This window comes from ANME-2 cluster archaeon, assembly GCA_019429385.1.
Lineage (GTDB): Archaea > Halobacteriota > Methanosarcinia > Methanosarcinales > Methanocomedenaceae > Methanocomedens_B.
This window is the reverse complement of sequence record JAHYIS010000002.1, coordinates 57,672-146,160: the sequence shown is the minus strand read 5'-3', so window position 1 is coordinate 146,160 and position 88,489 is coordinate 57,672. Positions and strand designations below refer to the sequence as shown.

96 protein-coding genes and 2 tRNA genes (1 of these 98 running past the window's edge) are annotated in these 88,489 nt (G+C 46.1%); 42 read left to right on the top strand and 56 right to left on the bottom strand.

The window, feature by feature from the left end; translation table 11 throughout:
• Positions 1–554 precede the first annotated feature (554 nt).
• Positions 555–872 (top strand): MarR family transcriptional regulator, encoded by a 318-nt coding sequence (locus tag K0A89_01710; GenBank protein ID MBW6517207.1) that lies wholly within the window; start codon positions 555–557, stop codon positions 870–872.
• Positions 873–1,059: 187 nt separating this feature from the next.
• On the top strand, positions 1,060–1,743 hold the full coding sequence (locus K0A89_01705; protein MBW6517206.1) for a hypothetical protein: 684 nt from the start codon (positions 1,060–1,062) through the stop codon (positions 1,741–1,743).
• Here K0A89_01705 and K0A89_01700 read toward each other — a convergent pair.
• The 3 genes from K0A89_01700 to K0A89_01690 all read right to left on the bottom strand — a co-directional run bounded on the left by K0A89_01700 (position 1,740) and on the right by K0A89_01690 (position 3,986).
• Positions 1,740–2,552 carry an MTAP family purine nucleoside phosphorylase gene (locus K0A89_01700; protein MBW6517205.1) on the bottom strand — a complete coding sequence of 271 codons (813 nt, stop codon included), beginning with the start codon at positions 2,550–2,552 and terminating at the stop codon, positions 1,740–1,742. The two genes, K0A89_01705 and K0A89_01700, sit on opposite strands and share 4 nt — an antisense overlap.
• A complete protein-coding gene (locus K0A89_01695) occupies positions 2,530–3,633 on the bottom strand; it encodes a DUF373 family protein (protein MBW6517204.1) in 1,104 nt (367 codons plus the stop codon). The genes K0A89_01700 and K0A89_01695 overlap by 23 nt, the downstream gene beginning before the upstream one ends.
• A gap of 71 nt (positions 3,634–3,704) precedes the next feature.
• Complete coding sequence (locus K0A89_01690) at positions 3,705–3,986, bottom strand: acylphosphatase (GenBank protein MBW6517203.1); 282 nt, start codon at positions 3,984–3,986, stop codon at positions 3,705–3,707.
• A 75-nt stretch (positions 3,987–4,061) separates the two neighbouring features.
• Here K0A89_01690 and K0A89_01685 point away from each other — a divergent pair, with 75 nt between their 5' ends.
• Both K0A89_01685 and K0A89_01680 read left to right on the top strand, forming a co-directional pair.
• The gene (locus K0A89_01685) at positions 4,062–5,042 is read left to right on the top strand and encodes a transcriptional regulator (protein MBW6517202.1); all 981 of its coding nucleotides are present in this window, start codon (positions 4,062–4,064) and stop codon (positions 5,040–5,042) included.
• A 62-nt stretch (positions 5,043–5,104) separates the two neighbouring features.
• Positions 5,105–5,494, top strand: coding sequence for a DUF356 domain-containing protein (locus tag K0A89_01680; protein MBW6517201.1), 390 nt, complete (start codon positions 5,105–5,107; stop codon positions 5,492–5,494).
• A 27-nt stretch (positions 5,495–5,521) separates the two neighbouring features.
• Here K0A89_01680 and aroC read toward each other — a convergent pair whose 3' ends face one another.
• The gene (gene aroC, locus K0A89_01675; protein MBW6517200.1) at positions 5,522–6,589 is read right to left on the bottom strand and encodes a chorismate synthase; all 1,068 of its coding nucleotides are present in this window, start codon (positions 6,587–6,589) and stop codon (positions 5,522–5,524) included.
• A 132-nt stretch (positions 6,590–6,721) separates the two neighbouring features.
• Here aroC and K0A89_01670 point away from each other — a divergent pair, with 132 nt between their 5' ends.
• Together K0A89_01670 and K0A89_01665 are read left to right on the top strand one after the other, a co-directional pair.
• The gene (locus K0A89_01670) at positions 6,722–7,132 is read left to right on the top strand and encodes a nucleotidyltransferase domain-containing protein (GenBank protein MBW6517199.1); all 411 of its coding nucleotides are present in this window, start codon (positions 6,722–6,724) and stop codon (positions 7,130–7,132) included.
• A gap of 7 nt (positions 7,133–7,139) precedes the next feature.
• Entirely contained in the window at positions 7,140–7,556 is a 417-nt protein-coding gene (locus K0A89_01665) for a DUF86 domain-containing protein (GenBank protein MBW6517198.1), read from the top strand.
• Between the two features lie 10 nt (positions 7,557–7,566).
• On the opposite strand, the gene K0A89_01660 is transcribed toward K0A89_01665, so the two are convergent.
• The 6 genes from K0A89_01660 to K0A89_01635 form a co-directional block, all read right to left on the bottom strand.
• Positions 7,567–8,439 carry an ABC transporter ATP-binding protein gene (locus K0A89_01660; protein ID MBW6517197.1) on the bottom strand — a complete coding sequence of 291 codons (873 nt, stop codon included), beginning with the start codon at positions 8,437–8,439 and terminating at the stop codon, positions 7,567–7,569.
• A gap of 318 nt (positions 8,440–8,757) precedes the next feature.
• On the bottom strand, positions 8,758–8,970 hold the full coding sequence (locus tag K0A89_01655; GenBank protein ID MBW6517196.1) for a winged helix-turn-helix domain-containing protein: 213 nt from the start codon (positions 8,968–8,970) through the stop codon (positions 8,758–8,760).
• A gap of 15 nt (positions 8,971–8,985) precedes the next feature.
• Positions 8,986–10,152 carry a glycosyltransferase family 4 protein gene (locus K0A89_01650; GenBank protein MBW6517195.1) on the bottom strand — a complete coding sequence of 389 codons (1,167 nt, stop codon included), beginning with the start codon at positions 10,150–10,152 and terminating at the stop codon, positions 8,986–8,988.
• Between the two features lie 86 nt (positions 10,153–10,238).
• The gene (locus K0A89_01645) at positions 10,239–11,237 is read right to left on the bottom strand and encodes a DUF4921 family protein (protein MBW6517194.1); all 999 of its coding nucleotides are present in this window, start codon (positions 11,235–11,237) and stop codon (positions 10,239–10,241) included.
• Positions 11,230–12,477, bottom strand: coding sequence for a glycosyltransferase family 4 protein (locus K0A89_01640; GenBank protein ID MBW6517193.1), 1,248 nt, complete (start codon positions 12,475–12,477; stop codon positions 11,230–11,232). The genes K0A89_01645 and K0A89_01640 overlap by 8 nt, the downstream gene beginning before the upstream one ends.
• A 21-nt stretch (positions 12,478–12,498) precedes the next feature.
• Positions 12,499–14,247 carry a glycogen synthase gene (locus K0A89_01635; GenBank protein MBW6517192.1) on the bottom strand — a complete coding sequence of 583 codons (1,749 nt, stop codon included), beginning with the start codon at positions 14,245–14,247 and terminating at the stop codon, positions 12,499–12,501.
• Positions 14,248–14,634: 387 nt separating this feature from the next.
• On the opposite strand from K0A89_01635, the gene K0A89_01630 reads away from it, so the two are divergent.
• The 9 genes from K0A89_01630 to K0A89_01590 all read left to right on the top strand — a co-directional run bounded on the left by K0A89_01630 (position 14,635) and on the right by K0A89_01590 (position 25,935).
• The gene (locus tag K0A89_01630) at positions 14,635–15,768 is read left to right on the top strand and encodes an alpha-amylase (GenBank protein MBW6517191.1); all 1,134 of its coding nucleotides are present in this window, start codon (positions 14,635–14,637) and stop codon (positions 15,766–15,768) included.
• A complete protein-coding gene (locus K0A89_01625) occupies positions 15,765–16,982 on the top strand; it encodes a glycoside hydrolase family 57 protein (protein ID MBW6517190.1) in 1,218 nt (405 codons plus the stop codon). The genes K0A89_01630 and K0A89_01625 overlap by 4 nt, the downstream gene beginning before the upstream one ends.
• A 156-nt stretch (positions 16,983–17,138) precedes the next feature.
• A complete protein-coding gene (locus K0A89_01620; protein MBW6517189.1) occupies positions 17,139–17,939 on the top strand; it encodes a hypothetical protein in 801 nt (266 codons plus the stop codon).
• A complete protein-coding gene (locus K0A89_01615) occupies positions 17,936–19,864 on the top strand; it encodes a glucan 1,4-alpha-glucosidase (GenBank protein MBW6517188.1) in 1,929 nt (642 codons plus the stop codon). Before K0A89_01620 ends, K0A89_01615 begins: the two co-directional genes overlap by 4 nt.
• A gap of 64 nt (positions 19,865–19,928) precedes the next feature.
• A complete protein-coding gene (locus tag K0A89_01610; protein MBW6517187.1) occupies positions 19,929–21,893 on the top strand; it encodes a glycogen debranching enzyme N-terminal domain-containing protein in 1,965 nt (654 codons plus the stop codon).
• 138 nt (positions 21,894–22,031) lie between these two features.
• A complete protein-coding gene (locus tag K0A89_01605) occupies positions 22,032–23,768 on the top strand; it encodes an ABC transporter permease (GenBank protein MBW6517186.1) in 1,737 nt (578 codons plus the stop codon).
• Entirely contained in the window at positions 23,761–24,813 is a 1,053-nt protein-coding gene (locus tag K0A89_01600) for an ABC transporter permease (GenBank protein ID MBW6517185.1), read from the top strand. Before K0A89_01605 ends, K0A89_01600 begins: the two co-directional genes overlap by 8 nt.
• A gap of 101 nt (positions 24,814–24,914) precedes the next feature.
• Positions 24,915–25,415: a DNA phosphorothioation-dependent restriction protein DptG gene (gene dptG / locus K0A89_01595; GenBank protein MBW6517184.1), complete on the top strand. Its 501-nt coding sequence runs from the start codon at positions 24,915–24,917 to the stop codon at positions 25,413–25,415.
• Positions 25,416–25,512: 97 nt separating this feature from the next.
• Positions 25,513–25,935: a hypothetical protein gene (locus K0A89_01590; protein ID MBW6517183.1), complete on the top strand. Its 423-nt coding sequence runs from the start codon at positions 25,513–25,515 to the stop codon at positions 25,933–25,935.
• A 27-nt stretch (positions 25,936–25,962) separates the two neighbouring features.
• On the opposite strand, the gene K0A89_01585 is transcribed toward K0A89_01590, so the two are convergent.
• Positions 25,963–26,190 (bottom strand): sulfurtransferase TusA family protein, encoded by a 228-nt coding sequence (locus K0A89_01585; protein ID MBW6517182.1) that lies wholly within the window; start codon positions 26,188–26,190, stop codon positions 25,963–25,965.
• A gap of 17 nt (positions 26,191–26,207) precedes the next feature.
• Positions 26,208–27,014 carry a molybdopterin-synthase adenylyltransferase MoeB gene (moeB, locus tag K0A89_01580; GenBank protein MBW6517181.1) on the bottom strand — a complete coding sequence of 269 codons (807 nt, stop codon included), beginning with the start codon at positions 27,012–27,014 and terminating at the stop codon, positions 26,208–26,210.
• A gap of 481 nt (positions 27,015–27,495) precedes the next feature.
• Here moeB and K0A89_01575 point away from each other — a divergent pair, with 481 nt between their 5' ends.
• The 3 genes from K0A89_01575 to K0A89_01565 all read left to right on the top strand — a co-directional run bounded on the left by K0A89_01575 (position 27,496) and on the right by K0A89_01565 (position 29,905).
• Complete coding sequence (locus tag K0A89_01575) at positions 27,496–27,675, top strand: hypothetical protein (GenBank protein ID MBW6517180.1); 180 nt, start codon at positions 27,496–27,498, stop codon at positions 27,673–27,675.
• 443 nt (positions 27,676–28,118) lie between these two features.
• Positions 28,119–29,354, top strand: coding sequence for an MBL fold metallo-hydrolase (locus K0A89_01570; protein ID MBW6517179.1), 1,236 nt, complete (start codon positions 28,119–28,121; stop codon positions 29,352–29,354).
• A gap of 20 nt (positions 29,355–29,374) precedes the next feature.
• Complete coding sequence (locus K0A89_01565; GenBank protein MBW6517178.1) at positions 29,375–29,905, top strand: tRNA (cytidine(56)-2'-O)-methyltransferase; 531 nt, start codon at positions 29,375–29,377, stop codon at positions 29,903–29,905.
• Between the two features lie 51 nt (positions 29,906–29,956).
• On the opposite strand, the gene ccsA is transcribed toward K0A89_01565, so the two are convergent.
• On the bottom strand, positions 29,957–30,721 hold the full coding sequence (gene ccsA, locus K0A89_01560) for a cytochrome c biogenesis protein CcsA (protein ID MBW6517177.1): 765 nt from the start codon (positions 30,719–30,721) through the stop codon (positions 29,957–29,959).
• A gap of 205 nt (positions 30,722–30,926) precedes the next feature.
• Between ccsA and K0A89_01555 the strand changes: the two genes are divergently transcribed.
• Positions 30,927–31,568, top strand: a complete 642-nt coding sequence (locus K0A89_01555) for a DUF4013 domain-containing protein (protein MBW6517176.1) — start codon at positions 30,927–30,929, stop codon at positions 31,566–31,568.
• Between the two features lie 158 nt (positions 31,569–31,726).
• Here K0A89_01555 and K0A89_01550 read toward each other — a convergent pair whose 3' ends face one another.
• Positions 31,727–32,035 carry an RDD family protein gene (locus tag K0A89_01550; protein MBW6517175.1) on the bottom strand — a complete coding sequence of 103 codons (309 nt, stop codon included), beginning with the start codon at positions 32,033–32,035 and terminating at the stop codon, positions 31,727–31,729.
• A 314-nt stretch (positions 32,036–32,349) separates the two neighbouring features.
• Here K0A89_01550 and K0A89_01545 point away from each other — a divergent pair, with 314 nt between their 5' ends.
• Positions 32,350–33,633 carry an isopropylmalate synthase gene (locus K0A89_01545; protein ID MBW6517174.1) on the top strand — a complete coding sequence of 428 codons (1,284 nt, stop codon included), beginning with the start codon at positions 32,350–32,352 and terminating at the stop codon, positions 33,631–33,633.
• A 65-nt stretch (positions 33,634–33,698) separates the two neighbouring features.
• Here K0A89_01545 and K0A89_01540 read toward each other — a convergent pair whose 3' ends face one another.
• The 6 genes from K0A89_01540 to traF form a co-directional block, all read right to left on the bottom strand.
• Entirely contained in the window at positions 33,699–34,715 is a 1,017-nt protein-coding gene (locus tag K0A89_01540; GenBank protein MBW6517173.1) for an isocitrate/isopropylmalate dehydrogenase family protein, read from the bottom strand.
• Between the two features lie 90 nt (positions 34,716–34,805).
• Complete coding sequence (locus tag K0A89_01535) at positions 34,806–36,629, bottom strand: PAS domain S-box protein (protein MBW6517172.1); 1,824 nt, start codon at positions 36,627–36,629, stop codon at positions 34,806–34,808.
• On the bottom strand, positions 36,626–37,558 hold the full coding sequence (gene phnD / locus K0A89_01530) for a phosphate/phosphite/phosphonate ABC transporter substrate-binding protein (protein MBW6517171.1): 933 nt from the start codon (positions 37,556–37,558) through the stop codon (positions 36,626–36,628). Before phnD ends, K0A89_01535 begins: the two co-directional genes overlap by 4 nt.
• 96 nt (positions 37,559–37,654) lie before the next feature.
• On the bottom strand, positions 37,655–38,536 hold the full coding sequence (locus K0A89_01525) for a DNA recombination protein RmuC (protein ID MBW6517170.1): 882 nt from the start codon (positions 38,534–38,536) through the stop codon (positions 37,655–37,657).
• 9 nt (positions 38,537–38,545) lie between these two features.
• Positions 38,546–39,526, bottom strand: coding sequence for an MBL fold metallo-hydrolase (locus tag K0A89_01520; GenBank protein MBW6517169.1), 981 nt, complete (start codon positions 39,524–39,526; stop codon positions 38,546–38,548).
• Between the two features lie 39 nt (positions 39,527–39,565).
• Positions 39,566–39,838: a conjugal transfer protein TraF gene (gene traF, locus K0A89_01515; GenBank protein MBW6517168.1), complete on the bottom strand. Its 273-nt coding sequence runs from the start codon at positions 39,836–39,838 to the stop codon at positions 39,566–39,568.
• Positions 39,839–40,079: 241 nt separating this feature from the next.
• Here traF and K0A89_01510 point away from each other — a divergent pair, with 241 nt between their 5' ends.
• The 5 genes from K0A89_01510 to K0A89_01490 all read left to right on the top strand — a co-directional run bounded on the left by K0A89_01510 (position 40,080) and on the right by K0A89_01490 (position 45,133).
• Entirely contained in the window at positions 40,080–40,631 is a 552-nt protein-coding gene (locus K0A89_01510) for a hypothetical protein (GenBank protein ID MBW6517167.1), read from the top strand.
• 49 nt (positions 40,632–40,680) lie between these two features.
• Positions 40,681–42,498 (top strand): indolepyruvate ferredoxin oxidoreductase subunit alpha, encoded by a 1,818-nt coding sequence (gene iorA, locus K0A89_01505; GenBank protein MBW6517166.1) that lies wholly within the window; start codon positions 40,681–40,683, stop codon positions 42,496–42,498.
• Positions 42,495–43,085 (top strand): indolepyruvate oxidoreductase subunit beta, encoded by a 591-nt coding sequence (locus tag K0A89_01500; GenBank protein MBW6517165.1) that lies wholly within the window; start codon positions 42,495–42,497, stop codon positions 43,083–43,085. Before iorA ends, K0A89_01500 begins: the two co-directional genes overlap by 4 nt.
• A 98-nt stretch (positions 43,086–43,183) precedes the next feature.
• Positions 43,184–44,392, top strand: a complete 1,209-nt coding sequence (gene thrC, locus K0A89_01495; GenBank protein MBW6517164.1) for a threonine synthase — start codon at positions 43,184–43,186, stop codon at positions 44,390–44,392.
• A gap of 90 nt (positions 44,393–44,482) precedes the next feature.
• On the top strand, positions 44,483–45,133 hold the full coding sequence (locus K0A89_01490; GenBank protein MBW6517163.1) for a hypothetical protein: 651 nt from the start codon (positions 44,483–44,485) through the stop codon (positions 45,131–45,133).
• 25 nt (positions 45,134–45,158) lie between these two features.
• Here K0A89_01490 and fhcD read toward each other — a convergent pair whose 3' ends face one another.
• Positions 45,159–46,055: a formylmethanofuran--tetrahydromethanopterin N-formyltransferase gene (gene fhcD / locus K0A89_01485; protein ID MBW6517162.1), complete on the bottom strand. Its 897-nt coding sequence runs from the start codon at positions 46,053–46,055 to the stop codon at positions 45,159–45,161.
• Between the two features lie 82 nt (positions 46,056–46,137).
• Here fhcD and K0A89_01480 point away from each other — a divergent pair, with 82 nt between their 5' ends.
• The 4 genes from K0A89_01480 to K0A89_01465 all read left to right on the top strand — a co-directional run bounded on the left by K0A89_01480 (position 46,138) and on the right by K0A89_01465 (position 49,099).
• A complete protein-coding gene (locus K0A89_01480; protein ID MBW6517161.1) occupies positions 46,138–46,665 on the top strand; it encodes a M48 family metallopeptidase in 528 nt (175 codons plus the stop codon).
• Positions 46,666–46,709: 44 nt separating this feature from the next.
• A complete protein-coding gene (coaBC, locus tag K0A89_01475) occupies positions 46,710–47,936 on the top strand; it encodes a bifunctional phosphopantothenoylcysteine decarboxylase/phosphopantothenate--cysteine ligase CoaBC (GenBank protein MBW6517160.1) in 1,227 nt (408 codons plus the stop codon).
• Positions 47,933–48,781, top strand: a complete 849-nt coding sequence (locus K0A89_01470) for a GHMP kinase (GenBank protein ID MBW6517159.1) — start codon at positions 47,933–47,935, stop codon at positions 48,779–48,781. Before coaBC ends, K0A89_01470 begins: the two co-directional genes overlap by 4 nt.
• 96 nt (positions 48,782–48,877) lie before the next feature.
• The gene (locus K0A89_01465) at positions 48,878–49,099 is read left to right on the top strand and encodes a hypothetical protein (GenBank protein MBW6517158.1); all 222 of its coding nucleotides are present in this window, start codon (positions 48,878–48,880) and stop codon (positions 49,097–49,099) included.
• Positions 49,100–49,134: 35 nt separating this feature from the next.
• On the opposite strand, the gene K0A89_01460 is transcribed toward K0A89_01465, so the two are convergent.
• The 4 genes from K0A89_01460 to K0A89_01445 form a co-directional block, all read right to left on the bottom strand.
• Positions 49,135–49,725 carry a DUF445 family protein gene (locus K0A89_01460; protein ID MBW6517157.1) on the bottom strand — a complete coding sequence of 197 codons (591 nt, stop codon included), beginning with the start codon at positions 49,723–49,725 and terminating at the stop codon, positions 49,135–49,137.
• A gap of 54 nt (positions 49,726–49,779) precedes the next feature.
• The gene (locus tag K0A89_01455) at positions 49,780–50,121 is read right to left on the bottom strand and encodes a nucleotide pyrophosphohydrolase (GenBank protein ID MBW6517156.1); all 342 of its coding nucleotides are present in this window, start codon (positions 50,119–50,121) and stop codon (positions 49,780–49,782) included.
• Positions 50,122–50,727: 606 nt separating this feature from the next.
• Positions 50,728–51,468: a ZIP family metal transporter gene (locus K0A89_01450; protein ID MBW6517155.1), complete on the bottom strand. Its 741-nt coding sequence runs from the start codon at positions 51,466–51,468 to the stop codon at positions 50,728–50,730.
• 284 nt (positions 51,469–51,752) lie between these two features.
• Positions 51,753–52,385 (bottom strand): helix-turn-helix domain-containing protein, encoded by a 633-nt coding sequence (locus K0A89_01445; protein MBW6517154.1) that lies wholly within the window; start codon positions 52,383–52,385, stop codon positions 51,753–51,755.
• A gap of 206 nt (positions 52,386–52,591) precedes the next feature.
• Here K0A89_01445 and K0A89_01440 point away from each other — a divergent pair.
• Positions 52,592–52,664: transfer RNA gene (locus K0A89_01440), tRNA-Asp, on the top strand.
• 26 nt (positions 52,665–52,690) lie between these two features.
• Here K0A89_01440 and K0A89_01435 read toward each other — a convergent pair.
• From K0A89_01435 to mcrB, 9 genes are all read right to left on the bottom strand, one after another.
• Entirely contained in the window at positions 52,691–53,329 is a 639-nt protein-coding gene (locus K0A89_01435; protein MBW6517153.1) for a metal-dependent hydrolase, read from the bottom strand.
• A complete protein-coding gene (locus K0A89_01430) occupies positions 53,326–54,084 on the bottom strand; it encodes a hypothetical protein (GenBank protein MBW6517152.1) in 759 nt (252 codons plus the stop codon). Before K0A89_01430 ends, K0A89_01435 begins: the two co-directional genes overlap by 4 nt.
• Positions 54,085–54,174: 90 nt before the next feature.
• The gene (locus K0A89_01425; GenBank protein MBW6517151.1) at positions 54,175–55,266 is read right to left on the bottom strand and encodes a transglutaminase-like domain-containing protein; all 1,092 of its coding nucleotides are present in this window, start codon (positions 55,264–55,266) and stop codon (positions 54,175–54,177) included.
• A gap of 24 nt (positions 55,267–55,290) precedes the next feature.
• On the bottom strand, positions 55,291–55,851 hold the full coding sequence (locus tag K0A89_01420; protein MBW6517150.1) for a UbiX family flavin prenyltransferase: 561 nt from the start codon (positions 55,849–55,851) through the stop codon (positions 55,291–55,293).
• 210 nt (positions 55,852–56,061) lie between these two features.
• Complete coding sequence (gene mcrA / locus K0A89_01415) at positions 56,062–57,783, bottom strand: coenzyme-B sulfoethylthiotransferase subunit alpha (GenBank protein MBW6517149.1); 1,722 nt, start codon at positions 57,781–57,783, stop codon at positions 56,062–56,064.
• A gap of 14 nt (positions 57,784–57,797) precedes the next feature.
• Positions 57,798–58,544, bottom strand: a complete 747-nt coding sequence (gene mcrG, locus K0A89_01410; protein MBW6517148.1) for a coenzyme-B sulfoethylthiotransferase subunit gamma — start codon at positions 58,542–58,544, stop codon at positions 57,798–57,800.
• 14 nt (positions 58,545–58,558) lie between these two features.
• Complete coding sequence (mcrC, locus tag K0A89_01405; GenBank protein ID MBW6517147.1) at positions 58,559–59,176, bottom strand: methyl-coenzyme M reductase I operon protein C; 618 nt, start codon at positions 59,174–59,176, stop codon at positions 58,559–58,561.
• Positions 59,177–59,179: 3 nt separating this feature from the next.
• Positions 59,180–59,707 carry a methyl-coenzyme M reductase operon protein D gene (gene mcrD, locus K0A89_01400; protein MBW6517146.1) on the bottom strand — a complete coding sequence of 176 codons (528 nt, stop codon included), beginning with the start codon at positions 59,705–59,707 and terminating at the stop codon, positions 59,180–59,182.
• Positions 59,708–59,724: 17 nt separating this feature from the next.
• A complete protein-coding gene (gene mcrB, locus K0A89_01395; protein MBW6517145.1) occupies positions 59,725–61,029 on the bottom strand; it encodes a coenzyme-B sulfoethylthiotransferase subunit beta in 1,305 nt (434 codons plus the stop codon).
• Between the two features lie 391 nt (positions 61,030–61,420).
• On the opposite strand from mcrB, the gene mmp10 reads away from it, so the two are divergent.
• Positions 61,421–62,662, top strand: coding sequence for a methyl coenzyme M reductase-arginine methyltransferase Mmp10 (gene mmp10 / locus K0A89_01390; protein MBW6517144.1), 1,242 nt, complete (start codon positions 61,421–61,423; stop codon positions 62,660–62,662).
• A 9-nt stretch (positions 62,663–62,671) separates the two neighbouring features.
• Here mmp10 and K0A89_01385 read toward each other — a convergent pair whose 3' ends face one another.
• The gene (locus tag K0A89_01385; protein ID MBW6517143.1) at positions 62,672–63,136 is read right to left on the bottom strand and encodes a carboxymuconolactone decarboxylase family protein; all 465 of its coding nucleotides are present in this window, start codon (positions 63,134–63,136) and stop codon (positions 62,672–62,674) included.
• 144 nt (positions 63,137–63,280) lie between these two features.
• Complete coding sequence (locus K0A89_01380) at positions 63,281–63,661, bottom strand: 30S ribosomal protein S8e (protein ID MBW6517142.1); 381 nt, start codon at positions 63,659–63,661, stop codon at positions 63,281–63,283.
• Between the two features lie 181 nt (positions 63,662–63,842).
• Here K0A89_01380 and K0A89_01375 point away from each other — a divergent pair.
• Both K0A89_01375 and K0A89_01370 read left to right on the top strand, forming a co-directional pair.
• Positions 63,843–63,920, top strand: a tRNA-Arg gene (locus K0A89_01375).
• Positions 63,921–64,195: 275 nt separating this feature from the next.
• Positions 64,196–65,008, top strand: coding sequence for an HAD family hydrolase (locus tag K0A89_01370; GenBank protein ID MBW6517141.1), 813 nt, complete (start codon positions 64,196–64,198; stop codon positions 65,006–65,008).
• Positions 65,009–65,090: 82 nt separating this feature from the next.
• On the opposite strand, the gene K0A89_01365 is transcribed toward K0A89_01370, so the two are convergent.
• The 11 genes from K0A89_01365 to truD all read right to left on the bottom strand — a co-directional run bounded on the left by K0A89_01365 (position 65,091) and on the right by truD (position 71,903).
• Entirely contained in the window at positions 65,091–65,750 is a 660-nt protein-coding gene (locus tag K0A89_01365; protein ID MBW6517140.1) for a translation initiation factor IF-6, read from the bottom strand.
• Positions 65,751–65,796: 46 nt separating this feature from the next.
• Positions 65,797–66,066 (bottom strand): 50S ribosomal protein L31e, encoded by a 270-nt coding sequence (locus K0A89_01360; protein ID MBW6517139.1) that lies wholly within the window; start codon positions 66,064–66,066, stop codon positions 65,797–65,799.
• 12 nt (positions 66,067–66,078) lie between these two features.
• Positions 66,079–66,234 (bottom strand): 50S ribosomal protein L39e, encoded by a 156-nt coding sequence (locus K0A89_01355; protein ID MBW6517138.1) that lies wholly within the window; start codon positions 66,232–66,234, stop codon positions 66,079–66,081.
• Positions 66,235–66,260: 26 nt separating this feature from the next.
• Entirely contained in the window at positions 66,261–66,866 is a 606-nt protein-coding gene (locus K0A89_01350) for an alpha hydrolase (GenBank protein MBW6517137.1), read from the bottom strand.
• The gene (locus tag K0A89_01345; GenBank protein MBW6517136.1) at positions 66,863–67,216 is read right to left on the bottom strand and encodes a DNA-binding protein; all 354 of its coding nucleotides are present in this window, start codon (positions 67,214–67,216) and stop codon (positions 66,863–66,865) included. Before K0A89_01345 ends, K0A89_01350 begins: the two co-directional genes overlap by 4 nt.
• A gap of 38 nt (positions 67,217–67,254) precedes the next feature.
• On the bottom strand, positions 67,255–67,704 hold the full coding sequence (locus K0A89_01340; GenBank protein ID MBW6517135.1) for a 30S ribosomal protein S19e: 450 nt from the start codon (positions 67,702–67,704) through the stop codon (positions 67,255–67,257).
• Between the two features lie 103 nt (positions 67,705–67,807).
• Positions 67,808–68,083, bottom strand: a complete 276-nt coding sequence (locus K0A89_01335; protein ID MBW6517134.1) for a YhbY family RNA-binding protein — start codon at positions 68,081–68,083, stop codon at positions 67,808–67,810.
• Positions 68,084–68,114: 31 nt separating this feature from the next.
• Positions 68,115–68,480 (bottom strand): roadblock/LC7 domain-containing protein, encoded by a 366-nt coding sequence (locus tag K0A89_01330; GenBank protein ID MBW6517133.1) that lies wholly within the window; start codon positions 68,478–68,480, stop codon positions 68,115–68,117.
• A 1-nt stretch (position 68,481) separates the two neighbouring features.
• On the bottom strand, positions 68,482–69,654 hold the full coding sequence (locus K0A89_01325) for a GTP-binding protein (GenBank protein ID MBW6517132.1): 1,173 nt from the start codon (positions 69,652–69,654) through the stop codon (positions 68,482–68,484).
• A gap of 2 nt (positions 69,655–69,656) precedes the next feature.
• Positions 69,657–70,358, bottom strand: coding sequence for an RAD55 family ATPase (locus tag K0A89_01320; protein MBW6517131.1), 702 nt, complete (start codon positions 70,356–70,358; stop codon positions 69,657–69,659).
• 225 nt (positions 70,359–70,583) lie between these two features.
• Positions 70,584–71,903 (bottom strand): tRNA pseudouridine(13) synthase TruD, encoded by a 1,320-nt coding sequence (gene truD, locus K0A89_01315; GenBank protein MBW6517130.1) that lies wholly within the window; start codon positions 71,901–71,903, stop codon positions 70,584–70,586.
• Positions 71,904–72,003: 100 nt separating this feature from the next.
• Between truD and K0A89_01310 the strand changes: the two genes are divergently transcribed.
• Both K0A89_01310 and K0A89_01305 read left to right on the top strand, forming a co-directional pair.
• Positions 72,004–73,686 carry an FAD-binding protein gene (locus K0A89_01310; protein ID MBW6517129.1) on the top strand — a complete coding sequence of 561 codons (1,683 nt, stop codon included), beginning with the start codon at positions 72,004–72,006 and terminating at the stop codon, positions 73,684–73,686.
• On the top strand, positions 73,687–75,312 hold the full coding sequence (locus K0A89_01305; protein ID MBW6517128.1) for a 2Fe-2S iron-sulfur cluster binding domain-containing protein: 1,626 nt from the start codon (positions 73,687–73,689) through the stop codon (positions 75,310–75,312). It begins immediately after the preceding gene.
• An 85-nt stretch (positions 75,313–75,397) separates the two neighbouring features.
• Here the strand turns inward: K0A89_01305 and K0A89_01300 are convergent, their stop codons facing one another.
• Positions 75,398–77,272 (bottom strand): KamA family radical SAM protein, encoded by a 1,875-nt coding sequence (locus K0A89_01300; protein MBW6517127.1) that lies wholly within the window; start codon positions 77,270–77,272, stop codon positions 75,398–75,400.
• A gap of 133 nt (positions 77,273–77,405) precedes the next feature.
• Between K0A89_01300 and K0A89_01295 the strand changes: the two genes are divergently transcribed.
• The gene (locus K0A89_01295) at positions 77,406–78,080 is read left to right on the top strand and encodes a metal-dependent transcriptional regulator (protein MBW6517126.1); all 675 of its coding nucleotides are present in this window, start codon (positions 77,406–77,408) and stop codon (positions 78,078–78,080) included.
• Between the two features lie 7 nt (positions 78,081–78,087).
• Positions 78,088–80,070, top strand: a complete 1,983-nt coding sequence (gene feoB / locus K0A89_01290) for a ferrous iron transport protein B (GenBank protein ID MBW6517125.1) — start codon at positions 78,088–78,090, stop codon at positions 80,068–80,070.
• Between the two features lie 251 nt (positions 80,071–80,321).
• On the opposite strand, the gene K0A89_01285 is transcribed toward feoB, so the two are convergent.
• Complete coding sequence (locus K0A89_01285; GenBank protein MBW6517124.1) at positions 80,322–80,690, bottom strand: rubrerythrin family protein; 369 nt, start codon at positions 80,688–80,690, stop codon at positions 80,322–80,324.
• Positions 80,691–81,016: 326 nt separating this feature from the next.
• On the opposite strand from K0A89_01285, the gene K0A89_01280 reads away from it, so the two are divergent.
• Both K0A89_01280 and K0A89_01275 read left to right on the top strand, forming a co-directional pair.
• Positions 81,017–81,376 (top strand): hypothetical protein, encoded by a 360-nt coding sequence (locus K0A89_01280; protein MBW6517123.1) that lies wholly within the window; start codon positions 81,017–81,019, stop codon positions 81,374–81,376.
• A 264-nt stretch (positions 81,377–81,640) separates the two neighbouring features.
• Entirely contained in the window at positions 81,641–82,465 is an 825-nt protein-coding gene (locus K0A89_01275; GenBank protein MBW6517122.1) for a methyltransferase domain-containing protein, read from the top strand.
• A 56-nt stretch (positions 82,466–82,521) separates the two neighbouring features.
• Here K0A89_01275 and K0A89_01270 read toward each other — a convergent pair whose 3' ends face one another.
• From K0A89_01270 to K0A89_01255, 4 genes are read right to left on the bottom strand one after another with little or no spacing between them, the layout of a single operon-like run.
• The gene (locus K0A89_01270) at positions 82,522–83,085 is read right to left on the bottom strand and encodes a TMEM165/GDT1 family protein (GenBank protein MBW6517121.1); all 564 of its coding nucleotides are present in this window, start codon (positions 83,083–83,085) and stop codon (positions 82,522–82,524) included.
• A 1-nt stretch (position 83,086) separates the two neighbouring features.
• Positions 83,087–83,911 (bottom strand): hypothetical protein, encoded by an 825-nt coding sequence (locus tag K0A89_01265; GenBank protein ID MBW6517120.1) that lies wholly within the window; start codon positions 83,909–83,911, stop codon positions 83,087–83,089.
• A 37-nt stretch (positions 83,912–83,948) separates the two neighbouring features.
• A complete protein-coding gene (locus K0A89_01260) occupies positions 83,949–84,719 on the bottom strand; it encodes a prepilin peptidase (protein ID MBW6517119.1) in 771 nt (256 codons plus the stop codon).
• A gap of 16 nt (positions 84,720–84,735) precedes the next feature.
• Positions 84,736–85,092 (bottom strand): dihydroneopterin aldolase family protein, encoded by a 357-nt coding sequence (locus K0A89_01255; GenBank protein ID MBW6517118.1) that lies wholly within the window; start codon positions 85,090–85,092, stop codon positions 84,736–84,738.
• A 191-nt stretch (positions 85,093–85,283) separates the two neighbouring features.
• Between K0A89_01255 and K0A89_01250 the strand changes: the two genes are divergently transcribed.
• Positions 85,284–85,445, top strand: a complete 162-nt coding sequence (locus tag K0A89_01250; protein MBW6517117.1) for a hypothetical protein — start codon at positions 85,284–85,286, stop codon at positions 85,443–85,445.
• Positions 85,446–85,570: 125 nt separating this feature from the next.
• Here K0A89_01250 and K0A89_01245 read toward each other — a convergent pair whose 3' ends face one another.
• Complete coding sequence (locus K0A89_01245; GenBank protein ID MBW6517116.1) at positions 85,571–85,852, bottom strand: MarR family transcriptional regulator; 282 nt, start codon at positions 85,850–85,852, stop codon at positions 85,571–85,573.
• Positions 85,853–86,221: 369 nt separating this feature from the next.
• Positions 86,222–86,515 (bottom strand): MarR family transcriptional regulator, encoded by a 294-nt coding sequence (locus K0A89_01240; GenBank protein ID MBW6517115.1) that lies wholly within the window; start codon positions 86,513–86,515, stop codon positions 86,222–86,224.
• A 324-nt stretch (positions 86,516–86,839) separates the two neighbouring features.
• Here K0A89_01240 and K0A89_01235 point away from each other — a divergent pair, with 324 nt between their 5' ends.
• Both K0A89_01235 and K0A89_01230 read left to right on the top strand, forming a co-directional pair.
• The gene (locus K0A89_01235) at positions 86,840–87,313 is read left to right on the top strand and encodes an ATP-binding cassette domain-containing protein (protein ID MBW6517114.1); all 474 of its coding nucleotides are present in this window, start codon (positions 86,840–86,842) and stop codon (positions 87,311–87,313) included.
• A gap of 717 nt (positions 87,314–88,030) precedes the next feature.
• Entirely contained in the window at positions 88,031–88,198 is a 168-nt protein-coding gene (locus K0A89_01230; protein MBW6517113.1) for a hypothetical protein, read from the top strand.
• Positions 88,199–88,329: 131 nt separating this feature from the next.
• Here the strand turns inward: K0A89_01230 and K0A89_01225 are convergent, their stop codons facing one another.
• Positions 88,330–88,489, bottom strand: the 3' portion of a protein-coding gene (locus K0A89_01225) for a type II toxin-antitoxin system RelE/ParE family toxin (GenBank protein ID MBW6517112.1). The gene runs 107 nt beyond the window's last position; 160 of the gene's 267 nt are visible here — the last part of the coding sequence; the start codon falls outside the window, past its right edge; the stop codon is at positions 88,330–88,332.

Genomic DNA, 88,489 nt, shown 5'->3' with positions numbered 1-88,489 from the left:
ACTTCCTTCTCCAATACACTTTCTGGTTTTTCATTTATACAACCAGAAAGAAAAATCATACTAACAATCAGAATACAAATTATCAACAATTTCTTCATTTGAATCATCTCACAGAAATTTATAATTTGAATTGTTAACTCGTTTATAGAGTTTTCTATTTAGCTATGTCTATGATTTTAAACCAAAAAGATGCGCAGTTCACCCATCCCGCAGTCACTATACCCCGGACTTAAGTCACAGGGCCTGTAGTAACCCCCAGCATGGCGATTGTCCCTATTGTCCGGCACTTGTATCATCATAGTCTTCCTATTGAATCCTTTATTTCATTTATAATGTTACTGTGTGGGTAAACCCACTGGCTACAATATTTAACAATGCAAACAAATATAACTGTTTCGGTTATTCGGTATGTAAAAATCGATATCCCAGTGCATCACAGCATGAACCTGAGATTCATACCATCAACACACCCAACATTCAAAAAACCTCAACTATAACACAACCCTTATATCAGTTAACACCGTTAACTCACTAGGTGAAAATAAAAATGAGGGATCGTTTTTGTCGTCAATAACCCAGAGTTAAATGCACAGCCATATGAACAATTTTCTTCAAAACAGATTGAAGAACTCCCACCTTCTGCCAAACTGGTCTTTAAGGTGCTGGAATACAGCGGCCTTCTGACCCAAAAAGAAATTGTCCGGGAAAGTTACCTTCCACCCAGGACAGTACGATATGCACTGTCCAGGCTCAAGGATGAAGGTTTCCTGGAAGAAAGATTCTATTTCAAAGATGCCAGGCAGAGCCTCTACGGGATCAGGGATGCACTACCTGTTGCTCCAACCGCGACATTGGAGGCCATGGCGATCTGACCGTCCACTACGTGCCCGGTAACGGGCACACACGAACATACTATATTTATATGTCCTGAAACCAATACCTTTTCCGTCAATTCCCGGAGGGTATCCCAGGTCTAAACGAATCGCACTTATCACTGATGATTTTACCATATTCCAGTCCATACTGGAGGTAACAAAATTCAGAAGTATAGACACCCTGGTGCTCTCTTTTTCAGACCCCATCCCCCCGGATATAGGTTCGGTCATCACATCAGCCAGCGAATCAGGCAAGATCGATTTTAATTCTGACAAAATCGTCATCTTTAGCGAGAACGCCGAATCAACCGTCAATGCAGCACTGCAGATGCTCAACAGCAAGAACGGGAAAGGCCAGATCATCATCGGTATAGACCCTGGCAAGATCCCGGGTGTTGCTGTGCTGAAAGATGACATGGTGATAGCAATATACCGCATACCCCCTCGTCAGGTCCTGGGTGTGGTCAAACAGGTACTTGAAAATTACCCGCCCGAAAACAGTATCGTCAGAATAGGGCATGGAGCACGGCTGGTCAGTGCGCATCTGTCCAATTCCCTCCTTGACCTTGGAGTGCGGGTGGAACTGGTTGACGAGACCGGGACCACACCTGCAATGGGTCGCGGGGTACACGGCTCTGAGATCTCTGATATCATAGCAGCCATAAATATCGCCAGGCTCAAAGGCATTCCACCGGGCATACAGGACCTTGAACCCTCAATTGGTGAAATAAAACGCATACAGGAAATGAGCCGAAACCTATCTAACGGCAAGGCCAGCATACCCCGTGACCTGGCACGCAAAGTAGCAAAAGACCAGCTTACCATAGAAGAAGCCATCAGAATGCATGAACGTACCTCAACGGACTAACTGATGGTCGCGCCATGTGTCGCATACTGGCAGTCACAATCCCTCTGTTCCGGCAATAACGCGACTGCGTCCAGGATAACGGTACGAAGCAATTCCTGTTGTTTATCCAGCATATCCAGGACTTCATCTGCAGTCAGTTTCTTGCCAGCAAAACCGCAAGCCCGATTCGTAATTATGCACAGTGTCGCATAGCATAGCCCCAATTCCCTCGCAAGGACCACTTCAGGCAATCCCGTCATACCCACAACATCCCCGAAGGACTGCAGCATCCGTATCTCGGCCGCAGTCTCGAACCGCGGTCCTTCGGTGCACACATACACACCTCTCTGGACCGCAAGACCGCGACGTTCCAGTGCATCAGTGAGACATTTCCCTATCTCGGGACAGTAGGGTTCGGTCATATCCACATGGACGGTCTCCTCATCAAAAAAAGTATTGACCCTTGACCTGGTCAGGTCTATAAAATCATTCGCTACCAGGAAACTCCCTGGTGGATGGTCGCCCATGGTACCCACCGAATTGGTGGCAATCACCCGCACGGTACCCAGTGCTTTTGCTGCCCACACATTTGCCCGGTAATTGAGACGGTGAGGCGGCAGATGTTCCCCCCTGGCACTACCACTATTTGCATGCCTCCCGATCAGGGCCAGTGCCAGTTCCCTGTCATTATGGGAAATAGTTCCCTGTTTTGCCTTCACTATACCGTACGGTGTGGTAACTTCAATATCCCTGAACCCATATTCTTCAGGACGAAAACCCACCCCGCCGATAAGAACGGCATCGATGTCATGCTGTTTCCGGAGTGGCATCAGAAGTCCTTGTTGATATCCATATACCTATAAGCGATACGACCACTGTTCCCACTATCGAAAGCACAAGAAGGTTACGTCCTGTGTCGGACGAGACGAAATACTCATCAACATTTGAGCTCATGGAAAGAATGAAGGTGCTGGTACCCCACATCAGCAGACCCAATGAGAACATAAAGAAAAGGTAGGGCCAGTTGCGTTTATAATTCTTCCCCTCTAAATGAGTGTCCACCATACGACCAATAGAGGCGATCCACCCCGCAGCTACATACCACCAGACTATCTGGTTGATGAATACCATGAACAGGACTATAATTCCTACAAAAATATCTGTACGGGTATAGAACTCCCAGAATTTGATGGCACCAAAGATCGTGCCTGCCAGAGTGAGTATCAATGCTACCGAGTAGGTGATGAACGAGAACTTCCCTGATACCAGGGAATGTTTCAACTGTGATTTGAACTGTTCAAGGGCATCATCAAACCCAAAACCGCGGTACAGCATATATACACCAACAGCACCCAGAATGGCTGCCCAGGCGTATTTCGGGTCACCGGCAAACAGGAAGATGGAATATATGAGGGCTGCCAGTCCTATGGGTACAAAGAAGGTGTGTGATATCTTCGGGTCATCAAAAGCCGTTTTCAAGAGGTAATAGGTACTTTCCAGGTTCTCACTCTGCTTGACAATGACCCTGTGGACCCCGTCAACCTTGATCCTGGATTCCAATATTGGCAGCACTGATTCGTCCTCAGCCCCGTCCGAGACCAGGATGATACTTCGCGCGTTGTATTTCTTTAATATCTCATCCATCTGGTCCGCTATTTTCAGGTCTGAGATCAAACCAACATCACGGTCGCCTGCAATTGAAATAATTTCAACGTCAAGTTCTTCTTCCTTGAGCTGGTCATACAACTTGACACCCGCAAATATAGTGTTGGTATCTGAATCTTCGGGGTCGGCGATGCCAAGTTTACTTGCCACTTCGAGATTTTTTACCCTGCCGACCACCGGGCTCTGTTCCCCGGTTTTGAACCCGATATCATCATCCCTGTCAATGCAGATAATGAGTTTATCCATAGAGTTACTGGCCTCATCAATATATTATTAAAGGAGATATAAAAGGGTTCTGCAAAACCGAAATCAAGAGATTAATCGTATTTGATCCTGAACGGTCCGGTTTCTCCTGCTGGCTCTTCCCAGTCTGCCTGCACATTGGTAACATTAGCATGTACCGGGCCTGTCTGGCACCAATGTATCATCTCGTTCACCTGTGCAGAAGCACCTTCAAATACCGCTTCTACGTTACCATCCATACGGTTCTGGACCCAGCCCTTCAATCTCAGTTCCAATGCCTTTTCCTGCGTATGTTGCCTGAAATAAACACCCTGCACCCTTCCTGTGATCAAAACATGGACTCTGGTTATTGTCATGGTGTAAATCCTTTTATATACGAATATGTATTGATATAAATATTCTATTATGAATTATTACATAAACCCGGCATCATGACAAAAGAAAAATTGATTAACCAGGCCATTGTCATCTTACAAAAAAGCGGCCATACAATCTCAGATCGCTGTAATATCAGGCCACGGAGTTTTGATATCGCAGCGGGAAATGATGATGTACTGCTGCTTATAAAGGTACTCTCCAACGTGGACGGCCTGAAAGAAGACACTGCACAGGAGATGCTGCAGCTGTCGGAATACCTTGATGGAACTCCATTAGTTATCGGTGAGAAGAGCAGGGACCATTCCCTGGAATCAGGTGTGGTCTATTACAGGTACGGCATACCTGCCATTAACATCGACACCCTGTATGATTATTTCGTGGAAGAAGTACCTCCCATAGTATATGCTGCTCCGGGAGGGCTCTATGTGAACGTGGACGGTCACGTATTGCATGAGATGCGTTTGTATTCAAACCTCTCCATCGGTGCCCTGGCTTCTGAACTGGGGGTGTCCAGACGGTCTATCAGCAAATACGAAGAAGATGGTATGGACATGTCAGTTGATATGGTGATACGGCTTGAGGAAATGTTCAATCAGGCAATAGCCATTGCAATCGATTTTCTTAATGTTGATAACAAAGCACTGAAAAATAGGACAAATCCGGTTGAAACAGAACCCGGCATAAGTATAAGATCAATATTATCGAGTTTGGATATGGATGTCATGCCTGTGTCGCAGGCACCCTTCAATGCAGTCTCATTTGAGCACACGAACAGCAGTAAAAATAAGAACATGCCCATTATCCTTACTGGATTTAGCGATTATACGAGTGCAATGGTAAAAAGAGCAAAACTGATGAGCAGTATCTCAGAAGTTACAAAAGCTCAGTCAATGTTCATTGTAAATGGTGAGTGCAAGACGGAATGTGTGGATAATACCGTGCTTTTGAAAAAATCCGAAATTGAAGAAATGGAAGACTTCAATGACCTTATTTCATTTATCTACGAAAAGGTTGACAGAGTTAAATGTGCGTGACCATATAGATAAAAATTTATAGTGCTTGTTGCTAAACACTTCACTAGTGTGGAGTGAAAAAAATGGAATCTTTTGCAGTGGTAAGGGCCGATAGTGCTACGAAAGTAAATACTGCCTTACTGGATCTGAGGAGATATGGCAGGATGGTGTTCTCAGACGTACCGAAATACATAACTTCGGATTATGCAGATGAAATACTCACTGAAGTCCTTTGTACACAATTAAGGAACAAATGCCGTTCAGCCGCCGTGGTTCCCCTTAAAACCATCCCAAGTGTGGCCATAGGAAATCTATCCAGGATACATCCACCGGCACACATTATCATAATCAGTCCCAAGTACGATATTTTTGAAGAGCTCAAGTCTGATATTGCCAGTTTCCCAAGGTTCGAGGTCGGGAAAAGCATGCCTCCGGAAGAGAGTGAACAAACGGTCTATGAAGCCATAGCATAGTCCTGTCCTTACCCGATTGGAAGATTATTATGAACGCAGGATGTGGTCAGCCAGTACCAGAGCCATCATAGCTTCAGCCACAGGTACGATCCTTGGCGGGATTGTAGGGTCGTGCCGTCCTTCTATGATTATTTCGGTTCTGGACATATCAGACATATCCACGGTATTCTGTGGCCGGGCGATGGACGGTGTGGGTTTGACCGCGATCCTGCAAATAATAGTCTCTCCGCTGGAAATGCCACCCAGGATGCCTCCGGCATTGTTGGTGGAACATACCACCCTGCCATTTTGTATATCGAAAGGGTCGTTCATCTGGCTGCCTGTCATGGTGGCTGCGGAAAAACCCGCCCCTATCTCCACGCCCTTAACAGCACCGATTCCCATCAGGGCCCCTGCCAGGTCAGCGTCCAGTTTATCGAACACAGGTTCACCCAGTCCTGGCGGTACACCGAGTGCCAGTATCTCAACGACCCCGCCAACACTATCCTTTGCTCCCCGGGCCTGTTTGACCCGTTCAAGCATAAGTCTGGCAGCTTCGGGGTCGGCACAGCGTACCGGATTTGATTCCACAATGGATCTGATGTCATCCACCGTTACCGGTGAAGCCCTGATACCGCCCAGTTCGATTACATGGGCCAGTATTTCAATCCCATGACGTGCCAGTATCTTCTTTGCAACGGCACCGGCTGCCACCCGCCCGATCGTTTCCCTGGCAGATGAGCGTCCACCACCCCTGTGGTCTCGTATGCCGTATTTCACCTGGTAGGTATAATCGGCATGACCGGGGCGTGGCGTGTTCTTAATTCTGTCATATGTGCTGGAGTCAGCGTCCCGGTTCCTGACCAGCATGGCAATGGGCGTGCCTGTGGTCTTACCTTCGAACAATCCGGATACTATTTCGACTTTATCCTCTTCCTTACGGGGTGTGGAAATCTCGCTCTGGCCCGGACGCCTGCGGTCCAGTTCATGCTGGATGTCAGCTTCTGAGAGTTCCAGTCCGGGGGGGCAACCGTCAATGACCACGCCAACAGCGGGACCGTGGCTTTCGCCCCAGGTTGTGATTGAAAATGCTTTACCGAAGGTGTTGCCCATCATGGTATTCAGATATGTGGTTTATATATATAAACGTAGATGAACCGATACTGTGGTAATTAATCGGTACAGGTTCCTTTTATAGTAAACCAGGTACTATATTGACATATACCCTATAGGGGAGTAATAATACAGATGAGAAGCATGATTGGAAAAATTGACGATGAAATCAATGAAACTATCGAAGTACTGAAAAGTTTCGATAGTATCCACAGTATTATTCTCTTCGGCTCAAGGGCAAGAGGTGTTCAGGGAAAAGACATAGACCTCTGCATAATTCCTTCAAAAGAACTGGACCTGCGTGAACGGTTATCCATAGAATCCATTGTACCCGATAATGTCGACATCTCTGTTTTTTTTGACTTACCAATACATATCAGAAAAAGGATATTTGAGGAAGGTCACGTGTTGCATACACGAGAAATGTACTATGTGTTAACGCTTTTAAAAGAAAATGATTTTGAATACAGCGATTACAAAAGACACAGGGAATACTACAACAGTGCGATGAAGGAACGCATGAAGAAAAAGGTCAGTAAAAATTGATTTAACATTGGATATTGAACGAATAAAGGACAAATTGAATGAACTTCAAAGTTACCTCATTGAACTTGAAGAAGACCTTCCGGATATAATGGATGATTATCTTGTGCAAAGAATTACCAGGAGGGCATGTGAAAGTACATTTCAGCTTGCGTGTCAGGATGTGCTGGATATTTGTAACTTGATAATTGCTGGAAAAGGTCTTACGCTTCCTAAAGATAACCGGGACGCGATAAGCAAGCTAACCGAGAACAAGATTATCCCTGAAAAACTATCGCCAAGATTGCAGGACATGATCAGCTTCAGGAATCTCCTTGTACATAGATATGGTAAAGTGGATGATAACCGGGTTTATGTGCATCTGAAGGAAGAAACTGATGACCTTTACAGATTTATTGAAGTAATTGAAGAATTTATCGAATCCTGAATAGAGATTATTACTCATCCCCAACACCCACCAATCCTAAAAATATCTCCTCAAGGTCAGATTCCTCAACAGACACATCAGTGATACTCCCCCCGTCGTTGACGATATCCCTGACCGCGCGGTTCATTTCATCCATGTCCCTGATTGTCTGTATCTGTGTGCTCCCCCCGGATTCGTACGTAATGCTGTATGTGGTGGTCCCGTACTGCTCCTTTAATTCAGCGATCGTACCGTATGCAGCAACAATCCCACCTTTCATAATAAGGACCCTGTCACAGATATTTTCGACCTGCGCCAGGTTATGTCCGCTGAATATAATGGTCTTGCCCCTGTCTTTCATGGTCCTGATAAAGCCGATGATATAATGGGCTGTCTGGGGGTCAAGCCCTGACGCGGGTTCGTCGTATATAAGTATCTGAGGGTCATTTATCAGACTTCTGGCAATTGCCACCTTGCGTTTCATGCCTTTTGAGAACGTTCCCAGCCGCTTGTTACCTTCCTTAAGGTTGAGTTGTTGAAGCAGCTTGTCGATACGTCTGTCAGCTTCCTCCTTCCCTATATCGTGGATAGCTGCAAAGAACCTGAGATAATCCCGTGTCTTCATGTTCTCGTACAGGGGGGAATCTTCCGGCAGGTATCCGATGATTTTTTTTATAGCGATATTGTCAATGCTTACAACCTGCCCGTTCATCAACGTCTGTCCCTGTGTGGGCGGGATAAGACCGCTTATCATCTTCAGAGTAGTGGTCTTGCCAGCGCCGTTAGGCCCTATGATGCCAAAGACTTCGCCTTTGCCTACCTGGAAATCGATACCGTCAACTGCCCTCTGGCCATTATAGGTCTTGATAAGTCTTTTTGCGGTTATCACAATCCGGTCTTCCATTTCATATCTCCGGAAATGTATGCTGGAATAAGTGAACAGACTATGATGGCATGTATATTAATGGTATTATCCACATGATTTATTTCAACATAACAAAAATCTTTACCAAGCTCAAATCAACTCGAGTACTTACCGCTGTACTGTTGGGAAAACCAGCCCTTATTTCCACAAACGTATGGATAATTCGGTAAGCTTTGCAATATCAGGTATCACTCTCAGCTTATTCCCACATACGTATGGATAATTCGGTAAGCTTTGCAATATCAGGTATCACTCTCAGCTTATTCCCACATACGTATGGATAATTTACCGTTGAGGTCATCTAAGCCTGATGTTCCAGACCTTACCATTTTTCACAATAACGACCTTATCTTCCCTTGCAAGCCACCCAATCGCCATAGCAGAGATGTTTGCATCAAAACCCAACTCTGCAAGGCCAGTTTTAAGCTTTGTTAGGCTTGTATCTCCTTTTACCAGTTCGTTGAATGTGGCACCTGCCGCTTCACCGATTCTTGATGTAAATTCCTCCATGGTATCCCTCCAATCCTAAGTCAGGTTCCTGTAACTATATTCAGTATTCTTTGCGATGGTCTTCCAGTTATACCTGGTCTTGACCAGCTTATTGCCGTTCAAACCCATGATTTTACTTGATGACTCCGAACCGTCAAGGGAATAATTAATCCCCCACGCAATCGAATCCGGAGTCTGATAACTCACAATTCCGTTGGAAAAATTATCTACAAGGTGGACGGCATTCGTTGCAATAACAGGTTTGCAGGCATCCCACGATTCAAGGACCACTATCCCGAATGGCTCGTTCCGGCTGGGTACACAGGTCATGGTGCAGGCATTCATCCAGCTGGAAAGTGTCTCATCAGGTGCATAACCAAGGAAATGACACGAATCATAAACTCCCAGGGCACGGGCCATATTTTCACAATGCATTCTCATCTCACCTTCGCCTATAAACACGAACTGGGTATCCCAATGCTGCTGTAATACCTTAGGCACAGCCTCGACCAGCATATCAGCTCCTTTCTGGTAACTCATGCGTCCGGTAAAAAGCACTACTGGAGCAAAAGGATGGATACCATGTTGTTCTTTTACCTTCCCGGCATCCACCTTCTTCTGGATCTTCCCCGGGAAGATACCGTTGGGGATAACGGATATTTTATCATCTGGTATGTGGTAGATATCCTGGACCTCCTGTTTGAACTGGGGTGTGGTAATGATGACATTTGAAGCTTCATATCCTCCCAGCCATTCCCTGTGCGATATTGCATGTGATTCCCATGATGAACTGAACTGGTTGCCACACCTGCCCCACTCAGTGCTGTGAAAGGTCATTGCAAAGGGAAGATCATAGTGCTGCTTGATACGATTGAGTGCATTGACCGGATGCCAGTCATGACCGTGAATAATATCAAAATCCCCGAAGGTCTTTTTGACCTCCCCGAACTTCTCGTACATGGCATCGCACATTGCATCCATCTGGTTTACAATACTGCCTGAGATATCATGGTCGCACCGCTGGTAGTGTACGCCGTTTATTTCATCATATTCATTGCAACTACCACGGCGGGTAAAAATATGCACTTCATGTCCTCTCTTGGCCAGAGATTCGGCAATCTCAGTAACATGCGGTGCTATACCTCCTACTTTAATAGAGTAGAGACTCTCCCATGAGAACATTCCAATTCTTAAAGATTCCATTACTTAACTCCCATTAACTATCCTTTCCCCCAAAAAAGGAATAGTTACGATTATTATAATGTCATATTGAATAATAAGACTTGTGCTCACTTAATCCCGGTGATGTTTCTCAGGTCTGCTGCTGCCTGTTCCGGAGCCATGGTATTGATGAAGATACCGGTATTTTTCTCAAAACCTGCAACCGTTGTGAGTACTGGCTGGATGCGCAGGTTCAGGTGATAAGGTCCAGGACCCTGGAAGAACAGGTAATTATAGGACATTTCACCCAGCAGTCGTCTATATTTTCTCATCACTTCCCTCAAAATGATTCCCAGCGACCCAAGAACGATTTCCGGACATGCGACAAGGTCTGGTACATGCTTAAAAGGCAACAGCCAGACCTCGAAGGGGAACCTTGAACTAAAAGGCGTGAACGCAACCCAATCCCTGTTCCTGGTCACCAGTCGTGGAGATCCGCATTCGGTTCTGGCAATCGTGCAATACGGGCATTTATCAAGATGAGCCATGACATCCAGTTCCTGTTGAAGTATGGGAGGTTGTACCGGCAGGGCGATCAATTGAGAATGAGTATGTTCAAGGGATGCACCCGCACTCTTGCCCGAATTCTTGAAAAGGGAGACATATACGATACCTCGTTGAGAACGGTAATATGCAACGCGGTCCCGGTATGCACGCATGAGAAGCCCAATCTCATCGTCTGTGAGATCAGGTAATGTCTTGCTATGTAGTGGAGATTCCACAATGACTTCATGGAATCCGTATCCGTTTTGAACCTGCCATCCTTCCTGTTGCCGCACTGATGATGCTTCAAACGGGACTGCATCTTGACTCAAAGCAGGGTATAGATTCGGAATACAACGTATCTGCCACTCTTTTACACGCTCTCCATCATCATCCTTAAGCACCTTTCCGGCCCGGTAAACTGCATTAGCAGGCGGTGTCTTATCTTCATTACCACCACAGAACGCACAATCCGTTATACCTGATAGTTCAGGTTGCGATACAAAATCCGAAGGTCTCCTGCCACGTTCTGCTGCTATGATACAGTATTCCTCTAAAAAATAATGTTTTCTCAGTTCAGGCATTTATTATCCCTTCATAGATCTTCAAGGTCTTTTTTGCAATACTGTTCCAGGAAAAAGTATCGAGTACACGCTGGCGTCCGTTCTTCCCCCAAAGTCTGGCAACATCGCGGTCATGTAATACCGTATTGATACCCCATGCAATATCTCCGGGGTCAATTGGGTTTACATGCATGCCTGTGGGTCTGCTCGCTGGTGGGGTTATCACTATCTCCCTAAGCCCGCTCACACCCCGGGCCCCCGCAACCACAGGTTTCTCCATAGCCATAGCTTCGAGCGCTACTATACCAAAAGGCTCGTACAGGCTTGGAAAAACGCATACATCTGCCATTGCATAATGGTGTATCTTCGAGATATCGTCTAAAAATGATGTATTGATAAAAACATGGTGGTCAAGACTATATTGTGTTATCATATCCCTTATCAGACCTTCCTGCGTACCGCTCCCAACCATAACCAGTCTGGCCGCTGGGTTTGATTCGATTACCTCTGACATTGCCTTGACAAGTTTATCAGGCCCCTTCACCTGTTCCAGCCGGCCCAAAAAAAGGATGACCGCATTATCCGGTGCTATATTGTACTGCTTACGTGTTAATGATAGTTGTCTTTTATCGATATGTGATGGGGCGAATGTCTTTGCATCGATGCCGTTATGGCATACGTGGACCTTTCCAGGGTCAGCGCCCATTGTTATCAGTTCATCTTTCATAGCATGCGATACGGTGATCACGGTATCAGCAAGCTGTATCCCCATCATCTCAAAGGAAACAAGTTGAGGATTGGGAGAACCCAGCGAGCGTCCGGCTTCTGTACTGTGAATATGGTAGATGATGGGAATCCCGGTATCTCTTTTAACAGACAGGGCTGCCGGAAGCCCGAGCCAGTCATGTGCTATGCATATATCTATATGTTCAGTTTCCATCAGGTCTTCCAGCAGATGTGCAGATAAATGATTGTAACTGATAAGGTCGCATAAAAAATCAATGCCGCCTTCCCCCCACCTATCAAGTGTATCTGGTGAGGCAAAATGCCTGAATGTATCGACACATGAGACTGACCGGGGCCTGTACACCTCAATCCCATCCATTGTTTCCTGTAATGGCAATTCTTTGCCATTGTTAGGTGTGAATATCCATACCCTGTGCCCCATTTCAACACATTTGGCTGACATACTGGTCACATACGTACCAAGGCCGCCAAATATCCTTGGTGGAAATTCTATGCTTACAAAAGCTATATTCAACGATTCCTCTCCCTCTACCGTTCATTGAACGGATTTTATCCCGGTCAATATTTCATAATAACGTTTGGCAGGCATGTTCCAGTTCATTTCCCTGGCCAGTTGAAATGCCTCCTGGCATAACAGATTATATTTCACTTTATCCTGGATATACGTGCTCGTGAAATAATCCATTGCAAGAGCATAATCCACAACAGTCTCGTTGGGTGAGATATTGATATTGTCCACCACCACGACCCCTCCCATACCCACAACAAGCCTCTTGAGTGTTTTCAAAGCATCACTGAACCCGCAAACCCGGCTTACAATGCTTGGAGTAGCCTGTGCTCCGGCTTCAAGTCCGGTCAACAGGAACGGGTCGTACTTTGAAGGGAATATCCCTGCAACACATCCAGACATTAATTCCGCAGAGGTCATGTTCAATCCACCGTCATTGGGACCTATCCACTGTGGATACAGGCACGCTGCGACAGACCGCGTATTCCGGGATAGGTTTTCGCACTGGAGATTGCGCTCCTGTATCATCTGGTTAAGCCTCAGTTCTTCACCATCCAGTATTTCAACAGGCAGGTTTATCGGAAAACCTTCCTGCAGACGGGACATGTTCTTCGGGCCGTGGGCTGTGATAAGTAAACAGACTACCTTTACATCATCGTCCATGGTGCCACTAAGAATATGGTTCTTGATCAGCCTGTCGTGCACCACAAGTGCATCCAGCAGGTCAGGATATCCCTTATTCTCAAGCTCGATCCTGGATATGGTAAATAGGGGAAGTATCTTTTCAGGGTCAATCTTCTCTCCATTGAAATGTTTGTAGAGATTATCTGACAGGAACTCCTGTATCCTCTTGCGGCACAATTCTTTATTATCCCAGTCCATGCTTCCTTCAATGGTTTCAATACCATTGCGCACAAGTATTGAATCGATACCATAGAACAGGCGCACTTCTTTTCTCGTGGAATCACCCACTGCGGTCACAGCATCAGCATATGATGCCAGTGATTCCAGTTTGGCAAATGCTTCATTGACCCCTGTATCGAAACGCGCGTCATTATTCTGTATCTTGTTTATGGCACGGTACCCTGCTGTACGACCCGGTATCGTGGCATGGAAGGTAGCCACGGTCCTGATAGGCAATCCCATCTTTTCAAGCCGTGCAATAGTATAGAATACCCCGAATTCATGGCAATGGAGGGAAACAGATACGTGTTGAGTAAGGGAAAGGGCGAATTCAGATATGGCTTCATCCTGGTATTTTTCGGCATCCTTTTCTTTCAAGGTCAATAAAATACGTATGAATTCAGATATGGCAAACGAAAGATTAAGGTAATGAGTATATTCTGTTGCACACCCCGTGGTCTCGTATTGTAAGGAGTTCAGTTCTATCAGTTCATAAGCTTCTCTTTTCACCTTGTTGGAAAGCGTCATCTCCTGGCCATTAAACAATGTAGAGATTGTATTGAACATACAGGTATCAAAAAGAATATACAATATCTCATAATTTCCAATCATCCTGGAACTTGTCATGAATTTTATGCCGTTTTTTTCCAATTCCCGCAGGACCGTTTCCAGCTCACCATCCAATTCAACTTCACCATAACCAGACAGGTCAGTTATCCTGTCAAGTCCTGTGTTCCAGTCCGCACCACTGAACCCATAATACGGGCCTGCCACGATAATCCTGGTATTGTTGACCTGGGATATCTCTCCTGAATCCAGAAGTCTTGCCATAGTGACAGCTTCGGAATCAATTACGTTCCAGATTCCGCCCATTTTATTTGATATTGGCCCCGCTTCTTCCCCAGCCAGAATTATCCAGTTCTGTCCACCCGCCTTTTCGCCAATATTTTCTTTTGAGACCATTAATTTCACCTGCTTTTAAAATGGTTTTCAGGATATGAGATACATAGGTACATACTGGTTCAGACACGGTTCAGACAATAATCTGAGTCTCCTCACACCCGACCCCACGGTTTAACCTATTTTAAATGTTATAAATGCAGGACTATAAAGGTATCTATAATGAAAACTATTCAGCCACTGATAAATAGAAATATTCTCCCTGATTAACCAGATCTATATTTGAGACTGAATATGACACAAACAAAATCAATAGATATATCCTCATTAACTCCCTGATTAATAAAGAGGAAATTGAGTATGAGGTCGGTCATCATATGTTTCCAGGTACATCATCCCTATCATACCAGATGGTACCTGCCCCGGGATGGCCATACCCGCGAACTGGACCTGGACCTCTATTTCGACATGCAAAAGAATTTCGAATCATTTTCAAAATTGTGGAATACATCATACCTTCCCACCATCAATGCATTGCTTACTACTATCAGGAAATATGATAGTAAATATGCTGTCAATCTATCAGGGATATTTCTTGAACAGTGCCGCTGGAACCCCGAGATCACGGTCTCGTTCAAAGAACTGGCATCCACCGGCAATGTAGAATTCATCTGCAGCCCATATTATAATTCCATCAGTTCCCTTTTTAAAAATGTGACTTTTTTTAAAGAACAGGTCATGATGCATAAAAATACCATTCAGCAATTATTCGGTATCGATACGACTATCTTCATGAACTCTGACCTGCTCTGCACTCCAACTATTGAATCACTGTGTTGTACAATGGGATTTGACGGAATGATCACGGAGGGGGCAAGCAATCTACTCAACGGGCGCCAGCCCACAGGTGTGTTTACCAATAACACCCTGGCCGTGCTGACAAGACATATAGACCTGAGCGAGGACATCGAAAAGCGGTTTTCCACACAAAACTGGGTTGGTTATCCCCTCAATCCCGAAAAATTCGCTTCATGGATACGTAACATGGATGGAGATGTCACCCTGTTGTACATCGACTGTGCCACCTTCGGAGGACACCATAATGCAGGAGCCCCTATATTTGATTTTCTTGAACAGTTACCATTACACCTGGAAAAAAATGACATCGACCTGATAACGCCTTCCGAGGCCATTCACCGTTTCGATGCAGTGAAATTGCCGGGTTTACAGACCGAAAACCTGGTAAAGTACGGCATGTCAAACCTTCTTGGCAATCACATGCAGCATATGTATTTCCATGAACTGAATGAACTGGGGCACTATGTTGAAAAGACCCGGGACCCGAAGTACCGGGAACTATTCGGCTATCTCCAGCAGGTGGATATACTATCATCCATGAACTCACACAACACTCCCATGTCCTTTGAAATGGCAGTAAATAATTTCTCGATACTATCTGATTTTAAAAGACGCCTCATCATGGAGGGAGCATGAACGCTCAAAAATCGGTGTGCATCTATTTCCAGATGCATCAACCCTACCGGCTTCAATGGTTCTGGCCAGGCCGGACAGAAGGATTTGACAGGTATTTTGATGCTGCAGCCAACGAGCGCATCTTCGATAAAGTAGCACATAAATGCTACCTTCCCGCCAACGAGCTTCTTCTCGGGCTCATTGACGAGCATAAAGGAACGTTCAGGTTTAGCGTATCGGTGACCGGCACTCTGCTCAGCCAGTGCGAACGCTGGGGACCGGATGTGCTGGACGGCCTTCAACAAATGGCGGCGTCCGGTAGCGTGGAATTCCTGGATGAAACGTATTACCATTCCCTGTCCAGTTTATTCGAAGATAAGACCGAATTCATAGAGCAGGTCCAGGAACATAGGGATACGGTCTATCAACTGCTGGGATGCAAACCGGCAATTTTCCGCAATACTGAACTCCTGTATAACAATTCCATTGCAAACACCGTCAAATCGATGGGATATAAAGGCATCATGGCAGAGGGAGTGGACCATGTGCTGGGCTGGAGGTCTCCTAATTTCGTGTACCGGGCAAAGGACAGTGACCTGGGTGTGCTTATGCGCAACTACAAATTGAGCGATGATATCGGGTACAGGTTCTCTGCCAGGTGGTGGAGCGAATACCCTCTGACTGCAGACAAATGGGCGTCCTGGGCATCTGCTGCAGATGGAGACGTAATTAATATCTTCATGGATTACGAGACATTTGGGGAACACCAGTGGGAAGATACCGGGATATTCCATTTTCTCAAGGCACTCCCGCGCGAGGTACTTGCCAGGAAGCTCAGGTTCGATACACCATCAGAAGTGCTGGAGCGGTTCAAACCTGTTGGTGAGATAGATGTTGGTGATTTTTCGACCATCTCATGGGCAGATATGGAACGCGACCACAGTGCATGGCTGGGTAACGATATGCAAAGGAGATGTTTCCAGGAACTGATGCTGCTCGAATCGCATGTCAGGCAGACCTGCGACCCTGAACTGATCCGGATATGGAAACACCTGTTGACATCTGACCATTTTTATTATATGTGTACCAAATGGCTGGCTGACGGAGATGTACATTCCTATTTCAGCATTCATTCATCTCCTTATGATGCGGCAGTGAATTTTATGGCAATTATTATGGATTTCAAGACAAAGGTGTTCGAAAGACTGAAGCAATCCTTGCTGAGCCAGGATTGACCCGGGTATATGGTCTTTTAAATTACCTGTTATAACCAAAGCAAACCAAAGTTGATAGTATATCTCATTCCGTTGTTTAAAGCATCTGCATACATCGGGCCCTTCAAATCCAATCGTTTATTATATAGTCCGTCCAACTATGTGATGGGAGTAAAGATGGTACACGATTTATGCTTATTCTGTGGAGAAGATGATATACATCTGGCATGGTTCAAAGTAACAATGAAAAGTGCAGATGTGCAGGCTGAGGTTATAGAATGTCTGAATGAACACGGGGCAGAAATTCGTTTCGGCTACCTCACCGGACCCTTACCGGATGCGAAGGTCAAATACGAAGTTTTCACTCTGGTAGATGAAAATGCAGATATGGAAGAACTGGCAACAGGGCTGGGTAGACTGGAGGGGGTCATTCATGTGGAAAAGGGAATATCCCATAATGTATCACTACAATCCTCAGGATTCCCGCAGGAACTCCTTGGTGAGAGGGCGATACTATTACGAGCTACCACCTTTGTGGACATCCTGAAAATATTGAACGAGCATGCACCACAATCAGAAACACTTCTTTTCCTGGCAGGGTTGCGTGGAGGTTCGAATGCGGCTAAGTATTTCACAAAGACAGCCTGGCTGGAACGCAGCAACCTGACCGTGATACTGACCGAACTTCTCTCGGTATGCGGGTGGGGCAAGATACAGATTCAATTTGATTTCCCGTCCCTCAAAGGCAAGATAACAGTCCAGGATTCATTTATCGCAGATACGTTTGAAAGAAGGGAATCACCAGTATGCAGTTACATGAGCGGTTATTTTGCCGGGTTTTTCAGCGAGGTGCTGGGAGAAAATATGTCTGTATCCGAAATTGCATGCAAGAGTACTGGCAGCCCGTACTGCGAACATATTATCTACCACGCCCCTATCTTCAATATCGAGCATCTGGCAAGAGGGGAAGGGATGTGATAAAACAGCCAAATGTTATTCTGGGAAACTCGAAACTGCTGGTGACGATGGGTCGCAAAGGTGAGATATTCGGGTTATTCTACCCTCGACGGGACACTGCCCAGCATGCTGAAGAATCGATGGGATGTATCTATACGAACGGCACCCTTTCATGGCTCGACAGCATAGATTGGGCATCCAGGCAGAATTATATCAAGGACACTAATATGGTCGTTACCAGGCTTACCCAGCACGGGGTCAGGGTAACGATAACGGATTTTGTCCTGCCTGATGCACCGGTGCTGGTACGGAGGTTCTCGATCAGGACAAAAGTGCCATTCAGGGGAAAGTTCTACTATTACTCCAAGTTCAATGCAGGCGAGATGCAGCATAAGAACTCTAACCTGTATGACCCTGAACACAAAATGCTCATCCAGTACTGGCAGGACCACCATATAGGCATCAAAGGCATACCACCATTTGACGAGTGGCAGGTGGGGAAAGCAACGGATGTCGTCTGGTGGACCAACGCAAAAAAGGACATGGAAGATGGGAAACTCCAGAAGAACATGGAAGATATCGGCAACCTGAACATGGCGGCTGGCTGGGACCTGGAACTGGATGAGGGAAAATCCAAAGAGATAACAGTCTATATCGGCTTGAGCGACAGCCGGGTGTTGATACATAAATTCCTGCATAAGATATCTGAAAAACCGGTAGGCGCCCTGCTGAAAAAAACAAAGGAGCACTGGCATGAATGGTTGAACAGCACCCGCGCCACGGAGGGATTGACAGGCCGTGCAGAAGAATTTGCCATACCTTATAAAAGGGCGCTATTGACACTGGACCTCTTGAGCGACAGGGATGAGGGGTCGTTTATTGCAGCACCCGAATTTGACCCTGGTTTTGAGAAATGTGGAGGTTACGGATACTGCTGGAACAGGGACAGTGCCAAGATAGTGCTGTCATTGACATCTGCGGGGTATCCCGAATATGCAAAACGTTTTTTCAAATGGTGCAAAAAAACACAGATGCCTGATGGTTCATGGTTCCAGAGGTACTGGCTTAACGGGGATATTGCCCCTTCCTGGTGTAATTTCAGGTATTCCAACCAAATTGATGAGACCGCCATAACCCTGTATGCTGCTTACGAACACTACAAGACCCTGAACGGAATCCGCAAAGACCTTTTTCTGAATGAGATATGGCTTTTCATGCTACAGGGTGCAGAACATCTTATGTCGAGGACAGGCAGGGGGCTGCATGATACTTGCATGGACCTGTGGGAAACCTATTACGGGATATTTACCTATACCAATGCATCCATATATGCCGGTCTGCTGGCTGCATCCCATATCGCTCTCGAGAGACAGGAAATTGGATTGAGCAGGCGCTGGCAGGAGCGTGCAGAGTTCATCAAGCAGCAGATGCTTGGAAGATTGTGGCTTGATGACGGTTATTTTGCCAAGGGTATCATAGATAACCATGTGGATACCACTGTGGATGCATCCATCCTTGGTTGTATTATCCCATTCAGGCTGCTTGACCCTGCACATGGGAATGAACTGGAAATGATACGGTCGGTCATTCGCACAATAGAAGCAAGACTATCTGTCAGCGTAAATGAACACAGGGGCATCCTGCGTTATGAGAATGACCATTATATCGGAGGGAATCCCTGGCTTGTCCTGACCTTGTGGCTTTCAAAAACGCTGCTGTATCTTGCACCTTACGAAGCGGGTGCTAACAGTACTATCGAACGTGCACTGGAATATATCCGATGGTCCCTCAAAGGAACAACAAGTCCGGGACTGTTCCCCGAGCAGGTGGATAAACATACGGGCAGGCCTGTATGGGCCATACCACTGGGATGGAGCAATTCACTGTTCATCGACAATGTCCTGTTGCTCAATACACTGGATAAGGATATGCAGGAACGTACATAAAAGGAATGTGCAGTACCGCAAATAACAGGAATATGCAGGATAACGTAAGGAGGAATGTTCATTCATGTATCGATTCGGGCCTGATGCCTGCTCTGACTTCAAGACAGGGACACGTCGGGAGTGGATAATAACCAACGGGCTGGGCGGATACGCTTCATCCACCATTATCGGCGCCAACACCAGGACCTATCACGGGCTGCTGGTAGCAGCGCTGACACCTCCTGTCGGGCGAATGTTGCTGCTCTCATCCCTTGATGAAGAGATCGAGATGGGTAATACCACTCATCAACTTGCGTCCCATCGCTATCAGGGAGCAGTTCATCCAGAAGGGTTTGGGTATATAAGGGAATTCCGGATACAACCGTTCCCCAGAACCACCTTTGCAGTTGCAGGACTGGTGATCACAAAAGAGGTGTTCATGCCCCACGGGTACAATACTACGGTTGCCAATTACCACATTTCAAATCCCGGTGAACCTGTGAACATGCGGATAGTCCCCCTGGTGAATGCACGCACTATCCATTCCACCACGAAAAACTATGATTTCGACTTTACCGGGGAGCTCCTTGATTCGGGGGTCGTGGTCAGGGCATCAGGTGCCTATCCCGGGGAATTGCCGCCTCTGTTCCTTCAATGCGATGCAGGACGGTTCTTTGAGGATGGCAGGTGGCACTTCAATTTCGAATACGACATGGAGCGATACAGGGGACAACCTTACGTGGAGGACAATTACAATCCCGGCTTTTTCCTGGTGCCAGTTGGAACGGGAGACAGCGTATTCAGTATCATGGCATCCACCCGATTTCAGAATGTATCTGAAACATGGGAATTGCGCGATCGCGAGATAGAACGATTGAGGGGAATGAGAGACCGGTCCGGTCTGACAGATGAATTCGCATCTAACCTGGTAGGTGCTTCGGACCAGTTCATAGTACACCGAAGCTCAACTGATGCTTCAACTGTTATTGCAGGGTATCACTGGTTCTCGGATTGGGGGAGGGATGCGCTGATATCGCTGCCGGGGCTGACCCTTGTTACACGGCGGTTCGATGAGGCAAGGCAGATACTCATGACCTTTGCGCATCACGTCAGGGACGGACTTGTGCCGAACAGGTTCCCTGATGCCGGTGACGGTGTCGATTATAATACCGTGGATGCATCCCTGTGGTTCTTCAATGCGGTTTACCAGTACCTGAGATATACAGGTGACATAGAATTCGTAGCCGGACTGTGGAGCACGATGTGTGATATTATTGATGGCTACCGGTTCGGCACCCGGTTCGGTATCCACATGGATGATGACGGTCTGATACTGTCAGAGGGACAGCTTACCTGGATGGATGCAATGGCAGGGGGCAGGATGTTCACACCAAGGGCAGGGAAAGCGTGTGAGATAAATGCGCTGTGGTACAATGCGCTGAAGATAATGGAGGAACTGGCACCCGGGTTGGGGGACGACCCGCGGGAATATTCGAGGATGTCCAGGCGCACCAGAATAAACTATGCACAATTCTGGAACGAAACTGCCGGATGTCTGTATGATGTTATAGATGGGGAAGGGAGGGGGGATGCCTCTATGCGGCCCAACCAGATAATTGCTGTGTCGCTGCCATTTTCAGTATTGCCTCCCGACCGGGAACAGAAGATAGTCGCTGTGGTGGAGAAAGAACTGCTCACTCCACTGGGATTGCGCACGCTTTCAAAAAGTGACCCCGCATACAAGGGACACTACATGGGTGACAGGTATTCAAGGGACAGTGCATACCACCAGGGTACGGTCTGGCCATGGCTGATGGGGCCTTTCGTGACTGCATATTGCAAAGTGAACGGACGTTCGGCCGGAGCCCGGTCCCGTGCTAAAACATTGTTCGAACCTTTTGCTGCCCATTTACATGATGCCGGTATCGGGACCATCTCCGAGATATTTGACGGTGACCATCCCCATGAGCCCGGAGGATGCATATCCCAGGCATGGAGCGTGGCAGAACTGCTACGGTCGTATGGAGAAGATGTACTGGAACACCGCTGAGGGCAGTCTATTTTTATGTTGTAAGGTTCTCAGTCCATTAGTATTTCATCAACCGGTATCAAAAGTCATCCCCCTTTGAAGAATGTGTACCGGAAATACGTAAAAAAGATTATGATGTGTCATATCATTAGTAATTGTATGAAAAAGATACTCTCAATGGCACGTCTGGAACTTGTCAAGTCCAGGTCGGTCATGGACCGGCGGGTTTTCTTCTTCATGGTACTGTCAACACTGATCATGATGATGGCTGCACCCACTATAGACGTTTCCACGTTTTCCATGACAAAAAACCTCTATATTATCAATGCAGATGGACCGCCGCTGGATATCGTACTTTCCTCAGATGCCAGGTTTCGGCTGGTGAACAGTGAACAGGCCGACCTTACGATTTCGAGTTCCAGAATTCAGGGTAATCGCACCCAGCGGTCAATGGCAGCGCTCTCAGCACTTGACGAGACCGTGAAACAGTATCGTAATGATATGCTCGAAGCCCAGTACCCTGAGAACGACCCTGGATACTATTCGGCATTCCCGGTGTGGGTGGATGTCACGTATCTTGATACGTCACTCACCATAACCAGTGAAAACGCAGGGGTAACATCCACATCCACCGCATCCACTACATCCACATCCACCACACCCGCTTCCACTCCTACTCTGTCACCTACAATGGATAATGAATCCCCGTTCCAGACCCCCACACCCCTGCCCACTGCCGTGCCGCCTGAAAACATATCAGGTACCCCGCCAGGTGACATAACTCCGCCATTCCCCCTGACATCGGTACTGGTGTCTTTCCTGTTCGTGGCACCCATGTTCTTCGTCTCCCAGTTATATTCCTCCAGCATCATGGATGAGCGTATCAGCCGCAAAGGCGTCATGCTTCTGGTATCTCCCATCAGGGGATATGAGATAGTGGCAGGGAAAACACTGCCGTATTTTACCGTCCTGCTGGTATTCAGCATGGTTTCCGCACTTGTACTGGGTGGAGATGCCCTTGTAGTGCTGGTTATGATACCGGTGATACTGATATTCCTTTCCACTGCCTTTTTATCAAGTATCCTTGCCCGTAATTTCAGGGAACTTACTATGATGCTGGTGTTCTTTTCAGTGGTGCTGGGAAGTTTTTTGTTCATACCTGCGGCTTTTGTCAATATCCATGAATACAGCACCATTTCACCCCTGACCGTCGTGGTCAACCTGCTGGAAGGAGATACGGTGACTCTGGAGAACCTGGCCTTTGCTTCCTTGCCCCTGCTGTTTGCTTCGTTGCTGACGTACCTGTTTTGCACTTTGCTCATGAATGAGGAGGGACTGCTGGTAAAAGTGGATGCTTTTGAGAAGGTCCTGGATTCGGTGGGGCGGTTGTTATATTACCTTGGCCGCTGGCATGTGGGGGTCCTGGTCATTGGCATGCTGGTGGTGCCTTTCGTGTTCCTGGGCCAGCTGTTCCTGCTGGTGATCTTTTTCAATATGATGACTGTGTCACCCATGCTTGTTATCGGGATAAGCATGGCAGTTTCGGTGATGGTGGAGGAATGGGCAAAGGTCCTGGCACCGCTGGTGCTGCTTAAAAAAGGGTGCAGGTATCCTGTATTACTGGGTATGCTGTCAGGGATGGGATATTTCCTGGGTGAGAAGGGATTGCTGCTCCTGGCCATGTCATCGGTTGTGGAAGGAGGCCTGGGTGAATTGCTGTTCGTGGGTACGGGTTACCTGCTGGTTGTCCCCCTGTTCATCCATGTTATTGGTGCTGTGGTCTCATCAAAGGGCATCGCATATGGCATATCCCCTCAATGGGCAGTGGCAGCGGCCTCACTGGTTCATTTTACCATGAACCTCATTATTCTGTGGCAGGGTGGTCTGCTTGGGTAGAGGCATGGGTGTGGTAGCAAAGCGGGAAGGACGTATGCTGCTTACTGAGAAGACACTGGTGATCGCAGTGTTGATACAGTTGTTCGTGGCCTCATTTTCTGCATTCATGTCTGTGGGTTTTGCTGTCATGTTCTCACCTGAGGCCATCAGTCCCCACGTGTCAGAATTCCTGAAGGTAGGTGTAGTGGGTGGAGGTAGTGAAACTTCAGATGACCTTGTTGACCTGATGAGGGACCACATAAGAGTAAAACGATATGGCACTTTATGGGATGCCCAGAAAGCACTACAGGAGGGCAGCGTGGACGGGGTGATAAATATCCTTGATGCACCTGATGACCCTGTAAGACCTGTTCGACTTGACGTGTTCCTGCCATCCGGCAATTTCAAGAGTACCCTGGTGAGTGTGCAGATAAAAAAAGCACTGGAGCTGTTTCAGGAGAAGCTGCGCAGGGACAGGGGTGTGAGTGTGCTGGAGGTAGATCTGCCTGGTGATATTAAGGATGTATCCAAATTCTTTGAGTTCAAATATACGGTACTGGTGCCCCTGCTCATCCTGTTGCCCGCATTCCTCTCTGGTGGTATGATAATAGATATGATAACTGAAGAATATGAACTGGGCACGCTGGACATGCTCAAGGCCAGTCCTCTGAAGTTCTCTGACGTGATATACGGCAAAATGCTGGTTATGGTGTTGATAGCACCGATGCAGGCGGCCGTGTGGATAATGTTGCTGGAATTGAACCGGATACCTGTATATCATCCTGTAGAGATACTACTGTTCCTGGCACTGGTAACCCTGATACTGGTGCAGGCAGGGTCGCTGTTGTCCCTCTATTTCAAGCAGCGTTCGGCTGTACATCTGGTGTTCTCGGTCGTGTTCGTGGTACTGGTACTACTTTCAGGATTGCTACCTGTGCCGCCATTGAACCTGGTGGCGTTGCTGGCCGCCGGGTCGGGTGTGGGTATCATGGATTATGTGTGGTATGTCGGGATAGCAGTGGTGCTGCACGGGCTCGTCAAGGTAATGCCGGATATGGGAGAGTGATGTAACATTGCATGTTTTTCAAACCACAATATATATTGTTGAGTAATAAATGTATTAATTACATGGAGTCAGCCTAAATAACATAGGCAAAGTCTAAAAAAATGGTGGGGGAGTGTGAAATCTCGTTTCAACTGGCGTTTGAGCAATGTGCCATCGGAATGGCTTTAGTGGGTACTGATGGAAAATGGCTCAGGGCCAACTCGTCATTATGTGAGATGATCGGGTATACTGAACAGGAACTGCTTGCATTAGATATCAAGACCATTACGCATAAAGATGACCTTAAAGCTGATCTTGAATATGTGCGACAGATGCTCCAGGGTACCATCCGTACGTACAACATGGAAAAACGCTACCTCCGGAAAGATGATGAGATCATCTGGATCAATCTCTCTGTTTCTCTGGTCAGGGATACAAATAATACACCGCTCTATTTTATCTTACAGATCGAGAACATTACTGAGCGCAAACAAGCTGAAGAATCACTGAAAGTGGGCATGAGGCAGATAGATGACGAAAAAAACAAACTTGAATCGATTTTGTCTGCCATAGGAGATGGTAACAATGATCAGGCCGAGAAGAAACGTGTATTCGGAATGTAAGTAACAAAGCGTCATTATCCTTACCGAATACCTGTTGTTCAGTTCAGGGAGGCCTTTCAAAAGATATTTGTGCGATAACAGTACAATCTCATTATGAATGAGTGTAATTGAAATCAATGAACTCCTTGAAAAGGTTGACAATAACACACTGACCTTTGCTGAAATTGCATCGCTTGCAAGGAAGCTGCAGAAAACGGCATACAAAGGGACACCTGGATTTGGAAATGTATCCAGGGACGATGTGCAGTGGCTTCAAACGTACGCCTTCGCCCTGAAAAAATGGGACCTTTTCTCCAAAGGAGAAGACTATGATATCAACAGCGGCGGAGATTGGAGACAGGCTATGGATGATGTCAGTAAACTGAAGTTCCTGATAGATGAACTTCAAGATAAAAAGCTGGTCAATGAAGTAGCCTGGTATGTTGACGGTATTTCCCTGTTCAACATAACACAACCTGAAATATACAAAAAAGTGATATTAAACAAGGTCCGGACTTTACTGGAAAAAATAAAGGGTTGAAAGGCATGAAAAAAACCATATAGCCTTTCACGCCTTCTCTATCGTAATATCCCAAACTCCGGTTCCAATCTCCTCGATACTGATGATCTTATGACCCTCGGCCTTTAAACTACGGGGCACGTTCCCGATAGCAGGCTCATGGTCATAGGTTGCAACAAGTGTGTCGCCCGATTCCAGTTCTTCAAGTTTCAGTTTTGTCTTTACAAAGGTGAAGGGGCACTCTTCGCCCTTCAGGTCAAGTTTCGCTGTTGCCATATTCTATCACTCCGTTTTCACCATATCCTGCACGATTCCCCGTACAGTTCTTCCTGTATACTGTCTATTTTCGGCTCGTCACCGCAGACCGGGCACTGGGGGTTCTTTCGAATCTTGATCTCATCAAAGGTCATGTTGAGTGCATCGTAATATATCATCCTGCCCACGAGCAGCTCGCCGATACCGAGCAGGTATTTCACAACTTCCGTAGCCTGGATGACACCAATGATACCGGGCAGCACACCCAGCACACCTGCTTCCTGGCAGGACGGCACCATGCCCGGAGGAGGCGCATGTTCGAACAGGCAGCGGTAGCAGGGTCCTTTTCCCGGTACAATGGTCGTGACCTGCCCCTCGAACCTGAAGATACTGCCGTGGGACAGTGGCGTGTTGGTCAGCACGCAGGCATCGTTCACCATATACCGTGTGGCAAAATTGTCTGAACCGTCGACTACAATATCGTAGTCCTTGATAATATCCATGACATTACTGGCATTTATTCTGGTCTCGTAGGGTATGACCTTCACGTCAGGGTTCAGCCGTTCCACGAACTCGGCAGCCGAGAGTACTTTGGACTTATTTACGTTCCCGCCGTGTATGACCTGGCGCTGCAGATTGCTCAGGTCTACCACGTCATCATCCACAAGACCGAGCGTGCCTACTCCGGCTGCAGCCAGGTACTGGATAATGGGGGCACCAAGCCCTCCTGCGCCGATACACAGCACTTTTGAGTCCAGCAGTTTTCTCTGTCCTTTACCGCCAACTTCGGCAAGTATGATATGGCGGGAGTACCGCCTTATTTGTTCTTCATTAAATCCGCCTATCATCTGATCATATCTCCTGAATAAGGGGCAAATATTACTGTGGGTTGTATTTAGACTACTAAAGTATTACTGACATAAATATTTTCTGGTGGTGACAATTGGATTTTTATTGGATATATCAGAGAATCAAGTTATTCTTCAGTATAACTTTTCCTTAATGCACATAATGTATTCCCCTGCATTAAAATAAGATGAATTACCCTGAAATGGAAAAGATACATAGAGGGCATAAGAACATTTGATGCTGGCATTACAAACCAACCCGACACGGTTTTTGCTATGAAAAGATAAAACTGGGCACCGCAAAGAGCGCGAAGGACGCAAAGTACAAGGATGTATGAATAAAACACGCCGAATGAAACTATAAAGTAAACCTTACTCCCAAAAAGATTTGCAGCTTTATAGATTGAGAAGGGTTAAATACAATTTTAACAAAGTTCATGCAAAAACACACGAAATATAAAAGGATGGTTATTACATTATGAAGAACGTTGAAATGACACAGGACGGGAATATTTTAACAATAAAAGTGGACTTGACAAAAGAATTCGGGCCATCATCCTCTGGCAAAACTATTATAATTGCTTCGAGTGAGGGCAATCAGTCAATTTCCGATAAGGAAGATATCAAAATCGGATTAAATGTTTACAGGAAGAAATAATCCGAATAATATAACAATTTTGAAAATGAATGGACAATGTTCGAATATCAATTTACCATGACTTCTGATTTAACAATTTTAACTCATGAAGATGGGGCGAATTATCAGGAAAATTTGCATCACTCATGAAAGACTTAGATCATATCGAAATCCCACAAAAACAAGCCCGTATAAAACCCCTTGAAAACCAAATAGACCAGCTCGTCTACAAACTCTACCACCTGACCCCCCTCAAATATTAAGAGCGTTGAAGGGTTCATTGAGGGGGAAATGAGATAGTTCCAGCAAACATAATGAATGAGAACACTTTCAACCTGCTCACCGTGCCATTTTCACTCATATCAACATCGTTGCATGAGACTACTACAGTTCCACAACCGTCGACAACCGTTAAGTATCCTTTAACCTATATTTAAACCTGAAAATTTTGAGAGGCGATATACATTAACCTGCGATTTCTTGGAGGAGCCGGAGAGGTCGGCCGCTCGGCTGTGGTAGTGGACGATAATATCCTGCTTGACTATGGCATGAAACCCTCAGACCCGCCCCAGTATCCGATAGGCGGCGTGCAACCCGACTCGATCATTGTGTCCCACGGTCACCTGGACCACTGCGGTGTGGTGCCTAACCTGATGGACATGAAGCCCGGCGTGTTCATGACCCCTGTAACAAAGGACCTGACAGCGCTCCTGGCAAAAGACACCATGAAGATAGCTAATGCAGAGGGACATGTTCTGCCATTTATCATAGAAGATATCAGGGACTTTGAATTGCATACCAGCACGGTGGACTACGGCACCCCCTTTGATGCCTCGGGATATGAAGCCACCCTGTATGATGCAGGACATATCCCGGGCTCGTCATCAATATACCTTGAAAATAAGACCGGCAGTCTGCTCTATACAGGAGATGTGGACAACCGTGACACCAACCTGCTTGCACCGGCAGAGAAATTGCCCGTTGCCGACATCGCGATTGTCGAGAGTACCTATTACGGCATTGAACACAGCCCCAGGCCAAAACTTGAGGCAGCGTTTGCAGACTCTATCAAAGCGACCGTTGACAATGGCGGTTGGGCAATAATACCCGCATTTGCCATCGGACGAACCCAGGAAGTGCTCATGATACTGGAGAAATACGGCATACGGTCATGGGTTGACGGCATGGGAAAGGACGTGTATAAAATATTCAAAAAACATCCTGATTACCTGAAAGACCCTGCAAGGCTTGATAAGGCCTTCAAGTTCGCAAATCCTGTGGATAGCAGGGTAAGAAGAAATGTACTGGACGAGCCCGGCGTCATCGTAACGACCGCAGGCATGTTGAACGGTGGTCCGGCACTGTATTACCTGAAACAATTACACAGCGACCCCAGGTCAAAGGTCATGCTGACAGGATACCAGGTTGAAGGGACCAATGGACGTATGGCACTTGAACGGGGGCATTATGAAGATAAAGGAAAGATAATACCCCTTATTGCTAAACTGGAATTATATGATTTCTCGGCACACAGCAGCGATTCCGGATTGAAGGAAATGGTACAGGACCAGGTTGATAGAGGATGCCAGGTCATAATATGCATGCACGGTGACCGGACATCCGAGTTCGCAGCATGGATCAATGAGAACATGGAAGTCAAAGCAATTGCACCCGATAACGGTGACCAGATATATATGTAATTATGCCGGATCCTATTGATATGAACACTGTTATACTGCGCCTCGGCCACCGTCCCGAAAGAGACCAGCGTGTCACCACCCATGTAGGACTTACCGCACGGGCACTGGGGGCCAGTGGAATGCTGCTGGCATCGAACGATAAAGGAGTGATCAACAGCCTCAACGAAGTTGCAGGTCGCTGGGGCGGCAGCTTCTTTGCCAGAACCGTGGATTCATGGAAACAGGAGGTGCGCACCTGGAAAGACGAGGGAGGCCGCGTTGTTCACCTGACCATGTACGGGCAGAACCTGCCTGATGTTATTGATGAGATTTCAAAGGAAAGCTCTTTGATGGTAGTGGTAGGTGCGGAAAAGGTGCCCCCTGACATATACCAGGCTGCGGACTGGAACGTGGCTGTCGGTAGCCAGCCCCATTCAGAGATAGCAGCCCTGGCAGTGTTCCTTGACCGCGTGAACACTGCAAGAGGTATTGAATCCCTGACACGGGAATTTCCGGGCGGGAAACTGAAGATAGTACCTCATGAACAGGGAAAGGTAGTCAAGGAAGTATAAACACGCTGCAACGGGCTCACCAGGTCTCTATCTCCGGAGGGTGAACTTTTGCTAAACACCCTTTTTATCTTTTGCAGCCATCAGTTCTTCGCGCAGATTTACATTATCAACTTTATAAATTATCAATGAGATACACAGCAGCACAAATGCAACCACATTGACCACCATAGGAACAATAACTGCACTGCCGGTCATACCGCCTCCGCCCGGGCCCAGAACTGTTGGGTGGGTTGTGGCCGATGACCAGATACGGATGCTCATGAAACTGATAGGGACACTGATGAAACCTATCACCCCGAATACAGCACACAGACGCGCTTGCTTCTCTGGAGAGTCCACAGCTTGCCGGATCATCAGGTAGGCGAGGTAAATGAAGAAGAGAACCAGTGATGTATTAAGCCTCACATCTCCGGGTGGCCAGTAATGTCCCCAGGCACCTCCCCCCCAGATGGAACCGGTTATCAGGGTAAGTCCTCCGAACAGGACTCCTACCTCAGCCGACGCAGCAGCTTTAATGTCCCATTCCTGCTTGCCTTTTATTAGATAGAGTATGCTGAAAATAAATACCAGCAGGAATGCCAGGTATGCTGTTAGTGCAATAGCGATATGGAAATAGGCAATATGGAAACTGAATACATAATTTGTCCACTGGGCATCGGTGGATATATACTGCACCTGACCCTGGGAATCAGTATAAGTGCCCCGCTCACCCGGGTTTATAGGTACGGGTGCATTGAAGAAAATGATACCAATGGCTGCAAGTATTACAAGAACGGTAGCTACATAGAGAATTTTTTTAGTATTGCTGCGTTTCATATATTTCATCCCTGATAAGCCCATCTACATGATTTGAGATATTATGAGTGATTTCATGTGTATTAAATGATTTTACACAATGGAGCTGTTAAGCATGCGATAACTATAAATCTCATGACAGGAGATAAAATTTTAATGCAATGTTAAGCGATTGCACAGGTTAAGAGAGTGGATGTTGTTTTTCTTTTTAAGGAGGTAATATTGTATGGATATAGTTGAAACAGTCAAGTTTCCTGCCAATGACAATGAATGGCTCAAGAAAATAGTGATCGGCGGTCTGATAATGCTGATTCCTATCGTAAATTTCATTGCATTTGGATATTCTATCAAAACGGTACGAGGAGGCATTGATGGGAAATCTGTCCTGCCTGAATGGGATGATTGGGGAAATCTGTTTGTCAAAGGATTGATTGTGGTCATTGTGGTAATTATTTATATGCTCATACCTCTGGCTGTAATGTTCCTTTCAATAGGTGGAGGCGTGCTTTCGTTAATCACATCAGGTGACGTCACCGCTGCCAGTATAGGTGCTATTATTGGAGGTTCGCTGATAAGTGTGTTCCTGATGTTTATTGTATGTCTGCTGTTACCGATGGCATTATCAATGTACGCCAAAGAAGATTCAATAAGCGCTGCATTCAGGATCGGGGAACTGTTTTCGAGGATAAGGTCCGTTATTGGAGAATACATAATTGCATTAATTGTCATATATGCATTGATGTTCATTGTAAGTATCATTGCCTTTGTTCCTTTCATAGGCTGGGTGGTAATGATCTTTGCGCACTTTTATGTAGCTCTCGTAGCTGCAAACATGTTCGGGAAAGTTTACGCAGCATCAGGTACCTGAAAAGGAAATGTTCGAAATTCCCTGGTCTGTTCCAGGGATACTTTTTTTTTAAAAAAAGAGAGAATTGACAGCAAGGATCACTTGTGAAAAGCATCCTGCTGCCAATTTAGCTGTCATACATTAAGAACTGCTTTTCTTAATTATTAACTTTCTATCAATTATACCTTAACCACATAGGTATTTGCTATTTTGTCTTCCCAGTTCTGTTTATTTTCATCGAACAGCATCCAGATATAGCCGATATATATTGGGATCGAAGCAATGATATAACCAATAACTCTCAATAATCCTTTCTTATATGTTAACGGCGTACCATCGGTAGATACAACTTTGATACCTAACATTTTCTTGCCCAATGTCTGTCCCGATGTGCCATAGAAATAGATGAAATAGCCAAAGTACACAATTACAATAAGTACCCACATCAGAAGCATAAGTACAATTACTACCGTTTGATTGTTTATCATTGCAAAACTTCCAATCATACCAATTACAACGATTATCCTATTGCAATACTGAGTAATACACTATCGATCAAATATGCTATCAATCGTTGAAAAAAACCTGCTTTTTCATTCATTTCTTCATTCAAGAGAAAACCTCCTGTTTTTCACTATTAAAGATATATTATATTTGTATATATAATCTTCTTATAATTATCTGTAAAATATTTAATTTACCCCATAATTATTAACTCTGGTACTCTTTCACAGGACACACCATCCACTCAAAAATAAAAAATAACAACCATTTTATCCTTACACTTCCATGTAAGGTCTCGATGAAAGTATACAAAGACTATGATGACCTTCCTAAGATTAAATTACCAAAAGGTCAGGAAGTATTTATAAGCGACAGCACAATCCGTGACGGCTCACAGATGCCGGGTATTGTGATGTCCAAGAGCCAGAAACTACAGATCTACGAATACCTCCACCAGATGGGAATAGAGAAACTGGAAACATTCGTTTTTAACAGGCGGGATAAGGAAGCAGTCAGGGAAATGCTGGACAGAGGTTATGAATTCCCTGAAGTTACAGGGTGGGCAAGGGCAAATCCAGCCGACATTGACGTTGTGCTGGAAATGGATGGCATCGGGGAAACAGGCATACTCATGTCAGTATCCGATTCCCATATTTTTGATAAAATGAGGCTGCCATCAAGGGAAGCAGCTCAGGAAAAGTATCTTGATGCGATGCAATATGCTGTGGACCATGGTTTGCGTACTCGCGCACATATCGAGGACATGACCCGTGCCGATAACTATGGATTTGTATATCCCCTCATCCAGAAGATCGTCGAAATTGACCCGGACTGTATCATCAGATTGTGTGATACCCTGGGAATGGGAGTGCCCTTTGACGGAGTAGATGAACCCTATGGCATTCCGATGATGGTCAAATACCTGAAAGATGAAATGGGGGTCAGGAACATCGAGACCCATATCCATGATGATTTTGGCCTGGCTGTGGCAAACTCGCTGGCAGGATACTGGTATGGTGCCAACTGGACAAGTCTGACATTCCTGGGCATAGGCGAGCGCGCCGGCAATGCAGAACTGGAAAAGATAATGTTATTCCTTATGCAGAGGATAGAAGGATTTGAAAAGTATGATCTCGAAATGGTCACTGAGTTCGCCAGGTTCATGGAGAGGGAGATCGGTATCAGGGTGCCAAGGAACAAAGCTGTTGTTGGTAGGAATATATTTGCCCATGAGAGCGGTATCCACACAGCCGGTGTCATCAAGAACCCCTTCACCTATGAAGCCTATTTGCCCGAAAGGGTGGGGGGGAAGCGGCTGCTGTTGGTCGGCAATTCCTCGGGACTGGAAGTGCTCAGGCATAAGGTCCAGGAGACCCTGAACGAATTGATGGGTGTCAAAGCCAAGATACTGAAGCGTGACCCGCGTCTTAAGTCCATACAGGCAGATATTCAACGGCTCTACGACAATGAACTGAGGATATCGTCAATATCTGATGAGGAATTAAAGGGATACGTTGAGAAATACTTTATGCTGGAACCCCTTGTCGAATCCGGGACTCATGAAAAGACAGATAAAAGCTGAAATCAAGTCAAAATAATTATGCCGGCGGACTAAACCGCCGGACGTTCTTGTTTTTCTAAAATTGATCATTTCAACCGGGCAATGATGGCATCTGTCATTTCGCTCAACTTTGCGCTTCCGCCCATATCATAGGTTACATGCTTGCCTTCCGAGATGACCGCTTCAGTGGCATCGAACATGGCCTTTGACTGCTCTCTCTCGCCAAGATAATCCAGCATCCATGCCCCTGCCAGTATGGTAGCTACCGGATTGACCTTATCCAGACCCGCGTATTTAGGCGCTGAACCGTGAGCAGGTTCGAACATGGCATAATTGTCGCCGATATTGGCAGAGTATATCAACCCGATACTGCCGACCAGCGCACTGCATTCCTCGCTGATGACATCCATGAAAAGATTCGTGGACAGTAATATCGATTCGTTGAATATCTGTGGATTCTTTATCAATTGCTGGGCTATATTATCGATATGATATTCCCACACTTCTATCCCTGGATAATCCCTGTGGACCTTTTCCACTTCTTCAAGGAACGTGCCGCAGGTCAGTTTGAGTATATTGCTCTTGTGGATGGGCACAACGGTCTTCCAGCCTCTGCGCTTTGCTTCCTCAAAGGCATATCGTGCAATTTTGCTGCTCTGGGTACGGGTTATCTTGCGGATGGCAATATAAACATCATCGGTAAGTTTTACTTCTTCACCGATATACAATCCTTCGGTACCTTCCCTGACACACACGAAATCCACATCACCCAGTGGCTTTGCCGTGTTCGGGAAAGTCCTGGTCGGCCTGACATTGGCATAAAGGTTGAATTTCTGCCTGATGGATACAGCCACACTCCTGGGTGAACCCGCTCCGCCAGGTGTGGTGGTCGGTCCTTTAAAACATGCATCGGTCTTTTCAAGCAGGTCCCAGGTTTCCTGGGGGATAAGTGAATTTCCGCCATGTGCTTCCCACCAGGTGGCTCCCGCCTCACAGGGTATTAATTCAACATTCGTTCCGGCAGCCTGTACCACTGCGGTCATGGCGTCGACCAGTTCCGGTCCGACACCATCTCCTTTTATTACTGCTACTTTCTTGCTCATACCATTTCACTTCAGTTGCTGTTTTCAAATTGACCCTTATAGGGAATTATTTCACTTAAGAGCTTCGAAAGCATTCATTGCAGTCCCCCTTTAAAAGGTAATTGTTTTTTCAACAGGCAGGGTTATGAAAAATGTAGTTCCTGTTCCCCGTTCACTCTCAACCCTGATGGTACCGCCATGTGCTTCAATGATATGCCTGGTTATGGTAAGCCCAACACCACTTCCCCCGTAATTCCTGGTAGTTGTGGAGTCTGCCTGGTAAAATTTATCAAATATCTTGTTACGGTCAATCTCTGCAATTCCAATGCCTGTGTCCTGAACAGATATCTCGATATGCTCACCGCCCTGTTTTGACCGTATTTCTACTTTACCACCCCTTTTATTGAACTTGACTGCATTATCGAGAAGTTTGGTGAGTGCATAAGCCAGTTGTTGTGAGTCTGCAATTACAGAGATATCATTTTCAATCATATTTAAAATCGTTATTTCCTGAAAACTGGCCTTTGGTTCAACATTTTTCACTGATATATCTATTATGTCTTTAAGGTTAACAATCTCATAGTTGAGTTTGATAGTGCTCCTTTCACTAACAGCTATTTCCAGCAGGTCCTGTATCATCTGGTTCTGCCTGTCAATAGCTTTGATGGACTTTCTAAGGTATTCGTTTCTTTTTACCGGGTCTTTTTCATCCATCGCCAGTTCTGCGAAACCTCTCATGATAGTCATAGGTGTACGGAGCTCATGGGAAATGTTGGAGATAATGTCGCTTTTCATTTCATCCAGTTTCTTGATATCGGTAACGTCTTTGACGACCACGACATATTTTTTTGCTCCTTCTACCTCAATATCTTTATGACTGACCATCAGGTCCCTCAGAGTCCCATCCTTTGAGATGATTTGTGTTTCATATGGCTTCCCCATACCTTTTTGAACCTCTTCCCAGCGCTCAAGCATGAAATCATGAAGGTCAGGAGGTATGATTGTTATGAAATTCAATCCGATAAGGTCTTTTTCTTCATAACCCCCTATCTCGAAAAAAGCTTTGTTTCCAAACTCGAACCGACCATAAGAATCCATAACCGAGATGCCGTCGTGGCTGCCAGAAATAATGGTGTCGAGATATCTACTTGTTTCAAGTATTTTCTGGTGTGCAACTTCCTTTTCATGGATTAATGTTTCCAGTTTTTCTGCCATTGTGTTGAATGTTACAGCCAGATCCCCTATCTCATCCTTGGAATCTACATCGACCTTATAACCAAGATTACCTTTTCCAAGCTCCACTGCACCTTTCTTTAGTGAAACTATGGGACGGGATATGTATGTTCCTGCACCGTATGCCAGTACAGCACCTATGAGCATTGAAATGAAAATGAATCCCGCTGATACAAGTATTGAACGAGATACTATTTCATCGATATGTGTTTGCGACATCCCCACATGTACCTCTCCAATCCTTCCTTCCAGGACAGGAAATGCTATGTCAAATATATTCTCACCTTCGATCTTAATGTGCCTGGTGGATGATGTTCCATTGACAGGATTTACATCCAGCAAAGCAGACGGGAATCCTCCTTCGAACGTATGCACGATAATCTCACCATTTCCATTCAGAATGAACACATAAGCGACATCAGATTCGGCAATTTTGATATTTTCTATGAGATGCTGCAGTTCTATCACATCATCGGTAAGTATCGGGTTAACACTATTCTCTGCCAGATAACGGGTAATTGAAATACCTTCATCCTGCAGTTCAGATGCCATCATTCCTGTTTGAAACTGATAAACAAAAACATTTGAAATAATACCCAGGAGTAATAGAATAGCTGTCACTGATAAGATCAACTTGACCCTTATACTGAATCCTGATAGTGGCTTTATAAGGAAGTCAAGAAAATTATTTCCTGGTTTCATGGTAATATTCGTGTTTCAAAGCTCATATTTCGTACAGAATCGTATTCACTATCTTCAATCTCGACAAACCGGTCAATGTTAATATGTTCCAGGATCTCTGCACCTTTGGGGTCTTTGTGCATGGTCAGGAATATATTTTTAAGTTCATTCTTTAATTCAGGGTCAGTATCCGGGTGAACAACCACAGGTGGTATGCCGTATGGATCTGATCTTCTAATAATTTTCGTCTTTGAGGTGAATTCAGGGTTTGTTTCATTTGAATAATCCCATATCAAGCTGTCCACTGCTGCACCATATACGAGATTCTTTGCTACGGCTTCAATGGACCTATCATGACTTTGGGTGTAAATATAACGGGAAAAGAACGAGTCAGGTGTCTCACCCATCAGTGCCAGCATGTATGTGGGTGCAAGTTTTCCCGTATTTGATAATGGGTCGGTAAAGGCGAATTTTTTACCCCTGATGTCTTCAAGAGTTTCGGCTTTGCTATCTTGTGATACTATAATGTATGAATAATAATATGGCTCACCATTAACTAAAGGTGCCACCAGCAGTTCCATCCCGAACTTATCATGACCTTCGACATATGCACCCGTACATACAAACCCAGCATCTATATACTGGTTTTCAACCAGATCATTTACTTCCATATAGGTTTCCCGCTGCACAAGTTCTACAGGATAGCCAGTCCTTTCCGATACATAATCCAGCAATTCATTATAATATATCATCGTTTCTTTTGGGGATACCATTGCAGAAACTGCTATTCTCATAGGCTGTATCTCTGGTTGTGCCCCATTTGTGGATTCAACTTCATCAATGGATATATTTTTTGCAGGTTCCAGTCCAAAACAGCCAGCTGATGATAAAGTAATTACTATTATAAGAATTATCAATGAAAAAGTATATCTTTTCGATGGCCTGCTCATATTGTGCCCCTAAACGGATACTGTTTTGTGTCGTTTTATTTGCCTACATATAAATATAGTTATACAACTTATATAATTGTTACATTAGTATCGATTTCATTCATCTGATAACCTGCCGATCCTGTCAAAATCGCTCCTCAGTTCATTGTATGCCGAATCGATCTCTCCGGCCTTGTTACCCAGGTTCCTCAGGTGGGTCTGGTGGAACACTCTCCATTTATCATCTATTTCAATAAAACGCCTGGACAGCACTGCCAGTGCTGCCTGCACCTGCTGGGCATCCTCTGATAGTTTACGGGCATGCACTCCTGCTTTTATCAGTTCTATCTTGTGGGACAGGGTCAGCGGCGACACGATCTGCACTCCTTTTTTTGTGAAATCCCTGAGCATTTCAAAACCCTCATTGACCAGGAACCAGTACACACCTTCCGAATGGATGTAAGCAAAAGCAAACTCTGCCGAACCCATATCAGGACGCACATAATCCTGCGCTATCTTATCCAGATGGCCCTGTACATCCCTCAGGAACTGGCGTTTAAAACCGTCCTGCACTTTAGGGTCAACATTTTCCATAAAGCCGATGTAATTCTCAAGCGGGAACTTGGAATCTATGCAGATAATACCCACTGTTGACCTGATGTATGCATCTGGCACCCTGCCATCGAACACTTTTGTCCTGATACCGAACATGCCAGGAGGAAGCTGGTCTGTAAGAATGGTCTCCAGTGCCATCTCACCCAGGGCACCTCTCTGGGTCGGGACACGGAGCATCTGCTCAAGTGACCGGTAATTATCCCTGATATCACCTGCATAGGTGGTCAATTCGCCCAGTCGCTTGTCAAGACCGAGCCTTACCCAGGTGTTCGATACTGCAGATTCAACATCTCTCGGCTCGACCTTGCCCTGTTTCAGCACGAGCAAAATGAGTATGAACAACAGGACGATAATAGTTCCCAGCAGGGTATCTGTCAACATCATAACAAACTCCTATATCTCACTGAGTGCAACTGCCGGATATCCCACCTTGCTAAGATGTGCTGCCAGCCGCTGTGGCCTATAACCGTCAGGATGGTAAATAAGGGTGGCTTCAGGTTGGAGTGTCAGAACCATATTTACTAGGCCGGTCACGTCCATGTGGTCACTGATATGTATGGCCGGGTAATAGTAGTCCCGCCTGCCTGTGAGCACGTATTTTTTCATGCTGCCCGGAAGTTTCCCCAGGTCCCAGGGCGCTACAATTACCATACCCTCGTGCCCTCCGTTGTATTCCCGTATTTCATTCAGTGGACCGCAATCGGTCATAAGGCTCTTTGTCAGGTTGTACCCCATGCTGTCCATTGATATTTCGTCATGCCACCCTGCATTACGCGCAATGCTTACAGCCCGCTGGGCCTTGCCAAAAGCATAAGCACCAAGGGCGACATTATCCCCGATAACCTGTTCCAGTCCTGCAATATCGTCCTCGAAATAGCATGAAGTGTCTGCCGGGTCGCCGTAATTGGCTTCAGTTACTAAAAAATCACACTCAGGCAGGTCTGAATCATCTTTCATATCCCCGGTTACCAGTATTCTTGTCCCGCTGTCATTCTCCCAGGAGAATGCACATGAACCGATGGTATGGTGAGAGTGGTGAGTTGACACTTCAATCCCATTGATGTCAATGGTATCGCCTATACAAAACGTCCTTCCCTTATATTGCCTGCCAAACCGTATCTCCAGTGCCCGGGCGGTCTCTTTCGAACAGACGGACTTTGTTGACATCATGGCAGACCTGCCATGGTGGTCTGCATGGGCATGGGTGATAAGGTATGCATCGGGCTGGATAGGGTCGTTCCTAAAAGTCCGGGTGGTGTCTACAGCAAAAACGTGGTCATCAAAAGAAAGTGCCAGATGAGGGCGATTGGTGTTGCGGATAGTGGTCAGCCGTACAACTTCAAGACCGAGGTCATGTATTGTTGAGTGAACCATCAGACCTGCTCATTATTAAAATGTAAAAAAATCAGATATTTATTCCAGTGCCGCTTTCAGGTCTGCTTCCAGCACGGTCGCCCTGGTAACACCCACGTATTTCTTGAATACCTTCCCATCCTTTTCCAGAACAAGAGTTGGTACAGCATGTACTCCGTATTTGCTGGAAATATCCATATTGGTATCCACATCGATCTTTTTAAACTCTACCTGTCCCTTGAACTTTTCTTCCAGTTCCTCAATAATAGGGTCCTGCATTTTACAGGGTCCGCACCAGCCTGCTGCAAAGTCCATTAAGACCACTTTACTCATTATTTTTCACCATCCCCTTTAATTCAGGATAACATATCAGGCAAGTCAAACATTTCTCTTTCAAGCGTTTATATCTTCCTTTTAGTGGTGTTTTTTTATTATCTTGCATCGTAACATTAGTCACGTATCCAACGTTTATATAGATTGTCAAAAATGGAATTCCCTCAAACTAATACTGTTTATCCTTCACTGTGTAACATAAAAGCAACCTTTATTTTACATTATAAGCCTATGACAAATCATGCTTTGTGTTGAAGAACTCTGCGGGATAGTAGAGGTCATGGGAGTTGCATCTGATGGTGAGATTATCGAAGTGGTACAGGAACTGGCATATATGCGGGATGAAGATATGCCAGTACCCGATGACCTGCAAGACCTGTTAAAATCAGCCTTGAGATCACACTGGCTCGAAACAATACCCAGGACTGCCGTATGTAATGGTCCCAAAGGTGAACTGTTCTTTATTGCCGGACCTGCAGCCTTTGGCATGGTACCTGCCGAATTAAGTGAGATAATGGATATCATTGAATTTGAAGGGTGCCGGTCTATCGACTGGGAAATTGTAGCATCGAACATCACGTCCAACCTATCACGACTGGTGGAACAACTTGAGATAATGGTGGAAGATGCAGCCGACGGTGCGGTTACGCTTGATTCTGCAGAGGCACTGTACAGTAACCTGTTCAATATGTATTATGATTATGATTTTTGGCTTCCTGATGGCCTGCCAGGTATAGGAATTGCTCTGGAAAAGGTCAGTTCAAGGTTGAATACCATTAAAGAAGGCAAGTGAATGAGAACATGAACGTATTCGGGTATAATTGTGTATAAGAGACCGGAGAATGCAATTGTCAGAACAAGATATTCGCTACCTGTTAGGCAATAATGCCATCGCGCTGGCCATACATGAATGCAACACCGATGTCGTTGCCGGCTACCCGGGAACCCCGTCATCCGAGATAATCGAATACCTGGCAGGTATGAAACCAAAAGGTCATGTTGAATGGTCTGTAAACGAAAAGGTCGCCATGGAAGTTGCCATCGGTGCATCGTGGACCGGTGCGCGCAGCGTGGTTACTATGAAACATGTTGGCCTCAATGTGGCATCTGACCCGTTCATGACCCTTGCGTATACGGGCGTCAAAGGTGGTATGGTCGTGATATCCGCCGATGACCCTGGCTGCCACTCATCCCAGAACGAGCAGGACACGCGCAGGTATGCCGCATTTGCACAGGTACCATGCCTGGATCCTGCCACGCCCCAGGAAGCCTACGACATGATAGCCTTCGCATTTGAATTCTCTGAAATGTTCGAAACTCCTGTGGTCTTCCGGCCCACCACCAGGATATGTCATGGCAAGTCAGGTATCAGGCTGCAGACCTCGACACCAGCGAAACATGATATCGGATTTGAAAAGATTCCCCTGCGCTGGGTAATGCTTCCGGTCCATGCGAGGGTGCGCCACAGGGTCCTGATAGATAAGCAGGATGAGATGGCAGCAGCCCTTGAAAACTCGCAATGGAACCGGCTTGACATGGTGGAAAGTGCACGCTTAGGCATTATTGCATCGGGTGTTGCATCGGTATATGTGAAGGAAGCCATTGACAGGCTCGGTGTCAAAGCATCCTGCCTTAAGATAGGCGCATACCCGGCACCAGCAGGGCTTATCAGCGAACTGGCAGGTTCAGTGGATACGATACTGGTTATCGAGGAACTCGAACCAGTGGTTGAAGAGCTTGTCAGGGTAATTACGGGCGGCATGGACGTTGAGATACACGGGAAAGATGTCATACCAAGATACGGCGAACTGAACCCGGGGATCGTTGAACCTGTTATTGCAAAGGTGTCTGGCATGGACTACATCGCTTATCAAGCTCAGGGAACTGGTATTGAACTCCCTGGCCGCCCTCCGGTAATGTGCCCGGGCTGCCCCCACAGGGGCTCGTACTATGCCATGAAAAAAGCCTTTGGTAAGGATGCTATCTTCCCCGGTGATATCGGGTGTTATACCCTGGGTGTCCAGATGGGGACGATGGATACCTGTCTGTGCATGGGTGCAAGCATAACTGTCAGCGCCGGGATCTACCATGCGGGCGAGACGAAACCCATCTGCTGTTCTATCGGTGACTCCACATTTTTACACACCGGGATCCCGGGGTTGCTGAATGCGGTTTATAATGGCGCGGATATTACCGTCACCATACTGGATAACAGGACCACTGCCATGACCGGACACCAGCCTAATCCAGGTACCGGCCTGACCGTACTGGGCGATGCCACGTATATGGTGTCACTGGAAGGTATGGCACGCGCATGCGGTGTGGAACTGGTCCTGACCACTGATCCGTTTGACATCCCAACAAGCATTGATATATTCAAACAGGCAAAAGAGCATAAAGGAACCTCAGTGGTCATCTCAAAACAGGAATGCATCATTACTGCCCGCCGGAGGGGGGTCAGGCTTGCACCTTTCTATGTGGACAGGGATGAGTGTCGAGGCTGTAAAGCATGTATCAGGTTCGGCTGTCCTGCCATTGAATTCGACCAGCCTGATGTTAAAGGTGAAAAAGGTCATTCAAGGATTGGCAACCTGTGCGTGGGATGCGGGGTATGTGCGCAGGTCTGTCCGTTCAATGCCATTGGCGAGGTGGAGACATGACCGGGTTCGACCTCATCATTGTAGGCGTGGGCGGACAGGGTGCCATACTGGCCTCTGATATTGTGGGCAAGGCGGCCGTACATGCAGGTTTGCCGGTCATGTCAGCGGAAACTCATGGCATGGCCCAGCGCGGTGGTTCGGTGGAGAATCATGTAAGACTGGACTGCAGGTATGGCTCATTGATACCCCGGGGGAGGGCCGATGCAGTGCTGGCCCTTGAACCGGCTGAAACGTTAAGGGCCGTGGATTACCTGTCGCCTGATGGTGTGGCCGTGGTGAACACGAACCCTGTGCTGCCTATTACCGTACTTTCAGGTAGTGCAGATTATCCTGCTGTTGATGATATGATGAAGGAATTGGGGGGTCGGTGCAAACGGCTGGTTGCAGTGGATGCCGATGCTCTTGCCACCCAGGCAGGACATCCCCTGACCGCCAATGTGGTCATGATAGGGGCAGTTTCGGGTTTCCTGCCCCTTGATGTGCATAGTCTCGAAGACAGTATTCGCAGCCTTGTTCCACCGAAGACAGTGGATGTGAACTTGGCGGCATTCAGGCTGGGAAGGAAAGCTGCAGAAACCACCGATTGAATAAAGTTAAGTAATTCCAATCTATTGAGATATCATCTATTCGAATAGGTATTCATATAAACAACCAATCATCAATTTCATTAAACCGGAGAGCCCAGATGTACACCCAGAAATGTATCCAGTGTGGAGCCCAATACCCTCCCGAAGAGGTCGTATATACCTGTCCTCAATGCAGCGGTCTGCTTGAGATAATCTATGACTGGTCCGGCCAGTCCATCAGCAGGAAAGATTTTGAAGGTATACCTGTTTCGTTGTGGAAATACAAAGCACTCCTGCCTGTTGAGCGGGAGCCCGTGACCACGAATGAAGGCGGTACACCACTGTACAGGTGTGACCGCCTGGGCGAATTATTTGGAACCGGGGCATTTTATGTTAAGCACGAAGGGTTGAACCCGACAGGTAGTTTCAAGGACCGTGGTATGACCGTGGGGGTATCCAGGGCCCTGGAGCTGGGAATGAAGACGGTGGCGTGTGCATCAACCGGCAACACCTCTGCCTCACTGGCCATATATGGTGCCAAAGCAGGCATTCCTGTAGTGGTATTGCTGCCAGCCGGGAAGGTTGCCATGGGCAAGGTGGCCCAGGCCATGATGCACGGTGCCAAAGTGCTGAGCATTAAAGGTAACTTTGACGATGCCCTGAAACTGGTAAGGGACCTGTGCGACCACGAAGGGTTCTATTTGCTAAACTCAATAAATCCTTACCGGCTTGAGGGGCAAAAGACCATTGCTTTTGAGATAGTTGACCAGATGGGTTGGGAAGTACCTGACAGGGTCGTGTTGCCGGTTGGCAATGCCGGAAATATCACAGCCATCTACAAGGGATTCAAGGAATTCTATGAACTGGGACTGACAGATAAAATACCAAAGATGACCGGTATCCAGGCTGAAGGAGCGTGTCCGATTGTGAATGCGTTCAAGCAGAGATTGAACAATATCGTGCCTGTTTCAAATCCTGAAACCGTGGCCACTGCCATCAGGATAGGTGACCCGGTCAATGCAATAAAGGCACTGCGGGCCATATACCAATCTGGCGGACTTGCAGAGTCGGTATCGGATGAAGAGATCATGGCGGCCCAGAAAAGCCTGGCCCGGGTAGAGGGTATCGGCGTGGAACCGGCAAGTGCATCTTCGGTAGCAGGTTTCAGGAAACTGTTCGATATGGGTATCATTGAACCTGGTGAGACCGTGGTTTGCATTACCACAGGACATCTGCTCAAAGACCCTGAAGAAGTCCTGAAAATATGTGAAAGTCCTATTGAAGTGGAAGCTACTGCGGAGTCTGTGCGTAACGCTGTGTTTTCATGATATAAATCTATAAAAATAGATATACTTAAATATATTGACTTTTCTTTACTTTTATAAAAGTATTAATTTTCATCTGAGGGGATGAAATAGATGATAGAGCGAAAAGATATTCAGGGAATTATAGTTTTTATTGACCACGATAATGGAGAAATTCATTTTTCTGACAAATCAAATGTCATAACATTACCGGCATTCGGTGGTCAGTTGCATGGGATTAATAATCTTTTTTCAGAATCGCCGTTTGGAACGTTCATAGTACCGGGCCGGATGGGCAGTGAGGGACGTGCCGACGAGCTTATAACAGCAAAAGAACCGGAACCTGAACCATCACCCAAATATGTAGCTGATGAGGCTTTTTATAATTCCATTGACACTTCGGTTGTACGGAATTTTATGGGAAACAGGTTTGAAGATCATGAACCAATAACTATGTCTGCAGGCTATGATGAAGTGCTCGCCTCGGGAAATGACCGGATGATCGCAGACAATATTGCAAATACCACCTATGCCGATATCCTTCTGTATATCACACCAAAAAAGCTCGTGGATAAGAGACAGCTATTAGAGAATCTCGAATGCAGCCAGGATATTCTTGATAACCTGTTAATACACGGGTTGTTAAAAGAGAACCACAGTGGAGAACTTTATTTCACGTTCAAAGGACTGGTGGTCAGGCGGGACCTTGAGAGTACCTGCTATGTAGAAAATATTCCGATTCCTGCGCAGCCAATAATGGTATAAGGTAAAAAAAATGAGACCGATTGTCTCATTTTAAAATCTCATGCAGATGGAACTTGTACGGACCCAGGCTTCCACCGAAATTGCCTGCTGATATCTTCTTGACACCTGGTATCATAACTGCGGCTTTGATACCTGCCTGCATTGCTTCTGAGATGACCTTTTCATCCAGTCCGTTGATAACGATCTCATAGATACCGTTCACATCGGCAGGTACATTGCTGCCTTCTACTTTATCCTTAATGCTTGGTGAGAACTTCTCATTACTGGTAGCTTTCAGGAATGAGTATTTATTGGCCCCGACCTTTGAACCGCTGGCAACTATACCACCAGGGAAGGGGGTTATGACGCCTTCAACCTCGGCAATTGTATCAACAGCAGCCTCGGCTGCAGCCAGTGCTGCCATCTGGTTCTCGGCCAGGATAAAGAAATTACCCCCCGCAATACCATCCACTGCACCGATGCTGTGCTCAGCGATAAAATCGCCTTCCATCATTGGAATACGATAAGCTTTGCGGCCACCTACTTCTAACTCTGATTCCATACCGTCACCAAAGAACTTGAGCTTGAACCCTACATCTAACTGCTTTTCAGCATCTGGCAGTCCGTTGTACATGTGAGCGGTAGGTGCGGTCAGCACGCACTGTCCCAACCTGTTCAGCAATTGTTCAGCAAGGCTCTTGAACCCGAAAGTACATATCTGGATGTATGCACCTGGCCGGCCATCTGGGGTTTTATCTCCACCTACGATTTTTTCGATACCTGCTTCTGCCGGACATGCTATTACCGATGTTCCGAATCCGGTTGCTTCTGTAGCTGCCACAAGAGCCCACCGCTTTGTAACTCCGGTGATCAGTACCCTGGCAATCTTTATGGGAAATGCTTCTGCATATGTGTCTTCTATCTCTACTCCATTCAATTTCATAAAAAATCCCTCGTGGTAACAGATTTTACTGATGGCTACATATACTCATCGAAATTATTCGGTTAAATCAGGTTTGAGCAAAATGAATGATGAATTGGCAGTCCAGGTTATCAGAAGTAAGCGCAGGAAAAAAACAGTCCAGGCGAAAGTGGACGGCAACAGATTGGTCGTCTATATGCCTGCCGGATTAAATGAAAAGGAAGAGTCAGAGCTCATCAGGAAGATGAAAACAAAGATTGAGAACAAACGCACCCGTAAGGCGCTCAATAACGACAATTACCTGGAAAGGCGCGCAGATGAGTTCAATAAGAAATATTTTAACGGCAAACTTGTAATCCATTCCATCAACTATGTCACTAACCAGAATACCCGCCGCGGAAGCTGTACTCCAGCACGGGGCAGCGTACGTATTTCCCACGAGCTGGCCCAAATGCCCAAATGGGTGCTGGATTACGTGATAATGCACGAGATCACACACCTGGAACACCCCGACCATTCCCGGAAGTTCTGGAACAAGGTGAATGAATACAAATATACCGAGCGTGCAAGAGGATTCCTGATATGCAAAGAAATCGAAAAGAGCGATATATCAGATGATGACGAGCAGTGAACAGGAAAACATTGAACTATCTATCAGGCAAACAGAGTACAATTATGAACAATCATCCCACATTCCTGCTGACCGGCACCACATCGGACTCGCTCAGGGACAGGACCATCGTTCTGGCAGTAACGGGCAGTATCGCAGCGGTGCGTACGGTTGAACTGGCCCGGGAACTGGTCCGCCATGGTGCCAGCGTGAGGGCAGTGATGAGTGAAGCCGCGCAGGGTATTATCCACCCCGACGCCCTGCATTATGCCACAGGCCAGCCCGTCATTACCAGAATAACAGGAGCAGTTGAGCATGTGGAATATTGCGGTGAGGACGGCATTGCCGACCTGCTGCTGGTGGCCCCCTGTACTGCCAATACTATTGGGAAGATGGCAACAGGAATCGATGACACGCCTCCCACCACTTTCGTGACAACGGCACTGGGATGCCGTGTACCTGTGATGATAGTACCTGCTATGCACGGTTCCATGTACAACCACCCGGGTGTGCTGGAGAATTTCGGAAAACTAAAACATATGGGAGTACACATATTGGACCCGGTTTTGGCTGAAAAGACTGCAAAGATAGCCTCCAACGAGACTATTGTGCTTGAGGTTGAGCGCATGCTGGGCGGCGGCAGTCTGAAAGGCAAAAAAGTGGTCATAACCGGCGGCGGGACTGCAGAACGCATTGACCCGGTCAGGATACTGACCAACCGCTCGTCAGGGCGGACCGGTATTGCACTGGCACTGGAAGCATACCGCAGGGGAGCGGATGTGACACTGGTACAATCCATTCCATCGCGACTGTCTGGCATCGGCATTAAAGAAGTGATGGCCGAATCTGCAAAGGATATGACACGCTGCGTGCTTGATGAGATCGAGAACGGATGTGACCTGCTCATCAGTTCTGCAGCTGTGTCTGATTATACGGTTGAACCCAGGAATGAAAAGATAAAGTCGGGGCAGGATGGGATTACCCTGAACCTCCGTTTCACCGGGAAAATGCTGCAAGCAGTGCGGGATAAATATCCTGGTCTGGACATAATCGGATTCAAAGCTGAGACAAATGTGAGCAGGGACGAACTGCTTGCCAGTGCCGGGGACCTGATGGACAGGTACGGTCTTATGTTGGTGGTTGCCAATGATGTGGGCATACGCGGGATGGGGACCGAGGATAATACGGTATATCTGATGGAGGCCAGTGGAATGGTAATGGGCCCTGTGACCGGGAACAAACAGGGTATTGCCAGTTCCATACTGGACAGGTATCTTGAGGTTTCAGGATGATAGCGGGTGCTTTTGCCCCGGCCCATATAACTGGTTTTTTTTCGGTAATACCCAATACCGACCCGCTTAAGGCAGGTTCGCTCGGATGCGGGCTGTGCCTTGAAGCAGGGGTCAGGGCAAAAATTGATACACATTCTGCTGTACCTGCCATCACATTCAACGGCGAGCATACGGATTTTCCTACAGTCGAATATGTATTAAATGAACTTCTGGGAACAGACAGACCGCCTTTTTCCCTCGACCTTACGTCTGATGTACGGCCGGGTTTCGGGTTCGGGGTGAGCGGAGCTGCGGCACTGGCTGCCGGCTTTGCCTGCGCACAGGTGTATGACGCCAGGACGGGCGAACGGAAAATTGCTGCTGTGGCCCATTGTGCTGAAGTGTTGAACAGGACAGGGATGGGGGATGTGGCAGGACAGTGTACGGGAGGACTGGTGATGCGGACTGCACCCGGAGCGCCCGGGGTGGGGGTTACGCGACAAATATCTGTCAAACCCTGCGAAATTTCCTGGGTGTGCCTGGGTGAGATATCCACTGCATCAATACTGGGTGAGGAAGAGACCATGAAGCGCGTGAATGAGATGGGAGTGAAGGCATTAAAGTCGTTGCGAGAACGACCGGGACTTGAACATTTCATGTCATTGTCCAGGCAGTTTGCTGTCGAGACCGGGCTTATCAGTAGCCGTGCCCTTGATGCAGTGGAAGCTGTTGAGGCGCAGGGCGGGATGGCCAGCATGGCCATGCTGGGGGATACTGTGTTTGCCCCGGGTAAGGGGGAGGCATTGCAGGAATTCGGGAACGTAGGGCACAGCCGCATCGGATTTATAGGGGCCCGCACCTTGTAGTCGTGATGCATTGATGTATTTTGTATCGATAGATTAATTATTTACGTGAAACGTACATAGTGGATTGAATATTCACAGCATATCAGGAGGACAAACATGGCATTATCCAGATCACGAATTAAATTCAAACGATACATGAAAGAACTGATGCATAAATTCAGGTTCACATATGAAGATATCAGCAAAGGCACAGGTATAGAAGAGGAGCGATTAAGGGCTATTAATAAAACTGAGGACCCAACCCCCGAAGAAAACATGATCCTCAAACAATTTTCCTTAAAGATCACAAAAGAGCGCGGTGAGGACGAGGGAGAATAAAACCTGGAAGTCTTAAGTAAGGGGGGTTTTCCCCTTTACATTGCCAGAAATATAACCATCTGTACCAGCCCTACCATAAAACCGAGGACGCCACCGATAATAGTGATGTAGCGAAGTTCATTTGATGATACCCTCATAACGATATTTTCCAGCTGGTTCAGGTCATAACCTTCTATTTTAGTCTCGATTATGCCCTTGAAGTCCAGTTCACCTTCTATCCTGCGGATAAATTCTGTGATGAGTTCGTCCTTGTTCCTGTTGAGTGACTTTTTCACCTTTGACCGCATGTAGGAATTGATAGTTACGTTTATTTTCGAGAGTATCTCGCTTTTGCCGTCATAATCTGAAGACCTGAAGAAATCATCGACCATTTCATCTATCTCCGTGCCGAGGTCGAGGTTCTTTAATATCACGGTCAGGTCTTTTATTGATATCAGTTCTTCTTCCACTGTGGCAGCGATACTGGTCGCGATATCATTGCGGCGTTTTGGCAGCACTCCCTGGATCTTGAGTGGTCCTATACCTATGGGTTTGTGGGGGCGGAAGAGCATCTTGACGGCTATGTAATTGGTGGTATACCCTATAAGGCCGCCGACAATGGGGAATATGAATAAACTGTAATCCATCAGTTCAAATATTAATCCGTTGACTACTTTAAGCTTGGCGTTTCTTCCATGTACTCAGCGTTCAATAATTCGTTCCCAGCGTTCCCTATCCCGCATATCATACTTGGCCATTACTTTTCTCAGGGCATCCTCCAGCCCGATATCATAATAATTTGCCAGGCAAATGAGCGCGAACAGGATGTCTCCGAGTTCCATTACAATGTTTATGTCGCCATCATCTGTTTTTTTGGGTTTGTGGCATTCGAGCGAGTTTATCTCTTTGGCAAGTTCCCCTACTTCTTCCATCATGGCTGCGAGCATGGATAGGGGTGGCCAGTATCCGGCTTCGAACTGGCTTATCCATTGGTCTACGAGTTTTTGGGATTCCGGGATGGTCAGGTCGGCCATTGGTCTCATCTGTGTAGTCGTATAGAGATATGTATTGTTATTTTTACTGCAGAGCAAAACCTGGTGAGCAGGCGTTTTTTGTCATGTTGCAGGTTCGGTTGTGGAACTTGCTTTAGAGAGCCTGGGGTCATAGTTATTTGAAATTTATTTTACTCAAGATAATAAAATGTTAGATTACCTGCATTGCATTGAAGGATGACCCTCCATATACAAAATAATGGACAGGGGGAGGGAACGGCAAATGAAATGTCAAGGAGAAAAATGGTGCCATTATCACCTAAATGAATGGTTCTCCCGGACGCGATGAAGGGTGGTCATAACTCCCCCGTTCCTACCCGCCATGGTTTATCGATTGGACTCGTCAGGATATTTGTATATAACATGTGGCATTGTTGTGGCCCCATTTCGATACAAATTATTCCATAAAACTATAATTCATTAATAGCCTAAAGTGTTTGTCCCGCATATATCCGGGTGATTGTTAACGGTAATAAAGAAACCACGTATGCAATGTAAATCCAACGTACTAAGGTACCACTTTCCAATGTACGAACCTGCAACATTCCAACGTACCAATATAATACGAATACAAATAATAGTTGCATAGCTCGTTTTTCAGCTTTCTGATAAAAATCTCAAGAACCACATAAGTCCTATACCGGCAATGAACGAAAAGAATGAGAAGATGGTTTTCCACTTATCAGTCTCTTTATGCAGTTCAGGTAAAAGGTCCACTGCTGCAATGTATAAAAACCCCCCGGCTGCAAATGGCAGGAGAATATTCATCGTGCCACCTATGTATGATGACAAATAATACCCCATCACTCCTCCCAACAGCGCGGTCAGCGCAGTCACAAGGTTCAAGGCGAGCGCTTTTTTTTTCCCAAAACCGCCATATACCAGTACCCCGAAATCCCCGATCTCCTGGGGAATTTCATGGGCAGCCACTGCCAGCGTAGTAGCAATACCTAACGGGATGTTGGTAAGAAATGCCGCTGCCAGGATGAATCCGTCAATGAGATTATGGGTAGCATCCCCGAACAGGTTCAGGTAAGCAAAGGAATGTATTTCGCAATGATCCTTATGGCAGTGTCTCCATACAATCTTTTCAAGCAGGAAGAACAGTATAAATCCAAGTATTAATGTGTTGAACGTGGTTTTAGCAGGTGACGTTGTCAATGCTTCTGGCAGCAGGTGTAAAAAAGCTCCACCCATCAGAGTGCCTGCCGAAAATCCCACCAGCACCAGAAGGACCTTCTTCAATGACCTGTCACTGATCGAAAATGTAACAATCCCTATCAGTGATATCAAACTGACAAACAGTGTAGCTGCGATGATCCATGGTAAAGTGTTCATTATATTGCACCCAGTCATTCGTTCTGTTAATCAGCCGCACAGGTAGACGGCCGGGAACGGATAGTATTCCTTAATCTGCTCAGGGGGTATATCATACGTTATCAAATAAATACCTATAATACCGAAACCTTGCTGGTGTTTTACGTTAAAGTCATAAAATCAAGTTCTATCAGCATTGATGAATGGTTTAAACTCTTCAAAATCATTTTCTCAATTCAATCTTTCATGTATAGTCCAATAATTCTTTCAATCCCTTACCAGGTCACTCTGCAGACATAGAATGTTCATATCCTGTTTAGAAAATGTTCCTTAATAATTTTCTTTTCCCCCCTCTGGACAATCTTACCTATGGTGGATGGGGATGTATTGAACAATTCTGCAAGTTCTTTGATGGTCGTCTTTTTGGGATAATCATAATAACCTTTTGTAAGTGCTATGCGTACAATTTCTTCCTGCCGCGTGGTAAGAACATTCTTTTTTGTCAAAATACTGGAATTTTTAAGTTCCACTTCACATCCGCGTTCGTATAGGCAATCAATCAAATGTTTCAGGGAACCTTCTCCGCCTGTTATCAATCTCCACTCAACTCTGCCATCCCCCAGACACTGGGCTGATATCAAGAAACAATCCGAATTTGCCAGTGCCCTGCATGCTGAGCACTTGTTAGTCACCACTGAGCCATAAACACCACCATCTTTATATGCAGAGATATCTACTTTATTGACATCCGGATGGGCCTTTATATCGGCTGTAATGGAATGGATAATATTCTCGTCGCCCTCTATCTCAATAAGGCTCCTGCCACCGGATTCACCAAAAGGCATACATTCAATGAACTTGATATTGGCAGAATAATTCTTGCTGACATCCTTCACCCAGTTATCCGGCATTGTTATTCTTAGTATAGTTTCTCTCATACATTCCCACCCTCCAGATTCCGTACTGTTAAGCACCGGCAAGAATTGAGTGTATTTTATCAAGATATATGTGTTTGGGTTTTTCCTGTGGTGGTTCCAGGAAATTCATGAACTGAAAGATACCCGGTGTCCAACGTAAGGCTTAAATGCAATGAATCGCATTCAGAAGTACCCTAAACCCCGTGTAGATACACGGATTTCACTGCGTCCGGATAGTGTAGGGGACTATCATGAAGGCCTGTCGAGTCTTCGACCCGGGTTCGAATCCCGGTCCGGGCGTTTTTTCTTTTTTTTTGCCTGGAAAATTAAAACTCTATTTCATCACCCGGTTTGAGTATCGTGACTTCGACCGGACAATCCTTCCTGAAATCTTCCGGATTCACGGAGATAGCGGGAAACGTCCCGTAATGTATAGGTATAACAAGTCCGGGCCTTATCAATTCAACCGCACTGAGTGCATCTCTTATGCCCATCGTGTATCGGTCCCCGATAGGCAGCAGGGCAATATCGATACCTTCAGCCCCTATCAGTTTCATATCACCAAACAGCCCGGTATCGCCTGCATGGTATATGGTCCGGTTATACTTCCTGTGGTTCAGGATAAAACCTGCAGGATGACCCATGTTTGCAGAATGCTTTGCCTCTACCATCTTGATGCGCCACTTCCCTGCAGAGACCCAACCGCCTATGTTCATGCCTATTGATTCAAAACCCTGTGAGCCAGCTGCCTTTGCGATTTCGTGAATAGCTACAATGGTAGCATTATTGTTCTTTGCGATCTCGAAAGCATCACCCAGATGGTCGCTATGGTCATGGGTCAGGCAGATGATGCTGCATTCAACATCTTTTGGTTCTGTAGTGCACTTCGGGTTTCCTGTTAAGAACGGGTCAATGAGCAGGTCTTCGATGAGGAATGCCGAATGTCCGAAATAAGTTAACTTCATGAATACCACATACCGAATACAAAAATGATAAAACCGCCTAATACGAAACTGGCTGCGTTCATTATCATGCTCAATATAAGTGACTGCTTCAGAGACAATATTGTTTTGTCCATTGAATGGATGAAATATCCTTCAAAGACCACGGCAAATATCTCAGACAGAACTACCACCAGGAAGAACACCTTCATTACCGGAAAAATGAACCAGACCACGGGTAATGAGATAAGATTTGCCTTCACTACAGATTTCAACACACTCTTTGGACGTTTTACTGCCAAGAGGAATATCAACGCAGCCAGAACTTCAATGGTCAGGGTAAGGACCAGTGCCACCAGGAAAAATAGCATCCTTTCTAATGCCGGGACGGTTCTTTCCTTTACAACCAATCCCGTGTCAGTTACTCTCACATCAAACCTTGCATTAAATGACCTGGCTTTGAATACATTGCTCTCCCGGGTCCGGTCAGAGAAATTAAGTACCAGTTTCTGGTATGGTGCATAACTGTATGCCATCGAGCTGCATGAGTCCTGCACACAGTAAAAACCCTGTGGACCCGGCTGCTCAATCGGATGCGATTGCAGGTACCTGTCATCTTCGCATTCCAGCTGCTGGCCATCAATAAGCGTAACAGGTCCCGATATCTCATATACCAGATTAAATTCCATAGACGGCTTTGGACCAATATCAGCAAGTGTGGCGTTTGGAGATAACAGGATAACCATAACGGTAAGAATACACACTGTTTTGAATTTCATAGAACTGACCACATGATACATGATAGTAATTGCCGGTAATTTTTCATCGTTTATTAAAAAATCTTTTGGTATTGAGGTTAACCTGTCGTTTCAAATAAGATAAATATATTCCTTTGTTAATGGGTCCAAAGCAATTTTTTCTCCTTCAAGATTTGCATCGTATCCGGGATAACCGTATTTACCGGCAGTAGCATCAAGAACGATGCTTTTCTTACCATCGATCTCATAAAACGATATCTGCTGATCCCTGAATAGTTCAACGGGAGAATAATAGAAATAGAATTTCAGATCCATATCAATTATTGCATCGTTTTTGTTATCATTCTTTATCACCAGGCCCCCATGAGTTGAAAGGCTGGGGCAGGCATCCCTTATCCATACAACATTTTGATTCGTACATGATGGAAAATAGTTGAATGAGCGGTCCCTGGACATTAGTTCATAATCTGCTCTTGAAGGGACGACATAGGTTGTCAAAGGTTGAGACGACGAGAGATTATATTTTATATCCATATACTTAACAGGTGATGAAAATCCGGACCCGTTCCCTCCATAATAAAATAAATATCCGGGTTTGAGGGTAAATGTCTGCTTTTTTTGCTCAACAATATAGAGCTTGCCGCCTTCCAACACCACATCCATATTCCCGTTTTGACCCATGTCCTGTGAAACCTGGCGCAGGATGGGCTCTTCAATATACTGCATTATATTTTCAATATCAACATCATACACCAGGCAATATGCATGGTCCTCGGTAATTACAAAATATGTTTTAATTCCCAGGTTCTCCAGTAGCGACATAAGCAGTATTGTCAGGTCTTCACAATCACCACCCTGTACATCTATTGTATCATAGGGAGATTGGATAAATTCTGCATTTCTGGGGTCACTGTAATAGGAATAATTTTCAACCACATATCGATATATTTTAGCTACCTGGCATTCCTTATCTCCGGACGGGCAGTCTTTTACAATAGTGGCAGCCTGTTTTCTTAAGGATATATCATTGAATACGATCTGGCTTGTGTAAGGCTGGACTCTTTTAACTACAGGATCACCGCTAAAAGTTGATAAACTCCCATCATCGATGCAGCCTGTTGAAAATACCGTGCTTATTGCTACAATGAATATTACCAGTAAACCTGGATAGACCGATTTATTCGCATTCATGGAACCTACCATTGACAGACCACCATATCCACATTCCTACTCCCACCTGCGATACAGTTCGTGCTCTATACCCAGCAGGTCGAGTACCCTGCCCACGACAAAATCAACCATCTCAGCCACAGTCTGCGGCCTGGGATACAGTCCTGGACATGCAGGCAGCACCGCGGCACCGGCCCGTCTCACCCTTACCATATTCTCAAGGTCTATCAGGCTCAGTGGAGTCTCCCTGGGGACAAGTATCAACCGTCGGTCCTCTTTCAGGCAGATATCTGCCGCGCGTCCCATAAGTGTATCTGAAAAACCACTGGCAATACCTGAAAGGGTCTTCATGCTGCATGGCACTATAACCATCCCATTGGTCCTGTGTGAACCGCTGGCAATTGGAGCCTTGAATTCACGCTCGCCCCACACATGGTCGGCCAGTGCTTCTACATCGGACACAGGATATTCAGTCTCGATCCCGATAACCTGTTTGCCTGGTTCGGAAATCACCAGATGGACAACGTAATCGTCCATACTTTTCAGCACTTCCAGCAGTCTTATGCCATATATGACCCCTGACGCACCGGAGATACCAATAACAATCTCACTGCTCATGAAAGGTAATAATGTCCCTGATACTTGAATAGTTTTTGATTAGTACATAAAGTATAATATTGTGTACTCAAGTTAATCCGACCGTAGGGAGGATTTTCTTGTTTACTGATGGGGCTGACTAAAAACAGAAAAAGTTATCCACTCAACGTGTGGTGCTAAAAATGAAAAGTTGTAGGTGTGGAAACCACACCTACGTTAAATTGTTTCGATTTATTTTGCTGGAATAACGAAGGCTCGCTCACCAGCGCACCTGTCGAATTCTCTCAGTGCGCCCTTACCGAAGCACTCTCTTACTTCGAGGAAGTCGAAGTTCATGAGGTCATCGGCGAAGCAGGTCTTGACCAGTGGGTTGACTGCGAAGGCATCTCCCCTACCAGTGTAGGCACCGGTGATAACGGTTGTATAACCGCCCTGGTGACCGACGTTCATGGCGTAGTTGGGGTAGTTTGCTCCTCTGAGTTCACCAAGCAGACCTTCATCGGACTGATAGGAGAACACGTTTGTTGCACCGCACTGATCCTGCAGGTCATATCCGAAGAAGCCGAGTCGACCGTGTGCCTCTTTGTGGAGGTACATGGACAGATACCAGGCTGACAGACCGGCATTGGAGTTACCTGTTGCAATTGAGGTTGCAGCTGCGGAGGCAACTGAGACCACAGTAGCTCTCTGTGAACCACCGAAGTGATCTTCCAGAGCGGTCGGGTAATTCTCGTACAGTTCAAGACCATACAGTGTGCCCCAGGTACCGATGTCCCTTATGACATCAACGCTTGGTGCAACGGTCTTGCCGACGCCACCTTTGTATTTATCCCATGCATATTCGGTGGATGCATACAGGTCGTCATCAACGATGTTGTTGGTGTATGCGGCTGTGGCATACATTGTGAAGCCGACACCACCGGACATGTAACCGCCGAGCCAGATCTGATCGTACAGCATGGAAGCTGCAGCGCAGGTTTCCAGAGCGATCTTACATGGGTCATCTCTGAACTTCCTTGAGGTCTGGACGATATCGGCCATGTGACCGAAGGACAGACCACCAGGCTCGTTAGGTCCTCTTGCTCGCCTTGCGGGAAGCATTTCGGACATTTCTACGAGACCAGCGTGCTTGGCTGTGAATGCCAGATCAGCGACTGCTGCCTCACCAGCGCACATGTGATATGCACTGATGAATGACATACCGACCTGCATTGCCATCCATCTGGATGTCTGACCACCATCAGCAGTCCTTGAGACCACTGTTGGGATATGCACTGCCTGGAATGAAGACTTGCCTATTGAAGCCTTTATCTGGGCTGCATGCTCTTTGTTGAACATCTTATCGATGTCGATTACGAACTGGGAATCCAGCTCGTCCTTCAGGGAATCGTCGCCAGTGAAGACCTTTACATAGCAGTCATCTACCATTGCTGGATGAGTCTCTACCATGTGTTCCTGGACAATAGCTGCACCAGGCATTGCATGGTTCAGTACTTCCAGATAGTAGTTGATGGTCTCAGGTGTGACTTCTTTGCCGAGTCTCTTTTCCAGAGTCTCGTGAGCCAGGTCCAGACCTACAACGCAGGTTCTCCTGATGTCGTCCCATTCCTGCTGCATGGCAGCATTGTTGACGTAGTGGAGATCGTCGCCGTCGCATACGATATCAGTTCCGCTGAGGGTATATGGGGTCAACTGTCTCTGACCCAGTGGTATACCGGCCAGGTGGAGCATAGGATCATATGCCTGGAGACCTCTCTTCTTGGTGATCTCTGCACCGATCTTTGCCATCTCGACCTTTCTTGGGTTCTGCTGATAGCCAAGTCTCAGGTACTTTGCAGTGGTTGACTGAATGTCATCAGACTGCTTGTTGGAACCCCATTCTTTGGAGTATTTGGTTTCCATTGCTTTAACGAATTCCTTCTTGGCTGTTGCTAAATTTTTGAAATTTGCCATTCTATTCACCTCAATTATTTGGGCTGGTACCCATATATGGACCTAAGTTCCCAAATTCTCTGTGTCCATTCAACAACTTCCTTGTCGTCTCTGAATGCCACATTACCAACTCTATAGAAGGTGGTCCTCTTGGCTGCTTCGGCAGATGACATTGGCTTGCCCATGTTGACCTTGCGGTCAATTGGTACACCGACCTGGTCCTTGTCCTGAATGATTGAGCCGCTTTCCAATCGGCGCCTGTCGAGCATGTCGAACATGACACCATCTTCCTGCAACCTGCAGGAGTGACCGTGCACGGTACATCCTCTCAGACCGGCCAGACCTGGACAGGTCATCTCAGTCTCGATCTGCTCTTTGGCGATCAGTTCCATATCTCTCTCACGGGCCTCTACGACCTGTCTACCGGACAGTGTACCGGGATCTACTCCCCTGTGGTTGATTGCTGCATGATATGACCTCCAGTATGGTGTGGATGGTGCATTATACATGGAATCTGCCCACTGTACATATCGTACACGGTCGCCTGCTGCGGTACCGGGTGTAGGTGTTACGATCTCCCTTACGGGGCAATCGGGCTCACCCATCTCGGCCAGTGGCGGATGTGTGCTTGGGTAGTCTGTACCAGGTGCCCTGTGTCCCAGCATTGCTGTAACGTCTTCATCAGAGACTTCTCTGAGTTTCTCGACGTTGTTGGACATGTGCTTGCGCCTGTTCTGAGCAACTGATGTGTTGCCAGGATAATATTGTGGTTTATATGCCATAATATCTCATCTCCTTAATTATTTAGTGGATTAATGGTTTTAACGTATTTCACAATTTTATTGAGGTTCTCCCGTGAACAGGTTTCGCCTCTTGTGATTCCGCTTACGATTTCCATGACTGTTCCCTCGGTCTGAATATTTTCAGGTCTTGGTTTGACCAGTCGTGTCTTAATTCCTGCTTCGGCAAATAGCTCAAAATCGATGGGATTCTGGCAAGCTATTACGGTTGGAATATCTACGAATTTAAGGACTGCCAAGGTCTTGCTAATTACATGCGAATCAACATTTCCCAGATGCAGGACCAGGAGTTTATGTCTCTTGATCTGTTCCAGTTCCACCGGGGTCAGACCGAATTTTGGTCCATATCCCATAGCAGATTTTCCTGTCAGATCTTCAGGGACACCGGCACCGGCATTAAGTACCAGTACACTTACCTGAATTCCTTCCCTTCTGAGGCCGTATGTAATTTCACATACGGGTTTGGTAATATGACGACGTCCTGGAGACATGGCGATTGCAATCACATCAGGCCTGCCGGTCTCTGACAGCGTGCCTCTTTGGGCAAGTCCGCCGCCTCTTCCCAGGCCCATGCTTTCTCTGCAATCCACACACTGTGTATCTCGTCCGAACATGGTCTACCTCTCTTCAGTTGTTCCTACCATGCAAATGCGATCCTTGTTCTTTGCTTTTGGATCTGTCAATCCAAGCAGGCGTTCGTCATCAAGATTAATGGATTCATCAATCCTGCTCCTGAATCCGTACTTGGCATAATCCGTCAGCGTAGCCTTCGTGCGTATAAAGAAACCTTCCCTGTATTCGAAGGGGAACGGCAATACTTCTGCTACTACCTGTCGCAGTTTCTCTTTGACGCTTCGGTCCTCAATTTCTACCTGTACCCGGCCCAATCTGATGTTCAGTTCAAATGCATGACCTGAAACATTGATCAATCGCCGGTCCGGATGATTTACCGGAGTACCTGCTCCGGGACCACACATTACCCTGTTAGGGAGACTGGGGCCCTGTATCACCATCCGAATAACACCCGGAACCTTATCAATTACATTGAGCAACTGTTCGGCTGTATCGGGCATCAATACACGCTGAGGGAATATCTCAACCTGAATTGGCTTTTTCTTACCTGAAACGGAATTTGTATCAACCATTTAAATCCTCTATGCTCTTATAGCGCTCCTGCGACAGCCTTAATTGGCTCTCTGAATTCTGCTACAGATCCGAACACTTCTCCGACAAGACCGGATGTCATCTCAGGTGTGAACATCTGGACACCGGCATCGAGTGATACTGATGCTGCTACGCATGGGATAGCGAAGCCTCTGGAGTGCCTGGTAACTACGTGGTTACCGTTGAACACACCAGGACCGCCGCCGCCATAGATAGAGTGGCTGAAGAAGGAGAATCCTACTGCAGTACCCTGTACCTTACCCCAGTCGCATCCTGGCAGGCCTGTCTCTTTCTCAATCAAATCGTTGAAGTACAACAGAGTTGATGATGTGTGCTGTGGTGATCTTCCTGCACCGCAGTTGACCAGGTTTGCTGCAAGAGTTCCGGCTGCGCAATATGCGTTCCACAAGGATACATCGTTTGCCTTGTAGCAGGTATATCCTGAACTGAATTTCTTATCGGCTGCAATTACACCATCTGCAATACCGCGCTCAACGATGGAGTGCACGACTGTACCGATGGTACCGGTTGCGCCGTTTGCCTTGGTTGTACTATAGACGAGGTTGTTAGCATTCAGGTTCTGGTATGCCAGACCGAGCAGCTGATTTCTCTCGAACATTCCAAGAGCATTACCCATCTCGAACACACCGGCCTGCTCATAGATACCAGAGAGAGCTGCTGTGTTCATGGCGTTCTTCTTTGTCACGGCTGCCAGGTGGTTTGCCATGATGTTTCTCAATGAGTGGCCCAGACCCTCATCTTTCTGTGGGATTTCCAGAATTGACTTAACATTACCGCCAGCCAAATCCATGGTCTGTGGATACTGTCCCATGATTGCTGCCTTGGTCTCAGGAACATTGAACATGTTCAGATTGAAGGTCTCAATCATTGCCTGAAGTGTTGCCATTGATGCACATGTCAGTGATGACACATACTCGGCACCTGCTTCTATTCTGGAAGAGGGTACCTGTACAAGCATCTGCTTGCCGCCATTGAGGGACTTCACATTAGTATCGTCACCTTTATCGACTTGCACTAATTCGGCAACTCTCTTTACAATGCTATCTGCGTTCTTGACCACGTCGAGCTTCATTGTCCTACCGGAAACCTGTCGGCCTTTGCCGCCATATTTACCAGTAGCCAGTGCCTTTTCGATTCCGGCCAGATCCACGGCTGCTGTTCGCTTTGTGTCGTGGATGATTTTCTTAATAGCTTTGTTTCTGAGGGGGCTTATATCTGCAAGAGCAACGCCGCTCTTGAGTTTAGCTCCTCTGTCGCTATATAGGTCTATTTTGTCAGACACGTTTATTTATCCTCCTATACATTTTCAGAAAACCGCTCGATTGTAATTGATATAATGAAGGATAAGTCATAGATATATTTTGAACAGGACTCATAAAAATAGTAGAGGAAGAGCCCAAACCTTTCAAAATATCACCTTTTGACCTAGCATTGTATCACACAACCATTGCAATTTTCCGTACTACCTTCGTATTCTACAAACCTACTTAAAGGTTACGGATTAATCGTGATAAAATAAAAAATATAATGTCATTTACATATTTACATAGTTTTAGAAAAACGCGGAAAAAAATTCCACAGAAAACTATATGTAGGGGTAACATACCGTCAAAGAAGACTAAATACTATAAGGTGTTGAGTAATAAAAAAACCGTTACTTTGAGACGATAAATATGGAACTGCTTGCTGATATTGGAGGTAGGCCCGGACTTGATTGCATGGGATTTTGCAGATATTGCTATTTCAAAGCCGTCAGGGACGTGCCACCTTTCGGATGTAAACACTGCCTGCCTATACAGAAAGGATGCCATTACTGCACAAAAAGTGTAAAAGAACTATATCCGGGTTTCAAACCTGTCCAGATGGTAGTTCAGGAACTTAATCAAACACTTCACCTCAACCATGAAGCGATTGAACGTATTACCATAAGCGGTGGTGGTGATGTAAGCTGTTACCCTGACCTTGAATTATTGACTGCAACCTTGACCCAGCTTGAATCCCCCATTCACCTGGGTTACACCAGCGGCAAAGGCTTCACCAAAGGCGATGAAGCAGAATATTACCTTGACAACGGCGTCACAGAAGTATCATTTACCGTATTTGCCACTGACCCGCTGCTGCGTGGAGAATATATGCACGACAAGCATCCTGAAGCATCCCTCTCAAATCTGGAAACGTTTTGCAGCAATTCAGAGGTCTATGCAGCCTCTGTATTGATACCTGGTGTTAACGACGGTAATGTGTTAAGGAAAACCTGTGACGACCTGGAAGCCATGGGTGCAAAAGGACTCATACTTATGCGGTTTGCCAACACCACCGACCAGGGACTCATACTCAATAATGCACCTATCATCCCTGGCGTAGAATCCCATACCGTGAACGAGTTCGCAGCCATAGTGGATGAAATTAACAGGGATTATTCATTCAGGGTGACCGGCACGCCTCTGTGGGACCCGGAAACAGGTGCACCTTTTGCCATTGTCAACGACTCAAAAGCCCTGTCAATGCTCCCTCAAATAAAAATGGAGGCCACCATTCTTACAAGCAGGGTATCAGCACCATTTCTTGATAGAATTTTCAAGAACTTCGATGCCCCGGTAAACGTGATTGGAGTGGAAAAGGATATAGGGTGCCTGATAACTATCGAGGATATAGAAAAGCTTGACCTCTCAGAGATAAAAAGTACTGTTATTTTCCCGGGGCGCGCATTCGTCCATGATTCAGAAATAAAAGATGTACTGAACCGGGACGGAGGGGACAGACTGATACGAAGGGGTCCGGATAAACTTACCGTTGACGGGGAGATGAGCATATCCATGACCAGGGATGAGGTCATTCATAGGGAGATCGAGGGATTGACCGAACTGATCGATATGATCAATATGCTCGGTACTTTGCCAGCAGGAAAAAACTAAACAATGTTGTCAATCAATTTCACCTGTAATGTTACAAACATCACAGGTATGGCTTTCTTTATCCCGGGTCTGATATCCCTTATCAACCTTTTCCGCATCCATTGCCCTTGTACCATAAGCAAGAACTGACGCGTTGGAAAGGGTGCCCGCGATAAGTATAGCATCAAATATTTCGTCCCTGGGTATATCCATTCTTTCTGCAACCCGCAGGTGCATATCCAGGCAATGGGTACAGCGAAGAGCTGCTGACACACCGATTGATATCAATTCTATGGTCTTTCTGTCAAGACGTTTAATCTCACGCATAATAGAATTGTCATACATTACCTTGGGTATCAGAACATCTGGCATATCCTTCATGAACTGAAGTATATAAGGAACCTCGCCATAGTAATCCTCCACCTGGTCAAGTAACTCTTTAACAGCTTCTTTTGGGTCTTTTTTCAATATTCTGTCGATATCCTCTAATTCCAGGACAGCCACCCTCATTCATTATAATAATATCATATGTAAGGCCGCACAATAGTAAAAGGGTACCACCAAAAGTACATAAATATTTTGGTAAAATTGCAGGAACATTAAAAAAAAGAAAACAATGGGTGTGGATATAGCTGTAACTTACTCTTTGACAAGTACAGCGTTCACCACACCATCCTGGCCGGGCCTGCTTGTAACCCTGGCATTCCCCATCTCGGTCCTGATGATTGAACCTTTGGTCAGGATATTCCTTCTTATGTAATACAGATTTGCTGTATTTCCGGTCACGGTTTCAATTGAAACCTGTTTGGTAGTGTTACTTGAAGGGTCAGTGACATTGGCAATATTGCATCTTAAGAGGCGTACCTTCCTGTTACCGCCAAGAGTGTCAACATTCTTACGCCTGGTCGCGGCCAGGTGAGGTTCTGCGGCCTCTCGACCCAATTCCAGCTTCCTTTTGCCCTTAGACCGTACGAGTCGCCCACCTGTATATTTTCGTCTTGATTTTCCCTGATATCTCATTTATTCAATCCTCTGTAATGTAATAGTGATTATATGTAACTGCGCCTTAAACACATTTAATAATAATAAACATATCGGCTAATCCAAGACCATCTCGTTCCAGTAAACGAAATTCAATTTCAGTTGGTTAGGAAAATCTTTATATCATTTATAACCAGTTAAGACGTGTCTCCTCCAATGAGGGCGCATGGCCAAGCCTGGATATGGCAGCAGCCTCCTAAGCTGAAGATCGAGGGTTCAAATCCCTCTGCGCCCGCCATTGATTTTTTTCAAACATACCACCTCATTTTCTATTGCGAACATTCACCCTTGAAAAAACCAGTTAATTTATATATCATGGATATATATGATATTATTGGATACTTGCATACTCCCGAGATAGTTATAAACTACCCTAACAAAAATCATGTCCTATCCATTAACTATCCTTAACATCCTTTTTAGCAAGTATCTATTATAACCTTTCAGTGTTACGTTTATCCTCACCATTCGCAATAAAAGAATTAATAACGGTGTGCTGCTATAATAATAACCATGCAATCAGGAATAGCAGTTGTGTTCGACAGTGCCGGTACACTCTTACACATGTACAGAGTGGCAAAGAACACCATCACTGGTGAATACCTTGACGATATCATTACAACTGACCTGGTTGGACGTCACTCCCACTGTGGACTGGTCATACTCCATACCAACCCTGACAGGATCATGAACTGCAATCACTATACCAGGATATACGACTTTATTCAGGAAAATAACATCGAGATCGACCTGAGCTGCTCAAGCAGTCCGATCACCCTGGACCAGGTACGAAAAACATTTGAACTTGACACCAGGACCACTATGCAGGACCTGCATGAAGTGATAACAATAATAAGGAACAAATGTCCTGATATATTCTACCTGGGCGTAGGGATCATCGTGGAAATTCAGTCCAACACCATTGTATATACCGTCTGTACGGGCGGGAGGCCTTTCACCAACACCCCTGTTGCCCTGAAAACATTAAAAAAGTGGGGTGTAGATACGTTCATAGCTTCAGGGGACAGCATGCGCAATCTGGAGGTACTTGCACGGGTGATGGACATACCCATAGAGAGAGTGTATGATGTTGCTACACCCCTGAAAAAAGAGTGGGTTATCAGGCACCTGAAAAAACACTACAATAAGGTAGTCATGGTAGGAGATGGTATTAATGATATCCTGGCGCTGCGTGAAGCAGATAAAGGCGTGGTGTCCATCCAGCAGATAGGGGTATGCCATGAAAGATTATCCTGTGAAGCTGATATTATCATCACGGACATCAAACAGATCTTAAAAATAATTGAGGAAATAAAGGAAAAGTAATTCGACTAATTTCCGGTATGGCAATAATTCCTCTCATTGCAATAATTCCCGTAATTGTCGTGATCTACCTGATCCCAATAATTCAAACGTATCCCAGGGCATCCACTATCCGGCCCATCTCATGCCCGGTAGTCTCCGTGCCCACCACAAATCCCTTTGAATTAGCAAGCAGACCAGAACCCACAAGCGGTGAGCCCAGGTTGACCGTGCCTATGTCCACAGGCAGTTCGAATATTTCACTCAGGCGGTCCAGTTCAAACTTGCTGGACCTCGGGTGGACCAAAATACCTTTATTCGTAACGCAACCCGCCATCCCTACTGTCTTAAGTCCCCCTACAGTGCCCCTGTAAACATCTACACCCAGGAATGTACCGATCTTCTCTACCATCTTATCGGACAGATTGGGATTTACCAGCGCAGCTGAATCATTCAACAATATATTATTACCTGCTGCCGTGTAAATACCCTTAAGTCTTTGAGCAGGTACGTATTTTCTTATCCGGGTCAGCTCTGAGTCATTGATCCGCTCTGAAACAAGGAATCCCGTGCTGTTACCGCAGGATAAGGAACCTATAACACTACTACCGTCGACAGATGTGGGGATAGCGGTAACACTAAGAGCATTCTCGGTGGTCTGTATGAACTCATCACCAGCTTCACCGGGAACCAGCACAAATTCCTCAGTACTCCTGGCAAATACTCCAAGTACTGACACTCCCTGCAGGTTAGTCCTGTGTTCCATTATCCATCTCTAAAAAAGGTAGATGAGCCGAAGTAAACCTGAATAATCATTCAGCTGCAAGTTCGGCTTCCAAGATGCCATCTTCAAACTTCATCGTTTTGACACGTATCTTACGGGGCGGTTTTTCTGATCCTCGCTCCCATATCTTTTCACTTATCTTAGGATCGACCCTGATAAGTTCACGGTCTGTTTTAGTATGTTGCTCGAGAAATCTGAACACTACTTTAACTGCCCTTTTGCTGCGCGCCCAACGCGGTGCAAGCTTAGCATCCCTGAGCGGTATCGTATATACCTGTTCTTCACCAATTTGTACCATAATTTAGCTCCATTACCCTAAATTCATACTGCTACGTCTCCAATGCCGTCTCTTCGGATGGGTCGAAACGGCCCGATTGGTCTTTATTATGGCCCATGAAGGGACCCTCTGGTTCTGATTGTGCGCCTTGGCCAATCGTATCTTCTTACCTTTTGTCTTCTGACTCATTCTACTACACCTATCTCTTGATACTATTAAGGGTATATTCGATTAATTACGTGTGATTGTATATGTTCGGGGAATGAACGCTCCACCATACTCTCACCTTCATTATATTGTTTTCGTATGAACGCCCTGAGTTCGGCCTCATAGTCGGCCTTATCCACCGTATCACTTTGCGCCTGCACAACCTCAAGATGTTGCCTGACCAGTGCATCAATAGCAGACCGCCCGTACCCGATAAGAGGACGCACGTACATGATGTTATGCCTGTCTTCAAGACTTTGTACCTGGGGCAGGGCAAGCAACGGCACCCGGTCATCCCTGCGCGTTCCATCGGCCACTATATGCACATCGGACCGTGAACAAACAGCCTCTAAAGCCTGCTGGTGAAGATGATTGATGGCCCGTCCGGGTGAACCATCCTCAATCAACATGGATGCTGCCTCCTCGACAAGCGTGGAGGGCAATGCCAGTACGCCATGCGGTATCCCAAGTTTACGAGCAGATTGTGCTGCAAATTCATACGTTGGTGAAATTCCAAAGTTAATGGTAACAAGTTCCACCTGAAAAAAAGGTTCAAGCAGAATCGCTGCCAGTGAGCTATCCTTTCCACTGCTGAAAAGTACGCTTACTTTCATTTGCGCGTAATGCTCATATCGCGTTTTTTCGGCTGTATCTGCATCAAGATATTTCTCAGTTTAGCGTCGTCCAGTTTACCCTGTAACCTTCCTGACTGGGCTAATCCAATAAGCTGTGATTCGACACTTTCAACCATTTCAGGTTTGGTCATTCGCAGCGTATTCAGGCGTTCTCTTGCTTCAGAAGTAAGGATGGAACGCATTATAGCCTGTTTCCTGGATTCCATCTCGGCCCGGGCCTGTTCCTGCTGGGCCATGGACTGGGCATCCGACATTTGCCCCTGCTGCTGTTGCTGCCGCAACAGCTCCATTTTTCGACGCCTTATATCCTCAAGTTCGTCTGCGCCCATAACCTATCCTCAGGTAAAAAATGATACAAGTATTCAATTTAATACTTCTCAAGACCAGGGTATTGGTCAAGTAATCCTGCTTTCGTTTCATGTGCTATGTTGTCAAGCAAGGACCTGCCTGCAGGAGATATTACTCTACCCTGTTTCAGGGTTTTTACAAGACCAGCTTTCTCAAGCTGCTGGACTGCTTCACTTATGACAGACCCGCTACCTTTTGCATGGGTGGCAGTTGCTACTCCTCTGCGCTTTTTGCCGCCATAGAAGCTTCTGAGCCTGGAAATACCTACAGGACCGTCAATATATATCCTGCGCACGACAGACGCGCACCTTACATAGAACCAGTCAGGGTCAACGGGTGATAGTTCCTTGTGAACACCGGTCTTGACCTTTGCAGACCATGCAGGTGATTCCACCATGCTCTCATCTTTCAATTTCTGTGCCACATTCTTAATCAATGCATCAGCAGGTACATCGTACAAAGTTGTCATTATAATTCTCCGATTTGATAACTCAATGATTATTGGTATTTAGATTATTCTAAGGGGCTTCGTATATGAAGGTAAGGTTGATTAAACTATCGGCTAATATATACTATTTTCGCCCTCTTTTCTGGTACAATACAGCATTACTTCCCCGTACTTCCACAAGCTGGGTACCGGTTCGCCTTGATAGCTCCTCTGCCAACGCCATGCGGTCAGTGCTACCAACAGCTGCTGATTTAAGTATTTTTATTTTCACAAGTTTATTCTGCTTAAGTTGATTTAGCAGTTCTTCCACAAGAGAATCAGTAATGCCGTTCTTGCCCACATTCAATAGAGGGCTCAAATGCACAGCATCACGTTTCAGGTCATACGTCGTTAGATTCATTTAATTCACTCAAAAAGGAGTATATTCAATACTACAAAAGTTCCTTTACTTTCCGTGCAGCCTTGTCCAGTTCAAGTAATATCAGTCCAAGTCCTGCATCAGGCGTTGTCAACAGTACCAACAGGGCTTTGGGTCCCGCACCTGTCGCGATCAGTTTGCCATGGTCCGATTCCACAATGACCCGCTCAGGAATGCCTTTTCCCAACTCTGTGGTGGCAGTCTCTGCTGCACCCAGCATAGTGGCTGACATTGCAGCAAAAGTTTCCGCATGTTGTCCCGAAGGCATAATTGCTTTCATCAACAGCCCATCACGACTGGCAGCAGCACTGGCTTCGACTCCACCCACTTTCTTCAGGTCAGTGAGCACTTTCTCGAGCATATCAATAGTCGATTCCATCTTAGTTACCTCCGGTAATTTTTTGCACCAGTATATCAAATGCTTCATATATACCTTTCTTACTGGTCGCTACTGTTGGAACAATAGGTACATCTTCTGGTATATTAAAGTGATTGCGGATCTCATTCACAGACAGGGCACCCGGCAAGTCTTGCTTATTGGCAACAATAATATACGGAAGACCATACCCTTTGGTAATATCCAGCATTTGTTTTGCTCTTACAAAATCTTTGGGTAATGTTGAATCCACTACCAGGAAAATCCCCATGGCTTCACCACTTATCATTTTAATAATAGGATCGAAACGTTCCTGACCCGGAGTCCCGAAAATATCAGCGCTAAAGCCTTTATAGTCGATATGACCGTGGTCAAGAGCGATTGTTGTACCAAGCCGGTCCACCGATACTGCTCTGGTAGACAGGGAATGGATAAAAGATGACTTTCCTGCATTAAATGGTCCTGTTACCAGTATCTTTGGTATATATATCCTTATACCCCCCGGTCGCAATATCCTGAACAACATTGAGTTCATTTCAATTTTTGACCAGTCCGCTTTAAGCACACCAAAGTACTGCCCGAAAATGACACGTTCCGCAATACCTCCAATGCTTATGACACAGTTGAAAATCTCATTTTTAATGCGTTTCAGGGTATTTTCATCATAAGGCCATGCCGTGAAATTGTAAATGAATACGTGTTCCTTCACCATTGCCATCTTGTTCCACATCTTTACGGCATTAAGGGTATCCTCCTCACCACACAGGTCCATTATCGTCGATAAAGAACCGACCATGATGATCGAACCTTTCGGCACATCCCTCATGGCGCGGTCTATCATCTCAGTCATGCTGTCAATACTTTCCGGGTCAGAAACCACATAATTCTCGTTCGAAAGTCCACCAATCAAGGATGAATATCCATCAATTATTAAAAGCCGTTCACCGTATTGCCGGATATTCCACCCTAAATCATTGAACTGGTCCTTCAAGGTTTCCGGGTTTGCACTGGATGTCACGTACACACAGGTACCACCCTTTGCGAGATTGTGGTAAAGGGTCTGCATGCCAAACACATCACCTTCAACACCAGGATGGTTGAAATATATCATCGATTTCCCTTTAGGGATTCCTCCGTTCAGGTATTCATCCAGTTTTGGTATACCCGTTTCAGCCAAAATCACTCACCATCCTTTAAAACAAGTTTCGCTCCTTCAATTGAGTACTCGTACCAGGGAGATGGTTTCTGGCTCATGCCCGTTGTCCTGATGTAATGAATATCATTTTCCTGCCTTATTTCAATAACACCATCAAAAAGTTGTTTTAAAGTGGCAACAGCCTGGTTATCATGCATCCCATCTTCCACTACATAAATACCAATAGCCCCTGAAGCTTTTACCCTTCCCGTGAAAACATGCAGGAACCGGAAAACGGTCTGGATATTGGAATACATCAAAATAGTTGATAATGAGTTGATACATAGCCAGGTCTTTCGTATGTTCTTTTTCATCCAGAATTCTTCGAGGAATTGACTGATCTTAACCCCGATACCGGTCAGATCAACAGGACTGGATGCCCTCCTGATAGTTTCCGTATCAGATGTGGGGACGCCCAACGTCTTGGTCACACAATCTACAATGCCAAGATGGTCCAGGGGAATATCCAGATTATTATAATTGAACCAATCAACAACATTCTCGCCGGGTTCCCGTGTGGTTACAATTACCGCAGCGTCACCTGTTTTTAATCCCTTGTAGACAATATTGTTGACAATGGTTTCCTTACCGCTCATGGGCGGTCCGATTATCATGATATTCGAACCACCTCTTATCCCGTTTATGTTCTCATCCAGTTTATCAATGCCCAGGGAATAACGTTCCATCTATGTAGTCTCCAATGATGACGATAATATATTTTATTTAATTTTTTTTAAACGTATTTATCAGTTTCTGTATTTACCAGTTTCTGATTATAAATGAACTTGCGTCCATGCTTACCAGCCTATATAAAGTTAAAGACTTTCCCCCATATATATTTTTACTATATAGGCATCCTTTATTTTTAGAGTGTTAACTGAAATGTTTTTTTGAGGTACGGCTGTTCAACGTTATTCCGGGCTGACCTTCATGAATTCCCGCAATACTGTTGTGGCATAAGCCCCTTTTTGCAGGTCAAATTCCAATCCCACTGCTGTACATCCGGGATTCAGCGTATCCTCCACCACCCTGGATGTGGGATCAACCGGAATAATAATCTCGCGGCGCAGTCCCCTGCTGGCCAGTTCCGGCAAACCCGGCATCATGAACCCTTTGAAATCCACCTTTTTATCTTCGATAACTGACATTTCAATCTTCCCGGGCAATCCTTCCCCCATGGGCGTGTCATATCCGTAGACCGGCACTGTCACAAATGCCCGGCCCCTTCGCACCAGGTTATTGATACCATCAAGTGTATCCTCAGCCACCATCTGTGTTCTTGCAGGGTCAGGAAGCCCTGCAGCATTCTTGAAACAGACTATATCCCCAACCAGTGCCTTGTTGATGGGTAACCCCCCCTCCAGCCTGCGGCTGATCATAAGATTGAACAGGAAAGACTGGTAAGCATGCACGAACATTTTCCTCAGGTTAGGGGAAAGAGACATAAAAGCACCTGCATAGTCCCCTGGCTTTTCTACCAGGTGGCTCATCATGGCACGCTCGTATCGAAGGCGCAGAGGATACTTTTCAAGCCCGCTCTTGAAATCAAGGGTATCCAGTACATACTGCCGGACCTGCCGGGCATCCTCTGACTCTCCCGGGCACGGGCGGGCTATGTAATCAAGGGCCGCGCCTTCTATGTCACCTTCGACCAGCTTTTTACCCACAAGATGGGTGATCGGACGCTGGATACCAAATCTCTGGATGCCGAAAAAGTTGGGTACTCCATCCTGCTCACGTATCTGCGAGGATGTGAGCCCCATCAAAGTGTTTACTTCATCCACCGGCTGTGGTATCTTTCGGATAGTTATCCTGAACCTATTTCCCCACAGGTCACCCAGGCTCACCTGTTTATTGGACCGCCCCACGGGAATGATCGTTACATCCCTTAATTGAACACGCTCAAGGTCAGGGATGTCCATATCATATATACTGATCTTCTGGGTGGTCAGAGCCTGCTTGTCCTTGGTGCCAGCCAGACCGATACGTTGCTGGCTGATACGAAGTATCCTTGATATGTCCCTTACCAGATGGTGGGTATCCCAGTTCTTTTTGGTAAGAGTGCAGATGAGATATTTTCCTGTTTCCTGCTCTTCCCTGTTCGTCAGCTCTTCCACCACGAAATCCTCGGGTACCTGCCTGATGATACCACCCAGGCCGGGCGTGGAAGTTGCATACACAAGTACGCCAGTGTCCTGCTCAATTCCCGGGGATATAAGTGAAGTGGTCATAGAGATGGTGATGGTATTGATGGCTGATGTATCTTTTTACTGATAGGGACCCTTTTTACTGTACGAATATATTTATAACTCCCATTAGATTGTTATATGCATGATAACACACGACCTTCTTATCATAGGAGGCGGACTTGCCGGGATGCGGGCCGCCCTCGAAGCAGGAAAAAATGTGGATGTTGCCGTTATTTCCAAGGTGCACCCGTTACGTTCCCATTCGGGAGCTGCGCAGGGTGGAATAGCATCTGTGCTGGACAATTCACTCCAGATGGGGGATTCCCTAGAATCGCATATTCAGGACACTATCAAAGGCAGTGATTATCTTGGTGACCAGGATGCCATTGAAATACTCTGCAGGGAAGCACCCGGGGATATCAGGACACTGGACCGCATGGGCGCGTTATTCAGCAGGACAGACGAAGGCCGGATAGCTCAGAGGGAATTCGGTGGTCACAGTTATGCCAGGACATGTTATGCTTCCGACAAGACAGGCCATATACTGCTGCAGACCCTGTACGAGCAGATGATGAAGCAAAAAGTGAAAGTATATCCTGAATGGCATGTGGTCTCGCTTATTATCCGGGAAAATACATGCAGGGGGCTTGTGGCTTATGATATGGTCAGGGGAGACCTCCAGCTTTTCAGGGCAAAGGCCATATTGTTCGCAACAGGCGGTTATGGACGGGCGTATGGGATCACCTCAAATGCCCATGCCAATACCGGGGACGGACTGGCACTAGCATATCGTGCGGGTGTACCCCTGCAGGACATGGAATTCGTTCAATTCCATCCTACCGGACTGTACAGGCACGGGATATTGATAACAGAAGGGGCACGGGGGGAAGGGGGGTATTTGATCAACAAAGATGGAGAGCGGTTCATGGAACGGTATGCGCCACATAACATGGAACTTGCCTCCAGGGATGTCGTTTCCAGGGCTGTCCAGACCGAGATAGATGAGGGACGGGGAATAGACGGCTCTATCCACCTTGACCTGAGGCATCTGAAAAAAGAGCTCATTATGTCCCGGCTCTCCCAGATACATGATATTGCCCTTAGTTTCTCGGGGATAGACTGTATTATAGACCCTATTCCCATTCAACCTACGGCCCACTATTCCATGGGTGGCATACCTACCGATGCCGACGGCAGGGTACCGGGCACCAGCGGCCTGTTCGCAGCAGGGGAGTGTGCCTGCGTGAGTGTGCACGGAGCAAATCGCCTGGGCGGAAATTCAATGCTTGAGACCATAGTTTTTGGCAGGCGTGCAGGAATAAAGGCAGCAGAGTATGTAAAAAGGACTGCCCTGCAACCGATACCTGCTGATGCGCTACCCCTTGTTGAACACGATATCAACCTCATGATGGACGGGAAAGGCGAAGAGAATGCAGCCGACATCAGGGCGCAACTCCAGTCAAACATGACCCAGAAGTGCGGAATATTCAGGAATATTGACGGACTGACACACATGCGACAATTAATAATAGCACTCAAGGAACGGTTCAACAGTATTGGGTTCAGGGACAGGGGCATGACCTTCAATACTGAACTTGTCGAGGCCCTGGAACTGAAAAATATATTGGATTTTTCCGAGGTCATCGTGGCCGGGGCCATCGCAAGGGAAGAAAGCAGGGGAGCGCATTCACGGACCGATTTCCCAATGCGGGATGATGAGCACTGGATGAAACATACACTGGCATACAGAGGTGAGCAGGGACCTGTGCTGGACTATAAACCGGTTACCATGACCAGGTACAGCCCGCAGAGGAGGGTGTATTAGATGCGGGTCACATTCAGGATATCCCGGTTCAACCCTGACCTGGACGCGAGACCGTATCACCAGGATTTTGAACTTGATGTGGCCAGCGGTATGACCCTACTGGACTGCCTTATCGAGATCAGGAACGAACAGGACAAAAGCCTGACCTTCAGGCGTTCCTGCAGAAGCGGTATCTGTGGCTCATGTGCTGTTCGGGTCAATCACAGGGCCATGCTGGCATGCAAGACCCAGGCGCTTGACGTGGTTATTGATGGGGGGGTGCTGGTTGAACCTCTTGTCCACCTGAGGACGATAAAAGACCTGACTGTTGATATGGACCCGTTTTACCAGACCATAGAAAAGGTCCAGCCATGGCTGGTCACCGGCCATACCACTGAGGAAATACCAGCCATCTCGTCCAAGGATGCAGAAAAATTGAACACGGTCAGTGACTGTATTTTCTGCGGTGCGTGTTATTCAGATTGTAATGTAATAGATGTAGACCGCTCCTTTGCAGGCCCCTCGGCTATTGCAAAGACCTACCGGTTCGCGTTCGACCCCAGGGACATCCTGGGCAGTGAACGGATAAAACAACTGGTCGATAGCGGGCTCTATAAGTGTCCGGTTGACCAGGAATGTGAGATCGCCTGTCCTAAGGACATATCCCTGCGAAGAGATGTGATAGAACAGTTAAGGTGCAGTGCGGTATCAGGGGATTTTGGCCCCCTGCCTGCCCACAAACGCCTCATCATGTCGGTACTGGATACAGGCGCCAGTGTTCCGGTGACCACAACCCCTGCTGTGGACATGTATAAAGACCACGAACGTGATTTCCACGGGATAAAAGAACTCTCTATCAGGGAATTCGAGGGTGAACCTGTAGCAGAAGTGGTACTGTTCTTTGGCTGCATCATTAATCGCAGGCAGCAGGACACGGCTGCTGCCATCATCAATATTTTCCGGCACAACAGAGTGGCAGTACACATCCCGAAAAAACAGGTTTGCTGCGGCAGTCCTTTCATGAGGGTAGGGATGAGGGAGACCATGAAGCCTTTTGTGACCCAGAACTTCGAGATATTCAATACCTACGCCAATAACGGGGTCACCCACATCCTCACAAGCTGTTCAGGCTGTAATTCCACATTCAGGCACGATTACCCCACACTGGCTCTGGAATACGGGCTTAATTTTGATTTCAGGATATATGATGTCGGGGAGTACATGACCATGATGGACAGGGACGGGATACTGAACCTTAAGGATATGAAAACGATTGCAATGAAAACCATGTATCACTATCCCTGCCATATCAGGGCAAGCGGCCTGGATGAATCCATCTATGTAGACCTTATCAGGAAGATCCCGGGCATGGAACTGGTACAGGTACCCTCCTCAGGACTGTGCTGCGGGGGAGGGGGAGGTGTGCGTGCTGCATATCCTGATATATCGGATAAACTGGCCATTCGCAGGATGGAAATTGCACGGGATGAAGGGGTGGATGGCCTGTTGACCAACTGTCCCTTCTGTATCCTCTCGTTTGAAAGAGGATTGAGCCTGAAAGAAGATGCTGGTGATGGCATGGATTTTGGGATATTTGATTTTTACCGGATATTTTCCCGGGCATTCGGTGAAGATGAAATGGTCTAAGAGAGCCATTGATCGCAGGATAGGCAGGCGGGACAAATGAAACTTTTAGAACATGTTCTCTTTGGAAACATTGAGGGAAATTAGATCAAAAATAATACCATATGGAACTATATTCATCAATATCCTCATCATCGTAGTACAGCCGTTCCAGGTAATCATAGATGGATACATCCACATAGTTATAGGGTTCTACCAGTCCAAGGTTGGATTCCCAGGGATAAAAACGATAAACACGCCTGCCATTTGGCAATATCATTATAACCTCGTGGTCCTGCCACGCCCGCAGGTGTGACTTGCCCAGCCTGGGTACATTGAACACGGGTTCGTCGGTCCGCTCCAGCCCTGGCAGAAGCCTGGCCTCCTCTTTGCGTTCCTGCTCTATCCTTGAGATGGGGACCCGGTAATCTATGGTCTCGTCCTTCCCCTTGGTGTTGAACGTATAGTAAGGGTCGATACCGGATTTCTTCATGGTCTTGCGTAGCAGGCAGGTTTCGAACTTCTTGCTGTTATAATAGGTGAAGACCTGCTGGTTATAGATACTGATGCCACGTTTCTTGATATGTGAAACCACATCCAGTACATCAGGAGTGATCTCGGTGGGATGCTGGAAATGGGTTACCAGGCATAATTCCTGTTCACCCAGACGCTGATAGTTACTGAACACTTCCAAAAGCCCGTCAGTGAACCGGAAAGGCAGCGTGACCAGAGTCCTGGTCCCTATCCTGATACGCTCAATATGCTCGATATCAAATATTTTACCCAGCAGCCAGTCAAGATACGAATCGTCCAGTGTTAACGGGTCCCCTCCGGTAACCAGTACCTCGCTGATATGCGGGTTGTCGGCGACCCAATCAATGGACTTTGTGATCACATCCCTGGTTATCTCGCTGTCCTCAATGGTCTCAAGTTCCCAGTTGCGCTGGCAGTAAACACATATCTGGGGACATGATTTATAAGGTTTGAGGATAAGTATTTTAGGATATCTCCGCGTGATACCTTCAATGGGACTGGTGGATGCCTCTTCCATGAAATCCATGCTGATGCCTTTTTGTTTGCTTTCATAGAAGTTTTTACAGTAATTCGCACTGGGAAGTACCTGTGCCCTTATTGACCGGTCGAACTGTTTGAGATTCTCAGAGTCGAACAGGGACAGGTAATATGGCGTGACCTGGAACGGGATGTGATACTTATCTGCAAGCTTCAAACCTTTCATTTCAGATTTGTCAAGTTTTATGATACTCTGCAATGTCGCGATATCTGAAATGATGTGTTTCAGGTGCCAGCGGTAATCGCTCCAGTCTCCTTCATCTGCCTGGAAATGCCGCAGGATGTGTTCCTTTAGCATGGACCTGCGATATACCAGGTCAGTTTCCAGGCCGGTGCGGTATTTCTCAAAGAACGGCTCCATCCGTCCCGCATAGTTATCCAGGAACTTCATACGCTCAAGTGCTGCTTCTTTCCCTTTCAATTGTACGAACGAAGGCACTTCATTGGCGGTATAAAGTCCTGATCTGCCACTGATACCCCTGAACAGGAAGATACATTCACAGATGAAGCCTTTACTGATATTCCGGTTCACCCTTCCCTCTTTTGCCATCCGGGACAACATTTTCAGGGCAGAGAAACGTACCTGTTTTTCATTTTCAGTCCTTATAATGGTCTTTAAAACCCCAATGCATTCCCTGGCATTCTTTTTTTCCAGGATGTTCATATTTTTAAAATACCGGTTCGAATACACATTGAACAGAGCTGCATCAACATTACTCAAATAACGGGATAATTTATTACGCGTAACAAGCAGGTCCTCACTTCCCCTGAGTATATGGTAGATCTGTGGATTAGACTCCCATAATACGTTCATGAGTTCATCTTTGGTCGCCGTTATCAGTTCCTTCATATCTATTACCTGCACATTTCCAGCTATTATTCCAACATCGACACGGTAACGTGCATGCATCATTTCGTGTCAAAAAATGCTGGCTATTGCTGAGCGATTACCCATGAATCGAGGGTAATCATTACCCTTAAGATTTGCTATTCCAAAACTATATAGTTAGGTAAACCTAAATAAATGCCCGAGAAGTGAAAATAGAATGTCAAACGAACGCATTGAAGAATATCTTGAAACCATACTATATATTACAAAAAAGAACAGCGGTCCGGTCCGCACCAGCCAGATAGCCGAGGAACTCAAGCTTTCAGCGCCCAGCGTTACTGAAATGGTCCAGAAACTTTCAGAGTCTGGTTATATTGAATATACCCCATATTATGGTGTGACCCTGACCGATAAAGGGTGTACTGAAGCGCTGAGGATCAAGCGCCGCCATCAATTGCTCGAAACCTTCCTTGTGGATGTACTGGGTGCAGAGCCGGATATTGCCCATAAGGAAGCCTGTGAAATGGAACATTCTATATCCGAGTCCACGCTTGAGAAGATGTGTGCCTTTATGGGACATCCTGATATCTGTCCCGACGGAAATCCCATCGGTCAGGGTGAATGCTGTCCTGTCGGGCCGCCAGGTGCATCATATCGTGATTATACCCCGCTATCGGAATTAAAGGAAGGCGAGCAAGGCACGATCAAGGTCATATCCCTGACCCGTGAAATAAAGGACAGGTTGTCGGCAATCGGATTGATACCTGACCAGGAGGTCCGTGTAAAGCGGAAACTGGGAAAAGGTACCCTGTCTATCACGACCATGGGTACCGAAGTAGCAGTGGGGAACGATATAGCCAGAAAGATAATGGTGCAAAGCCAGCGGGTGTGAATAACCATTGAAGTCATGCTGTGATGTAAAGAATACTTCCTCATCCAATGCCCCTTTAACCATTGCACTTGTGGGTAATCCCAATGTAGGCAAGAGCGCGTTCTTCACCAGGCTTACCGGTGTGGGTGTGGAAGTATCCAACTATCCGGGCACGACTGTGGAGATAACAAAGGGCACCCTGAAACATGAAGGGGAGGCCATTAACGTGGTGGACCTGCCAGGAATCTACTCATTATCCACGTCCACTGAAGATGAACGGGCAGCCATGCGGTATCTCAGCCATGAACGACCTGCAGTGATTATTAACGTTATCGATGCTACCAGGCTTGCCAGGAATCTCAACCTGACACTACAATTGCTTGAGATAGACATTCCCATGGTAGTGGCACTGAACCAGGTAGATGCAGCCGAAAAGATGGGGATCAGGATCGATGTGGAAGCGCTGGAAGAAGAACTGGGAGTGCCCGTTATTCCCACTATTGCGATTCGCGGCAAGGGTATCGATACAACACTTCACAGAGCGATCGAAGTGGTGCGGCCTTTGCCGATAGACCTGCATTTCGGCAGGTATAGACGGCGTGAGCGGCGTGGTGTGAAATATGATGACCACGTGGAAATGGCTATCGAAAATATGCAGGGTAAAATGCCTGACATCAGCCGTGGTATCTGTATCAGGGCCCTTGAAGGAGACCGCGATTTTATTGAAGGTATTTGCGAAGCTCCCGACCAGGTTATGGAAGCTGCCACGGTACCGGCTTTTATAGAAGAGAATCGCGGCCTGTCTATTAAAGATACCATTGTCAAGAACCGCTACGGTGAAGCTGGTACTATTGAACATACCATCCAGGAAAAGCACATGATACCGAAGAATTTCATGGACCGGTTAGACGGGGTGCTGACGTCAAACCGCTGGGGTTTGCCGATATTTGTGATTCTAATGCTGTTCATGTTCTATATCGTATTCAGGGTTGGCGGGTATCTGGAGGTACTTATCGTTGACATTTTTGAGATGTACCTTTTAACTCCGGCAGAACTGGCATTGAGCGGGCTGCACCCGCTTGCTGTCAGAGCGATACTATTCGGGCTGCTTGGCGTGGAGGCGGGCCTTGCTATTGTGATTCCCTTTATTGGTACATTCTACATCTTCCTGGCTTTGATGGAAGATTCAGGTTACCTGCCCAGGGCAGCATTCCTGCTTGACAGGTTCATGCACAGGTTAGGATTGCACGGCCGTGCCATCATTCCCTTGTTGCTCGGATACGGGTGCAATGTACCTGCCATTATGGCTGCCCGTACCCTGAACACCCACAGGGAGCGCGTTATCACAGTAGCCATGATAGCTCTGACACCCTGTTCGGCACGGACCGTGATTATCATGGGACTTGTGGGTGCTTTTGTAGGATTCTGGGCAGCCATTTCCATTTACCTCATCGAACTGGTCATTATATTGCTGACCGGGTGGATGCTGGGCAAAGGGCTGCCAGGTGAACAGATGGGCTTTATCATGGAGATGCCGCCCCTGCGTACCCCTGGTATCCGGGTCATGGTGAAAAAGACATGGCTGAGGATGAAAGGGTTTGTTTACGTGGCATTCCCTATACTGATAGTTGGCAGCAGCATTCTGGGCGTGGTGGATACCCTGGGCCTGCTGGTTGTGTTCGAGGAATTCTCAAAACCGGTATTTGTTGAATGGATGGGGCTGCCGGCATTCGCTGCCACGGCATTTATATTCGGTATCCTGCGCAAGGAGATGGCACTGGAGATATTGGCTGTGCTGGCCGGTACGGCGGTGTTCATTGAAGTGATGACACCCCTGCAGATATACGTCTTTGCGCTGGTGGCCACAATATATGTTCCCTGTGCCGCCACGATAGCAGTGATAGGCAAAGAACTGGGATGGCGCGATATGGTGCTCATCTCAGGGTTTACGATCGTACTGTCCATCGCAGTAGGGGGGCTGGCAAACCACCTTGGTATGGCTTTGCTGTAGAAGGCATGAGAAATAACTCTGTATTCATATCGTTCGAAACACTACCTCAAAGTCAATATGGAATAGATTTATATAGTAATACTGATTATTATCATAATGATGATTGTGGGCGGGTGCGATTTTTATAATTAACCCCCACTCCCCAAACCCGCTCACAAAATCATCATTTTTAGAACTATTGATGTTGTGTTTTTTTGAACCATGGATAAAAAGAGTTGAAGAAGGGTTATGCAAAAAGTCGAGGATAAACGTTAAAGTCTATCCACAATGCCCTTGAGACCGGCTTTGTGCCTGGCCTCGTCCTGTGAGGCGCGTTCAAAGAACAGTCTTGCCTCGTTGTTCCCTTCCTTGCGGGCAATCTCGGCAGCTTCTGTCTTTTCCACTTCTGCCATGGTTTCGCCTTCCAGCATCATTATAAGGTTCGACTTTGTGTCCTTGACCATGCCCAGTATCTTGGCCACTTCTGCTGCATGCCACGCCTCATCCATTGCTATCTGGCGCAGGTAGGTTGCCACGTCTGCCAGTCCTATTTCTTCTGCGATCTTGAACATTGCCAGATACCAACCTACTTCTGTGGTCTCACCTTTGAATGTTGCTTTTAAAATATCTTCAAGACTCATGTATTCTTACCTTTGTAAACTCAATAACTGTTCAGTAACAATGATTTATAATATTTCTGCAGTGACATAATGGTTATGCAATTGGGCTAGTTCAAAGGGACGGGCAAAAGCTCGAAAAGCGGGGAGAAGGTGCTCAGTAGGGGGCGTTTTATCGATTTCTGAATTTCAATATGGTGAAATCACATTACATTACATTACATAATCCATATGAACTTGATAGGAAATCAATTGAGAATCAATTATTCTGGTGTATACTGTTTATCCAAAAAAAATAGGTATGTATAAATAATACCTTTATAAAATGCATATATCATTGGTTGATCAACATGTATGAAAATACAACGACGTTTATTTCCGGTATCACAGTAATTTTTGGAATATTCGGAATATTTCTTTTTCTAAAATTATTCTCATCATTGAAAAGTGTGAATATTGAAATATTGAGAGCACGTGTATTTCTTTCAGACAATTTTGTAATGAAGAATGTTGTGATAATATTTATTGTAGGATTATTGATCTCAATCCATAATTTCATTGAATATTTAGGTTTGGGACACCCCGAATTTTATTATGAAACTTTTTCAGCAACATTTCCCATGCGATTATTTGCCGTGACAGAACTATTTGTTGCTATCTTACTGGTAGAATGGCTTATGTATCGGTGGATAAGGATAATTAAAAAATAATTTTAGCTGCTTCCTTTGTTTTCACGGCTTCATTTTTTCTAGATGCTTGATGAGCGGATGGTTAAATAGTTTTGAGCATCCTCGAGATGCTCATAATTTGTGCATAGCGCTGCCCGGGTAATTGACTGGATGCTGATGTTATAGTATATACGGTAAACTCCCTCGAAATGTCCCAATATTCCCAATCGAACTCACCTATTTCCTCCTCCATACAATCAAAATATATTTATTGTAAGTATACCATTATTTTACGAGAACCGTAGTATGAAACAGTGGCGTAGCGGAAGCGAAATGAAGAAAGAAGACATAATTGAACTGGAAAATCCTTACTTTGATGTGCAGGCTGAGATAGGCATCACCAAACATGCAGGCGGCCTGGACGCTACAAAAGAACTGGTCGAACTGTGCCACATAGATGAAAACAAAATCCTGCTGGTCGTAGGATGCGGCAGCGGTTTATCTGCCTGCAAGATAGCGAAAATATATGGCTGCAGGATAATCGGGATAGACATTTCAAAGGGAATGGTGGACCGCTCCAGCAAGAGAGCACACAAGCAAGGTCTGGCAGACAGGATTGAGTTCAGGGTGGCAGATGTGCAGGACCTACCCTTTGAGGATACTATATTCGATGCAGCCATAAGTGAATCAGTGACCTCCTTTCCGGCAGATAAGGCAAAAGCTCTCAGCGAATATGTAAGGGTTGTGAAACGTGGTGGGTACATCGGACTGAACGAAGTCACCTGGATACAGGAGCCTACACAGGAAATGGCAGAGTACGGGATACGTGCCATCGGCGGGGTCAAACCAGAGACTGCTGCAGGCTGGGAACGGTTGCTGGAGGACGCAGGCCTTAAGGAGACAATTGCCAGGCCCAGAAAGATCAAAAAACTGGAACAGGCTATCAGCGAGATTAAAATGAACGGCCTGACCCCGGCACTTATGGCAGCATACAGGATGCTGTGGGTATATCTCACAAAACCCGCGTATCGCAAAGCTATCAATGATATGGTTAAAGATGCAAGGGGTATTCCAAAGGATTTTATGGACTATTACGGGTACGGTATCTATGCAGGCAGGAAACCACAGTAACGCTGCAGCGTTAGTCCATCTGACCGAAGGGCCTTGAATTCCGGATTAACCTACGATTATATCCCTATGAGGAACAGCACCCCAAACACCAAAAACAGTATCCCTGACCCAATCCTTAGCTTATCCATTGGCACAATAGTCTGAAGTTTCCCACCAATAGCCACACCCAGCGCACTTACCAACCCCAGTCCCAGCACTGCGCCCAGGAACACCATCACCGGCGCATGGTACTGGGCCGAAAGGGCAATAACGGCAATTTCAGTCTTGTCACCCAGCTCGGCAAGCGCTATCAGGCTAAAAGCGGTCATGAATGCGCCATGGGTTTTGGAGTTGTTTAGTTCAGCGTCGTCATCGTCGTCCATCAGGAGAGCAATTACCCCGAACGCTATGAACAACACCCCTGCCACAATCCCGATAATACGGGGACTGATAAAGGTAACAACCACTTCACCTACACCCACTGCCAGTGCGGTCAGCACAATAAATGCAGTCAGCAGTCCCGCAAAAACGTGGGTCCTGGAATATCTGGTCGACAGCGCAATCGCGATCAACTGGGTCTTATCGCCCATCTCTGCCAGGGCGATAAGACTGAATGTGGCCAGGGCCGGGTTCAGGTCCATATTACACCTGACTTCCCTGTGTGCGTATCTGCTTTGCAGCTTCTGCATACATCTGGTCAGAAATTGCATTCACTTTATCGAAAGGAGCATGGACATCTACCATAATGAAATATTCATCCTGCGCGGTCTCTCCATGATAACAAAGCAGGTCAGCATTTGCCTGTGCTATGAAACTCGTCCCCTGCCTGCCAATTGGTAGAAAAGCTCCATCATTGATGCTGTCCCAGTAAAAGTACATTCCATACGGTCTCTTTGCACCTTCCAAAAAGCCCTGCCATATCCAGAATGTAACACCATCGAACTGCTTTGGCAGAGTATTCCAACCCGACTCTGTAGTATAGTAGGTAAGAACTTCACTGGCTGCCTGGGCACTTTCCATTTTGTACACTGAATATTCCACTTCGAAATTGGTCTGCACCGAATCACTGAGATACAGCACATGGGCACTGTCTTCCACTTTTGATGCAAATCGCCCTCCGGACTCGTCATTTAACGGGTCCATCAGGAGCTTTACGCGTCTCATCCCGCTGATGTTATCAGGGAAAAAACCTGCAAATTCCGGTTTCAGGTATGGGTCTGGTATATCTCCGGCATATAATGTAGCCTGGTCGAATGTACTGGTATCAGGTTGGTTAGGTGCAGGTGCAGCCTGATTTGAGCCACCGCCTGATAACAGGTAAGCTATTATCACCAGCAAAATACCGATAACCACAATATAGGGTGTGTTGGTGGTGGGTGCATTTTTTTCGTATGCCGGTGCAGCACGTTCACTCCGCTGGACTGATGGAGCATTGCTGCTTTTAGGGATGGTTTTCTTTTTAGCCAAAATGATCACTCATATTCATGTAATGTAAACATTATAATTACCCGCCTATTATTAAGATTTTTGTGAGATGAAATATCAGGTCCCCGAAAAATACTGCAACAAAGAATCCCAGGGTTATAGGTATCATGAAAGGCAACCCCGGCGTGACCCATACCCGTCGCGGAATCAGTTCCCAGGCAGCATATTCTTCAAGCTTCCCAACAATTTCGTTATCTATCCTGACACCGTTACGTCTGAACCGAGTATGGATTTTACCATCAGACAGTGAATATTCCTCGATCAACTTGATATGCCGCCCCGATAGTCTTGAAATATCGGTCTTGAAACCCACAAATAGGTATGCGGGTCTTTGCAGTATCTCGCCTGGCTTGAGAGTAAACAGGTTATAGGCCAGCATTCCGAGTGGCACAACTACGGTAAGCAATACCGCATTGCCAAATACGCTAAAAGCAAACAATCCTATTAAAGGCACGCCCTGTAACGGGAAGTATGTGCCTGATACCTGTATCTGGGGGTAGACCGGGAACAGGATGGACAATACTATCAGGCTCTTGGCATCGGCACCGCCAAAACCCCCTAACTGGAAAATTACATACACAAAAATATATATTATGACGGCCGATATCAACAGTGAGACCAGGGTAGGGATGCCACCTCTCATAATATCATTGGCAACAAACAGGGCAACACCCATAAGCATGAGCTTCCAGACCTGATTTGAAACCCTGCGTGTCCGGATGTCCGTGTAACATGAGTAGAGAAGAAATGGTGAGCAATAGAGCACTTTTAATAGTTCGATGACTTCCATGGTATCTTTGTCCGTTTTACTTTTCACGTACTTCAATTATTCGCATCATAGGGTAATCACGTTCTCTATCGAATTTCAATCCTACCCTCGCTGTCGTATCATTGAACAGGATCGTGGCTTCCACGTCCAGCATTCGTCCTTCCAGTTCACAGTATCCGAATTCTCCACCTGCCTTCTCATGTACCATATCCCTGTCGATACGAACCGTGATGTGCCGGACATAGGGCTGGACAGAAATGCTCTGGCTGATAGCTGATTCCAGGCTATCAACGCTTCCGGGATTTACCGGTGAACCTACAAACTGGTGATAAAGTGCACCTAATTTTATTCCTGCTTCAAATAAGGCATTATCCCTGTCAGTTATGACCATCATTATATAAATACCAGGAGAAAGTATAAACCATTTACCTTTTTACACTATCGTTTGAATGGAACTCGCAAGAATGTCCAATTCATTTATCATATAAATAATCGAATATCATACTATATGGTAATAACCAGACGATCATTAATGAACTGGGTAGTGTGCTCATAGCAGGTACTCTCGAAATCATGGGAAAAGAGATGCAAAAGAATATTTCGCTGGGCATTGCCACACCTGTCGTGGGGAATAGCCTTGAAAAATATTTTAATGAAGTGTTAAAAGATGATGACGAGTGTACTGTTTTAAAATTACAGCTTGTCGTAGATAACAGGAACATCGATACCAGTTTCGTTATTTCGTAGGTCCCGCCATAAGGTTGCATAAACGTCTAAGATACAGTCATGTCGTGTATTCATGGAATTCTCATTTGGTCCATTCCAGGAATTCTATCGAATGATTGACCTCTTATCGGGCTTGCCTGAACGGTTCATTTGAATTCCTTGTTCAGTCTTGTATGAAAATCCAGTACCAATTTAGTTGTTTTATTATCCAGGTTCAACCTGAATGTACGTATCTGCTTTCCCAGGCGCTTTTCAATAACAATATCGGCAGCCAATAATGGGTCAATAACTCTTGCAACGCTTGAATGGGACAGCCCGGTCTCTTCTGCGATACCAGACAGGTACGTAGATTCATTCTGGTGTTCGATAAGATTTTCAAGCACTGTCATCTGTGCAGTCCGTCCGAATACTTTTTCAAGAGCACTCATTATCAAATAATATCAGTTAATCAGTAATAAGGATTGCCATCTATTTTTTAGATGAGTAGATAAATAGAAATGTTTACGTATTAGTCGACAAATCTTATGTGTAATGACTTCATTCATTATGCTAAGTAGTTGTAATATTGATTAGGTGGTTGTATAAATCTGGATGATATAGCTCACTTTCCACAGGTATCTACAAAAAATCAATAATTTCTTCTGATAACGGTTCCATGTATTTAAAAAATATTATATTAACATTGTGGATATATGGGGACTATCGGAAAAGTCGATATTTCGAGATATTTCAACCCTACCTGAAATTTCAATGTGGCAATGCATAGCCATTTACTGAGTTGAATTTCATTCAATGTTTCAATTTTGGTACTTTTCCGACAATCTCTCGATATCTTTATGGAACTTCAATAATTTCTTTGTGAATTCATTCTCTTCGTCAAGCGCAAATGTCCTGAACACCTTTCCTACCTTTTGCTCTTTCACAATCCCCAGTTTAATCAGTGGTTCCATAACCCTGGATACACTAGAATGGGACAGACCGGTCTCTTCTGCGATACCGAATAAAAAAGTGGTATTACCACGATTGTTGAGAATGTTTTCAAGAACTTGAAGCTGGGCGGTTTTTCCGAATAGTTTTTCTAATGAACCCATATCGATCACAAATATATTGACCTAGAATATATATTAAACTATTCGTTTTTAAGTATTATTTCACTAATTATCTTCAAATCTACTTTTTTTATGTTCAGTGCATATGTAATATATCCACAAACCAGTCGATTTATCTAAATATATATGCATTAATATGCGTATTCTAGATTAAACATGTCTATAAATAGATTGGTTTGTGGAATATTAGTGCGTTACCAAATATCGGGTGGAAAATATGAATGAACAAAATAGCCATGAATCATCTGCGGATGATGTCTCGGTCATCGATGTCATCGATGTAAAGAAAAGTTATCACCGGGGGGTATGGAAATACCCATCCTCAATGGTATAGACCTGACGATCAGGTCTGGTGAATTCCTTGCTATTATGGGTCCATCAGGTTCCGGTAAAAGTACTTTGATGAACATGATAGGGTGCCTTGACAGACCTACGCAAGGACAGGTTATCGTAAATGGTAAGGACATACATAACATCTCAGATAATGAACTGGCCCATCTTCGGGGCCAGGAGATCGGCTTTGTTTTCCAGACATTTAATCTGATCCCGAGAATGACTGCGATCCAGAATGTTGAACTGCCCACGTATGCCAACAAAAAGAACGGCTCAGATTATCATGTTCGGGCACAAGAGCTTCTTGGACTGGTTGGACTTGAAGACCGGATGGACCACAAGGCGACCGAACTTTCAGGCGGTCAGTGTCAGAGGGTGGGAAGATCGGGCCAAGTCCGAAGGGCAGGTAGTTCACGGCCAGATCACCCACGAAAGCCTCGCCTGTAGATAGCAGGACCGATAGGGAACCATCGCTATGACCGGGAGTGGGAATTATCCTGCCAGTCACACCGAACTGGTCAAGGGACATTTCACCACAAACCAGTATATCAGGATTGACTGGTTGGGATGGTGACCAGAACTTCGCAAGAGTCCTGCCTACCCAGGCAATACTTTTACTCAGAAGATTTGTTCCATTGGGTATGACGACCTGGCCCTGCCGCTTGAACATCATCGTTTTCATTATGGGACACCAGGCCCCGATGATTCCAAGCATTATTGCTGTCTGAATGATGTTCAAGGTCCATAGACAATTAAACTTGAGCCCACATCCTGCACAAGGGTATCTGGAGAATGGGATAACAGCATCGCGATCATTATCAAGTCACCTGCTGAACCTGCAGCGTTGAATGCAATAAAAAATATAAGGATGAGTATATATAAAAGTTACAAAAAATAGATGCGGTTTAGTATAATATCAATTATCTCTTTGTCCTGATTTTCTTTTAATCATTTATTTGCTTTTTTGGTAGACAAAAAATCGGTCACTTGTTTCATAATTCCACCTTCTCCAAACAACTCCCCGTAATAATAATACCTGGTCTTCTTATTCTTAAATAAGACTATTTGTTCCTTTGAATCCTGTTTCGAAACTAATTTTTAATGGTAATTCTTACACCACCCTTATAGAATATCTGTACTGTGTAAATCTGTGTCTGAAAAATAATGAAACCCAGTACCAATCCTTCTTCAGTTCTCCTTCCGCCCCTTCATCTTCACATAACAGGGTGCCCCTCCCGGTATGCTCCCGCCCGTCCTTGTGACGAGGGTACAGGCAGGCGCTTTTCGATTCTTCCTGCAGGCTTTGGGTGTGAAGTATGGATGGATGCTTGAAGGGGGGCTCAAAACTAATTATTAATTGTGGGTTGGGGGAGTTGTATTCAGTTGTTGCGTGTGGAGTGCTGTCATGGCTGCAAAATAATTATTTGATGATTAATGTCTAAAAAAAGGGTGAATTTCATTCATTAATATTTCCGGTAGATTTTATTTCGGTGACCCGTTTCAATCACTATTATCAACAGACTATCATCAATAATGTCCAATATTACCCGATATTCACCAATCCGATGAGTATAGAGAGGATGACTTTTTGTCCCTTTTATCTTTTTTACATAAGAATAGGGA

Bases quoted from the DNA above. Each gene is read 5' to 3' on its own strand.
- K0A89_01330 (MBW6517133.1), bottom strand. From the start codon at position 68,480: ATGGAATCGACTATTGATATGCTCGAGAAAGTGCTCACTGACCTGAAG.
- K0A89_01650 (MBW6517195.1), bottom strand. From the start codon at position 10,152: ATGGAATCTTTAAGAATTGGAATGTTCTCATGGGAGAGTCTCTACTCT.
- K0A89_01360 (MBW6517139.1), bottom strand. From the start codon at position 66,066: ATGGTACAAATTGGTGAAGAACAGGTATATACGATACCGCTCAGGGAT.
- K0A89_01510 (MBW6517167.1), top strand. From the start codon at position 40,080: ATGCTTTGTGTTGAAGAACTCTGCGGGATAGTAGAGGTCATGGGAGTT.
- ccsA (MBW6517177.1), bottom strand. From the start codon at position 30,721: ATGAAACGCAGCAATACTAAAAAAATTCTCTATGTAGCTACCGTTCTT.
- K0A89_01690 (MBW6517203.1), bottom strand. From the start codon at position 3,986: ATGACAATAACCAGAGTCCATGTTTTGATCACAGGAAGGGTGCAGGGT.
- K0A89_01285 (MBW6517124.1), bottom strand. From the start codon at position 80,690: ATGAGTCTTGAAGATATTTTAAAAGCAACATTCAAAGGTGAGACCACA.
- K0A89_01655 (MBW6517196.1), bottom strand. From the start codon at position 8,970: ATGGAGGAATTTACATCAAGAATCGGTGAAGCGGCAGGTGCCACATTC.
- K0A89_01320 (MBW6517131.1), bottom strand. From the start codon at position 70,358: ATGGAACGTTATTCCCTGGGCATTGATAAACTGGATGAGAACATAAAC.
- K0A89_01470 (MBW6517159.1), top strand. From the start codon at position 47,933: ATGATAGCGGGTGCTTTTGCCCCGGCCCATATAACTGGTTTTTTTTCG.
- K0A89_01670 (MBW6517199.1), top strand. From the start codon at position 6,722: ATGAGAAGCATGATTGGAAAAATTGACGATGAAATCAATGAAACTATC.
- K0A89_01350 (MBW6517137.1), bottom strand. From the start codon at position 66,866: ATGAAAGTAAGCGTACTTTTCAGCAGTGGAAAGGATAGCTCACTGGCA.
- K0A89_01565 (MBW6517178.1), top strand. From the start codon at position 29,375: ATGAACACTGTTATACTGCGCCTCGGCCACCGTCCCGAAAGAGACCAG.
- K0A89_01345 (MBW6517136.1), bottom strand. From the start codon at position 67,216: ATGGGCGCAGACGAACTTGAGGATATAAGGCGTCGAAAAATGGAGCTG.
- K0A89_01695 (MBW6517204.1), bottom strand. From the start codon at position 3,633: ATGGATAAACTCATTATCTGCATTGACAGGGATGATGATATCGGGTTC.
- K0A89_01545 (MBW6517174.1), top strand. From the start codon at position 32,350: ATGAAAGTATACAAAGACTATGATGACCTTCCTAAGATTAAATTACCA.
- phnD (MBW6517171.1), bottom strand. From the start codon at position 37,558: ATGAGCAGGCCATCGAAAAGATATACTTTTTCATTGATAATTCTTATA.
- mcrC (MBW6517147.1), bottom strand. From the start codon at position 59,176: ATGTTCGGACGAGATACACAGTGTGTGGATTGCAGAGAAAGCATGGGC.
- K0A89_01300 (MBW6517127.1), bottom strand. From the start codon at position 77,272: ATGATGCATGCACGTTACCGTGTCGATGTTGGAATAATAGCTGGAAAT.
- K0A89_01365 (MBW6517140.1), bottom strand. From the start codon at position 65,750: ATGGAACACAGGACTAACCTGCAGGGAGTGTCAGTACTTGGAGTATTT.
- mcrA (MBW6517149.1), bottom strand. From the start codon at position 57,783: ATGGCAAATTTCAAAAATTTAGCAACAGCCAAGAAGGAATTCGTTAAA.
- K0A89_01500 (MBW6517165.1), top strand. From the start codon at position 42,495: ATGACCGGGTTCGACCTCATCATTGTAGGCGTGGGCGGACAGGGTGCC.
- K0A89_01575 (MBW6517180.1), top strand. From the start codon at position 27,496: ATGAAGAACGTTGAAATGACACAGGACGGGAATATTTTAACAATAAAA.
- K0A89_01605 (MBW6517186.1), top strand. From the start codon at position 22,032: ATGAAAAAGATACTCTCAATGGCACGTCTGGAACTTGTCAAGTCCAGG.
- K0A89_01635 (MBW6517192.1), bottom strand. From the start codon at position 14,247: ATGGGCGGAATCTGGAACGTAATTGATTCCGAAGCTGTCACTATGGCA.
- K0A89_01680 (MBW6517201.1), top strand. From the start codon at position 5,105: ATGGAATCTTTTGCAGTGGTAAGGGCCGATAGTGCTACGAAAGTAAAT.
- K0A89_01240 (MBW6517115.1), bottom strand. From the start codon at position 86,515: ATGGGTTCATTAGAAAAACTATTCGGAAAAACCGCCCAGCTTCAAGTT.
- K0A89_01355 (MBW6517138.1), bottom strand. From the start codon at position 66,234: ATGAGTCAGAAGACAAAAGGTAAGAAGATACGATTGGCCAAGGCGCAC.
- K0A89_01310 (MBW6517129.1), top strand. From the start codon at position 72,004: ATGATAACACACGACCTTCTTATCATAGGAGGCGGACTTGCCGGGATG.
- K0A89_01535 (MBW6517172.1), bottom strand. From the start codon at position 36,629: ATGAAACCAGGAAATAATTTTCTTGACTTCCTTATAAAGCCACTATCA.
- K0A89_01255 (MBW6517118.1), bottom strand. From the start codon at position 85,092: ATGATGGTCATAACTGACAGGGATAATGCCTTATTTGAAGCAGGAATA.
- K0A89_01700 (MBW6517205.1), bottom strand. From the start codon at position 2,552: ATGCCACTCCGGAAACAGCATGACATCGATGCCGTTCTTATCGGCGGG.
- K0A89_01235 (MBW6517114.1), top strand. From the start codon at position 86,840: ATGGAAATACCCATCCTCAATGGTATAGACCTGACGATCAGGTCTGGT.
- iorA (MBW6517166.1), top strand. From the start codon at position 40,681: ATGCAATTGTCAGAACAAGATATTCGCTACCTGTTAGGCAATAATGCC.
- aroC (MBW6517200.1), bottom strand. From the start codon at position 6,589: ATGATGGGCAACACCTTCGGTAAAGCATTTTCAATCACAACCTGGGGC.
- K0A89_01280 (MBW6517123.1), top strand. From the start codon at position 81,017: ATGTATGAAAATACAACGACGTTTATTTCCGGTATCACAGTAATTTTT.
- K0A89_01450 (MBW6517155.1), bottom strand. From the start codon at position 51,468: ATGAACACTTTACCATGGATCATCGCAGCTACACTGTTTGTCAGTTTG.
- K0A89_01335 (MBW6517134.1), bottom strand. From the start codon at position 68,083: ATGAATCTAACGACGTATGACCTGAAACGTGATGCTGTGCATTTGAGC.
- K0A89_01340 (MBW6517135.1), bottom strand. From the start codon at position 67,704: ATGACAACTTTGTACGATGTACCTGCTGATGCATTGATTAAGAATGTG.
- K0A89_01435 (MBW6517153.1), bottom strand. From the start codon at position 53,329: ATGAAGTTAACTTATTTCGGACATTCGGCATTCCTCATCGAAGACCTG.
- K0A89_01555 (MBW6517176.1), top strand. From the start codon at position 30,927: ATGGATATAGTTGAAACAGTCAAGTTTCCTGCCAATGACAATGAATGG.
- K0A89_01480 (MBW6517161.1), top strand. From the start codon at position 46,138: ATGAATGATGAATTGGCAGTCCAGGTTATCAGAAGTAAGCGCAGGAAA.
- K0A89_01520 (MBW6517169.1), bottom strand. From the start codon at position 39,526: ATGGTTCACTCAACAATACATGACCTCGGTCTTGAAGTTGTACGGCTG.
- K0A89_01295 (MBW6517126.1), top strand. From the start codon at position 77,406: ATGTCAAACGAACGCATTGAAGAATATCTTGAAACCATACTATATATT.
- traF (MBW6517168.1), bottom strand. From the start codon at position 39,838: ATGAGTAAAGTGGTCTTAATGGACTTTGCAGCAGGCTGGTGCGGACCC.
- K0A89_01590 (MBW6517183.1), top strand. From the start codon at position 25,513: ATGAGTGTAATTGAAATCAATGAACTCCTTGAAAAGGTTGACAATAAC.
- K0A89_01445 (MBW6517154.1), bottom strand. From the start codon at position 52,385: ATGAGAGAAACTATACTAAGAATAACAATGCCGGATAACTGGGTGAAG.
- K0A89_01230 (MBW6517113.1), top strand. From the start codon at position 88,031: ATGAAACCCAGTACCAATCCTTCTTCAGTTCTCCTTCCGCCCCTTCAT.
- K0A89_01275 (MBW6517122.1), top strand. From the start codon at position 81,641: ATGAAACAGTGGCGTAGCGGAAGCGAAATGAAGAAAGAAGACATAATT.
- K0A89_01540 (MBW6517173.1), bottom strand. From the start codon at position 34,715: ATGAGCAAGAAAGTAGCAGTAATAAAAGGAGATGGTGTCGGACCGGAA.
- K0A89_01430 (MBW6517152.1), bottom strand. From the start codon at position 54,084: ATGAAATTCAAAACAGTGTGTATTCTTACCGTTATGGTTATCCTGTTA.
- K0A89_01455 (MBW6517156.1), bottom strand. From the start codon at position 50,121: ATGAGACCAATGGCCGACCTGACCATCCCGGAATCCCAAAAACTCGTA.
- fhcD (MBW6517162.1), bottom strand. From the start codon at position 46,055: ATGAAATTGAATGGAGTAGAGATAGAAGACACATATGCAGAAGCATTT.
- K0A89_01525 (MBW6517170.1), bottom strand. From the start codon at position 38,536: ATGATGTTGACAGATACCCTGCTGGGAACTATTATCGTCCTGTTGTTC.
- K0A89_01620 (MBW6517189.1), top strand. From the start codon at position 17,139: ATGGTACACGATTTATGCTTATTCTGTGGAGAAGATGATATACATCTG.
- K0A89_01625 (MBW6517190.1), top strand. From the start codon at position 15,765: ATGAACGCTCAAAAATCGGTGTGCATCTATTTCCAGATGCATCAACCC.
- K0A89_01260 (MBW6517119.1), bottom strand. From the start codon at position 84,719: ATGGAAGTCATCGAACTATTAAAAGTGCTCTATTGCTCACCATTTCTT.
- K0A89_01610 (MBW6517187.1), top strand. From the start codon at position 19,929: ATGTATCGATTCGGGCCTGATGCCTGCTCTGACTTCAAGACAGGGACA.
- thrC (MBW6517164.1), top strand. From the start codon at position 43,184: ATGTACACCCAGAAATGTATCCAGTGTGGAGCCCAATACCCTCCCGAA.
- truD (MBW6517130.1), bottom strand. From the start codon at position 71,903: ATGACCACTTCACTTATATCCCCGGGAATTGAGCAGGACACTGGCGTA.
- dptG (MBW6517184.1), top strand. From the start codon at position 24,915: ATGGTGGGGGAGTGTGAAATCTCGTTTCAACTGGCGTTTGAGCAATGT.
- K0A89_01460 (MBW6517157.1), bottom strand. From the start codon at position 49,725: ATGGATTACAGTTTATTCATATTCCCCATTGTCGGCGGCCTTATAGGG.
- mcrD (MBW6517146.1), bottom strand. From the start codon at position 59,707: ATGGTTGATACAAATTCCGTTTCAGGTAAGAAAAAGCCAATTCAGGTT.
- K0A89_01420 (MBW6517150.1), bottom strand. From the start codon at position 55,851: ATGAGCAGTGAGATTGTTATTGGTATCTCCGGTGCGTCAGGGGTCATA.
- K0A89_01550 (MBW6517175.1), bottom strand. From the start codon at position 32,035: ATGATAAACAATCAAACGGTAGTAATTGTACTTATGCTTCTGATGTGG.
- K0A89_01370 (MBW6517141.1), top strand. From the start codon at position 64,196: ATGCAATCAGGAATAGCAGTTGTGTTCGACAGTGCCGGTACACTCTTA.
- K0A89_01380 (MBW6517142.1), bottom strand. From the start codon at position 63,661: ATGAGATATCAGGGAAAATCAAGACGAAAATATACAGGTGGGCGACTC.
- K0A89_01465 (MBW6517158.1), top strand. From the start codon at position 48,878: ATGGCATTATCCAGATCACGAATTAAATTCAAACGATACATGAAAGAA.
- mcrG (MBW6517148.1), bottom strand. From the start codon at position 58,544: ATGGCATATAAACCACAATATTATCCTGGCAACACATCAGTTGCTCAG.
- K0A89_01425 (MBW6517151.1), bottom strand. From the start codon at position 55,266: ATGGTAGGTTCCATGAATGCGAATAAATCGGTCTATCCAGGTTTACTG.
- K0A89_01270 (MBW6517121.1), bottom strand. From the start codon at position 83,085: ATGGACCTGAACCCGGCCCTGGCCACATTCAGTCTTATCGCCCTGGCA.
- K0A89_01660 (MBW6517197.1), bottom strand. From the start codon at position 8,439: ATGGAAGACCGGATTGTGATAACCGCAAAAAGACTTATCAAGACCTAT.
- K0A89_01245 (MBW6517116.1), bottom strand. From the start codon at position 85,852: ATGAGTGCTCTTGAAAAAGTATTCGGACGGACTGCACAGATGACAGTG.
- mmp10 (MBW6517144.1), top strand. From the start codon at position 61,421: ATGGAACTGCTTGCTGATATTGGAGGTAGGCCCGGACTTGATTGCATG.
- K0A89_01685 (MBW6517202.1), top strand. From the start codon at position 4,062: ATGACAAAAGAAAAATTGATTAACCAGGCCATTGTCATCTTACAAAAA.
- K0A89_01585 (MBW6517182.1), bottom strand. From the start codon at position 26,190: ATGGCAACAGCGAAACTTGACCTGAAGGGCGAAGAGTGCCCCTTCACC.
- K0A89_01250 (MBW6517117.1), top strand. From the start codon at position 85,284: ATGCAAAAGAATATTTCGCTGGGCATTGCCACACCTGTCGTGGGGAAT.
- K0A89_01490 (MBW6517163.1), top strand. From the start codon at position 44,483: ATGATAGAGCGAAAAGATATTCAGGGAATTATAGTTTTTATTGACCAC.
- coaBC (MBW6517160.1), top strand. From the start codon at position 46,710: ATGAACAATCATCCCACATTCCTGCTGACCGGCACCACATCGGACTCG.
- K0A89_01305 (MBW6517128.1), top strand. From the start codon at position 73,687: ATGCGGGTCACATTCAGGATATCCCGGTTCAACCCTGACCTGGACGCG.
- K0A89_01630 (MBW6517191.1), top strand. From the start codon at position 14,635: ATGAGGTCGGTCATCATATGTTTCCAGGTACATCATCCCTATCATACC.
- K0A89_01645 (MBW6517194.1), bottom strand. From the start codon at position 11,237: ATGCCTGAACTGAGAAAACATTATTTTTTAGAGGAATACTGTATCATA.